The sequence below is a fragment of the Mitsuaria sp. BK037 genome, assembly GCF_014193045.1.
In the GTDB taxonomy this organism is placed as follows: domain Bacteria; phylum Pseudomonadota; class Gammaproteobacteria; order Burkholderiales; family Burkholderiaceae_C; genus Roseateles.
In genome coordinates this window covers 788,660-903,363 of sequence record NZ_JACHYS010000003.1, presented here as the reverse complement: position 1 = coordinate 903,363, position 114,704 = coordinate 788,660, and the positions used below count along the sequence as shown (strand labels likewise).

At 70.4% G+C, this 114,704-nt stretch carries 94 protein-coding genes and 1 tRNA gene (2 of these 95 running past the window's edge); 55 read left to right on the top strand and 40 right to left on the bottom strand.

The window, feature by feature from the left end; genetic code table 11:
- From FHT37_RS20720 to FHT37_RS20705, 4 genes are all read left to right on the top strand, one after another.
- On the top strand, positions 1–558 hold the 3' portion of the coding sequence (locus FHT37_RS20720; RefSeq protein ID WP_091730919.1) for an aldo/keto reductase. The gene continues 423 nt to the left of window position 1, outside the view; 558 of the gene's 981 nt are visible here — the last part of the coding sequence; its start codon lies off the left edge, out of view; it ends in the stop codon at positions 556–558.
- Between the two features lie 153 nt (positions 559–711).
- A complete protein-coding gene (locus FHT37_RS20715; RefSeq protein WP_183484013.1) occupies positions 712–4,080 on the top strand; it encodes a ligand-binding sensor domain-containing diguanylate cyclase in 3,369 nt (1,122 codons plus the stop codon).
- A gap of 253 nt (positions 4,081–4,333) precedes the next feature.
- Positions 4,334–5,575, top strand: a complete 1,242-nt coding sequence (locus FHT37_RS20710) for a cation:proton antiporter (protein ID WP_255489866.1) — start codon at positions 4,334–4,336, stop codon at positions 5,573–5,575.
- Entirely contained in the window at positions 5,572–6,708 is a 1,137-nt protein-coding gene (locus tag FHT37_RS20705) for a YbdK family carboxylate-amine ligase (protein ID WP_183484011.1), read from the top strand. Before FHT37_RS20710 ends, FHT37_RS20705 begins: the two co-directional genes overlap by 4 nt.
- A gap of 68 nt (positions 6,709–6,776) precedes the next feature.
- Here the strand turns inward: FHT37_RS20705 and FHT37_RS20700 are convergent, their stop codons facing one another.
- On the bottom strand, positions 6,777–7,289 hold the full coding sequence (locus FHT37_RS20700) for a YcxB family protein (RefSeq protein WP_091730906.1): 513 nt from the start codon (positions 7,287–7,289) through the stop codon (positions 6,777–6,779).
- On the bottom strand, positions 7,279–7,959 hold the full coding sequence (locus FHT37_RS20695) for a nucleotidyltransferase family protein (protein ID WP_255488910.1): 681 nt from the start codon (positions 7,957–7,959) through the stop codon (positions 7,279–7,281). Before FHT37_RS20695 ends, FHT37_RS20700 begins: the two co-directional genes overlap by 11 nt.
- A gap of 172 nt (positions 7,960–8,131) precedes the next feature.
- On the opposite strand from FHT37_RS20695, the gene tkt reads away from it, so the two are divergent.
- The 4 genes from tkt to FHT37_RS20675 all read left to right on the top strand — a co-directional run bounded on the left by tkt (position 8,132) and on the right by FHT37_RS20675 (position 14,697).
- On the top strand, positions 8,132–10,195 hold the full coding sequence (gene tkt / locus FHT37_RS20690; RefSeq protein ID WP_183484005.1) for a transketolase: 2,064 nt from the start codon (positions 8,132–8,134) through the stop codon (positions 10,193–10,195).
- Between the two features lie 210 nt (positions 10,196–10,405).
- The gene (locus tag FHT37_RS20685; protein WP_183484002.1) at positions 10,406–11,464 is read left to right on the top strand and encodes a hypothetical protein; all 1,059 of its coding nucleotides are present in this window, start codon (positions 10,406–10,408) and stop codon (positions 11,462–11,464) included.
- 217 nt (positions 11,465–11,681) lie between these two features.
- Positions 11,682–12,680: a type I glyceraldehyde-3-phosphate dehydrogenase gene (gene gap / locus FHT37_RS20680; RefSeq protein WP_091730889.1), complete on the top strand. Its 999-nt coding sequence runs from the start codon at positions 11,682–11,684 to the stop codon at positions 12,678–12,680.
- 226 nt (positions 12,681–12,906) lie between these two features.
- A complete protein-coding gene (locus FHT37_RS20675; protein ID WP_183483999.1) occupies positions 12,907–14,697 on the top strand; it encodes a S8 family peptidase in 1,791 nt (596 codons plus the stop codon).
- A gap of 23 nt (positions 14,698–14,720) precedes the next feature.
- Here FHT37_RS20675 and FHT37_RS20670 read toward each other — a convergent pair whose 3' ends face one another.
- The 3 genes from FHT37_RS20670 to FHT37_RS20660 form a co-directional block, all read right to left on the bottom strand.
- On the bottom strand, positions 14,721–15,437 hold the full coding sequence (locus FHT37_RS20670; protein WP_091730881.1) for a hypothetical protein: 717 nt from the start codon (positions 15,435–15,437) through the stop codon (positions 14,721–14,723).
- A gap of 6 nt (positions 15,438–15,443) precedes the next feature.
- Positions 15,444–16,313 carry a biotin--[acetyl-CoA-carboxylase] ligase gene (locus tag FHT37_RS20665; protein ID WP_147240171.1) on the bottom strand — a complete coding sequence of 290 codons (870 nt, stop codon included), beginning with the start codon at positions 16,311–16,313 and terminating at the stop codon, positions 15,444–15,446.
- A 204-nt stretch (positions 16,314–16,517) separates the two neighbouring features.
- On the bottom strand, positions 16,518–17,153 hold the full coding sequence (locus tag FHT37_RS20660) for an SET domain-containing protein-lysine N-methyltransferase (protein ID WP_183483996.1): 636 nt from the start codon (positions 17,151–17,153) through the stop codon (positions 16,518–16,520).
- Between the two features lie 142 nt (positions 17,154–17,295).
- Here FHT37_RS20660 and FHT37_RS20655 point away from each other — a divergent pair, with 142 nt between their 5' ends.
- On the top strand, positions 17,296–19,926 hold the full coding sequence (locus tag FHT37_RS20655; protein WP_183483993.1) for a DNA topoisomerase III: 2,631 nt from the start codon (positions 17,296–17,298) through the stop codon (positions 19,924–19,926).
- Positions 19,927–20,048: 122 nt separating this feature from the next.
- Here the strand turns inward: FHT37_RS20655 and FHT37_RS20650 are convergent, their stop codons facing one another.
- Positions 20,049–20,957 carry a LysR substrate-binding domain-containing protein gene (locus FHT37_RS20650; RefSeq protein WP_183483990.1) on the bottom strand — a complete coding sequence of 303 codons (909 nt, stop codon included), beginning with the start codon at positions 20,955–20,957 and terminating at the stop codon, positions 20,049–20,051.
- Positions 20,958–21,139: 182 nt separating this feature from the next.
- Here FHT37_RS20650 and FHT37_RS20645 point away from each other — a divergent pair, with 182 nt between their 5' ends.
- The 7 genes from FHT37_RS20645 (at position 21,140) to FHT37_RS20615 (ending at position 31,355) form a co-directional block, all read left to right on the top strand.
- Positions 21,140–21,778 (top strand): glutathione S-transferase family protein, encoded by a 639-nt coding sequence (locus tag FHT37_RS20645; RefSeq protein WP_183483988.1) that lies wholly within the window; start codon positions 21,140–21,142, stop codon positions 21,776–21,778.
- Between the two features lie 19 nt (positions 21,779–21,797).
- Positions 21,798–22,727, top strand: a complete 930-nt coding sequence (locus FHT37_RS20640) for a pyridoxamine 5'-phosphate oxidase family protein (protein ID WP_091730864.1) — start codon at positions 21,798–21,800, stop codon at positions 22,725–22,727.
- A gap of 193 nt (positions 22,728–22,920) precedes the next feature.
- Positions 22,921–24,750 (top strand): ATP-binding protein, encoded by a 1,830-nt coding sequence (locus tag FHT37_RS20635; protein ID WP_091730860.1) that lies wholly within the window; start codon positions 22,921–22,923, stop codon positions 24,748–24,750.
- Positions 24,751–24,883: 133 nt separating this feature from the next.
- Positions 24,884–25,870 (top strand): AEC family transporter, encoded by a 987-nt coding sequence (locus FHT37_RS20630; RefSeq protein ID WP_183483985.1) that lies wholly within the window; start codon positions 24,884–24,886, stop codon positions 25,868–25,870.
- A 61-nt stretch (positions 25,871–25,931) separates the two neighbouring features.
- Positions 25,932–26,849 (top strand): N-acetyltransferase, encoded by a 918-nt coding sequence (locus FHT37_RS20625; RefSeq protein WP_183483982.1) that lies wholly within the window; start codon positions 25,932–25,934, stop codon positions 26,847–26,849.
- A 224-nt stretch (positions 26,850–27,073) separates the two neighbouring features.
- The gene (locus tag FHT37_RS20620) at positions 27,074–29,953 is read left to right on the top strand and encodes a pitrilysin family protein (protein WP_255489865.1); all 2,880 of its coding nucleotides are present in this window, start codon (positions 27,074–27,076) and stop codon (positions 29,951–29,953) included.
- Between the two features lie 127 nt (positions 29,954–30,080).
- Positions 30,081–31,355: a glutamate-5-semialdehyde dehydrogenase gene (locus FHT37_RS20615; RefSeq protein ID WP_183483979.1), complete on the top strand. Its 1,275-nt coding sequence runs from the start codon at positions 30,081–30,083 to the stop codon at positions 31,353–31,355.
- A gap of 39 nt (positions 31,356–31,394) precedes the next feature.
- Here FHT37_RS20615 and FHT37_RS20610 read toward each other — a convergent pair whose 3' ends face one another.
- Entirely contained in the window at positions 31,395–33,011 is a 1,617-nt protein-coding gene (locus tag FHT37_RS20610) for a DUF4139 domain-containing protein (protein ID WP_175538425.1), read from the bottom strand.
- 85 nt (positions 33,012–33,096) lie between these two features.
- On the opposite strand from FHT37_RS20610, the gene queC reads away from it, so the two are divergent.
- Both queC and FHT37_RS20600 read left to right on the top strand, forming a co-directional pair.
- On the top strand, positions 33,097–33,861 hold the full coding sequence (queC, locus tag FHT37_RS20605; protein WP_183483976.1) for a 7-cyano-7-deazaguanine synthase QueC: 765 nt from the start codon (positions 33,097–33,099) through the stop codon (positions 33,859–33,861).
- A 14-nt stretch (positions 33,862–33,875) separates the two neighbouring features.
- Positions 33,876–34,424: a LemA family protein gene (locus FHT37_RS20600; protein WP_183483973.1), complete on the top strand. Its 549-nt coding sequence runs from the start codon at positions 33,876–33,878 to the stop codon at positions 34,422–34,424.
- Positions 34,425–34,470: 46 nt separating this feature from the next.
- Here FHT37_RS20600 and folE read toward each other — a convergent pair whose 3' ends face one another.
- Positions 34,471–35,187 (bottom strand): GTP cyclohydrolase I, encoded by a 717-nt coding sequence (folE, locus tag FHT37_RS20595; protein WP_091730833.1) that lies wholly within the window; start codon positions 35,185–35,187, stop codon positions 34,471–34,473.
- 116 nt (positions 35,188–35,303) lie between these two features.
- Between folE and rsmB the strand changes: the two genes are divergently transcribed.
- From rsmB to FHT37_RS20570, 5 genes are all read left to right on the top strand, one after another.
- On the top strand, positions 35,304–36,698 hold the full coding sequence (rsmB, locus tag FHT37_RS20590) for a 16S rRNA (cytosine(967)-C(5))-methyltransferase RsmB (protein WP_183483971.1): 1,395 nt from the start codon (positions 35,304–35,306) through the stop codon (positions 36,696–36,698).
- Between the two features lie 30 nt (positions 36,699–36,728).
- A complete protein-coding gene (locus FHT37_RS20585) occupies positions 36,729–37,343 on the top strand; it encodes a DUF4390 domain-containing protein (protein WP_091730826.1) in 615 nt (204 codons plus the stop codon).
- A gap of 55 nt (positions 37,344–37,398) precedes the next feature.
- Positions 37,399–39,642 carry an ATP-binding protein gene (locus FHT37_RS20580; protein ID WP_183483969.1) on the top strand — a complete coding sequence of 748 codons (2,244 nt, stop codon included), beginning with the start codon at positions 37,399–37,401 and terminating at the stop codon, positions 39,640–39,642.
- 13 nt (positions 39,643–39,655) lie between these two features.
- Positions 39,656–40,390: a response regulator gene (locus tag FHT37_RS20575; protein WP_091730817.1), complete on the top strand. Its 735-nt coding sequence runs from the start codon at positions 39,656–39,658 to the stop codon at positions 40,388–40,390.
- A 75-nt stretch (positions 40,391–40,465) separates the two neighbouring features.
- Positions 40,466–40,541: transfer RNA gene (locus tag FHT37_RS20570), tRNA-Phe, on the top strand.
- A gap of 98 nt (positions 40,542–40,639) precedes the next feature.
- Here FHT37_RS20570 and FHT37_RS20565 read toward each other — a convergent pair.
- The 4 genes from FHT37_RS20565 to FHT37_RS20550 form a co-directional block, all read right to left on the bottom strand.
- Positions 40,640–41,080: a group 1 truncated hemoglobin gene (locus FHT37_RS20565; protein WP_183483967.1), complete on the bottom strand. Its 441-nt coding sequence runs from the start codon at positions 41,078–41,080 to the stop codon at positions 40,640–40,642.
- Between the two features lie 46 nt (positions 41,081–41,126).
- Positions 41,127–42,023 (bottom strand): DUF3034 family protein, encoded by an 897-nt coding sequence (locus tag FHT37_RS20560; RefSeq protein ID WP_183483965.1) that lies wholly within the window; start codon positions 42,021–42,023, stop codon positions 41,127–41,129.
- 41 nt (positions 42,024–42,064) lie between these two features.
- Positions 42,065–42,484, bottom strand: coding sequence for a VOC family protein (locus FHT37_RS20555; protein ID WP_091730804.1), 420 nt, complete (start codon positions 42,482–42,484; stop codon positions 42,065–42,067).
- Positions 42,485–42,665: 181 nt separating this feature from the next.
- Positions 42,666–43,547 carry an acyl-ACP desaturase gene (locus FHT37_RS20550; protein ID WP_091730800.1) on the bottom strand — a complete coding sequence of 294 codons (882 nt, stop codon included), beginning with the start codon at positions 43,545–43,547 and terminating at the stop codon, positions 42,666–42,668.
- Between the two features lie 175 nt (positions 43,548–43,722).
- On the opposite strand from FHT37_RS20550, the gene FHT37_RS20545 reads away from it, so the two are divergent.
- Positions 43,723–44,343, top strand: a complete 621-nt coding sequence (locus FHT37_RS20545; RefSeq protein WP_091730796.1) for a glutathione peroxidase — start codon at positions 43,723–43,725, stop codon at positions 44,341–44,343.
- Between the two features lie 588 nt (positions 44,344–44,931).
- Here the strand turns inward: FHT37_RS20545 and corA are convergent.
- On the bottom strand, positions 44,932–45,921 hold the full coding sequence (corA, locus tag FHT37_RS20540; RefSeq protein ID WP_091730793.1) for a magnesium/cobalt transporter CorA: 990 nt from the start codon (positions 45,919–45,921) through the stop codon (positions 44,932–44,934).
- A gap of 726 nt (positions 45,922–46,647) precedes the next feature.
- On the opposite strand from corA, the gene hpf reads away from it, so the two are divergent.
- The 3 genes from hpf (at position 46,648) to hprK (ending at position 48,761) form a co-directional block, all read left to right on the top strand.
- Entirely contained in the window at positions 46,648–46,989 is a 342-nt protein-coding gene (gene hpf / locus FHT37_RS20535) for a ribosome hibernation-promoting factor, HPF/YfiA family (protein ID WP_091730788.1), read from the top strand.
- A gap of 288 nt (positions 46,990–47,277) precedes the next feature.
- A complete protein-coding gene (gene ptsN, locus FHT37_RS20530; RefSeq protein WP_091730784.1) occupies positions 47,278–47,748 on the top strand; it encodes a PTS IIA-like nitrogen regulatory protein PtsN in 471 nt (156 codons plus the stop codon).
- 50 nt (positions 47,749–47,798) lie between these two features.
- On the top strand, positions 47,799–48,761 hold the full coding sequence (hprK, locus tag FHT37_RS20525; protein ID WP_091730781.1) for an HPr(Ser) kinase/phosphatase: 963 nt from the start codon (positions 47,799–47,801) through the stop codon (positions 48,759–48,761).
- Positions 48,762–48,842: 81 nt separating this feature from the next.
- Here the strand turns inward: hprK and fur are convergent, their stop codons facing one another.
- Positions 48,843–49,274 (bottom strand): ferric iron uptake transcriptional regulator, encoded by a 432-nt coding sequence (gene fur / locus FHT37_RS20520; RefSeq protein WP_091730779.1) that lies wholly within the window; start codon positions 49,272–49,274, stop codon positions 48,843–48,845.
- A gap of 83 nt (positions 49,275–49,357) precedes the next feature.
- Here fur and FHT37_RS20515 point away from each other — a divergent pair, with 83 nt between their 5' ends.
- The 9 genes from FHT37_RS20515 (at position 49,358) to FHT37_RS20475 (ending at position 59,450) form a co-directional block, all read left to right on the top strand.
- Positions 49,358–49,951: an outer membrane protein assembly factor BamE gene (locus FHT37_RS20515; RefSeq protein ID WP_091730776.1), complete on the top strand. Its 594-nt coding sequence runs from the start codon at positions 49,358–49,360 to the stop codon at positions 49,949–49,951.
- Positions 49,948–50,754, top strand: coding sequence for a 4-hydroxy-tetrahydrodipicolinate reductase (dapB, locus tag FHT37_RS20510; protein WP_091730773.1), 807 nt, complete (start codon positions 49,948–49,950; stop codon positions 50,752–50,754). The genes FHT37_RS20515 and dapB overlap by 4 nt, the downstream gene beginning before the upstream one ends.
- Positions 50,755–50,794: 40 nt before the next feature.
- On the top strand, positions 50,795–51,439 hold the full coding sequence (locus FHT37_RS20505) for a MotA/TolQ/ExbB proton channel family protein (RefSeq protein ID WP_091730771.1): 645 nt from the start codon (positions 50,795–50,797) through the stop codon (positions 51,437–51,439).
- A gap of 26 nt (positions 51,440–51,465) precedes the next feature.
- Entirely contained in the window at positions 51,466–51,948 is a 483-nt protein-coding gene (locus FHT37_RS20500; RefSeq protein WP_091730768.1) for a biopolymer transporter ExbD, read from the top strand.
- 89 nt (positions 51,949–52,037) lie between these two features.
- Positions 52,038–54,671: a leucine--tRNA ligase gene (gene leuS / locus FHT37_RS20495; RefSeq protein ID WP_091730766.1), complete on the top strand. Its 2,634-nt coding sequence runs from the start codon at positions 52,038–52,040 to the stop codon at positions 54,669–54,671.
- A 4-nt stretch (positions 54,672–54,675) separates the two neighbouring features.
- Positions 54,676–55,185: an LPS assembly lipoprotein LptE gene (lptE, locus tag FHT37_RS20490; RefSeq protein WP_091730762.1), complete on the top strand. Its 510-nt coding sequence runs from the start codon at positions 54,676–54,678 to the stop codon at positions 55,183–55,185.
- Between the two features lie 19 nt (positions 55,186–55,204).
- The gene (holA, locus tag FHT37_RS20485) at positions 55,205–56,272 is read left to right on the top strand and encodes a DNA polymerase III subunit delta (protein ID WP_183483963.1); all 1,068 of its coding nucleotides are present in this window, start codon (positions 55,205–55,207) and stop codon (positions 56,270–56,272) included.
- 102 nt (positions 56,273–56,374) lie between these two features.
- On the top strand, positions 56,375–57,028 hold the full coding sequence (locus FHT37_RS20480) for a methylamine utilization protein (RefSeq protein WP_255489864.1): 654 nt from the start codon (positions 56,375–56,377) through the stop codon (positions 57,026–57,028).
- A 7-nt stretch (positions 57,029–57,035) separates the two neighbouring features.
- Positions 57,036–59,450, top strand: a complete 2,415-nt coding sequence (locus FHT37_RS20475) for a bifunctional diguanylate cyclase/phosphodiesterase (RefSeq protein WP_091730754.1) — start codon at positions 57,036–57,038, stop codon at positions 59,448–59,450.
- 78 nt (positions 59,451–59,528) lie between these two features.
- Here the strand turns inward: FHT37_RS20475 and FHT37_RS20470 are convergent, their stop codons facing one another.
- The 5 genes from FHT37_RS20470 to FHT37_RS20450 are packed head-to-tail and all read right to left on the bottom strand — an operon-like array spanning position 59,529 to position 64,368.
- Complete coding sequence (locus FHT37_RS20470; protein ID WP_147241794.1) at positions 59,529–60,029, bottom strand: CinA family protein; 501 nt, start codon at positions 60,027–60,029, stop codon at positions 59,529–59,531.
- A gap of 56 nt (positions 60,030–60,085) precedes the next feature.
- Complete coding sequence (locus FHT37_RS20465) at positions 60,086–60,607, bottom strand: phosphatidylglycerophosphatase A (RefSeq protein WP_091730746.1); 522 nt, start codon at positions 60,605–60,607, stop codon at positions 60,086–60,088.
- A complete protein-coding gene (thiL, locus tag FHT37_RS20460; RefSeq protein ID WP_183484235.1) occupies positions 60,604–61,578 on the bottom strand; it encodes a thiamine-phosphate kinase in 975 nt (324 codons plus the stop codon). The genes FHT37_RS20465 and thiL overlap by 4 nt, the downstream gene beginning before the upstream one ends.
- 37 nt (positions 61,579–61,615) lie before the next feature.
- On the bottom strand, positions 61,616–62,272 hold the full coding sequence (locus FHT37_RS20455; protein WP_091730740.1) for a response regulator transcription factor: 657 nt from the start codon (positions 62,270–62,272) through the stop codon (positions 61,616–61,618).
- The gene (locus FHT37_RS20450; protein ID WP_183483956.1) at positions 62,269–64,368 is read right to left on the bottom strand and encodes a sensor histidine kinase; all 2,100 of its coding nucleotides are present in this window, start codon (positions 64,366–64,368) and stop codon (positions 62,269–62,271) included. Before FHT37_RS20450 ends, FHT37_RS20455 begins: the two co-directional genes overlap by 4 nt.
- A 317-nt stretch (positions 64,369–64,685) precedes the next feature.
- On the opposite strand from FHT37_RS20450, the gene FHT37_RS20445 reads away from it, so the two are divergent.
- The 3 genes from FHT37_RS20445 to FHT37_RS25490 all read left to right on the top strand — a co-directional run bounded on the left by FHT37_RS20445 (position 64,686) and on the right by FHT37_RS25490 (position 67,926).
- Positions 64,686–66,983, top strand: coding sequence for an NADP-dependent malic enzyme (locus FHT37_RS20445; protein WP_147240454.1), 2,298 nt, complete (start codon positions 64,686–64,688; stop codon positions 66,981–66,983).
- 347 nt (positions 66,984–67,330) lie between these two features.
- Positions 67,331–67,762 (top strand): barstar family protein, encoded by a 432-nt coding sequence (locus FHT37_RS20440; protein ID WP_091730726.1) that lies wholly within the window; start codon positions 67,331–67,333, stop codon positions 67,760–67,762.
- Between the two features lie 41 nt (positions 67,763–67,803).
- Positions 67,804–67,926: a hypothetical protein gene (locus tag FHT37_RS25490; RefSeq protein ID WP_255488907.1), complete on the top strand. Its 123-nt coding sequence runs from the start codon at positions 67,804–67,806 to the stop codon at positions 67,924–67,926.
- A 94-nt stretch (positions 67,927–68,020) separates the two neighbouring features.
- On the opposite strand, the gene rsmA is transcribed toward FHT37_RS25490, so the two are convergent.
- From rsmA to FHT37_RS20425, 3 genes are read right to left on the bottom strand one after another with little or no spacing between them, the layout of a single operon-like run.
- On the bottom strand, positions 68,021–68,794 hold the full coding sequence (gene rsmA, locus FHT37_RS20435) for a 16S rRNA (adenine(1518)-N(6)/adenine(1519)-N(6))-dimethyltransferase RsmA (RefSeq protein ID WP_091730722.1): 774 nt from the start codon (positions 68,792–68,794) through the stop codon (positions 68,021–68,023).
- Between the two features lie 18 nt (positions 68,795–68,812).
- Positions 68,813–70,198 (bottom strand): peptidylprolyl isomerase, encoded by a 1,386-nt coding sequence (locus FHT37_RS20430; protein ID WP_183483954.1) that lies wholly within the window; start codon positions 70,196–70,198, stop codon positions 68,813–68,815.
- A 10-nt stretch (positions 70,199–70,208) separates the two neighbouring features.
- A complete protein-coding gene (locus tag FHT37_RS20425; RefSeq protein ID WP_091730713.1) occupies positions 70,209–72,623 on the bottom strand; it encodes an LPS-assembly protein LptD in 2,415 nt (804 codons plus the stop codon).
- A gap of 203 nt (positions 72,624–72,826) precedes the next feature.
- On the opposite strand from FHT37_RS20425, the gene FHT37_RS20420 reads away from it, so the two are divergent.
- Positions 72,827–73,960, top strand: a complete 1,134-nt coding sequence (locus tag FHT37_RS20420; protein ID WP_183483953.1) for an aminoglycoside phosphotransferase family protein — start codon at positions 72,827–72,829, stop codon at positions 73,958–73,960.
- Here FHT37_RS20420 and FHT37_RS20415 read toward each other — a convergent pair whose 3' ends face one another.
- The 3 genes from FHT37_RS20415 to FHT37_RS20405 form a co-directional block, all read right to left on the bottom strand.
- Entirely contained in the window at positions 73,961–75,007 is a 1,047-nt protein-coding gene (locus FHT37_RS20415) for a LysR family transcriptional regulator (protein ID WP_091730706.1), read from the bottom strand.
- A 140-nt stretch (positions 75,008–75,147) separates the two neighbouring features.
- Positions 75,148–76,623, bottom strand: a complete 1,476-nt coding sequence (locus FHT37_RS20410) for a M20 family metallopeptidase (RefSeq protein ID WP_183483951.1) — start codon at positions 76,621–76,623, stop codon at positions 75,148–75,150.
- A gap of 91 nt (positions 76,624–76,714) precedes the next feature.
- Positions 76,715–77,563 (bottom strand): alpha/beta hydrolase, encoded by an 849-nt coding sequence (locus tag FHT37_RS20405; protein WP_091730700.1) that lies wholly within the window; start codon positions 77,561–77,563, stop codon positions 76,715–76,717.
- Between the two features lie 66 nt (positions 77,564–77,629).
- On the opposite strand from FHT37_RS20405, the gene FHT37_RS20400 reads away from it, so the two are divergent.
- The gene (locus tag FHT37_RS20400; RefSeq protein ID WP_183483949.1) at positions 77,630–78,616 is read left to right on the top strand and encodes a succinylglutamate desuccinylase/aspartoacylase family protein; all 987 of its coding nucleotides are present in this window, start codon (positions 77,630–77,632) and stop codon (positions 78,614–78,616) included.
- A 29-nt stretch (positions 78,617–78,645) separates the two neighbouring features.
- Here the strand turns inward: FHT37_RS20400 and metW are convergent, their stop codons facing one another.
- From metW to FHT37_RS20380, 4 genes are all read right to left on the bottom strand, one after another.
- Positions 78,646–79,230, bottom strand: a complete 585-nt coding sequence (metW, locus tag FHT37_RS20395; protein ID WP_091730690.1) for a methionine biosynthesis protein MetW — start codon at positions 79,228–79,230, stop codon at positions 78,646–78,648.
- On the bottom strand, positions 79,227–80,414 hold the full coding sequence (locus FHT37_RS20390; RefSeq protein ID WP_091730687.1) for a homoserine O-acetyltransferase: 1,188 nt from the start codon (positions 80,412–80,414) through the stop codon (positions 79,227–79,229). Before FHT37_RS20390 ends, metW begins: the two co-directional genes overlap by 4 nt.
- Positions 80,415–80,602: 188 nt before the next feature.
- Positions 80,603–82,474 carry a signal peptide peptidase SppA gene (sppA, locus tag FHT37_RS20385; protein ID WP_183483947.1) on the bottom strand — a complete coding sequence of 624 codons (1,872 nt, stop codon included), beginning with the start codon at positions 82,472–82,474 and terminating at the stop codon, positions 80,603–80,605.
- Between the two features lie 214 nt (positions 82,475–82,688).
- Entirely contained in the window at positions 82,689–83,321 is a 633-nt protein-coding gene (locus FHT37_RS20380) for a glutathione S-transferase family protein (protein ID WP_091730676.1), read from the bottom strand.
- 229 nt (positions 83,322–83,550) lie between these two features.
- On the opposite strand from FHT37_RS20380, the gene FHT37_RS20375 reads away from it, so the two are divergent.
- The 3 genes from FHT37_RS20375 to FHT37_RS20365 all read left to right on the top strand — a co-directional run bounded on the left by FHT37_RS20375 (position 83,551) and on the right by FHT37_RS20365 (position 86,642).
- On the top strand, positions 83,551–84,747 hold the full coding sequence (locus FHT37_RS20375) for a YjgN family protein (RefSeq protein ID WP_183483945.1): 1,197 nt from the start codon (positions 83,551–83,553) through the stop codon (positions 84,745–84,747).
- Positions 84,747–85,877: a M48 family metallopeptidase gene (locus FHT37_RS20370; RefSeq protein WP_183483943.1), complete on the top strand. Its 1,131-nt coding sequence runs from the start codon at positions 84,747–84,749 to the stop codon at positions 85,875–85,877. The genes FHT37_RS20375 and FHT37_RS20370 overlap by 1 nt, the downstream gene beginning before the upstream one ends.
- Before the next feature lie 96 nt (positions 85,878–85,973).
- The gene (locus tag FHT37_RS20365) at positions 85,974–86,642 is read left to right on the top strand and encodes a glutathione S-transferase family protein (protein ID WP_183483942.1); all 669 of its coding nucleotides are present in this window, start codon (positions 85,974–85,976) and stop codon (positions 86,640–86,642) included.
- 48 nt (positions 86,643–86,690) lie between these two features.
- Here FHT37_RS20365 and FHT37_RS20360 read toward each other — a convergent pair whose 3' ends face one another.
- Both FHT37_RS20360 and FHT37_RS20355 read right to left on the bottom strand, forming a co-directional pair.
- Positions 86,691–87,200, bottom strand: coding sequence for a GNAT family N-acetyltransferase (locus FHT37_RS20360; RefSeq protein ID WP_183483940.1), 510 nt, complete (start codon positions 87,198–87,200; stop codon positions 86,691–86,693).
- A gap of 227 nt (positions 87,201–87,427) precedes the next feature.
- Positions 87,428–90,259: a polysaccharide deacetylase family protein gene (locus FHT37_RS20355; RefSeq protein ID WP_255489863.1), complete on the bottom strand. Its 2,832-nt coding sequence runs from the start codon at positions 90,257–90,259 to the stop codon at positions 87,428–87,430.
- A gap of 217 nt (positions 90,260–90,476) precedes the next feature.
- Between FHT37_RS20355 and purB the strand changes: the two genes are divergently transcribed.
- Positions 90,477–91,844, top strand: coding sequence for an adenylosuccinate lyase (gene purB / locus FHT37_RS20350; RefSeq protein ID WP_183483937.1), 1,368 nt, complete (start codon positions 90,477–90,479; stop codon positions 91,842–91,844).
- A gap of 524 nt (positions 91,845–92,368) precedes the next feature.
- Here purB and FHT37_RS20345 read toward each other — a convergent pair.
- From FHT37_RS20345 to FHT37_RS20330, 4 genes are all read right to left on the bottom strand, one after another.
- Positions 92,369–92,944, bottom strand: a complete 576-nt coding sequence (locus FHT37_RS20345) for an outer membrane beta-barrel protein (protein WP_183483935.1) — start codon at positions 92,942–92,944, stop codon at positions 92,369–92,371.
- Between the two features lie 207 nt (positions 92,945–93,151).
- Positions 93,152–94,465: an ATP-binding protein gene (locus tag FHT37_RS20340; RefSeq protein ID WP_091730647.1), complete on the bottom strand. Its 1,314-nt coding sequence runs from the start codon at positions 94,463–94,465 to the stop codon at positions 93,152–93,154.
- A complete protein-coding gene (locus tag FHT37_RS20335) occupies positions 94,465–95,172 on the bottom strand; it encodes a winged helix-turn-helix domain-containing protein (RefSeq protein WP_183483933.1) in 708 nt (235 codons plus the stop codon). The genes FHT37_RS20340 and FHT37_RS20335 overlap by 1 nt, the downstream gene beginning before the upstream one ends.
- A gap of 99 nt (positions 95,173–95,271) precedes the next feature.
- Positions 95,272–96,039 carry a GNAT family N-acetyltransferase gene (locus FHT37_RS20330; protein ID WP_091730642.1) on the bottom strand — a complete coding sequence of 256 codons (768 nt, stop codon included), beginning with the start codon at positions 96,037–96,039 and terminating at the stop codon, positions 95,272–95,274.
- A gap of 148 nt (positions 96,040–96,187) precedes the next feature.
- On the opposite strand from FHT37_RS20330, the gene pyrF reads away from it, so the two are divergent.
- The 3 genes from pyrF to FHT37_RS20315 all read left to right on the top strand — a co-directional run bounded on the left by pyrF (position 96,188) and on the right by FHT37_RS20315 (position 102,477).
- A complete protein-coding gene (pyrF, locus tag FHT37_RS20325) occupies positions 96,188–97,018 on the top strand; it encodes an orotidine-5'-phosphate decarboxylase (RefSeq protein WP_147240923.1) in 831 nt (276 codons plus the stop codon).
- 236 nt (positions 97,019–97,254) lie between these two features.
- Positions 97,255–100,506 (top strand): PAS domain S-box protein, encoded by a 3,252-nt coding sequence (locus FHT37_RS20320; RefSeq protein WP_091730635.1) that lies wholly within the window; start codon positions 97,255–97,257, stop codon positions 100,504–100,506.
- Positions 100,507–100,635: 129 nt separating this feature from the next.
- Positions 100,636–102,477 carry a type II toxin-antitoxin system HipA family toxin gene (locus FHT37_RS20315; RefSeq protein ID WP_183483932.1) on the top strand — a complete coding sequence of 614 codons (1,842 nt, stop codon included), beginning with the start codon at positions 100,636–100,638 and terminating at the stop codon, positions 102,475–102,477.
- A gap of 105 nt (positions 102,478–102,582) precedes the next feature.
- Here FHT37_RS20315 and FHT37_RS20310 read toward each other — a convergent pair whose 3' ends face one another.
- The gene (locus FHT37_RS20310; protein ID WP_255489861.1) at positions 102,583–104,319 is read right to left on the bottom strand and encodes a hypothetical protein; all 1,737 of its coding nucleotides are present in this window, start codon (positions 104,317–104,319) and stop codon (positions 102,583–102,585) included.
- Between the two features lie 5 nt (positions 104,320–104,324).
- Positions 104,325–105,635 (bottom strand): SPFH domain-containing protein, encoded by a 1,311-nt coding sequence (locus FHT37_RS20305; RefSeq protein ID WP_183483930.1) that lies wholly within the window; start codon positions 105,633–105,635, stop codon positions 104,325–104,327.
- Positions 105,636–105,801: 166 nt separating this feature from the next.
- Between FHT37_RS20305 and FHT37_RS20300 the strand changes: the two genes are divergently transcribed.
- From FHT37_RS20300 to ypfH, 4 genes are all read left to right on the top strand, one after another.
- Positions 105,802–106,512, top strand: a complete 711-nt coding sequence (locus FHT37_RS20300) for a response regulator (protein ID WP_183483928.1) — start codon at positions 105,802–105,804, stop codon at positions 106,510–106,512.
- Between the two features lie 10 nt (positions 106,513–106,522).
- Positions 106,523–108,748 (top strand): HAMP domain-containing sensor histidine kinase, encoded by a 2,226-nt coding sequence (locus FHT37_RS20295; protein ID WP_183483927.1) that lies wholly within the window; start codon positions 106,523–106,525, stop codon positions 108,746–108,748.
- Positions 108,749–108,825: 77 nt separating this feature from the next.
- A complete protein-coding gene (locus FHT37_RS20290) occupies positions 108,826–109,164 on the top strand; it encodes a thioredoxin family protein (protein ID WP_147239926.1) in 339 nt (112 codons plus the stop codon).
- Positions 109,165–109,180: 16 nt separating this feature from the next.
- Positions 109,181–109,882: an esterase gene (ypfH, locus tag FHT37_RS20285; protein WP_147239927.1), complete on the top strand. Its 702-nt coding sequence runs from the start codon at positions 109,181–109,183 to the stop codon at positions 109,880–109,882.
- 82 nt (positions 109,883–109,964) lie between these two features.
- Here the strand turns inward: ypfH and FHT37_RS20280 are convergent, their stop codons facing one another.
- Entirely contained in the window at positions 109,965–111,701 is a 1,737-nt protein-coding gene (locus tag FHT37_RS20280; protein WP_183483925.1) for a M14 family metallopeptidase, read from the bottom strand.
- 207 nt (positions 111,702–111,908) lie between these two features.
- On the opposite strand from FHT37_RS20280, the gene ribA reads away from it, so the two are divergent.
- Together ribA and FHT37_RS20270 are read left to right on the top strand one after the other, a co-directional pair.
- Entirely contained in the window at positions 111,909–112,532 is a 624-nt protein-coding gene (ribA, locus tag FHT37_RS20275; RefSeq protein ID WP_217648492.1) for a GTP cyclohydrolase II, read from the top strand.
- Positions 112,533–112,539: 7 nt separating this feature from the next.
- Entirely contained in the window at positions 112,540–113,106 is a 567-nt protein-coding gene (locus tag FHT37_RS20270; RefSeq protein ID WP_310739767.1) for a hemerythrin domain-containing protein, read from the top strand.
- Between the two features lie 145 nt (positions 113,107–113,251).
- Here the strand turns inward: FHT37_RS20270 and FHT37_RS20265 are convergent, their stop codons facing one another.
- On the bottom strand, positions 113,252–113,581 hold the full coding sequence (locus tag FHT37_RS20265) for a four-helix bundle copper-binding protein (RefSeq protein WP_091730603.1): 330 nt from the start codon (positions 113,579–113,581) through the stop codon (positions 113,252–113,254).
- 86 nt (positions 113,582–113,667) lie between these two features.
- Positions 113,668–114,039, bottom strand: a complete 372-nt coding sequence (locus tag FHT37_RS20260) for a hypothetical protein (RefSeq protein WP_183483923.1) — start codon at positions 114,037–114,039, stop codon at positions 113,668–113,670.
- A gap of 344 nt (positions 114,040–114,383) precedes the next feature.
- On the opposite strand from FHT37_RS20260, the gene FHT37_RS20255 reads away from it, so the two are divergent.
- Positions 114,384–114,704 carry the 5' portion of a plastocyanin/azurin family copper-binding protein gene (locus tag FHT37_RS20255; RefSeq protein WP_183483921.1) on the top strand. 171 nt of this gene lie beyond the right edge of the window, so only the first 321 of its 492 coding nucleotides appear in the window; it begins with the start codon at positions 114,384–114,386; the stop codon falls past the right edge of the window.

Below are 114,704 nucleotides of genomic sequence, written 5' to 3'. Positions count from 1 at the left end.
ATGAGCGACATGATCACGCAGGGCAAGGCGCTGTACTGGGGCACCAGCGAATGGAGCGCCGACGAGATCCGCGCCGCCTGGGAGATCGCCGAGCGCCACCACCTCCACAAGCCGGTGATGGAGCAGCCCCAGTACCACCTGTTCCACCGCCAGCGCGTCGAGAAGGAATACGCCCGCCTGTACGAGGACATCGGCCTGGGCCTGACGACCTGGAGCCCGCTGGCGTCCGGCCTGCTGACCGGCAAGTACCGCGACGGCATCCCGGCGGGCAGCCGCGGCGCGATGGAGAGCATGTCCTGGCTGCGCGAGCAGCTGCAGGAGCCGCAGCGCAATGCCGCCGTCGGCGAGCTGGCCACGATCGCGCAGGAACTGGGCTGCACGCTGGCGCAGCTGGCCATCGCCTGGATCAACCGCAACCCGCGGGTCTCCACGGTGATCCTGGGCGCGAGCCGGCTCTCGCAACTGCAGGACAACCTCGGCGCGCTGGCCGTCACGCCGCGGCTCACGCCGGAGATCCTCGCGCGCATCGACGCCATCACGCTCCCGCTGGCGAAGTAGGCCCATGCCGCCTCGCCAGGCGTGCCCGCCGCACCGCGGCGCGCCGTCGTCGGGGTTTATCCGCACACCGCCCGCCAAGCCCCCCATTGACGGGGCTCGTCTGTCGCGCCGCTGCCGCAACCGCGGAGAAGGGCGCCGCTAGCATCCCCGGCGATGCTGCGACGACGTGCCCTGCCCCTGCTGCCGAGCCTGTGCGCCGCCGTCGCGCTGGCCCTGGCCGTCGCGCCGGGCGGCGTCGCGGCGCTGCCGGACGCCCCCCTGCCGGAACGGGCCGCGCCGGCGGCGGTGCCGCTGCTGGCCGAGCCGCGCTTCGAGACCGTCGGCATCGACGCCCCGGTGCCGCTCAACGTGATCTCCGCGCTGGCGCAGGACCGCGCCGGCTTCCTGTGGATCGGCACCGGCGCCGGCCTGGTGCGCTTCGACGGCTACCACTTCCGCCAGCCCGGCGCGCCGCTGGAGAACGGCGTGCGGTCCGCCCGCAGCCTGGGCTTCATCCGCTGCCTGCTGGTGGCGCGCGACGGCCGCCTGTGGATCGGCACCGAGGCCGACGGCCTGGCCGCCTACGACCCGCAGAGCGAGAAGCTGTCGCTGTTCCGCTCCGATGCCAGCCCGCAGCAGCCGCAGGGCGCGGTGTCGGCCGGCACCATCCGCGCGCTGGCCGAAGACCGCGACGGGCAGCTGTGGATCGGCACGATCGGCCACGGCCTGGACCGTTACGACCCGGTCGAGGGCCGCTTCCAGCACTTCCGCCACCAGCCCCGGCAGGCCGGCAGCCTGCCCGACGACCGGGTCCAGTCACTGGCGATCGACCGCGAGGGCTCGCTGTGGGTCGGCACCTGGCGCGGCCTGGCGCGCAAGCGCGCCGGTGAAGACGCCTTCGAGCCGGTGTTCTCGACGCCGGGCCGTCCCGGCCTGGCCGGCAAGATCGTGCTCAGCCTGTTCGAGGCGCCCGACGGCCGGCTCTGGGCCGGCACCCAGCAGGGCGACCTCGCGCTGATCGATCCGAAGACCGGCGAGGGCCGGATGCTCGAGCGCGCCGAGGACGCCGTCCACGGCTCGGTCAACAGCTTCGTCGCGGTGGATGAACGGCATGTCTGGCTGGGCCGCAACGGCGGGCTGGAGTTGCGCGCGACGGCCGACGGCGCACTGCTGCGGGTGATGAAGCACGATCCGCTCAATCGCGACAGCCTGGGCGGCAACGAGGTCCGCGCACTGATGCGCGACCGCGCCGGCTGGATCTGGACCGGCGGCTACGGCGGCGGCCTGCAGCGCCACAACCCGGCCAACACCAGCACCTGGGTGCGCGGCCGCGACCCGGGCCAGCTGCCGCAGCTGGTCGACCCGAGCACGCGCGCGATGGTGCAGCTCGACACCGGCGAGATCTGGCTGGGCAGCAACGAAAGCGGCGTGACGGTGCTCGACGAGCAGCTGCGCTCGATCGCGACGCTGCGACCCGCGCCCGGCCAGCGCGGCGGGTTGTCGGGCGGACGCATCTCCAGCTTGGTCCAGATGAAGGACGGCAGCGTCTGGCTGGGCAGCGATGGCGGCCTGCACCAGTACACCCGCGACCGCCAGCTGCTGCGCGTCATCCAGGCCGGCACCGGTCGCGCGCGCCGGCTCCTGGCGGGCCGCGACGGCACGCTCTGGATCGGGACGCAGGACGGGCTCTATCGGCTGCCGCCGGACGCCGGCCCGCAGGCCGCGCCGGAGCGCCTGCGCCAGGACGGCGGCCAGCCGCTGACGGGCGACGTCAACGCCCTGTCCGAGACCGCCGACGGCGGCCTGTGGGTCGGCACCGAGAAGGGGCTGTACCGGTTCGCGCCGGGCGCCAGGGAACTGATCGCGGTACGCGCCCAGCCGGGGCGCGACCTGAGCCATCACTCGATCGTCGGCCTGCTGGTCGATTCGCGGCAGCGCCTGTGGGTGGACACCGCGTCCGGCCTGCACCTGCTGGCGCGCTGGGACGGCCGCGAGGCGGCGTTCGAGCGCATCAGCGAGAAACACGGCGTGATCGGCCGGGCCTTCGGCGCCAACCTGCTCGAGGACCGCGACGGCCGCATCTGGACGCAGAGCTTCGTCTACGACCCGGCCAAGGACAGCTACTACGAGCTGACCAACGCGGATGGCGTCGACATCGGCACCGGCTGGTTCCGCGCCTACCTGAAGACGCGCGACGGGCGCCTGCTCTTCGGGGGCAGCAAGGGCGTGCTGGTGGTGACGCCGGAGCGCTTCGAGGCCTGGACCTACCAGCCGGCGCTGGTCGCGACCGAGTTGCGGGTCGACGGTCAGCGCCTGGGCGCGGGCCGTCTGCCGGAGGAAGGACTGACCCTGACCGCGAGCAACCGCAGCTTCAGCGTCGAATTCGCCGCGCTCGACTTCAGCGAGCCGCAGCGCAACCGCTACGCCTACCAGCTCGAAGGCTTCGATCCGGAATGGATCAGCACCGGCGCCGACCTGCGCGTGGCGGTCTACACCAACCTCGATCCCGGCCGCTACCGGCTGCGGGTGCGCGGCACCAACCGCAACGGCGTCTGGAGCCCGCTGGAGCTCAGCATCCCGGTGCGCGTGCTGCCGGACTGGTGGCAGACCTGGTGGGCCCGCACGCTCGGTGGCGCGGCGCTGATCGCGCTGGTCTATGCGCTGGTGGCGCTGCGCACGGCCTACCTGCGGCGCTCGCAGCTGGCGCTGGAGATCAAGGTGAAGGCCCGCACCGCGGAGCTGGAGCGGCTCTCCGCCGACCTGCAGGCCAAGAGCGTGGCGCTGGAAGAGTCCAGTCTGTCGGATCCGCTCACCGGCCTGCGCAACCGGCGTTTCCTGACGCAGCACATCGAGGCCGACGTGGCGCTCGCGGTGCGTCGTCACGAGCAGGCGCGCGACGACGGCTATGCGCCGCCCGACGATGGCGACCTGATCTTCTTCCTGCTCGACCTCGACTTCTTCAAGGCGCTCAACGACCGCCTCGGCCACGCGGCGGGCGACGCGGTCCTGCAGCAGATGCGCGGCCGCCTGACCGCCGTGTTCCGCGAGGCCGACTACCTGGTCCGCTGGGGCGGCGAGGAGTTCCTGATCGTGGCGCGTGGCACCTCCCGCCGGCATGCGGCCGAGCTCGCGGAGCGCGCGCGGCTGCAGGTCTGCGGCGCGCCCTTCGAGCTCGGCGAGGGCCGGCAGGTGGACGTCACCTGCTCGGTGGGCTTCGCGGCCTTCCCACTGTCGCCGGCGCTGCCGCGCGCGCTGGACTGGGCCGCGACGGTGGCCCTGGCCGACGAGGCGCTGTATGCGGTCAAGCGCGCCGGGCGCAACGGCTGGGAAGGCGTGACCGGCATCGCCGGGGCCGTTCATGGTGTCGACGTCGCAGGGCGCTTTGCGCCGGACGTGACGGAGCTCGAGGGCGCATTGCGCCAGCGTTCGCGCGGATCGATGGCAGACTGGCTGGCCAGCGGCGACCTGAAGGTCGTGCGCTCTTCGCCGCCGGCCGATGCCGGAGCCGCCGTCGCGCGGCCGATCGACGCCGGCAAGTCCTGACCCTGGACGCTCGCCGCGCTGGTCCCCGCAGGGGCGGACCCGCCAATTGCCGAGCGCTGGATGAGAACGGCACGAGCGCGGCAAATGGCGCTCCCGCCGAGTGCCGATGACCGGCAATCGGTAAAGCCGACAAGTAAAGGCTGCCAGCGCCTGCCCCGGCTTCGCTCCATGGCGACCGGAATGGCCCGATGATCGGGGGCTTCCCCCGGCCGGATTGGCCGCCGTCCACGAATCGAGGAGAACCTTCGTTTTGATGAACGACCTTGCGAACTTCCTGCAGTTCAGCGCCTGGCCGCCGCGCCCGGACTGGCTGTTCTGGGCCTCGCTGACCATGGTGGCCGCCGGCGTGCTCGGCGAATTCGTGAACCGCCGCCTGGGCCTGCCGCGCGTCGTCGGCTACAGCGTCGTCGGCATGATCCTGGCGGCGCTGGGCCATGGCATCTTCGCCAACGGCGCGCTGGACGCGCGCTTGCGGCTCGTCGTCGACCTGGCGCTGGCGCTGCTGCTGTTCGAGATGGGCTCGCGCGTGAACCTGCGCTGGCTGCGCAACAACAAGGCGCTGCTCGGCGCCAGCGCGGCCGAGGCCGCGGTCAGCTTCGTCGTCGTCGGCTACGGCCTGACGCTGCTGGGCGTGAGCCCGCTGGTGTCCATCAGCTGCGCGGTGCTGACGATGGCCTCGAGCGCCGCGGTCGTCGGCCGCGTCGGCGCCGAGCTGCGCGCGGCCGGCCAGGTCAGCGAACGCATGCTGGCGCTGACCTCGCTGAACACGATCTACGGCGTGCTCGCGCACAAGCTGCTGCTGGGCTGGCTGGCGCTGGACCAGAAGGGCGACTGGCTGGAGGCCGTCGCGCAGCCGCTGTATGCCTTCGTCGGTTCGGTGATCGTCGCGGCGCTGCTGGCGCGATTGACGGCCGGCCTGATGCGGCGGCTGGACCTGCGCAACGAGAACTCGGTGCTGATGCTGCTGGGCCTGGTGCTGGTGGCGCTGAGCGTGGCGCGGGTGCTGAACCTGTCGACGCTGCTGGTGCCGCTGCTGGCCGGCATGATCCTGCGCAACACCACCGAGCGGCCCTGGGTCTGGCCGCGCCACTTCGGCACCGCCGGTGGCGTGCTGGTGCTGATGCTGTTCGTGGCGGTGGGTTCCGCCTGGACGCTGCAGGCGCTGGCCGCGGGCGCGGTGCTGGCGCTGGCCCTGCTGCTGCTGCGCCTGTTGGCCAAGGCGATCGCCCTGACCGGCATGGCGCGGCTGAGCGGCATCGACACCCGCCAGGGCGTCGCGCTGGCGGTGTGCCTGAGCCCGGTGTCGGGCACGATGCTGGTGCTGTTCAGCGAGGTGCAGCTGCATCACCCGCAGACCGCCGCGCTGCTGGCGCCGGTCATCCTGTCCACGATCGCGCTCATGGAGCTGGTCGGACCGATCGCCGTGCAATGGGGCTTGCGCCTGGCCGGCGAGCATCACCCTGAAACCCCTGTGAAGGAGGCTGCGAAGCGATGAGCCTCGAACCATTCGCCACATCCAAGCCCTTGACGATGGGCGTGGAGCTGGAGCTCCAGATCGTCAACCGTCACGACTACGACCTGATGCCGGGGTCCAAGGACCTGCTGCGCGTGATGAAGGGCGAGACCCTGCCCGGCGATGTCACGCCGGAGATCACCGACTCGATGATCGAGCTCTGCACCAACGTCTGCACGAACTACGAGCAGGTGCTGGAGCAGTTGACGATCACCCGCGACGCGCTGGTGCGCAGCGCCGACAAGCTCAACCTCGGCCTGTCGGGCGGCGGCACGCATCCCTACCAGCACTGGAGCAAGCAGCGCATCTTCGACAAGCCGCGCTTCCAGGAGATCTCCTCGCTCTACGGCTACCTGAGCAAGCAGTTCACCGTCTTCGGCCAGCACGTGCACATCGGCTGCGAGGGGCCGGACCATGCGCTGCGGCTGCTGCACGGGCTGTCGCGCTTCATCCCCCACCTGATCGCGCTGTCGGCCTCCTCGCCCTACGTGCAGGGCAACGACACCGGTTTCCATTCGGCGCGGCTGAACTCCGTGTTCGCGTTCCCGCTGTCGGGGCGCGCGCCCTTCGTGCTGACCTGGGACGACTTCCTGGTGTTCTTCGAGAAGATGACGCACACCGGCGTCGTGAAGAGCATGAAGGACTTCTACTGGGACATCCGTCCCAAGCCCGAGTACGGGACGATCGAGGTGCGGGTGCTCGACACGCCGCTGACGATCGAGAAGGCCTCGGCGCTGGCCGCGCTGATCCAGTGTCTGGCGCGGTGGATCTCTCATGACCAGCCGTTCGCGCTGCACGAGGACGACTACCTGCCCTACACCTTCAACCGCTTCCAGGCCTGCCGCTTCGGACTGGACGGCACCTTCGTCGACCCGAAGAGCGGCGAGCACCGCAGCCTGCGCGAGGACCTGAACGTCACGCTGCATGCGCTGGAGCCGCACGCGGCGGCGCTGAAGGCCGAGCCGGCGCTGCGCTACGTGCGCGAGGAGATGCGCTGGCAGGGCAACGACGCGACCTGGGCGCGCGGCGTGGTGGAGAAGGAGCAGTTGCTCAACGAGCTGGTGCGCCAGCAGTGCGAGCGCTGGGCCGGTCGGCCGGTGGCGAACGCGCGCTGAGCGCCGGCCCTCACCGAGGTGAGGGCCGCGTGTTCCTGAATGCCTGGGGACCGCCGTGGCGGGGCGGATCAGCGAGCTGTCGTCGCGTTCGCGTGTCGCTTCACCACGGCCTGAAGCGCTTTCCACGAAGTCTCATCGGCGAAAAAGCTTCGCGGGAGAAAGTACGCGCACAGCGGCGTGTAATAAAGCAGGACCAGTTGATCATCGATCTTGTATCCCGTGATCTTGGTCCACGGCAGCTCGGCGGTCACAAACTCAGTCTTCAATCGCAGGCCGGCGGTCCCGACCTCTCCGCTGGTCCGGCCTTGCAGCTTGAGGTGGGACTTCCACTGCCAACGCTCGACCGCCTTGATCGCCCAGGCGGCGATCAGCAGCAACAGTCCCATAGGCAAGAGCTGGAATACGAATTCGCCTGGATCGTTGCGGGCGGCGTCGATGTCGATGTTCCAGAACATCAGGACCGGAAACGCGATCGTCCAGATGAATGCTGGCCGGCCCCACCACGGCAACAGGCGGCGCCGGACATGGCGATATTCGGGCCAAGTGATTTCGCCTTCGAAGCGAACGGGCTCATTTCCCATTGAGTTCTTCCAACTGATCCGGCGAACCCACGTTCGCCCAGGGCCCGGTGTAGAGCTCCGCGGTCACCGCGCGCGCCTGGATCGCGCGGTCCAGGCTGACGCGGATGCGCTGGTGCTCTCCTGGCTGCACGCCGTCGAAGAAGGCGCGCTTGTAGAGGCCGATGTTGCTGTAGACCTCGAGGTTGCCGTCGATCGTCGCGAAGCCGGCCGCGTCGATGCCGAAGTCTCCGGTCGGATGGCGCGGCTGCTTCGGCACGAACCACAGGTGCGCCAGCAGCGGGCTCGCGGCGAAGGCCGCGGCCTGGGCCGGATCGAAGACGAAGTCTGGGATGAAGATGTCGGCCGAGACTGCCCAGAAGGCCTCGTCGCCGTCGGCGCACAGCAGGTCCAGCGCCGTCGCGATGCCGCCGCCGGTCTCGAGTGCGCGGCCGTAGCGCGCGCCTTCGTGGCTGTAATGCAGCCGCAGGCCCCAGCGCGCGCCGTTGCCCAGCGTCGCCTCGAACTGCTCGTGCAGCCAGGCGGTGTTGATGACGATGTCGCGGATGCCGGCGCGGGCGAAGGCCTCGATGTGCCATTCGATCAGCGGCTTGCCGCGCACTTTCAGCAGCGGCTTGGGCGTGTGGTCGGTCAACGGCCGCATGCGCTCGCCGCGCCCGGCCGCGAGGATCATGGCTCGCATCGATTCACCAGAAAAATTAGCCGGCGAGTTTAAAGCGCGCCCTCTAGTGACCCGGAGCCGTAGCCCAGCTATGGCGAGGATTCGCAACAACGCGGAGCGGCCAAAGCGGCTTCGCGGCGGGTCACTAGAATGCGGGCTTTGCCCCACTCTCGCCCCAGACACCATGGCCGACACCGCCGCAGCTGCCGCTTCCACCCCGAACACCACCCAGATGGCCAACGCCATCCGTGCCCTGGCGATGGACGCTGTCCAGCAGGCCAACTCCGGTCACCCGGGCGCCCCGATGGGCATGGCCGAGATCGCTGTCGCGCTGTGGAAGCGCCACCTGCGCCACAACCCGGCCAACCCGCTGTGGCCGGACCGCGACCGCTTCGTGCTGTCCAACGGCCACGGCTCGATGCTGATCTACGCGCTGCTGCACCTGACCGGCTACGACCTGCCGATCGCGGAACTCAAGGCCTTCCGCCAGATGCACTCCAAGACGCCGGGCCACCCGGAAGTGGGCATCACCCCGGGGGTGGAGACCACCACCGGCCCCCTCGGCCAGGGCATCACCAACGCCGTCGGCCTGGCGCTCGCGGAAAAGCAGCTGGCCAAGGAATTCAACCGCGACGGCCACACCATCGTCGACCACCACACCTACGCGTTTCTGGGCGACGGCTGCCTGATGGAAGGCATCAGCCATGAAGCCTGCTCGCTGGCCGGCTCGTGGAAGCTGAACAAGCTGATCGCGATCTACGACGACAACGGCATCTCCATCGACGGCCAGGTCGGGCCCTGGTTCGGCGACGACACCGCCAAGCGCTTCGAGGCCTATGGCTGGAACGTCGTCGGCCCGGTCGACGGCCACGATGTCGACGCGGTGGACGCCGCCATCGCGCTGGCCAAGACCAGCAAGGACAAGCCCTCGCTGATCATCGCCAAGACCCACATCGGCAAGGGCAGCCCGAACCGGGCCAACACCTCCAAGGCCCACGGCGAGCCGCTCGGCGCCGAGGAAATCAAGCTGACCCGCGAGGCGCTGGGCTGGTCTCACGAGCCCTTCGTGCTGCCCGCCGAGGTCTACGCCGACTGGGACGCCAAGGCCGCCGGCACCGCGGTGGAAACCGCCTGGGACGACAAGTTCGAGGCCTATGCCACCGCCTTCCCCGAGCTGGCCGCCGAGTTCTCGCGCCGCATCGCCGGCGTGCTGCCGCCCAACTTCGCCGACGTCGCGGCGCAGGCCGTCATCGGCGCGCACGACAAGGCCGAGACCGTCGCCTCCCGCAAGGCCAGCCAGCTGGCGCTGGAAGCCTTCACCGCCGCGCTGCCCGAGCTGCTGGGCGGCTCGGCCGACCTGACCGGCTCCAACCTGACCAACACCAAGAGCACGCCCGCCTTCCGCCTGGAAGCCGACGGCAGCTCCAACGGCGGCCGCCACATCAACTACGGCGTGCGCGAGTTCGGCATGGCCGCGATCATGAACGGCGTCGCGCTGCACGGCGGCTTCATCCCCTACGGCGGCACCTTCCTGACCTTCAGCGACTACAGCCGCAACGCCATCCGCATGGCCGCGCTGATGAAGCAGCGCGTGATCCACGTCTTCACGCACGACTCCATCGGCCTGGGCGAGGACGGCCCGACGCACCAGTCGGTCGAGCACGTGTCCAGCCTGCGCCTGATCCCCGGCCTGGACGTCTGGCGTCCGGCCGACACGGCGGAAACGGCCGTCGCCTGGACCATGGCCCTGGCCAACGCCCAGCGCCCGAGCGCGCTGGCGCTGAGCCGCCAGAACCTGGTCTACCTGAAGAAGTCGGGCGAGGCCGTCGACGCCATCACCAGCGGCGGCTACGTGCTGAGCGAACCGGCCGACATCGGCCTGAAGAAGAAGGCGCAGGCGGTGCTGATCGCCACCGGCTCGGAAGTGCAGCTGGCCATCGCGGCGCAGCAGCAGCTGGCCGTGGCCGGCATCCCGGTGCGCGTGGTTTCGATGCCTTGCACCAGCTTGTTCGACCGCCAGGACGCCAAGTACAAGCAGAGCGTGCTGCCGGACGGCCTGCCGCGCGTGGCCATCGAGGCTGGCGTAACCGACCTGTGGTGGAAGTACGGCGTCTCGGCCGTGGTCGGCCTGGACACCTACGGCGAATCGGCCCCGGCCAACGTGCTGTTCAAGCACTTCGGCTTCACGCCGGAGAACGTCGCCGACACCGTCAAGGTGGTGCTCGGCAAGGCCCGGCTGAAGGGCTGATCGGCGCCCCGGGCCCAAGTGGGTCCCGTCGTCTCCCTCGAAGGGGTGCCTCTGGCACCCCTTTGTCGTTTCCACCCATCGGAGGCCGCCGAGTCCCCTGTTTCCTGACGGCCGCTTCACGCCGCCGCGCCTAGACTGCCCGCGCCCGCCAGCGACCCGCCCCACGAGCCGGCGCGCGGGCCCAGGGACAGGACAACACGGAGGACTCCCATGACTCGATCTCGTCTGGCCGCCACGGCCCTGCTCGGCCTGCTCGCCGCCTTGATCGCGCACGGGCCGGCACGGGCCCAGCAGAACGACATCTCGCCGCTTCCCGTCGACCCGGCCACCAGCCCGCTGCGCTGCCTGCAGCAGCCCGAGGCCCCGCTCGAGTACCCCGCCGAGGCGCGCCGCCTGCAGTTGGACGGCACCGTGCGCGTCGGCCTGGCGTTCACGGCGCCGGACCGGCCGCCGGAGGTCGAGGTCCTCGCCCGCTTCGCCGACGAGCGCTTCGTCAACGCGGTGCGCGAGCGCGTCGCCGCCTACCGCCTGCCCTGCCAGGCCGCCGCCCGCGGCACGGTGCGCGCGGTGCAGACCTTCGTCTTCCGCCTGCGGGAGCCGGTGCCGGTGCGCTGGTCCCAGCCGGTCGAGCTCCAGGACACCGACCGCGCCCGCGCGCTACGCGCCTGCCTGCGCACGCCGGACGACCAGCTGCAGGTCAATGCCTCGCGCTTCGACCAGAAGACCGTCGGCAACGTGATGGTCCGCATGACCTTCACCGCCCCGGACCAGCCGCCCGAGGTCCAGGCCCTGTACGCCTCCACCAGCGGCAACACGCAGGACGCGATCCTCGACCGCGCCCGCAGCTACCGCCTGCCCTGCCTCTCGGCCGAGGACCGGCCGATGAGCTTCGTCCAGCACTTCATCTACCGCAAGCACGACGCCGGACGCGCCAGCTTCAAGGACGAGGTCACGCTGGGCGAGTTCCTGTCCAACATCAAGGGCATCCGCCAGCAACAGGCCGAGTTCGACTTCAACACGATGAACTGCCCGTTCACCGTCGCCTGGACGCTGGGCAAGCCGGCGCTGGCCAACCGCGTCGGCGAGATCGGTACCGGGCGCGACCCCAACCGCGCCGAGTTCCTGGCCTGGCTGGCCGGCCTGGAGATGGACCTGACGCCGGATCGCTTCGAGCACCTGCTGGGCCGCATGATCAAGATCAAGGTCGCCTGCGGCACGCTGCGCCTGCAGCCGGCCACGGCAGCCGCCGCCGCGCCACCGGCGCCGTGATGTAACCGCGCGGCTCCGCGCGGTGAAACCCGGTAACCCGTTCGAAACGAGTGGGCGCGCCGATCTGTTCAAATCGTGCGTTTCCGGCGCCCGCGCCCGGCCCTCGTGCCGGGCCTCGCGGATGCACCGACCGAACACCTCCGCGGCACGACGTCCACTGGCTGGGCGACGCGCCCATGACGTCATCGATTCATTTCACTCGCAGGAGACTTTCCTCATGACCATCAAGATCGGTATCAACGGCTTCGGTCGCATCGGCCGCATGGTGTTCCGCGCCGCCGTGGCGAACTTCAAGGACATCCAGATCGTCGGCATCAACGACCTGCTGGAGCCGGACTACCTGGCCTACATGCTGAAGTACGACAGCGTGCACGGCCGCTTCGACGGCGATGTGGCGGTCGACGGCAACACCCTGATCGTCAACGGCCAGCGCATCCGCCTGACCCAGGTCAAGGACCCCGCCGAGCTGAAGTGGAACGAGGTCGGCGCCGACATCGTCGTCGAGGCCACCGGCCTGTTCCTGACCAAGGAAACCGGCGAGAAGCACCTGGCCGCCGGTGCCAAGAAGGTCATCATGTCGGCCCCGTCCAAGGACGACACGCCGATGTTCGTCTACGGCGTCAACCACACGACCTACGCCGGCCAGGCCATCATCTCCAACGCCAGCTGCACCACCAACTGCCTGGCCCCGCTGGCCAAGGTGCTGAACGACAAGTGGGGCATCAAGCGCGGCCTGATGACCACCGTGCACGCCACCACCGCCACGCAGAAGACCGTCGACGGCCCGTCCAACAAGGACTGGCGCGGCGGCCGCGGCATCCTCGAGAACATCATCCCCAGCTCCACCGGCGCCGCCAAGGCCGTGGGCGTGGTGATCCCCGAGCTCAACAAGAAGCTGACCGGCATGTCCTTCCGCGTGCCGACCTCCGACGTCTCGGTCGTCGACCTGACCGTCGAGCTCAACAACGAGGCCTCCTACAAGGAGATCTGCGCCGAGATGAAGGCCCAGAGCGAAGGCGCCCTGAAGGGCGTGCTGGGCTACACCGAGGACAAGGTGGTCGCCACCGACTTCCGCGGCGACCCGCGCACCTCGATCTTCGACGCCGAAGCCGGCATCGCCCTGGACGGCACCTTCGTCAAGCTGGTGTCCTGGTACGACAACGAGTGGGGCTACTCGAACAAGGTGCTGGAGATGGTCAAGGTCGTCGCCAAGTAAGCGACCTGGCCCCTTTCCCCGAAGCCCCGCCCCGGCGGGGCTTTTCATTTGTGCGCGTACCGTTGGCGTCCCGGATACGGCCCGTCACAACCGCCGCTGGGCGCCGAGTCGATTGGTGTGAGAAATCCCTCATCGCTATTGCTCTACTGCAAATGTGTCAGGGGATTAGTGATTTCTCGGTGATGGCCACCCTAAACTGGTTAGCCCAGTTTTGTGGAGCCGTCGCATGTCCGTGCTGTCTTTGCCCAAGCGCCTGGCCGCAGCCGTGGCCGTGTTCGGGTTGTTCGGAGCTGGCGGCGCCAGCGCGGTGACCGGGGCGGCGGTCCGCCCCGACCAGCAGCCCGATTTCGCCCGGGTGATCGTGCGCTTCAAGGCCCAGGCCGACGCGGTGAAAGCGCGCCCGCTGGCGACGCGGGTGACGGCCTCCGAGGCTCGCGACATCGCCCAGGTCCGCGGCACGACGCTGGGGCTGCGCCATGCCGCGTCCCTGCATGCCCGCCTCAGCCTGGACAGCCGCACCCACGTCTACACCGCCAGCGGCATGAGCTCGGCCGAGCTGGCGCGCCGGCTGGCCCAGGACACCGAGGTCGAGTCGGTCGAGGTCGACCGCTGGTGGCGGCATTTCTCGGTGCCCAACGATCCGCTGTACGCCACCGCCGCCTCGGCGGGCGTCACCGCCGGCCAGTGGTACCTGAAGGCGCCGGACGCGACGGTGGTCTCCTCGATCAACGCGCCTGCGGCCTGGGACCGGGCGACCGGCACCGGCGTCGTCGTCGCGGTGCTGGACACCGGCGTGCGCTTCGATCATCCCGACCTGAGCGGCCAGTTCGTCGGCGGCTATGACCTGGTGGGCTACAACCAGGGCGGCACGGCGACCTCCACCCAGATCGCCGCCGCCAACGACGGCAACGGCGCCGACAGCGATGCGAGCGATCCCGGCGACTGGGTCAGCCAGGCCGACATCGACTCGGGCGCGCTGGGCAGCACCTGCACGTCCGACGACATCGGCAGCAGTTCCTGGCACGGCACGCGGGTGTCGGGCCTGATCGCGGCGCTCACCAACAACGGCCAGGGCATGGCCGGCCTGGCCTACAACGCGAAGATCCTGCCGGTGCGGGTGCTGGGCAAGTGCGGCGGCTGGGCCTCCGATATCGCCGCGGGCATGCGGTGGGCGGCTGGCGTGGACGTGCCGGGCCTGCCGACGAATCCCAACAAGGCCAAGGTGATCAACCTCAGCCTGGGCGGCGACGGCAGCTGTGGCTCGACCTACCAGGACGCGATCAACGCCGCCTACAACGCGGGCGCGACGGTCGTGGTGGCAGCGGGCAACGGCGTCGAGAACGACGACCCGACCAAGGAAGGCGGCATCGCCGTCGGCACGCCGGCCAACTGCAACAACGTCATCGCGGTGGCCGGCCTGCGGCATGTGGGCACCAAGGTCGGGTTCTCCAACCTCGGACCGCAGGTGACGATCAGCGCGCCCGGCGGCAACTGCGTCAACACCACCGCCGGCAGCACCTGCCTGTATCCCATCCTGTCGACCAGCAACGCCGGCACGACGACGCCGGTGGCGGGCAGCGGCGCGTTCAACTACAGCGGCACGGGCACCAGCTTCTCGACGCCGCTGGTCAGCGCGACCATCGCGCTGATGCTGTCGAGCAATCCGGCGCTGACGCCGGCGCAGATCAAGGCGGCGCTGCAGAGCTCGGCCCGCGCGTTCCCGACGGCGAGCGGCGTCGCGCAATGCGTGGCCGGCAACAGCGCGCAGCCGCAGCTCGAGTGCAACTGCACGACCAGCACCTGCGGCGCCGGCATGCTGGACGCGAATGCCGCGGTCGCCGCGGTCGCGCCGACGACCAATACGCCGACGACACCCACGACGCCGACCGAACCCACGTCGGGTGGAGGTGGTGGCGGCGGTGGCGCGATGAGCGCCTTCTGGCTGGCCGCGCTGGTGCTGGCGATCGTGGCGCTGCGCTGGCCGAGGGCTGGCGTCAAAGGGCCCTCAACGCCCTAAAAGCCCTAAAGGTCCTGAGGGCCTCAACGCGCGGCGGCGCCCGAACCGGCTCCGTTGGTGGCGCTGGCGCCTGACCCGGCGGCGCTGGCCTCGGAGGCCGCCGTCGGCGCCTCGGCGGCGCAGTCCTTGCGCTTCTCGCCCCAGGGCGGGTTGGACAGCGCGTTCAGCTTGCCGATCTGCACGCCATCCAGGCGCGCCAGGCGCAGCGTCGTCTGCCGCAGCGGCTCCTGCAGCCGCAGCACGCGCAGGCCCTTGTAGTTGCGACGGGTCATCGCGTCGAGCGCCGCCTGCGCCGCCGCCTCGCTGTCGTGCTTGCTCAGCACCAGCGTCGGCTGCTCGTCGGGGAAGCCCTGCAGCGGCTCGAAGGCGATCCGAGCATTGCGGTAGGTCTCTTCCTTGCGCTCGCGGAAGTCCTTGCTGGGCATCTTGATCGTGGCCAGCGCCCACACGCCGCCGGTGTCGACCACGCGCGACTCGATCGCGGCGCCAGGCACGCCGGCCGAGGCCAGCGTCGCGTTCGCGCGCTTGAGCAGCTCGTCGCCGATCAGCGGTCCGAGCTCGACGCAGGTGCGCGTGGCCAGCTGCGTCACCGCCTGCTGGTTGAGCAGCGACAGGCGCTGCGGATTGACCTGCTGCTCCAGCCGCGGCGCGGTGGCGGCCGCCCCGCCGACCCAGCCCTTGTTCCACGCGAACACCAGCACATTGGCGACGAACAGCAGGACGACCGCGGCGCGCAGCATCGCGGCTTACCCCTGCGCGCCGGCGGACGCGCCGCCGAGTCGCACGCTCACCTCGCCGCCGCTGACCGTCTGGCGGCCCTGGGCGGTGTCGATCAGCAGTTCGCCGCGTTCGTTCACGCCGGCCCCGGTGCCTTCGAGCGCCCCGGCGGTGATCGCCTTGCCCTGCAGCAGGTCGCGCGCCGCGAAGCGCTCGCGCCAGGCACCGAAGCCCTCGCGCGGGAAGGCCGCCAGCGCCTTCACCAGCACCGGCGCCAGCCGCGCCAGCGCCTGCGGCGGGGTGATGTCGGGCAGCAGTTCCTGCAGGCAGGCGAAGCCGGTGTTGAGCTGCGACTCGGCCACCTTGGCGCGGTCCGACACGTTCAGCCCCACGCCGATCACCGCCATGCGCGACGACCCGGCGGGCACGGTCTCGATCAGGATGCCGCCGAGCTTGCGCTCGTCCAGCCACAGGTCGTTGGGCCACTTCAGGCCGAGCCGGCGGCCGTCGGGATCGAGCGCCTCGGCGATGGCCGCGCCGACCACCAGGGACAAACCCGACCAGTCCGCGATCTCCAGCGGCAGCGACAGCGAGAAGGTCAGCGACGCGCCGGCCGTGCTGTGCCAGCTGCGGCCCTGGCGACCGCGGCCATGGGTCTGGTGCTCGGCGATCAGCAGGCAGGGATGCAGGTCGTGCTGGCGGCGCCCGTAGGGACGATCGCCCGCCCGGCCGCCACCACCGCCACCGCTGGCCGCGGCGCCTTCATCGCGCCGTACGCGCTCGACCAGGGTGGCGTTGGTCGATTCGACCCGCGCCAGCACCTCGATGCTGAGCCCCGGCAGCAGCGGCTCCAGGTCTTGCCAAAGGGCTTCGGCGCCCCAGTTCTGATGTTCTTGCATCGCCGCGAATGTGATCCTGCGATTCCCGTCTTGGTCTTCCCGGGCCGGTCGGTCCGGTGGTCGTGGATGGGCGGAGTCTAGAGGGAGACGCCCCCCTTCCGGGGGAGCGGCACCACGAATCGGTGGCTGTAGGACCTGACAGGGTCCCCCGCCGCCCGTTCGGCGCCCGCTCGGCGCCTTCCCGGCCGGGAGACCGATCCGCCCTCAGCGCCCCTTGGGCGCGAGCATCGTGCCGCGGCAGCCCGGCGTGCCGCAGCGGCACTCGAAACGCTTCTTCAGCTTGGGCGTATAGCGTTCCTCGATCACCAGACCATAGTCGTAGAACAGCTCCTCGCCCGGGTAGATGTCCGTCAACGCGTGGATGAACACCCGGCCCTTCTTCTCCCGCGCTTCGCAGTTGGGGGTGCAGGCGTGGTTGATCCAGCGCGCGCGGTTGCCGTCGACGGCGGCGTCGATGACCCCACCGGTCTCGAGGTGGAAGTAGAAGGTATGGTCCGGCTGCGACGGATCGTGGGGATGGCGGCGCAGCGCCTCGTCCCAGTCGATGCGCTCGCCCTTGTATTCGATGAGCTTCTCGCCCGCCTTCAGCGGCTCGACCGCGTAGACGCCGCGGCCATGCACGCCGGACGCCCGGACCTCGATCCGGGCGCTGCGCTTGCCCGGCTTGCCGGCCTTCCCGGACTTGTCCGCCTTGTCCGCCTTCTTCCCCTTGCCGGCCTTCTCCGCCTTCTCCGCCTTCCTGGCCTTCTTGCCCTTGCTGGCCTTGTCGGCCGGGACGGCGGCGGCGCCGGTCTCCGGAGCGGTGGGCGGGAGCTGCGAATCGGGACGCTGTTGCGGCATGGAGCGAGTCCGGTACATTGAATTCATGGGTGCGCGCGCGTGCACACACGTACGTAGGTGCGTGGGCGCGCGCGAGGCCGGATTGTAGGCAGGCGTTCACGAGGATTTCGGACGCCTGAACGAAGACGAAAGAAACAAGCGCATGAGCAAGGCATTGGTGATCGCGGAGAAGCCGTCGGTGGCGCAGGACATCGTCAAGGCGCTGACCCCGCTGTCGGGCAAGTTCGAGAAGCACGACGAGTATTTCGAGAACGACGAGTACGTCGTCAGCTCGGCCGTCGGCCACCTGGTGGAGATCAAGGCGCCGGAGGAATTCGACGTCAAGCGCGGCAAGTGGAGCTTCGCCCACCTGCCGGTGATCCCGCCCCACTTCGATCTGAACCCGATCGACAAGAGCAAGGGCCGGCTCAACGCGCTGGTCAAGCTGATCAAGCGCAAGGACGTGACTTCGCTGATCAACGCCTGTGACGCGGGGCGCGAAGGGGAACTGATCTTCCGCCTGATCGTCCAGTACGCGGGCAGCGCCAAGGCGCAGGTGACCAAGCCGGTGAGCCGGCTGTGGCTGCAGTCGATGACGCCGCAGGCGATCCGCGAGGGCTTCGAGCGCCTGCGCACCGACCAGCAGATGCTGCCGCTGGCCGATGCCGCGCGCTGCCGTTCCGAGGCCGATTGGCTGGTGGGCATCAACGGCACGCGCGCGATGACGGCGTTCAACTCGCGCGATGGCGGCTTCTTCCTGACCACCGTGGGCCGCGTGCAGACGCCGACGCTGTCCATCGTCGTGGAGCGCGAGGAGAAGATCCGCAAGCACGTCTACCGCGATTACTGGGAGATCCGCGGCACGTTCGACGCCGAGGCCGGCCAGTACGAGGGCAAGTGGTTCGACCCCGCGTTCAAGAAGAACGCCGAGGACCCCGAGCAGCGCGCCGACCGCGTCTGGACGCAGGCCGAGGCCGATGCCATCGCGGCCGCCGCCAAGGGCCAGCCCGCCACGGTGACCGAGGAATCCAAGCCCAGCACCACCGCCAGCCCCGGCCTGTACGACCTGACCACGCTGCAGCGCGAGGCCAACTCGCGCTTCGGCTTCTCGGCCAAGACGACGCTGGGCCTGGCGCAGGCGCTGTATGAGAAGCACAAGGTGCTGACCTATCCGCGGACGGACTCGCGCTACCTGCCGGAGGACTACCTGGGCGTGGCGAAGCAGACCGCCGAGATGATCGCCAGCGAGGACCTGCCCGGCCCGCTGCAGGCGCTCGCGCCGCACGCGCGCACGGCGCTGGACAAGGGCTACATCAAGCCGACGAAGAAGGTCTTCGACAACGCCAAGGTGTCGGACCACTTCGCCATCATCCCGACGCTGCAGCCCCCGCGCAGCCTGACCGAAGCCGAGGCCAAGCTCTACGACATGGTCGTCAAGCGCTTCCTGGCGGTGTTCTTCCCGCCGGCCGAGTTCCAGGTCACGACCCGCATCTCGACGGTGAAGACGGCGGCCAAGTCCTATGCCTTCCAGACCAACGGCAAGGTGCTGGTCAAGCCGGGCTGGCAGGCGGTCTACGGCAAGGAAGCCACCGACGAGAACGCCGAGCCGGGCACCAGCGGCGCGATGCTGGTGCCGGTGAAGGCCGGCGAGGTGGTGCGCACCGAGGACACCGACGTCAAGGCGCTGGTGACCAAGCCGCCGGCGCGCTACACGGAAGCGACGCTGCTGTCGGCGATGGAAGGCGCGGGCAAGCTGGTCGACGACGACGAACTGCGCGAGGCCATGGCCGAAAAGGGCCTGGGCACGCCGGCCACGCGCGCGGCGATCATCGAAGGCCTGCTGGCCGAGAAGTACATGCTGCGCGAGGGCCGCGAGCTGATTCCCACCGCCAAGGCCTTCCAGCTGATGACGCTGCTGCGCGGGCTGGGCGTGGAGGAACTGACCAAGCCCGAGCTGACCGGCAACTGGGAGTTCCAGCTGTCCGAGATGGAGAAGGGGCGGCTCAAGCGCGAGGCCTTCATGGCCGAGATCGCCGCGATGACCGAGAAGGTCGTGCGCAAGGCCAAGGAGTACGACCGCGACACCATCCCCGGCGACTACGCGACGCTGAAGACCCCGTGCCCGAAGTGCGGCGGCGTGGTCAAGGAGAACTACCGCCGCTTCACCTGCACCGGCAGGAGCGGTGATGGCGAGGGCTGCGGCTTCTCGATTCCCAAGATCCCGGGCGGCCGCAGCTTCGAGCTGCACGAGGTCGAGGCCTTCCTGCGCGACAAGAAGGTCGGACCGCTGGAGGGCTTCCGCTCCAAGGCGGGCTGGCCCTTCACGGCCGAGCTGGCGCTGGTCTTCGACGCCGAGATCGACAACTGGAAGCTGGAGTTCGACTTCGGCGAGGACGCGAAGAAGGCCGAGGAGAACGGCGAGCCGGTGGACTTCAGCGGGCAGAGCTCGCTGGGCCATTGCCCCAAGTGCGGCGGCCGCGTCTTCGACTTCGGCAGCAACTACGTCTGCGAGCACGCGGTCGGCGACAAGGTCACCTGCGACTTCAAGAGCGGCAAGATCATCCTGCAGCAGCCGGTCGAGCCGGAGCAGGTGAGCAAGCTCCTGACCACCGGCAAGACGGACCTGCTGGAGAACTTCGTCTCCAACAAGACGCGCCGCAAGTTCAAGGCCTTCCTGGCCTACGACAAGAAGGAAGGCAAGGTGGTGTTCGAGTTCGAGCCGCGCGCCGCCAAGACCGGCGCCAAGCCGGCCGCCAAGAAGGTCGCCGCCAAGAAGGCGACCGCGAAGGGCTGATCGACGGCTCCGCCGCGGCGCCGTGGCGTCACCGAACGACCCAGGGGCCCGACGGGCCCCTTGTTCATGGCGACGCCCGGCGAGGCGGACCTTGCCGGGCCTCGCTCCGGCCCCGCAGCGCCTCAGCGCAGGAAAGCTTCACCGGCCAGCACCGGCTGGTCGCGCAGCCGCGCGGCCATGTGATCGATCAGCAGCCGCAGTGGCGCGGGCACGCGCCGGCCGGCGGCATGCACCAGGTGCACCGGCGCGGCGGGGATTTCATGGTCCGCCAGCACGATGCGCAGCCGCCCGGCCCGCACCGCCTCCGCCGCCTGGTAGACCTGGCAGCGCGCCAGCCCCACGCCGGCCTCGGCCGCGGCGATGCCTGCCGCGCTGTCGTTGACCATCAGCGTCGGGGTCAGCGCCTGCGATCCCTCGCGGAAGCGCCAGGGCGTCATGCCCTGGCCGTCGAAGTAGCCGGCCACGATGCGATGCCCCACCAGCTCGCGCGGCGACCGCGGCTCGCCGGCCCGGGCGAGGTAGTCCGGCGACGCCACGATCACCCGCCGCATCGCGCCCACCGGCACCGCGGTCAGCCCCGAGTCCGGCAGGTGGGCGATCCGCACCGCCAGGTCCTGGGCCTCGTCCAGCAAGGACACGACGCGGTCGACCAGCAGCAGCTTCATCCGCATCCGCGGGTACTGCTGGAGGAACTCGGCCGCCAGCGGCGCGACATGCAGGCGCCCGAACATCGACGGCGCCGTCAGCGCCAGCAGCCCCGCCGGCTCGGCCTGCGCGCCGGCGACGGCCGCTTCCGACGCGTCGAGGTCGCCCAGGATGCGGCGGCAGTCGAGGAGGAAGCGCTCACCGGCCTCGGTCAGCCGCACCGAGCGCGTGCTGCGCTGGAACAGCTGCGCGCCCAGGCGCTGCTCCAGCGCCGCGATCGCGCGGGTGGCGGCCGGTGCCGAGCAGCCCAGCCGGCGCGCCGCGCCGGCGAAGCTCTGCGTGTCGGCCACGGCGACGAAGCAGCGCAGGCGTTCCAGGTGGTCCATGGCGATTCGCCGTCCGGGCAGAGCGGCGTTCATTATTTCGACAGCTGCAATTCTCAATGATCTCCTCCGGCCATTCCGGTCACGCGCCGCAATGGATACGGTAGAGGCCTCGCTGATCCACGATGGAGCCTCGCTCGATGAACGCCTCTCCCCTCGCCGCAAGCTCTCCGGCTTCGACGCCTATGGCCACGACCGCCGGCGCCGCGAGCGCCCCGGCCACCCCGCTGCGCCTGCACCGCCTGGCCGCGTCGGGCCATTGCCACCGCGTCGAGCTGCTGCTGTCGCTGCTGGGCCTGCCCTACGAGGTGATCGACCTCGACCTGCGCCGCGGCGACCAGCACCAGCCGGCCTTCCTCGCGCTGAACGCGCTGGCGCAGGTGCCGGTGCTGGAGGACGGCGAGCTCGTGCTGCCGGAGAGCAACGCGATCCTGGTCTACCTCGCGACCCGCTACGCGCCCGAGGCCGGCTGGCTGCCCCGCGATGCGGTCGAGGCGGCCTGGCAGCAGCGCTGGTTCAGCCTGTCGGTGAGCCTGCTCGGCCCGGGCGCGGCCTCGCCGCGCTACCGCGCGCTGACCGGCCAGCCGGTGGATCCGGCCTCACTGGCGCTGGGGCACCGGCTCTTCGCGCTCATCGAGGACCGGCTCGCCCGCGTCGCCTTCCTCGTGGCCGACCGGCCGATGCTGGCCGACCTCGCGTTCTACGGCTACACCTCGCAGGCGCCGATCGGCGGCGTGTCGCTGAGCGACTACCCGCGCCTGCGCGCCTGGCTCGCGCGCATCGAGGCGCTGCCTGGCTTCGTCCCGCTCACCGACCAGCTCTGAACGACGCCGGAGGCTCCCCATGGACAAGTCCTGGCACCCCGGCGAACAGACGCTGCAGGCGCGCGTCGGCATGCGCGAGCGCATGGCCGAGATCGGCCCGCAGGTGATCCGCGACCACATGCCGGACCAGCATCGCGAGCTCTTCGGCAAGCTGCCGACGATGCTGCTAGGCGCGCTCGACGCCGCCGGGCAGCCCTGGGCGACGATGCTGGCCGGCCCGCCGGGTTTCGTCGCGACGCCCGACGCGCGGACGATGACGATCACGACGGCGCTTGATGGGCAGGACCCGGCGCTGGCCGCGCTGCGCGCGCGCGGGCCGGGCGCGCCGCTCGGCCTGCTCGGCCTGGAGCCGCACACCCGGCGTCGCAACCGGATGAACGGCCGGCTCGCGGCGATGTCGGAAGGCGGGCTCGAGGTGGCCGTCGTGCAGAGCTTCGGCAACTGCCCGAAGTACATCCAGGCGCGCGACCCGCTGCGCTGGGACGACACGCCGCCGGCGCTGGCGCAGCCGCTGGGCGCGGCGCTCGATGCCCGCGCGCTGGCGCTGATCGAGGCCGCCGACACCCTCTTCATCGCCAGCGCCTCGGCGCCGGTGCCTGGCGACGGTCGCGCCGAGGGCGTGGACGTGTCGCATCGCGGCGGTCCGCCGGGCTTCGTCGCGGTGCAGCGGCGGCTGGATGGCGGAATCGAACTGCTGATCCCCGACTTCCCCGGCAACCGCTTCTTCATGACGCTGGGCAACCTGCTGCGCCATCCGCGCGCCGGGCTGCTGGTGCCGGACTACGCCGGCGGCGAGCTGCTCCACCTGGCGGCGGATGCGGAGATCGTCTGGCGGGACGACGCGCGCGGGCTGCGCCTGCGGGTCACCGCCGGCCTGCGCCGGCCGGGCGCGCTGCCCTGGCGCTGGAGCGCCGCGCAGCTCGCGCCGCAGTTCGAGCCGGCGCCCTAGCGGCGTCCGTGGCATCCGCGGCGGCGGCCGCAGCCCAGGCGTCTCGAGTGCCCGCGGCGCCCCTTTCGCGCGCCCTCAAATCGCAACCCGTGAAATCCTGGGGGCCGGTTCGTGCCTGCGTGCCGGGCGCGCTCGCGCATTTGCGCGACACTCGGCCGCAAACAACGTGCGAGTCAGGAGAGGGCATGGGGTCATGGGCCGATCGACGCTGAGCATCCAGACGCGGCTGGTGGCCGCGCTGAGCCTGAGCGCGACGGTGCTGGTGGGCTTGATCGGTCTGTACTGGGTCGACCGCCACGAGCACGAACTCAACGAGGCGCTGACCGAGCGCCAGCAGCGCATGGCGCAGCTGGTGGCGCGCGGCTTCGCCGAGCCGGTCTGGAACCTGGACAGCGCGGCGCTGTCCGAGCTGCTGGACGCGGTGATGGCCGATCCCGAAGTCCAGTCCATCACCCTGGCCGCGCCCGGCCTGGAAACCCTGCAGCGCGCCCGCGAGACGCCGGCGGTGCGGCCGCTGACGCTGGAATTCGAGCTCAGCCATCGCGCCGGCGCCCAGGGCGCGGCCGGGGCGCTCGGCCGCGCGACGCTGGTCTACACCCGCAGCTACATCGACCAGACCCTGGGCGAGACGCGCCGGCTGGTGGCCAGCCTGCTGGCCACGGTGCTGGCGGCGATCGCGCTGACCAGCTACGTGCTGGTGCGCCGCCTGGTGGAGCGGCCGGTCTCGCGCCTGCGCGGCCTGGCGCAGCGGGTGGCCAGCGGCGAGCTCGGCGCCCACATCCAGCCCGAGCATGCCGACGAGATCGGCGACCTGACCGACCAGCTCAACGCGATGAGCGCCAAGCTGCGCGACTTCGCCGAGGGCCTGCGCAGCAGCGAGCAGCGCTACCGCAGCCTGTTCGAGAACGCGGCCGAGGGCATCTTCCAGGCCGACGGCCACGGGCGGCTGCTGCGCGTCAACAAGGCGCTGGCCCACATGCTGGGACTGGGCCGGCCCGAGGACGCGCAGGGCGTCACGCTGCGGCGCGTGGTGCGCATCGAGCGCGACGAGTACCGGCGCCTGGCCCTCGCGCTGGAGCGCCACCGGCTGCTGCAGCAGGTGCCGCTGCTGGTGACCACGCGCGACGGACGCGACCTGTGGGTCGAGCTCAGCCTGCACCTGGTGCTCGACGGCGCGCCGCGCATCGAGGGCCTGGTCAGCGACATCACGCTGCGCCGGCTGGCGGAGCAGGAACTCACCCAGCATCGCGATCACCTCGAGGAACTGGTCACCGAGCGCACCGTCGAGCTGTCCCAGGCCAAGCAGCGCGCCGAGGCGGCGAACCAGGCCAAGAGCCGCTTCCTGGCGACGATGAGCCACGAGTTCCGCACGCCGCTCAACGCCATCCTCGGCTTCGCGCAGCTGCTGCAGATGGATGCCTCGCTCAGCGAGGCGCAGCAGCAGCGCATCCGCCTGATGCGCGAGTCCGGCGAGCACCTGCTGGTGCTGATCACCGACCTGCTGGACGTCGCCAGCATCGAGGCCGGCAAGCTGACCCTGCAGCTCAGCCCGCTGGACCTGCGGGCGCTGCTCGAGATCTGCAGCGAATCGATGCGGCCGCGCGCCGCCGAGAAGGGCCTGGCCTTCGACGTCCACCTCGACGCGCAGCTGCCGACGCGGGTGCGCGCGGACGGCCAGCGGCTGCGCCAGGTGCTGCTGAACCTGCTGTCCAACGCGGTCAAGTTCACCGACCACGGCCGGATCGGGCTGTCGGTGGACGTCGTGGCCCAGGGCCCGAGCAGCCTGATGCTGCGCTTCACCGTCTCCGACACCGGCATCGGCATGGCACGCGAGCAGATGGAACGGCTGTTCCAGCCCTTCGAGCAGGTGGCGGACCTCTCGCGCCGCGCCGGCGGCACCGGCCTGGGCCTGGCGATCAGCCAGCAGCTCGTCCGCCTGATGGGCGGGGAGATCACCGTCCAGACCTCGGTGGACGAGGGCAGCCGCTTCAGCTTCGCGCTCGAGCTGCCGCTGGCCTCGTAGCCCAGCCCCCGGGTCCGCGGCCTCACGGCTACACGGGTCCCCGGCCTCACGGCCACACCGCCCTTGCTTTAGCCCCGGCCCACTGTGCGGGCGGCGCCCGGCGCGCGCGGGCGCTTGGGCATACTTCCCGGCCATGACTGCCGTCCTGTTCTACAAGCTGCTGGCGATCTTCATCGCCGCGGGGATGGGCTGGTTCGTCGGACACATGCGCTGGCTGGGCAAGGCCGGCGGCGAGAACGATCCCGCCCGCATCCTCTCGAACCTGGCGTTCTACCTGTTCGTCCCGGCGCTGATGTTCCGCACCACCGCGCGGGTGGAGTTCTCCGCCCTGCCCTGGCTCACCGTCGCCGCCTTCTTCGCGCCGGTGGTGCTGATGCTGGTGGCCGTCTACCTCTACGAGCGCCAGCGCCATCCCGACAGCCCCGCCGCCCCGGCGGTGCGCAGCATCACCGCCAGCTTCGGCAACACGCTGCAGGTCGGCGTGCCGCTGGTGGCCGGCGTCTTCGGCGAGAGCGGCCTGGCGGTGCACATCACCGTCGTCAGCCTGCACGCGCTGACGCTGCTCACCGTCGCCACCGTGCTGGTGGAGATGGACCTGGCGCGCCACAGCGCCGGCGGCGCCAGCCTCGGGCGCACCGTCGCCACGACGATCCGCAACACCGTCATCCACCCGGTGGTGCTGCCGGTGCTGTGCGGCTTCGCCTGGCACCTCACCGGCATCCCGCTGCCCACCGTGCTGGACGAGGTGCTGCAGATGCTGGGCAGCGCCGTGGTGCCGCTGTGCCTGGTGCTGATCGGGATGTCGCTGGCCTACTACGGCCTGCCGCGCGGCGCGATCCGCTCGCTGCTGGGCCTGGCCGCGCTCAAGCTGCTGGTGCTGCCGGCGCTGGTGCTGGGCATCGCGCACTGGGGCTTCGGCCTGTCGGGCATGCCGCTCGCCGTGATCGTCATGATGGCGGCGCTGCCGCCCGGATCGAACGCGATGATGTTCGCGCAGCGCTATCGCACGCTCGAGGCCGAGGCCTCCGGCGCCATCGTGCTGGGCACGCTGCTGTTCGCGCTCACCGCGCCGCTGTGGCTGGCGATCCCCGCCTGGCTGGACGGCGCCGGCGCGCCGTGACGAGCGGCGCCGCGGCCCGCGCGCGGCACCATCGCCGTTCCCACCGATCGTTAGGAGCCCCATGACGGCATCGCCCTCCGACCCGACGAGCACCTCCGCCCCGCGTTTCGCCTTCGTCCGCGGCGACGAGATCGCCCCGCAGGCGCTGCATGCCGCCTTCACCGCGGCCTTCTCCGATTACCTGATCGGCCCGTTCCAGATCCCGCCGGCGCAGTGGCCGATGTTCCTGGCGCGGCAGGGCGTGGACCTGGCGCTGTCGCGGGTGGCGCTCGACCCGGCGGGCGCGGCGCTGGCCTTCGCGTTCGTCGCGCCGCGGCCGCTGGCCGGGCGCTGGCGCCTGGCCACGATGGGCGCGCTGCCCGCCGCGCGCGGGACCGGCGCCGCGCCGGCCCTGTTGGACGACCTCATCGCCCGCGCCGCCGCCGCCGGGCTGCGCGCGGTGGAGCTGGAGGTCTTCGCGCAGAACGAGCGCGCGCGGCGGCTCTACGAGGGCCGGGGCTTCACCGCGCGGCATCGGCTGGACGGCTACACCGCCGAGCCCGGCACGATCGCGACGCCGCCGCCGCAGGGCCGGGCCGCGCCGCATGCGGTGGAGATGCCGGTCGCGCTCGCCTGGCTGGAAGCCGCGGAGCAGCGCCTGCCCGAGCTGCCGCTGCAGGTGACCGCGGCGACGCTGCGCCATGGCGTCGACTACCACGCCTGGCAGGTCGGGGCGTCCGGCGATGGGGAGGCGCCCGGCGGCGACGCGGCCGCGCAGGTTGTCTTCAGCCTGCCCGACGAGACCGTCATGGTCCACAGCCTGGTCGCCCCGCGCGAGGCCGACGCCCGCGCGCTGGTCCAGGCACTGGTGGCCGTGCATCCGCAGCGCCGGCTGCGCGTGCCGCAGCTGCAGCGGGACGACCTCGGCGGCGCGGCCTTGCTGGCGCTGGGGGCGGTGCCGCAGCCGCTGCACCAGCAATGGATGCTGCGCCCGCTGTGAGGTGGCTTCGGCGCCGCTGCGGTGCCGTATCGGTGCCGCTTCCAGGCCATGTCGACGCCATGTCCACGCCCTATCGACGCCGCGTCGACGCGGTCTTGACGCCCGCCGGCCACGCGGGCGCGGTACCCTCGCCCCGCCTTGATCTGCCTGAGTTCCGGCACTTGTGAGGGCCGCCCGCTTTGGATAGCGTGCGCCGCACCAACCTTGAAGGGAAGCGTCCCACCATGCGATTCATGCCCGCGGCGCCCGCCGCCATCACCCTGGCTGTCCTGACCGCGCTCGGCGGCCTTCATGCGGCCGTCGCCGCGCCGGCCGCCGCCGGCACCAGCGCCGTCTCCACCGTCGGCGGCACGCTCAACGTGAAGCTGGAGAAGGTCAAGCTGCCCAACGGCTTCGAGGTGATCCTGGTCGAGGACCACCGCCTGCCGCTGGTGGCCTTCAACCTGTGGGTGCATGCGGGTCCCCGCAACGAGGTCAAGGGCCAGACCGGCTTCGCCCACCTGTTCGAGCACCTGATGTTCGCCGGCACCCGCCACATCCCGCGCGGCCAGGCCGACAAGATCATCGACGCCGCCGGCGGCACCGATTCCAACGGCACGACCGACTTCGACCGCACGAACTACTTCTTCACGTTGCCGTCCAACCAGCTCGAACTGGGCCTGTGGCTGAAGTCGGACATGCTGGGCTACATGATCGACGAGGTCGATTCGGTGGCGCTGGCCAACCAGCAGGACGTGGTCCGCAACGAGCGCCGCCAGTCGGTCGAGAACCGGCCCTACGGCATCGTCGAGGAAGCGCTGTACCAGGCGCTGTTCCCCGAGGGCCATCCGTACCGCGCCACCGTGATCGGCTCGCATGCGGACATCCAGTCGATCAAGCTGGAGGACGTGAAGGCCTTCGCCCGCAGCTACTACCGGCCCAACAACGCCACGCTGGTGCTGGCCGGCGACTTCGACCCGGCGCAAGCCAAGCGGCTGGTGCAGAAGTACTTCGGCCCGCTCAAGGCCGGTGATCCGGTGCCGCCGGTCAAGGTCGAGCAGCCCCGGCTGACCGAGGAAAAACGCATCGAGGTGACCGACCGCATCGAGCTCTCGCGCCTGGACGTGGCCTGGCACACGCCCGCCGTGTTCCAGCCGGGCGACGCGGAACTGGACATCGCCTCGCACGTGCTGGGCGGCGGCAAGTCCAGCCGCCTCTACAAGACGCTGGTCTACGACAAGCAGCTGGCGCAGTCGGTGCAGGTGCAGCAGTACTCGCTGTCGCTGGGCTCGGTGTTCTCGATCGAGGTGGTGGCGCGGCCCGGCAAGTCGCTGGACGAGATCCAGAAGATCGTCGACGACGCCGTCGCCGAGCTGGCCACCAATCCGCCCACGCCCGAGGAGATGGCCCGCGCCCGCGCCGCGATCGAGACTGGCACGCTGTCGCGGCTGGAGAAGGTCCAGGCCCTGGCCGACCAGATCAACTACTACAACCAGCAGGCCGGCGACCCGAACTACATCGGCAAGGACCTGGCCCGCTACCAGGCGATCACCCCGGCGCAGGTCCGCGACGTGGTGGCGCAGCAGCTGAAGAAGAACGCCCGCGTCGTCGTGCTGGCCACGCCGGGCGAGCAGAAGCTCGCCGCCGAGGTGCCGACGCCGCCGGCGCCCACGAAGGCCGCCCAGGGCGAGCGCGAGTCGATGAACCCGGACGTCGCCTGGCGCAAGACGCCACCCAAGGGCGGCAAGGCCAAGGCGCCGGTGCTGCCCGAGGGCCGGCGCCTGACGCTGGCCAATGGCCTGACGCTGATCCACATCCCCAACCCGGGACTGCCGCTGGTGAGCGCGACGCTGGTCGTGCGCGCGGGCCAGACCGCCAATCCGGCGGACCGGCCGGGCCTGTCGAGCTTCACCGCCGGCATGCTGCAGCAGGGCACGCAGACGCGCACCGCGCAGCAGATCGCCGACGAGGCCGCCGCACTGGGCGCCGCGATCAGCAGCGGCGCCGGCCGCGACGAGGCCCGCATCGAAGCCAGCAGCCTCAAGCGCAATTTCCCGCAGACGCTGGCGCTGATGGCGGACGTCGCGCTGCATCCGGCGTTCGATGCGGCCGAGATCGCGCGCATGCAGAACCAGCGCCTGGCCGCGCTGCAGCAGCAGCGCGAGCAGCCGCCGGCGGTGGCCGCGATCGTCGCCAACCGGGTGGTCTACGGCGAGGACCATCCGCTGGCCAAGACCTCGCTGGGTGATGAGACCGCGATCAAGGCTACCGACGCGGCCGCGCTGCGCCAGTTCTGGTCCACCCACTACCGGCCGGACCAGGCCGCGCTGGTGGTGGCCGGCGACATCTCGGCCGACGAGCTCAAGGCGCTGGCCGAGCGCCTGTTCGGCGGCTGGGCGCGCCCGTCGACCGCGGCGGCGACGGTGAACACCGCCGCGCCCCAGCCGGTAGCCGCACGGGTCGTGCTGGTCGACAAGCCGGGCGCGCCGCAGACCGCGCTGAGCGTCGTTGCTCCGGGCCCGAAGGCCGGCACGCCCGACGCCGAGGACATCAAGGTCATGAACGCCGCGATGGGCGGCCTCTTCACCTCGCGGATCAACACGCAGCTGCGCGAGGTCAAGGGCTACACCTACGGCATCTATTCGGCCTACACGATGAACCGCGACAGCGGCCTGTTCGGCATCCGCGGCAGCGTCCGCACCGACGTGACCGGTCCGGCGCTGAGCGACATGTTCAAGGAGATCGAGGGCATGCGCGCCAAGCCGATGGGCGCCGAGGAACTGAACCGGGTGCGCAACGCGCAGCTGCTGGCGCTGCCGGGCCTGTTCGACACCAACCGCGTCGTGGCGTCGAGCTACGCCAGCGAGTGGGCGGTGGGCATGCCGGCGGACAGCATCACCGCGCTGCCCCGCAAGTTCGCCGCGGTCACCGCGAACAGCGCCTACCAGGCGACCAGGACCCACGTCGACCCGGCGGCGCTGATCGTCGTGGCCGTCGGCGACAAGGCCAAGGTGCTGCCGCAGCTGGAGGCGCTGGGCCGCAAGCCGCTGGAGATCCGCGATCCGCAGGGCGCGCCGGTCGGCGTGACCGCGCCGTCGGTGCCGTCCTCCGCCGCGAAGCCCTGACCGAGCTTCGGCGACGCCCTCTTCCCCTCGCGGGAAGAGGGGATGAAGCTTCGCGAAGGCTAGGCTGGCCGCTTGCGATGGCCCCAGGGCGGTGGAGACCGCGGGGCATCGGTCAGAATCCCCGTCCATGACCGACCTCACCGCCTACATGACCGGCGTCGGCGAGGCGGCCCGCGCGGCCGCGACGCTGATGGCCGCCGCGCCGACCGCCGCGAAGAACATCGCCCTGCTGGCGCTGGCCCGCCGCCTGCGCGAGGCCGGCCCGGCCCTGGCCGCCGCGAACGAGCGCGACCTGTCCGCCGCCGTCGAGGCCGGCCTGGACGCGCCGATGGTCGACCGCCTGCGCCTGACTCCGAAAGTGCTCGCCACCGTCGCCGAGGGCTGCGAGCAGATCGCCGCGATGCCCGATCCGATCGGCGAGATCACCGGCGTGAAGCGCCGCCCCACCGGCATCAGCGTCGGCCAGATGCGCGTGCCGCTGGGCGTGTTCGGCATGATCTACGAGAGCCGCCCCAACGTGACCATCGAGGCCGCGTCGCTCGCCATCAAGAGCGGCAACGCCTGCATCCTGCGCGGCGGCTCCGAGGCGCTGCACAGCAACCTGGCCCTCGCGGCGCTGGTGGCCGACAGCCTCGAGGAAGCCGGCCTGCCGCGCACCGCCGTGCAACTGGTCAACACCACCGACCGCGCCGCGGTCGGGCTGCTCATCACGATGCCGGCCTTCGTCGACGTGATCATCCCGCGCGGCGGCAAGGGCCTGATCGAGCGCATCAGCCGCGAGGCCCGCGTGCCGGTGATCAAGCACCTGGACGGCAATTGCCACAGCTACGTCGACGCCGAGGTCGACCTGGACCTGGCGGTGACCGTCGTCGACAACGCCAAGACGCAGAAGTACAGCCCCTGCAACGCGACCGAGTCGCTGCTGGTCCATGCGAAGCAGGCCGCCGATTTCCTGCCGCGCATCGGCATGGTGTTCGCGGCCAAGGGCGTGGAGATGCGCGGCTGCGAGCGCGCGCTGGCACTGCTGGAAGCGGTGCCGCGCGACCTGCTCAAGCCCGCCACGCCGCAGGACTGGGACACCGAATACCTGGCGCCGGTCATCAGCATCAAGATCGTCGACTCGCTGGACGAGGCCATCGCTCACATCAACCGCCATGGCTCGCATCACACCGATGCGATCCTCACCACCAACCACCTCAGCGCGATGCGCTTCCTGCGCGAGGTCGACTCGGCCAGCGTGATGGTCAACGCCAGCACGCGCTTCGCCGACGGCTTCGAGTACGGCCTGGGCGCCGAGATCGGCATCTCCACCGACAAGTTCCACGCCCGCGGCCCGGTGGGCCTGGAAGGCCTGACCTCGATGAAGTGGGTGGTGCTGGGCCAGGGCGAGATCAGGACCTGACGCGATCCCGCCCGCCCGGCCGCCCGACGGCGCGCAGCCTCAGGGCAGGTTCGGAACGTTGGCGTCCTTGGGCGCGCTGACCTTGTAGACCGCCTGGAAGCGCTGCGTCTGGTTCGGCGCCAGCGGCAGCTCCCACATCTGGATCCCGCGCTGGTCGCGCCAGTCGGCCTTGGTCACCGGCGGCGTGAACTGCGTCTGCACGCGGATGTCTTCGTGCTCGGACACCGGCGCCGGCTCCAGCACCTGCAGCGTGACCTGCTTGCCGCGCAGGTTCTCGACCTGCCATTGGCGCGTCACCACGACTTCGCGGCGCCCGCCGATGAAGCCGCCGTTCGCGCCATCGCGCTTGTCGGGCTCCACGCGCACGCGCAGCCGGTCGTCGAGGCCGAAGGGCAGCGTCCACGTGGTCTCGCCGCCGAACTGCAGCGGCACCTGACCGATCAGCGCGTTGTCGCGGAACAACTGCACCGGCCCCGCGGGCCACGAGCCCTGCGGGCGCGGCAGCTCGGCGACGAGGTAGGCCGCCGCCTCGGTCCGCGGCTGCACGCGGGCGAGCACCCGGGCCTGCTCGGCCGTGCGGCCCAGGCTGACCGTCGACATCGCGCCGTCCGCGCGCAGCGTCACGCGCTGCGGCAGGTCGTATTCGGCGCCGAACTCCCCTTCGAAGACGCTCGGATCGAAGCGGATCGTCTCCGCGACGCGCGAGCCGGTCACCTCGACGGAACGCAGATCCGCAGCCGGCGCCGGTGCGGCCATCGCCACCGGTGCGATCGCCATCCGGGAACGGGTCATCTTCTCGAAGATTTCCTGCTGGACCGCCAGCGTCCACGGCACCAGCGGCTCGAGCGCGACGGCGTCGCGCGGCCGCACCGTCGAGAGCTTGAGCTTCACATCGGTCCAGTCCTCGCCGCTGGTCTGCGCGATCTGCGCCAGGCGCTCGATCGCCAGCGCGCCGGTCGCGGTGTCCAGGCGCGCGCGATATTGCGGCTGCCAGCCCGCGCCCGCGACGCGATAGGAGAGCCCGACATCGGCCGCCTCGGCCGTCGACAGCCGCAGCGTCACCACCGACACCTGGGCCGATGCCGTCGGCGCCACGGCCTTCGCCGCCGCCAGGTCGTTGCCGAGATCGGTCAGCCGGTCCTTCAGCGTCTGACGCCGCGCGGTCAGCTCCTGTCCGTTGCGGCGCAGCGTGTCCAGGCTGGCGCCGAGCGCGGCGCCAGGCCGCGCCTCGCGATCGGAGAGGCCCTTCAGGTAGCCGAGCGCCAGGTCGACGCCGGCGATCTCCGCTTCCACGGCGGCGCGCTGCTGCTCGATGTCGCGCACCCGCGGATCGCGCTGGCGGCATTCCGGCAGGGAGTCGCGCGGGGCGCGCTCGATCTTGAGCTCGCCGAGGTTCACGCCCGGCGGCGCCTGGACTTGCAGCGCGTCGCGCTCCAGGCTGGCGGGCAGACAGGCGAAGCGCGCCTGGACCGCGCCAGCCGGCACGCGCAGCGCGCGATCGACCTGCGCGCCACCCGGGTACAGCAGGACCTGCGAAATGGTGGACACCCCCGCGGAACCGGCGGCCGCGCGGGCCTCGCCGAGGGCCAGCGGGCCGGCCGCCAGCGCCGCCAACGCGGCGCCCGCGACGGCGCGCGTCGTGAACAGTCGTTGCATTGCTTTTCCTCCTTGGGCCGGCCACGCTATCACGGTGCTGGCACACTTCCGGCCTGCCGTTTTCCTTGTCAACCGCTGGTCCGCCATGTCCGACGCCGCCCCCGCCCCGATCCCCGCCGTCCACGCCTCGCGCCGCAAGGCGCTGGTGCTGTTCTCCGGCGGCCAGGACTCCACCGCCTGCCTGGCCTGGGCGCTGGACCGCTTCGCCGAGGTCGAGACCCTGGGCTTCGACTACGGCCAGCGCCATCGCATCGAGTTGGACTGCCGCCGGACCGTGCGCGCCGAGATCGCCGCGCAGTTCCCGCACTGGGCGCCCAAGCTGGGCGAGGACCACCTGCTCGACCTCGGCCTGCTGGGCCAGATCTCCGACACCGCGCTGACCCAGGAGCGCGAGATCGAGTTGCAGGCCAACGGCCTGCCCAACACCTTCGTACCGGGCCGCAACCTGCTCTTCCTGACCTTCGCCGCGACGCTGGCCTACCGGCGGGGCGCGTCGGTGCTGGTCGGCGGCATGTGCGAGACCGATTTCTCCGGCTACCCCGACTGCCGCGACAACACGCTCAAGGCGCTGCAGGTCGCGCTGTCGCTCGGGCTGGACACGCCGATGACGCTGGACACGCCGCTGATGTTCCTGACCAAGGCGCAGACCTGGGCGATGACGGAGGCACTGGGCGGCACGGCGCTCAACGACCTGATCGTCGAGCACACGCACACCTGCTACCTCGGCGAGCGCACCACCCGCCATGCCTGGGGCTGGGGCTGCGGCCGCTGCCCGGCCTGCGAGTTGCGCGCCCGGGGCTGGGACGAGTTCCAGCGCGCCCGCTCCGGCGGCGCGGCGGTCTCGGCCTGAGCGCGGCGGACGCGATGCAGTGGCATTGGAACTGGGGGCTGTGGGCGCTGGCGGCGGTGCTGGTGTTCTGGAGCATCGGCGCCTACAACCGCGTGATGCTGCTGCGCAATGAAATCGCCAGGGCCTTCGCGCAGCTCGACGACGCCTTGACCCGGCGCTTCGCGCAGGGCGACCTGCTGCTGGAGCGGCTGCGCGAGCGCCTGCCCAGCGAGCAGGCCAGCCTGGACGCGCTGGCCGCGGCGCAGGTCGAGGCGCGCGCCGCGACGCAGGCGGTGCGTGTCAGGCCGCATGCGGCCGATCCGGTGGCGGCGCTGGCGGTGGCCGCGGCGGTGCATGGCGCGGCGCTGACGCGGCTGGTGTCGCTGGTGGAGCATCACGCCGAACTCAGCATCGAGCCCGACCTGGCCGGCGCCGTGGACGAGCTCAAGATGATCGAGCGCCAGCGCGCGTTCTCGCGCCAGGTGTTCAATCAGGCGGTCGAGGCCTACAACGCCGCGATCCGCCAGTTCCCCACCCGCGTGCTGATGAGCTTCGTCGGCTTCAGCGAGGCGCGCAGCCTCTGAGCCTCTGAGCCTCTGAGCCTCTGAGCCTCTGAGCGCCTGGGGCGCCTCAGCCCTTCTGCTTCATCAGCGCCAGGAACTCCGCCCGCAGCGTCGCGTCCTTCAGGAAGGAGCCGCGCATGACGCTGTTGGTCATCGTCGAGTCCATGTCCTTGACGCCGCGCCAGTGCATGCAGAAGTGGTCGGCGTCCATCACGATCGCCAGCCCGTCGGGCTGGACGCGTTCCTGCAGCTCGTTGGCCAGCATCACGACGGCCTCTTCCTGGATCTGCGGGCGGCTCATGATCCATTCGGTCAGGCGCACGTACTTGGACAGGCCGATCAGGTTGGAATGCTCGCTGGGCAGCAGGCCGATCCAGACCTTGCCGATGATCGGGCACAGGTGGTGCGAGCAGGCGCTGCGCACCGTGATCGGGCCGACGATCATCAGCTCGTTCAGGCGCTCGGCGTTGGGGAACTCGGTCACCGGCGGCGGCGGCGCGTAGCGGCCGGCGAAGACCTCCTTCAGGAACATCTTGGCCACCCGCTTGGCGGTCTCCTGGGTGTTGTGGTCGCTGTCGGTATCGATGACCAGCGCTTCCAGCACGCCCTGCATGCGCGCCTGCACCTCGGCCTGCAGCTGGTCGAGCTCGCCCGCCTCGATGAATTCGGCGATGTTGTCGTTGGCGTGGTGGCGCCGCCCGGCCTGGACCAGCCGGTAGCGGATGCGCTCCGAGGCCGGCAGCGCGGCCAGGTCCTCGGGGCTCAGGATCGGGGTGCTCGTCATGAAGCCTGCGTTCTCATGGGGGACCGGCGATTGTCGCGGCTTCCGCCCGGGATTGCGAAAGCCGGGGCTTGGCCTTGCGCGGGGCCCGGTCGGGACGGGCCCACTAAACTCGCGCGGTGTCTTCCGTCCCCTCCCCCAAGAACGCCGCCAGCGGCAGCGCGCCCCCGCTGCACCGGCTGCTGGCCAATGCCTCCGACGCGGTCCAGGCCGTGCGCGACGGCCACTCGCTGACCGACTGGCTGTCGCGCTGCCCTGCCGAGATCCGACCCGGCGTGCAGGCGCTGAGCTTCACCGTGCTGCGACGGCTGGGCGCCGCGCAGGCGGTGCGCGCGGCGCTCGCCCCCAAGAACCCGCCGCCGCGCGTCGACGCGCTGCTGCTGACCGCGCTGGCGCTGCTCTGGCCCGGCGAATCGGCCTACGCCGAGCACACGCTGGTCGACCAGGCCGTCCATGCGGTCCGCCAGCGCGCGCCCAACAGCGCCGGCTTCGTGAACGCGGTGCTGCGCCGTTTCCTGCGCGAGCGCGAGGCGCTGGTCGCCGCCGCCCAGGCCGATCCGGTCGCCCGCTTCAACCATCCGCGCTGGTGGCAGGACCGGCTGCGCACGGACTGGCCCGCCGCCTGGGAAGGCCTGCTCCAGGCCAACCAGCAGAAGCCGCCGATGACGCTGCGCGTCAACCCGGCCCACGACGACCTCGACGGCTACCTCGCCCGGCTGGGCGAGGCCGGCATCGCCGCCCATCCGGCCGGCGCGCTGTTCCCGCAGGCGGTGGTGCTCGACGAGCCGCGTCCGGTCCAGGCCCTGCCCGGCTTCGACGACGGGCATGCGTCGGTGCAGGACGCCTCGGCGCAGCTCGCCGCGCCGCTGCTGCTCGGCCAGCGCCCGCCTCAAGACCTGGCCCCCGGCGAGGACTGGCCGGTGCTCGGCGCCGGCGCGCGGGTGCTGGACGCCTGCGCGGCGCCCGGCGGCAAGACCGCCCATCTGCAGGAACTGGCCGGCAACGGCCTCGATCTGCTGGCGCTGGACGCCGACGCCAAGCGGCTGGAGCGGGTCCGCCAGAACCTGCAGCGGCTGCGGCTGGAGGGCGCGGTGCGCGCCGCCGATGCCCGCGACACCGCCGCCTGGTGGGACGGTCGCGCCTTCGACGCGATCCTGCTGGACGCGCCCTGCAGCGCCTCCGGCATCGTGCGCCGCCATCCCGACGTGCGCTGGCTGCGCCGCCCCGACGACATCCCGGCGCTGGCGCGGATCCAGTCCGAGCTGCTGGAGGCGCTGTGGCCGCTGCTCAAGCCGGGCGGCCGGCTGCTCTACGCGACCTGCTCGGTCTTCCGGTCCGAGGGCCAGGACCAGATCGACGCGTTTTTGCAACGCCATGGCGATGCGCGGTCGCGTCAGTTCGACCAGGGGGCCGGGCATCTGCTGCCGCTCGCGGACAATGCCCGCCAGGACCTCGCGCCCGGCGCGGCGGCCGTCACCGACGGCTTCTATTACGCGCTGTTGCACAAGGCCTGATCCCCGAACTCCTCGTCGAATCCCGTCCGCGTGTCCCCGCCGTCCCGTTCCGTTCCGCTGCGTGCCTGGTGGCAGCGCCTGACCCTGGTCGGCGCGCTGCTGGTGCTGCACGGCTGGGCACTGGCGCAGGGCGTGGCGCTGCAGCTGCTCAACGCGGAGCGCGCCGAGGACGGCCTGGCGGTCAGCTTCAGCACGCGCTTCGAGCTGCCCCGGCAGGCCGAGGACGCGCTGCTCAAGGGCGTGGCGATCTACTTCGTCGCCGAGGTCCAGGTGCTGCGCAGCCGCTGGTACTGGCGCGATGCCCGGGTCGCCCAGGCCAACCGCACCTGGCGCCTGACCTGGCAGCCGCTGACCCGCCAGTACCGCGTCAGCACCGGCGGCCTGCATCAGAGCTTCGACACCCTGGGCGAGGCGATCGCCTCGCTGCGCGGTGTCTCCGGCTGGCGCGTCGCCGACGCCAAGGAGATCGAGGACGACGGCCGCTATTACCTGGAGTTCAGCTACAAGCTGGACACCGCGCAGCTGCCCAGACCGCTGCAGATCGGCCTGGGCGGCAGCCAGGGCTGGACGCTGGGCGTCGACCGCACGCTGACGCTCACGCTCGAGGCGCCGGCCGCGCCGCCGCCCAACAAGCCGCAGCCCTGACCGCGCGCCGCCCCATCCGTTCCCGCCTCTCGTGACTCAGCAAGGATCCTGACCCGTGACCAAGTCGGCACGCCTGGCGTGGTTGATCTCCGTGGCCGCGATCGCGGGCGCCTGCGGCATGCTGGCCTTCCTGCTGTCCATCAGCACCACCGCGCAGCGCGGCTTCCTGGAGCGCCATTTCGTCTGGCTGTTCTGGGTGAACGTGGCGGTCGCCACCGCGCTGGTCATCGTGATCGGCGCCGCCGGCACGCGGCTGGCGCTGCGCGTCAAGCGCGGCCGCTTCGGCAGCCGGCTGCTGCTGAAGCTGGCCGGCATCTTCGCGATCGTCGGGGTCGTGCCGGGGCTGCTGATCTACACGGTGTCCTACCAGTTCGTGAATCGCAGCATCGAGAGCCTGTTCGACCAGCGCCTGGCCAGTGCGCTGGAAGCGGGCCTCGCGCTGGGCCAGGACACGCTGGAGAACCTGCGCACCGAACAGAACGCGCGCACCCGTGCCGCGGCCGAGCGCTGGGAGGACGGCGCGCTGGCGCCGCTGGCGCTGGAGCGGCTGCGCGACCAGATGAACGCGCGCAGCGTCGCGCTGATCGCCGGGAACGGGCAGGTCGTGCTGTCCGCCGGCGGGGAGTCGAGCGAAATCCCCGAGCGCCCCAGCAGCACGCTGCTGGCGCAGGCGCGCAACAACGGCGTCGCTTCGCGCCTGGAGGGCCTGGAGGACGAGCAGCAGGCCGTGCTGGGCGAGGCCCGCATCCGCTCGCTGGCGCTGCTGCCCAGCAGCGCGCTGCAGCTGACCAACAGCGACCGCTACCTGATGGTCGTCAAGCAGATCTCCGGCAAGGTCATCAGCAACGCGCTGAACGTGTCGGCCGCCAACCAGGAGTACCTGCAGCGCTCGCTGCTGCGCGACGGCCTGCGGCGCATGTACCTGGGCACGCTGACGCTGGTGCTGATCCTGGCGGTGTTCGCGGCGCTGCTGCTGGCGGTGGCGCTGTCCAACCAGCTGGTGCAGCCGCTGCTGCTGCTGGCCGAGGGCATGCGCGAGGTCGCGACCGGCGACCTGAAGGCCAAGCCGGTGTTCCGCTCGCGCGACGAACTCGGCGGGCTGACGCGGTCCTTCGCCGACATGACCCAGCAGCTGGCCGACGCGCGGGCCCAGGTGGAGCTCAGCGTGACGCAGCTGGAAAGCGCGCGCACCCATGTGCAGACCATCCTGGACAACCTGACCGCCGGCGTCATCGTGTTCGACCGCGACCGCCGCATCGAGACAGTCAATCCCGGCGCGACCCGCATCCTGAAGCTGCCGCTGTCGGCCTACGTCGGCCGGCCGCTCGAGGACCTGCCGGCGCTGGCGGCCTTCGGCAAGGACATCTGGCAGCGCTTCGAGCTGCAGAGCCCCGAATCCGGCGAGCGCGAGCACTGGCAGGACTCCTTCGAGCTGCAGCTGGACGAGAAGACCGCGCTGACCCTGCTGGTGCGCGGCGCGCTGCTGCCGCAGGAGGCGCGGCTGCTGGTCTTCGACGACATCAGCGAGGTGGTGTCGGCGCAGCGCTCCGCGGCCTGGAGCGAGGTCGCGCGCCGGCTCGCCCACGAGATCAAGAACCCGCTGACGCCGATCCAGCTGTCGGCCGAGCGGCTGCAGTTCAAGCTGGAGTCCAAGCTAGAGGGCACCGACCAGGCGATGCTGGTGCGTTCCGTCGGCACGATCGTGAACCAGGTGCAGGCGATGAAGCAGCTGGTCAACGAGTTCCGCGACTACGCCCGCCTGCCGGCCGCCAAGCTGGCGCCGCTGGACCTGAACGCGCTGGTGGCCGAGGTGCTGACGCTGTACGCCGAGGCGCAGGAATCCGGCCATCTGGGCGCGGACCTGGCGTCCGATCCACCGGCGATCCTGGGCGACGCGCCGCAGCTGCGGCAGGTCATCCACAACCTCGTGCAGAACGCGCTGGACGCGGTCAGCGAGCGCCCCGACGGCCGGGTGACGGTGCGCACGCAGAAGGCGATGAACGAGGCCGGCGAGCTGCGGGCGCTCCGGCTGGTCGTCACCGACAACGGCCACGGCTTCGCGGAGAACGTGCTGAAGCGGGCCTTCGAGCCTTACGTCACGACCAAGACCAAGGGCACCGGCCTGGGGCTGGCGGTGGTGAAGAAAATCGCGGATGAGCATGGCGCGCGCATCCGGCTGGTGAATCTCCCAGCCGCCAGCGGCGCCGATCTGCCGCCGAGCGGCGCACAAGTTTCGTTATCATTTTCAAAACTCGCGACTGCACCGAGCCCTGCGCAGGACGCGCCTCGGCCCGCGTGAACAGTAGGCATACATGGCAACCATTCTTGTTGTTGACGACGAATTGGGCATCCGCGCCCTCTTGTCTGAAATCCTCTCGGACGAGGGGCACACGATCGAGCTCGCGGAGAACGCCCAGCAGGCGCGCGCCGCCCGCGAGCGCTCGCGGCCCGACCTGGTGCTGCTGGACATCTGGATGCCTGACGTCGATGGCGTGACGCTGCTGAAGGAATGGGGCAGCTCCGGCCAGCTGACGATGCCGGTGATCATGATGAGCGGCCACGGCACGATCGACACGGCGGTCGAGGCGACCAAGTTCGGCGCGATGGCCTTCCTGGAAAAGCCGATCACGCTGCAGAAGCTGCTGCGCGCGGTGGAGCAGGCGCTGGTGAAGACCACGCCGCGCCCGGCCCCGCCGGCCGCGCCGGTGGTGGGTGTGGGCCTCAACATCGGCAACAGCTACCCGCGTCCCGAGGTGCTGCCCGCGATGACGGCCGGCACGCTGCCGATGCCCTCGGCCGGCCTGGCGCCGGTGGCGCCCCTGCCGCACCAGGGCCTGGCCTCCGAGCAGGTGTTCGAGCTGGACCGACCGCTGCGCGAGGCGCGCGACGCGTTCGAGAAGAGCTACTTCGAGTTCCACCTGGCCAAGGAGAACGGCTCGATGACCCGCGTGGCCGAGAAGACGGGGCTGGAACGGACCCACCTGTACCGCAAGCTGAAGCAGCTCGGCGTCGATCTTTCAAGAAACAAGCGGGGCAGCGGAATTTAGTGCTATAGTCGCGGTCTTCGTTGTTCAGCACGAGTCGCAAGACCCGGAACAACGGAGACAGAGACCCAGTCTCATGGCCAAGTAGCTCAGTTGGTAGAGCAGCGGATTGAAAATCCGCGTGTCGGTGGTTCGATTCCGCCCTTGGCCACCAGATTCAAGAAAGCCCGGCTCCGCCGGGCTTTCTGCTTTCTGCGGCTACAACGACGCTCATCACCACACGCCGAACCAGCGCCGCACACGCGGCTGGGCTCACCGCGTGATGATGTCCCGATGCATTGGCGCGAGCAGCGCCAGCAGGCGGTTCTGAACGGCAAACGGCACCCGCCGCGCGTCCATCGCCAATTGCAGGTCTTCGACCAACGCATTGAAGTCGGCCTTGTCCAGGGCGAGGTGGGCATGCGACTTCGCCATCGTCTCGCCGTCGTAGACGCATGGGCCGCCGCTGAGCTGGCAGAACTGCTTGCGGATCGATTCCTTCAGCGCTTTCGGGTTGACGCCATCGAACTTGCGCTTGATGCGCTCATCCGCATAGGCGCGATCGATCATGCCGTCGACGATGTGGGCGATGCCCTCCTCGCCGCCCAGCGCGCGATACAGCCCGTCATCCGCCGCGCCGGCGATCGACGCGGCGCCCACGCCCATCAGCAGCGCCAGCGCGCCTGCCCTCCACAGCCTTCGAGCGGATCGCATCGTGCAGACCTCCTGGTCGAGTCGTCGGAGCGCGGCGAGGCCGCGGTCAGTAGGCGAATTGGATCGAGCCGTAGACGCCGCGCTGACGACGCGGCTGGATTCCCGGCACGATGCCACCGAGGTCCACATAGGCGGCCGTCAGCGACACATGCTTGTTGGGCGCCCAGGCGACGAACACATCCTTCCAGTCGTCCTCTCGCAGCGCGTCGCCCAGGATCGATGAATTGAGCTTGTCGGGCTTCACGCGGTACTCGACGCCCACCGCCCACTGCTTATTCAGCAGGTAGGCGATCGACACCTCCGGCACCAGCGAATAACTGCCGCTCGCCGTCCCGCCGAAGCCCAGCAGGCCGTTCTGATTGGCGCGCGTCGCGCGCAGCGTCAGGTTCACCAGCGTGCTTTGCGCCAGGAACAGCTTGGTCGCGCTCAGATAGATGTCCACGCCCTGACGCTTCGCGCCGAGCGCGCTCAGCGTCGGCGCCAGGCCACCCGCGTCGAGGTGCTTGTACTCGACGCCCAGCGCGAGCTGCGGCATCCAGGTGTCGGCATCGAGCACCGCATCGCCGCCCAGTCGCACCTTCGCGCCGAGGATCGTCTGCTTGAGCCGGAGCCCAGGCAGCCCCAGCGCTGCGCCCGTGGCGCCAGCGCTCAAGTCCTGCCGGGCGATCGACAGCTCGGCGCGCTCGCCAAAAGCCACGGCGGCACCGTAGCCGGTGAAGCCGTAGTCCTGCACCGGCAAGCGCGTGAGGTACGCGGTCGCGCCGATCTGGCCCGCCGTCGCGTAGCTGCCGGTCAACGCCCATGGCGACAAACCGCCACCAGCCGCGCCATCGATGCAGCTCACCCCGCCGGTCAACAGCAGCTTGCCTTGCGCCTGTGCGGCGCAGGCCAGCGGCGCGGCCATCAACAGCGGCGCGATCAATCGCAGCAGCAGGCGGTGCATGGGCAGAGACGGTGAGGATGCCGAAGACGTCGCGCTGGCGCTTACCAGGCGCCGGTGTTGGGCATCGAGATCCAGGGCTCGGCCGGCGGCAGCGCCGGGCCGTCCTGCAGCAGCTCGATCGAGATGTTGTCGGGCGAGCGCACGAAGGCCATGCGGCCGTCGCGCGGCGGGCGGTTGATCGTCACGCCAGCGTCCATCAGGCGCTGGCAGGCGGCGTAGATGTCGGGGACCGCGTAGGCCACGTGACCGAAGTTGCGACCCCCGGTATAGATCTCGGGATCCCAGTTGTAGGTCAGCTCGATCTGCGCGTCCTCGTCGCCGGGGGCGGCCAGATAGACCAGGGTGAAACGGCCGGCCTCATGCTCGCTGCGGCGCACCTCCTGCAGCCCCAGGGCGTCGCGGTAGAACTTCAGCGAGGCATCGAGATCGGTCACTCGGACCATGGTGTGCAGATACTTCATGAGCGGTGTCGGATGGCGTTGGACAGTGGAATCGACGCGAGGTCGGACGGCGCATTGTGGCCGGGCGGCGAGCGGTTTGCATGCAGCGGGGGCATGCGTGGGAACACCCTCGAGGAGCGCTGCGGCTCAAATGAAGAAGGCCCGCGTCGGCGGGCCTTCGTGCGAGCGGAAACCGCGAGGGTCAGGTCGCCTGCGGCGTGGCGTCGCCACCTGGCGCCTGCTGCGTCGCCTGGGCCAGGCGTTGCGTCAGCTCCTTGCGGAAGCGGTTCAGCTCCTGGACGCTCACGAAGCTGCGCTCCATCAGCAGGCTCATGTTGTGCAGGATGCGCTCGACGACCTTGTTTTCCCAGACGCTGTCGAACTGGATCTGCTTGTCCAGCCAGCGCTCCAGCCACTCCGGATCGGGCAGGCGGCTCTGGATGGTGTCGCGCGGGAAAAGCTTGGCGTTCACATGCAGGTTGGTCGGGTGCAGCGCCTGCGCGGTGCGGCGCGCGCTGGCCATCAGCACGCCGACCTTCGCGAATGCCGCCTTCGCCTCGTCCCCGAACTTGCTCATCGCGCGCTTCATGTAGCGCAGGTAGGCGCCGCCATGGCGGGCTTCATCGCGCGACAGGGTCTCGTAGATCGCCTTGATGACCGGCTCGGTGTGCCATTCGGCGGCGCGGCGGTACCAGTGGTTCAGACGGATCTCGCCGCAGAAGTGCAGCATCAGCGTCTCCAGCGCCGGGGCCGGATCGAATTCGAAGCGCACCTCGTGCAGTTCCGCTTCGGTCGGCACCATGTCCGGACGGAAGCGGCGCAGGTATTCCATCAGCACCAGCGAATGCTTCTGCTCCTCGAAGAACCAGACGCTCATGAACGCGGAGAAGTCGCTGTCGTCCTTGTTGTCGCGCAGGAACATCTCGGTGGCGGGCAGCGCGGACCACTCGGTGATCGCGTTCATCTTGATCGTGCGCGCCTGGTCGTCGGTCAGCTTGGACGCGTCGAACTTGTCCCACGGAATGTCCGTGTCCATGTTCCAGCGCACGGCCTCGAGTTGCTTGAAGAGTTCGGGATAAAGCATCTGTCTGCGTCCTGTTAAGCGCGCCGGATTCTACCGGTCGCACCATGACAATCCCTTACGGCATCGGCCCATGGGGCGATCTGGCCTAATCCCGCATCCGACCGATCTCACGCCGGGTTCGCTTATTACGAAGCAGCACGACCGTTCGGATTCACCGATCCTGGAGACACAGCCCATGAACACGTCCTTCGGTTCCCTCCTGCGGCGCGCCGCCTTCGCCGGCCTCGCGATGGTCGCGATGGCTTTGGCCACGACCGCCGCCCATGCCGCACCGGCGGCCGAGCCCGCGACTTCCGGCGCAGCCTGCCCGGAACTGCTGAACCGGCAAATGCCTCGCCTGCAGGACGAGAAGCCACAGGCGCTGTGCCAGTACGCCGGCAAGGTGGTCCTGGTGGTCAACACGGCAAGTTTTTGCGGCTACACGCCCCAGTACAAGGCGCTGGAAGCGGTGTCCGCGCGCTATGCGGACAAGGGGCTGGTGGTACTTGGTTTTCCATCCGGTGATTTCGGCAACCAGGAGTACGGCAGCAACAAGGAAATCGCCGAGTTCTGCGAGAACACCTTCAACGTGAAATTTCCGATGTTCAGCAAGAGCAGCGTCGCGGCCGGAAAAGCCGATCTGAACCCGCTCTTCGCCGACTTGGCCAAGCGCACCGGTCAGGCGCCGAAGTGGAACTTCCACAAGTACCTGATTTCGCGCGACGGCAAGCAGGTCATGAGCTTCGCGTCGGGCGTGAGCCCGGACAGCTCGACCTTCACCCAGGCCGTGGAAAAGCTGCTGGCGCAGCCGCAGTGAACGGGCATCGCAGCGGAAACTCGAAAATCCTGTCGCTTGAGTTCGTTCCAGCTTGCAAAAGCTGAATGAAAGGCGCGGGAGGAGGCAATCGGCACGCCTGTGGCGAGGGGCCTTCATCAGCCTGAAAACTGTCCCGGCTAGCCGGGACAGCAGTGACAGTTGCTCACGTATTTGTCGCTCGGCGGGATGACTTCCGCGTCGATGCGCTGCACCATAACGACTCGATCAATACATCGCTGATGAGAAACGCAAGCGACGACGCCGATAACAGCGCTCACTTTGAGCTGACTTAAACACGGCGGATGGCGCAGCAGCGTGGGAGGGCATTCCGCGGGTTTACACCGACCCCATCAGCGATGGGAGTACAGTCGACGCAACCACTTTCAGCCGCAAGACCTGCTTCTTCGTGAAGCTGCAATCCCGAGGCCTTTCTCCTCCTCCTCCCTCCCTCCCTCGTTGGCCAGGGGCGTCTTGAGGCTACTTTTCTACCCAGGGCTTCCGCTTCGCGGAAGCCCTTTGCATTTGCGGCGTCCAGCCGAAAAAAAGCGCGCCTCCTGGCGCGCCCTGGTCAGCGTCGAGCGGGCTTGATCAGGCCAGCCAGCCCTTGCGGCGGAAGTAGATGAAGGGCGCCGCCACCGACGCCACCATCAGCCCGATCGCGAAGAAGTAGCCGTACTTCCAACGCAGTTCCGGCATCGCCTCGAAGTTCATGCCATAGACGCTGGCGATCAGCGTCGGCGGCAGCAGGGCGACGCTCGCGACCGAGAAGATCTTGATGATCTTGTTCTGGTTGATGTTGATGAAGCCGACCGTGGCATCCATCAGGAAGTTGATCTTGTCGAACAGGAACGCGGTGTGCGAATCGAGCGAATCGATGTCGCGCAGGATCTGGCGCGATTCCTCGAACTGCTCGGCGTTGAGCATGCGGCTGCGCATCATGAAGCTGACCGCGCGCCGGGTGTCCATGACGTTGCGCCGGATGCGGCCGTTCAAGTCCTCCTCCCGGGCGATCGCCGCCAGCACCTGGCCCGCCTCGGTGTCGTTGACGTCCTTCTTCAGGACCCGCGCGCTCACCTTCTCGAGGTTGTCGTAGATGCCCTCCAGCACGTCGGCGGAGTACTCCGCGTCCGCGTCATAGAGCTTGAGCAGCACGTCCTTGGCGTCCTCGATCAGCGCCGGGATGCGACGGGCCCGCAGGCGCAGCAGCCGGAACACCGGCAGGTCCTCGTTGTGGATCGAGAAAAGCACGTTGTCGAAGAGGATGAAGGCGACCCGCACGTTGCGCGGCGCTTCCATGTCGTCGATCAGGAAGTCCGAGCGGATGTGCAGCTCGCCGTTGTCTTCCTCGTAGAAGCGGGCCGATTCCTCGAGATCCTCGTCGACGATGTCCTCGGGAATCACCAGATGGAAGCGTTCGCGGATCCAGTCCTTTTCCTCCGGCGTCGGCGACTGCAGGTCGACCCAGACCGGGTTGCGGTCGGCCCCGGCGAGCGAGAGCAGTTCGGCGGCGGTGGAAATCTCTTCCTGGACCATGCCTCCCTTGAGGCGGCCATTGTCCAGCGTGAACACATTCAGCATGCGGATCCTTCGTCGGCGGTGCGCGCTCGGGCGAACGCGCAAGCCGGAGTGCGCGTTGACGGACCCTTCGAGGGTCGCCGCGGCGCGAGAGTTGCCAGGAGCAGGCGACGCCAGGCGGCGCGCCAGGGGGTCGAGGTGGCCCGTCTCACTCCGGACAAGCGTCGCGGCGGCGTTGGATGCGGTGGAGCAGAACGCTCAGGGGCTGCGGCGGATTGACGCTGGAGTGGACGGCCACCGAGGGTGGTCGCTGTCCAAGGGGGACTCCAGTAATCGGGACGCGGGATTATCACATCGCGTCCCGAGGGCCAGCAAGGAAGCGCGGGGAGGACGCCCGGTCCGGAAGGCTCGCGCCGCACAACATCCAGCATTCCAGCACGGACCTCGCCCTGCTGCAAGGCGGGAAAATTCGCCCCCAAACTTGCTTTCCATCACTTGCCGAGGCTGGGGATCGGGAGCAGACTGGACTCGTCTTCTTCATCGATTTCGCCTCAGAACCCGCATGCCATCGGCCCTCGCGGCCTTCCGGGTCCCTCGCGGACCGCTCACCCGTCAAGCCGTTTCCGACACTCCATCCGCTTCCCCCGCGTCTCCAGCTCGATGCCGGCGACGTGCCGACCGACCCTCACCGACTCCCCACCTCACCAAGACCCTGCCCGCTCTTTCCCCGCGGCAACGACCGCCGACTCCGACTCTGTTTCCGACCAAGCCCTTGTGAAAGGAGGCTTTATGAACCTGACCATCAGCGGCCACCATCTCGAAGTGACACAGGCTCTGCGCGAATACGTGCTGAACAAGCTCAGCCGGGTGCTCCGCCACTTTGACCAGGTCGTGGACGTCAACGTCCTGCTGACCGTGGAGAAGCAAAAGGAAAAGGATCGACGCCAACGCGCTGAAGTCACGCTGCATGTGAAGGGACGGGAAATCTTCTGCGAACACTCGAACGGCGATCTCTACGCCGCCATCGACGAGCTGATGGACAAGCTGGATCGGCAGGTCTGCCGCCACAAGGATCGGGTGCAGAACCATCACCATGAATCGGCCAAGCGCATGGACTTGAGCGCCGGATGACCGATCTCCGCGAATCCGACGGCCTCTCCCGGCCCGTCGGACTCGCTGCCGGATCTTCAGGGATTACCCGGAGATCCCCCGCAAGGCGGCCCATCGGGCCGCCTTTTTGCCGAGAATTGTTGCGATGCAACACCAGCGGAGACGTTTTCACAGAAGCGTCGCATCCGTCACACCCCCTCTCGGTAGCGGGATTCCTATAATCCAGTCCTTCAACCCTCGAATCTGCGTACCCGCTGGTGCGCAGGCTGCTTCCCCAGCTCGCCGGTCGACATGGCCGGTAAATGCCCGATGAACCGTCTCGCCGCCATCCTTCCCGCCAGCAACGTGCTGGTCGATGTGGACGCTTCCAGCAAAAAGCGGGTCTTCGAACAGGCCGGGCTGCTTTTCGAGAACAACCATTCGATCTCCCGCGCCGCGGTCACGGACAACCTGTTCGCCCGCGAGCGCCTGGGCTCCACCGGTCTGGGCCACGGCGTCGCGATCCCGCATGGCCGCATCAAGGGCCTGAAGAACCCGCTGGCCGCGGTGCTGCGCGTGCAGCAGCCCATCGGTTTCGACGCCCCCGACGACGAACCGGTCACCCTGCTGATCTTCCTGCTGGTGCCCGAGGCGGCGACCCAGAGACACCTCGAGATCCTGTCCGAGATCGCCGAGATGCTGTCCGACCGCGAACTGCGCGAACGCCTCAAGACCGAGGCGGAGGCCGCCACCGTGCATCGCCTGATCGCCGACTGGGAACCGCTGAAGTCGGTGGCCTGAGCAGGCCCAGCGCCTCGAGACGATCTCTCCACCTCCAGCACCCGCCCAACTTGAAAGCCACCTCCATCAGCGCGGACCGGTTGTTCGAGGAACACCGCGAGGCCTTGCGTTGGGAGTGGATCGCCGGGCATGCGCACCCTGAACGCCGTTTCGACGAAGCCGCGCTGCGGGACGCCCAGTCGGCCGCCGACCTGGTCGGCTACCTGAACTACATCCACCCCTACCGCGTCCAGATCGTCGGCCGGCGTGAAGTCGCCTACCTGAGCCAAGCCTCGGGCGACGTGCTGGACCGCCGGATCTCGCGCATCGTGACGCTGGAGCCGCCGGTCATCATCGTCGCCGACGACCAGGTGCCGCCGGACCGGCTGGTCGCGATGTGCGACCGCGCCGAGATCCCGCTGTTCACCACCGCCGAGAGCGCCGGCCACGTCATCGACCTGGTGCGCGCCTACCTGGCCCACGTCTGCGCCAACCGCACGACACGCCACGGCGTGTTCATGGACATCCTCGGCCTGGGCGTGCTGCTGACCGGCGAATCGGGACTGGGCAAGAGCGAACTCGGCCTGGAACTGATCAGCCGCGGCCACGGCCTGGTGGCGGATGACGCGGTCGACTTCTTCCGGATCGCGCAGACGGCCATCGAGGGCCGTTGCCCCGAGCTGCTGATGAATCTGCTGGAAGTCCGCGGCATCGGCCTGCTGGACATCAAGGCCATCTTCGGCGAGACGGCGGTGCGCCGGAAGATGCGGCTCAAGCTGATCGTGCACCTGGTCCGCAAGGAGACGATGGAGCGCGACTTCGAGCGCCTGCCCTACGAGCCGCTCTACGAGGACGTGCTGGGCATGCCGGTGCGCAAGGTCGTGATCGCCGTGGACGCGGGCCGCAACCTGGCCGTGCTGGTCGAGGCCGCGGTGCGCAACACCATCCTGCAATTGCGCGGCATCGACACCTACCGCGAGTTCGTCGAGCGCCACCAGCGCGCGATCGAGCAGGGACTGAACGACAACAACTGAACGCGGCACCGCTTTCGACGGTGCATGACGAAGGGGCTCCGCGGAGCCCCTTGTCGTTGACGCCGCGATCGCCGGGCCGGGTCAGCGGGCCATCTTGTGCGGGCAGTCCTTCTTGACGCAGTTCGCGTACAGCGCGAGCGAGTGCTCCTGCAGCTGGAAGCCACGCTCCTGCGCGATCGCGTGCTGGCGCTCCTCGATCTTCGGATCGTAGAACTCCTCGACGAAACCGCAGGTCAGGCAGACGAGGTGGTCGTGGTGGTGGCCCTCGTTGAGCTCGAAGACCGCCTTGCCCGATTCGAAGTGGTTGCGCGACAGCAGGCCCGCCTGCTCGAACTGCGTGAGGACGCGATAGACGGTGGCCAGACCGATGTCCGCGCGTTCATCGAGCAAAGCTTTGTAAACGTCCTCGGCGGTCATGTGCCGCTGCTGGGCGGTCTGGAAGATCTCGAGGATCTTGATGCGGGGCAGCGTGGCCTTGAGCCCGCTGTTCTTGATTTCGTCTGACCGGTTCATGGGGTTTGCGCCTGCGGGGAAGCGGGGGTGCGTGCCGCTAGAATCTCGCGATCATAGCCCTTGCGCCTCGGCCAATCCGCGCCATGTCATTGAATTCCCGTATCGCCTGCATTGCCCGCCGGAACGCCTCCGGCGCCGCGATGGCAGGCCTGGTTGTCGGTCTGCTGGCGCTGGGCGGCTGCTCGCAGATGCCCAAGTTCGACGCGCTCTCGGTGAGCGGCGACAAGGTGCTGGGCCTGGTGACGCCCTACCGCGTCGAGATCGTGCAGGGCAACGTGGTCACCAAGGAACAGCTGGCCGCGATCAAGCCGGGCATGACCCGCGTCCAGGTGCGCGATGTCCTGGGCTCGCCGCTGCTGACCGACGTCTTCCATGAGTCCCGCTGGGACTACGTGTTCACGATCCGCCGCCAAGGGGCCGCGCCGCAGAACCGCCACATCCTGCTGACCTTCGACGGCGACCAGCTGTCCAAGATCGACGCGCCGGACGACCTGCCGACCGAGAAGGAATTCATCGCCTCGATCAACACGCTGAAGGTCTCCGGCAAGGAACCCAAGCTGGAGCTGACCGAAGAAGAACGCAAGGCGCTGCCGCCGCCGGTGCGCACCGCCGCGGCCTCGGCGCCGGAGCCGATGGGCCCGACCCGCGACTACCCCCCGCTGGAGCCGCGCCGATGAGCCGTCTGCGGATCGCGATCACCGGCGCGTCCGGCCGCATGGGCCGGATGCTGGTCGAGGCGGTGCTCGCCGCCGACGACCTCGAGCTGGCCGCTGCGCTCGACCGCGACGGCAGCCCGGCGCTCGGCCAGGATGCCGGCGCCTTCCTCGGTCAGATCACCGGCGTGGCGATCACCAGCGACGTGCGGGCCGGCCTGTCGCGGTCCGACGTGCTGATCGACTTCACCCGCCCCGAAGGCACGATGGCGCACCTGGCGCTGTGCGCCGAACTGGGCGTGCGCACCGTCATCGGCACCACCGGCTTCAGCCCCGACGAGAAGGCGAAGATCGGCGAGTACGCCCAGCGCGCCGCCATCATGATGGCGCCCAACATGAGCGTCGGCGTCAATGTCGTGCTGAAGCTGCTGGCGCAGGCGTCCAAGGCGCTCTCGCAGGGCTATGACATCGAGATCGTCGAGGCCCACCATCGCCACAAGGTCGACGCGCCCAGCGGCACCGCGCTGAAGATGGGCGAGGTCGTCGCCGAGGCGCTTGGCCGCGACCTGAAGACCTGCGCGGTCTACGGCCGCGAAGGCGTCACCGGCGAGCGCGATCCGTCGACGATCGGTTTCGCGACGGTCCGTGGCGGCGACGTCATCGGCGACCACACGGTGATGTATCTGGGCATCGGCGAGCGCATCGAGATCAGCCACAAGGCCTCGAGCCGCGCGACCTTCGCGCAGGGCAGCCTGCGCGCGGCGCGTTTCCTGGGCGAGCGCAAGACCGGGCTGTTCGACATGAACGACGTGCTCGGCATGGCCTGAGCGCGACGCGCTCGATCACCGGCGATCGACGAACGACGCGATGACCGAACTGATCCATCTCTGGCAAGCGGGCGACGGTGTCGCCCGTTTCGTTTCCCTGCTGCTGCTGGCGATGTCGGTGTGCAGCTGGGTGCTGATCTTCTGGCGCGGCTGGACGCTGGCGCGGGCCCGCGCCGACCTGGGCCGGGGGCTGCCGGTGTTCTGGACGGCGCCCGACCTGGGCCAGGGACGCGAGCACCTGGCGCCGCTGGACCGCGGCGCGCTGATGCTGCCGCTGATCGACGCCGCGATGCAGGACAGCGCGCCCGGCACCCTGGCCGCCACCGCGCGCAAAACCTCGCAGCTCACGCGCCGTCTGCGCGACGCGCTGCACGCGGTGCTGGGCGGCCTGAACCGGGGCCAGGTCATGCTGGCGACCATCGGCGCGACCGCGCCCTTCGTCGGCCTGTTCGGCACCGTCTGGGGTATCTACCACGCGCTGCTGAGCATCTCCTCGACCGGCAACTTCAGCCTGGACAAGGTCTCGGGGCCGGTCGGCGAAGCGCTGATCATGACCGCCGCCGGCTTGGCGGTGGCCATCCCGGCGGTGCTGGCCTACAACCTGTTCGGCAAGTGGGTCGCCGCCTGCGAGGCGGAGCTCGAGGGCTTCGCGCACGACCTGCGCGAGTTGATCGACGAGGCGTGAGCGCCCGCCCGACCTGAGCTGATGCCATGAAGTTCGGCCGCCTCGAACGCCGCGAAGCGCCCAAGCCGATGGGCGAGATCAACATGACGCCGCTGATCGACGTCATGCTGGTGCTGCTGGTGATCTTCATCATCGCCGCGCCGCTGATGGGCAGCGCGTTGAAACTGGACCTGCCCAAGAGCGATGCCGCCGCGCCCGGCCCGGGCGCCAAGTTCATCGCCCTGGTGATCACCCCGGAGGGGGACTACCTGCTGGGGGATGAGCCGCTCGACGCCAAGGCGGTGCGCGAGCGCCTCGTGCAGCTGGCCGCACGCCAGCCCGACGCCGAGCTGCGCCTGAGCGCCGACCGGGCCGTGCCTTATGGGAAGGTCGCCCAGTTGATCGGCTGGGCGCAGAAGGCGGGGCTGAACCGGATCGCTTTCGTCGCGGAACAAGGCGAGGGCGAGGGCGGCGAAGTCGGCGAGGCCGGCCCCGCCAGAGCAGCGCCCGACCCCGCCGCGAAGCGCTGATCGCTCACCCCCGCAGGGTGGCGCCCACCGGGAGGATGGGCGGCGGCGCGCGGCCTCCTACAATCGGCGGCTACGTTGCCCGAGCCACCATGAACGAGAAATACGCTCCCTCCGAGGTCGAACAGGCCGCCCGCGACCACTGGAACGCCAGTGACGCCTACCGCGTCGTCGAGGACGCGTCCAAGCCGAAGTTCTACGCCTGCTCCATGCTGCCCTACCCGAGCGGCAAGCTGCACATGGGCCATGTCCGCAACTACACGATCAACGACATGTTGACGCGTCAGCTGCGCATGAAGGGCTACAACGTGCTGATGCCGATGGGCTGGGACGCCTTCGGCCTGCCCGCGGAGAACGCGGCGATGAAGAACAAGGTGCCGCCGGCCGCGTGGACCTACGACAACATCGCCTACATGAAGTCGCAGATGCAGGCGATGGGCCTGGCGATCGACTGGTCGCGCGAGATCGCCACCTGCAAGCCGGACTACTACCGCTGGAACCAGTGGCTGTTCCTGAAGATGCTGGAGGCCGGCATCGCCGAGCGGCGCACGCAGGTCGTGAACTGGGACCCGGTCGACCAGACCGTGCTGGCCAACGAGCAGGTGATCGACGGCAAGGGCTGGCGCTCGGGCGCGACGGTCGAGAAGCGCGAGATTCCCGGCTACTACCTCAAGATCACCGACTACGCGGAAGAGCTGCTGGCCGCGGTCGCCGATCCGTCGGACAAGAACTTCCTGTCGGGCTGGCCCGAGCGGGTGCGCCTGATGCAGGAGAACTGGATCGGCAAGAGCGAGGGCCTGCGCTTCGCCTTCCCGCATGCGATCCAGGGCGAGGACGGCCAGCCCATCCAGGACGGGCTGCTGTACGTCTTCACGACGCGCGCCGACACCATCATGGGCGTGACCTTCTGTGCCGTGGCGCCGGAGCATCCGCTGGCCGCGCACGCCGCGAAGACGAATCCCGCGCTGGCCGACTTCATCGAGGAATGCAAGCAGGGCGGCACGACCGAAGCCGAGCTGGCCACGCAGGACAAGAAGGGCCTGGCGACCGGCCTCTTCGTGACGCACCCGCTGACCGGCGAACAGGTCGAGGTCTGGGTCGGCAACTACGTGCTGATGAGCTACGGCGACGGCGCCGTGATGGGCGTGCCGGCGCATGACGAGCGCGACTTCGCGTTCGCGAAGAAGTACGGCATCGCGATCAAGCAGGTCGTCGCCGTCGAGGGCGAGACCTACTCGACCGACGCCTGGGCCGAGTGGTACGGCGACAAGCAGCGCGGCACCTGCATCAACTCCGGCGCGCTGGACGGCCTGACGCACAAGCAGGCGGTGGACAAGGTGGCCGAACTCGTCGGCACCAAGGGCCTGGGCGAGAAGAAGACGACTTGGCGCCTGCGCGACTGGGGCGTGAGCCGCCAGCGTTACTGGGGCACGCCCATCCCCATCATCCATTGCGACAGCTGCGGCCCGGTGCCGGTCCCGGAAAAGGACCTGCCCGTCGTGCTGCCGGAGGACTGCATCCCCGACGGCAGCGGCAATCCGCTGAACAAGCGCGCAGACTTCCTGAACTGCAGCTGCCCGAAGTGCGGCGCCGCCGCCAAGCGCGAGACGGACACGATGGATACCTTCGTGGACAGCTCGTGGTACTTCATGCGCTATTGCGATGCGACCAATCCCGAGCAGATGGTCGCGAACGGCACCGACTACTGGATGCCGATGGACCAGTACATCGGCGGCATCGAACACGCGATCCTGCACCTGCTGTACGCGCGCTTCTGGACCAAGGTCATGCGCGACCTGAAGCTCATCAAGTTCAACGAGCCGTTCACCAACCTGCTGACGCAGGGCATGGTGCTCAAGGGCGCCTTCTTCCGCAAGCCGGAAGACGCCGGCAAGCACTACTACTGGGAGCACGAGGTCGACGTCATCCGCAACGAGCATGGCCTGCCCACCGGCGGCACGCTGAAGGCCGACGGCCTCCCGCTCGAGTACGAGATGACGACGATGTCGAAGTCGAAGAACAACGGCGTGGACCCGCAGGCGCTGATCGACGAATACGGCGCCGACACCGCCCGCCTGTTCGTGATGTTCGCGTCCCCGCCCGAGCAGACGCTGGAGTGGAACGACGCCGGCGTCGAGGGCGCGCACCGCTTCCTGAAGCGGGTCTGGGGCTTCGGCGCGAAGCAGGCCGAGGCGATCAAGGCCGGCGGCGCCGATTTCGCCGCGCTGAACGACGAGGGTAAGGCGCTGCGCCGCGAGGTACACCTGGTGCTCAAGCAGGTCTCGTACGACTACGAGCGCATGCAATACAACACCGTCGTGTCGGGCGCGATGAAGCTGCTGAACGCGCTGGAAGGCTTCAAGGCCGAGGGCCAGTCGGCCGCGGTGCGGGAAGGCTTCTCGGTGCTGCTGCGCGTGATCTACCCCGCCTGCCCGCACATCGCGCATGCGCTGTGGACGGAACTGGGCTTCGCCGCCGAACTGGGCGAGCTGCTGGACGCCCCCTGGCCGCAGGTCGACGAAGGCGCGCTGGTGCAGGACCAGATCGAGCTGATGCTGCAGGTCAACGGCAAGCTGCGCGGCTCGATCAAGGTCGCCGCGTCGGCCGACAAGGCGGTGATCGAGGCCGCCGCGCTGGCCAATCCCGAGTTCGAGAAGTTCGCCGAAGGCAAGACGCCCAAGAAGGTCGTCATCGTGCCGGGCCGCCTCGTCAACGTGGTGGTCTGACGCCATGAAGCGCCGCCACCTGCTGTCCTTCGCTTCCCTGGGCGCGCTGGGCGCCGCGGCCGGGCTCCCCGGCTGCGGTTTCGAGCTGCGCAAGGAACCGGTCTACCACTTCAAGACGCTGGCGCTGACCGGCTTCGTGCCGCACTCGCCGCTGGCGCAGGAGCTGCGCCGCCAGGTGCAGCGCAGCACGGTGCGCCTGGTCGAGGACCCCAACCGCGCCGACGTCATCATCGACGCCGAGCGCGAGGTGCGCGACAAGACCTCGGTGGCGACGACCGCCGCGGGGCAGATCACGGAATGGCAGCTGCGACTGTCGCTGGACTACTCGCTGCGCACCGCCGGCGGGGACATCCTGCTGCCGCGCACCGAGCTGCGCCTGACCCGCGACATGAACTACAGCGAAAGCGCGGCGCTGGCCAAGGAGCAGGAAGAGGCCTCGCTGCAGAAGGCGATGCAGGTGGAGGCCGTCGGCCTGCTGCTGCGCCGCCTGGCGGCGGTCCACCTGCCCAACTGAACGCCGACGGGACGCGCGGATGCAGATCAAGGGCGAGGCGCTGGCCGGCCAGTTGGCCAAGGGGCTCAAGCCGGTGTACGTGGTGCACGGCGACGAACCGCTGCTGGCGCAGGAAGCCGCCGACGCGCTGCGCGCCGAGGCCCGCCGGCAGGGCTACAGCGAGCGCCAGGTGTTCACCGTCAGCGGCGCCTACTTCGACTGGGCGCCGGTGATCGCGGCTTCACAGGCGATGAGCCTGTTCGCCGACAAGCAGCTGATCGAGATCCGCATTCCCACGGGCAAGCCGGGCAAGGACGGCTCCGAAGCCCTGCAACGCTACGTCGACGGCCTGCCGCCCGACGTGCTGACGCTGGTGACGCTGCCGCGGCTGGACAAGACGCAGCTGAGCAGTGCCTGGTTCACCGCGCTGGACACGGCCGGCGTGTCGGTGAAGGTCGATCCGGTCGAACGGCGCGAGCTGCCGGCCTGGATCGCCCGGCGCCTGCAGCAGCAGGGCCAGTCGGTGGCCTCCGGGGCGCAGGGCCAGCAGGCCCTGGAGTTCTTCGCCGACCGGGTCGAGGGCAACCTGCTCGCCGCCCACCAGGAGCTGCAGAAGCTCGCGCTGCTGCACCCGCCGGGCGAGCTCAGCCTGCAGCAGATCGAGGCGGCGGTGCTGGACGTGGCGCGCTTCGACGTCTTCAAGCTCAGCGAGGCGCTGCTGGGCGGCAAGATCGGCCGCGTGCTGCGCATGCTCGAGGGCCTGAAGGCCGAGGGCGAGGCGGCGGTGCTGGTGCACTGGACGATGGCCGAGGACATCCGCGGCCTGAAGCGGGTCCATGACGCGGTGGCGGCGGGCAAGCCGCTGCCGATGGCGCTGCGGGAATCCCGCATCTGGGGACCGAAGGAGCGCCTGTTCGAGCGCATCGTGCCGCAGCTGCATGGCGCGGCGCTGACCCGGCTGGTGGTGGCCGCCCAGACCTGCGACGGCATCGTCAAGGGGCTGCGCCATCCCGAATGGCCCACCGATCCGTGGGAGGCGCTGGGGCGCCTGGCCCTCATGTTGGAGCAAGCCCTGCGTCCGCCGGCGCAGAAAAACCGCTATGGTTGACGGCATCTCGTCCACCTGACGTCGCCGATGCGCCTGCTCCGCTCCGCAGCCCTGTCGACCGGCCGATCCGGTACCGTCGCTTGCCGCCCGTCCCCTGACGGCATGGGGACGCCGGGCGCGCGGCGCGCCTCGCCGCGGCAGGCGTGGACCTCGGCGCCAGGACGGCTCGCCGCCCTGGCGATCGCGCTGGGCAGCGCCGGCGCGAGCCAGGCCGCGGGCCAGGCCACGGATTGGACCCTCCAGGTGCGCGACGCCACCGGCGCTCCGGTGCCGAACGCAGCGGTCGCCGTCGAGCTCAAGGGCCAGCCCGTCCGGCCGGCGACCGGCGCCGCGGCCACGATGCCCCAGCGCGATCGCCAGTTCCAACCCCAGCTGCTCGTGGTGCAGACCGGCACCGCGGTGAACTTCCCCAACTTCGACACCGTCCGGCACCACGTCTATTCGTTCTCCCCGACGAAAAAGTTCGAACTCAAGCTGTACTCGGGCACGCCGGCCGAGCCGGTGGTCTTCGACAAGCCCGGTGTCGCGCAGCTGGGCTGCAACATCCACGACCGGATGAGCGCCCACATCGTCGTCGTCGACACCCCGCTGTTCGGCATCACCGACGCCAAGGGCGAGGTGACGCTGAACCTGCCGCCGGGCGAGCACCGCCTGCGGCTGTGGGCGACGCGCATGGGCAATGCCGCGCCGAGCGCTCAGCCGCTGGTGGTCGCCGCCGGCGCCGCGGGCGTGCTCAAGGTCGAGCTCAAGGACTGAGGCGCCGATGCGCTGGCCGGACTTCCTCAACCTGCGGCGGCTGGAGGGGCGCATCGTCGCGCTGTTCCTGGCGCTGCTGCTGGTCGTCCAGCTGCTGAACCTGGCGCTGATCAACGAAGGCATCGGCCGCAACGCGCGGGCCTCGGTGGCCGAGGAACTCGAGGCCGGTGAGCGCATCCTGGTCCAACTGATCGAGGAGGACAACGAGCAGCGCGGCCTGGTGGCCGACCTGCTGCAATCGGACTACGGCCTGCGCCAACTGGTCGCGGCCGGCATCCAGGGCGAGGAACTGCGCGGGATGCTGCAGGACGTCTTCACCAACCTGAGCGCGCGGGGCGACGCGTCCTTCATCGGCTACGCGGACGACAGCTTCAAGCTGGTGACCGCGACCGATCCGATCGCCGCCAAGGTCGCTCCGCTGTTGCGCGGCGTCACGCGCCAGCAGCAGGGCCGGACGCAGAGCCAGCTGCTGCTGGTGGGCGGCAAGGCCTATCAGGTCGTGGTCGCGCGGATGCGGGCCGCCGGGCTGGGCGGCTGGATCTTCACCGGCTTCGAGATGAAGAGCGACCAGCTCCAGGAGCTCAAGCGCATCGTGCGCATCCAGGGCGTGCTGCTGGCGCAATCGGCCGCGGGGCAATGGCAGGTGCTGTCGACCGTGCTGGACGCGACCGCCACGGCGCGCGCGGTGCAGGCGCTGCCCACCTTGAGCGCGACGGACCGCACGGTGCAGACCTTCCATCTGGAACTGGAAGGCGAGCAGTTCCAGGCGCGCCTGCAGCCGCTCGACCATGGCGGCGATACCGACAAATCGGTGGCGGTGCTGCTGCTGCGCTCGGTGGACGAGGCCCTCGCGCCTTACCGGCGGCTGCAATGGATGCTGCTTGGCCTGAGCGTCGCCGGGGTGTTGCTGTTCGCGATCGGGGCGGTGTTGACCGCCCGCCGCATCACCGGGCCGGTGAAGGCGCTGGCCAGCGAGGCGCACAGACTGGGCCAGGGCGACTATGCGCGGCCGGTCGAGCGGCCGTCCAGCGACGAGATCGGCGACCTGGCGGAGGCCTTCGAGGCGATGCGCCAGGGCATCCGGTCGCGCGAGGAGGAGGTGAACCGGCTCGCCTTCTGGGATCCGCTGACGGACCTGCCGAACCGCGAGCAGTTCCACCAGGCGCTGGCGCGGCGCATGGCCGAGAGCGAGGTGCGCTTCTCTCTGCTGATGCTGAACCTGGACCGCTTCAAGCATGTCAACGACGTGCTGGGGCGCGCCTTCGGCGACCGGCTGCTGCGCGCGGTGGCGGACCGGCTGCAGCATTTGCTGAAGGACGAGGTGCGGCTGACCGCCCGGGTCGGCGGGGACGAGTTCGTGCTGCTGATCGAGGGCGCCGGCGCGACGCGCGCGGAGACGATCTGCAAGCGCATCCAGCGAGATTTCGAGCGCGCGCTCAGCATCGACGACCAGACGGTGGACCTGTCTGCCGGGATGGGCGTGGCGCTGTATCCGCAGCACGGCCGCGATCCGATGCTGCTGCTCGCTCGGGCGGAGCTGGCGATGCATGCGGCCAAGCGCGGCCAGAGCGGCTGCGAGGTCTATGCGCCGAGCATGGACGCGGCCAGCCAGGAGTCGCTGTCGCTGCTCAGCGAGCTGCGCCACGCGATCGACGCGGGGGAACTGCGGCTGTTCCTGCAGCCCAAGGTGGACCTGCATGCGCAGAAGATCTCGGGTGCGGAGGCGCTGGTGCGCTGGCAGCATCCGTCGCGCGGGCTGGTGCCGCCGATGGCCTTCATCCCCTTCGCCGAGCAGACCGGTTTCATCCGCCAGATCACCGCGTGGGTGCTGCAGGCCTCGGCGCAGGCCTGGATGAGCCTGCAGCGCGAGGGCCTGGCGCTGCCGATCAGCGTCAACCTGTCGACGCGCGACCTGATGGACCAGGACCTGCCGATCAAGGTGGCGGACCTGGTGGCCGGCGTGCCGCCGCCGGCCCTGTGCCTGGAGATCACCGAGTCCGCGATCATGGACGACCCGCAGCGCGCGCTGCAGACGCTGGAGCAACTGCACGCGCTGGGCTTCAAGCTGTCGATCGACGACTTCGGCACCGGCTACTCGTCGCTGGCCTACCTGAAGCAGTTGTCGGTCGACGAACTCAAGATCGACCGCAGCTTCGTGATGAACATGGAGCGCGACATCGACGACGCGAAGATCGTGCGCTCGACCATCGAGCTGGCGCACAACCTGGGCCTGTCGGTCGTGGCCGAGGGCCTGGAGACCGGCAAGCAATGGACGCTGCTGCAGACGCTGGGCTGCGACCAGGGCCAGGGGTATGCGCTGTCACGACCGATGCCGGCCGAGCAGTTCGCGCAGTGGCTGCGCGACTGGCAGCCGCCGGACCTCGGCGATGCGCGCGCCAGCACGATCCTGGCCGGGCTGTGACGACGAGCCCGAGCGTCGCGTCGCTCAGGGGGCTCAGGGGGTGATGTCCGGGCCGGCTCGATCCCTCGAGCCAGGCGCTCAGGAGTCCCGATCCTCCAGCGCATCGCACAGCGCCTCGAGGCCAGCGCGCACCGTGCGGGCGCGGACTTCGTGGCGGTCGCCGGTGAAGTGCTCCCTCCACACGCGGATCCGCGAGCGGCCATGCATCAGCGCCAGCCACACCGTGCCCACCGGCTTGCTTTCGGTCCCGCCGCCCGGCCCGGCCACGCCGGTCACCGCGATCGCCCAGTCGATCGGCGCATGCGCGACGAGGCCACGGGCCATCTGCTCCGCCACCTCGCCGCTGACCGCGCCGTGCAGGCCGATCAGCGCCGCCGGCACGCCCAGCAACTCGGTCTTGGCCTCGTTGCTGTAGCTCACGACGCCGCGCTCGAACCATTGGCTCGATCCCGCCAGGCTGGTGCAGGCCGCGGCGATCAGCCCGCCGGTGCAGGACTCCGCGGTGCCCATGCGTTCCTTGCGCTGGATCAGCGCCAGCGCGATGCGCTCGATCAGTTCGGACTCGTCGGGAAACAGCATGGGGATCTCCTCGTCGATGGATCTGGCATCCGTGGATGAAGGCGCGGCTCGCAGCGTCAATGCAGCAAGGCCCGCGCGCCGGCCAACACCACGAGCGTACATCCGGCGGCGACCAGATCGTCGAAGAGGATCCCGAAGCCTTGCCACACCGTCACCGGCTGCCCGGGCTCGATCTTGAAGAGGCCGTCGGCCCAGCGCACCGGCCCCGGCTTGGCGGCGTCGAAGTAGCGGAACAGCGCGAAAGCGGCCAGTTGCCACCCGAAACCCGCCGGCATCAGCAGCCACAGCACGAGCCAGATCGCGATGATCTCGTCCCACACCACCGCCCCCGGGTCGCAGGTGCGCAGGTGCCGCGCCGTCACCGTCGACGCCCACCAGCCGACCGGCAGGCTGACCGCGATCAGCACGGCCCACTGCGCCGGCGACAGCCACAGGTTCAGCACCGCGAACGCGGCCCAGCCCCACAGCGTGCCCACGGTGCCCGGCGCCTTCGGCGACAGGCCGCTGCCGAAGCCCATTGCGATCCAGTGGGCGGGGTGTCTCGCCATGAAGGCGAAGGTCGGTCGGACGGCGCTCATGACTTGAAATGGTCGAAGCTGCGCGGCAGGTCCTGCACCGGATGCCCCAGGCCGTCGACCACGCGCAGGCCGGGGGCCGACTCGATCCGTCCGATGCGGTAGACCGGCGTGCCGGCGGCGCGGCCGGCCTCGAGGACCCGCTGGCGCGCATCGGGCGGCGCGGTGAAGACGAGTTCGTAATCGTCGCCGCCGGTCAGCAGGCACAGCCGCTGGAGGTCCTCCGGCATCGCGCCGAGCACCGCCGAGCGCGGCAGGTCCGCCAGGCGCAGCGTCGCGCCGACGTTGGAGCGCCGGAGCACGTGCCCGAGGTCGCCCGCCAGCCCGTCGGAGACGTCCACCGCGCTGGTCGCCAGGCCTCGCAGCGCCTTGCCCAGCGCCACGCGCGGCTCGGGCATCTCCATCCGCAGGCGGACTTCATCGAACTGCGCGGCGCTCAAGGACAGCGTGCCGCGGAACACCTCCAGCGCCAGCCGCGCATCGCCCAGCGTGCCGCTGACCCAGAGGTCGTCGCCGACGCGCGCGCCCGAGCGCAGCAGCGCCTGGCCGGCGGGGACTTCGCCCATCGCGGTGATGTTGAGGTTGAGCGGCCCGGCCGTCGTGTCGCCGCCGGCCAGCACGATGCCCTGCGCGTCGGCCAGCTCGAACAGCCCCTGCGCGAAGCCGGCCAGGAAGGCCTCGTCCACGCGCGGCAGCGCCAGCGAGAGGAAGAAGGCCCGCGGCGTCGCGCCACAGGCCGCCAGGTCGCTGAGATTGACCGCCAGCGCCTTGTGGCCGAGGCGCCGCGGCGAGACCGTCGACAGGAAATGCCGGCCCTCGACCAGCATGTCCGCCGTCACCAGCCATTGATGGCCGGCCGTCGGCGTCAGCAGCGCGCAGTCGTCACCGATGCCCAGCGCCACCGCGCCGCCCTCGGTGCGGCCAGCGCGCGCGTCGCGGCCGAAGAAGCGATCGATCAGGTCGAACTCGCCCAGCGGCCGCCCGTCCCGTCGCTCGCGCGAATCAGAAGAATCACCCATGGGCGGCATTGTCGCCGCGCAGCAGGTTGGACAGCTCCACCGCGGACTTCACGTCCATCTTCTCGAACACCCGCGCGCGGTGGACCTCGACGGTGCGCACGCTGATGTTGAGCTGGTCCGCGATCAGCTTGTTGGGCAGGCCCTGCACCACCAGCTGCATGACCTCGCGCTCGCGCTCGGTCAGCTCGCCGACACGGTGTCCCAGCGCCGATTTCGCGTCGCGCGCGGCGATCGCCTCGGCGCTCTGCGCCAGCGCCTGTTCGACGCGGTCGACCAGCGCGTTGTCGGAGAAAGGCTTCTCGACGAAGTCGTAGGCGCCCTGCTTCACCGCCGCCACCGCCGTGGGCACGTCGCCATGACCGGTCAGGAAGATCACCGGCAGCGTGTCCAGCAGGCCGCGCTCGATGAGGCGCTCGAACAGCGCGAGCCCGCTCATGCCCGGCATGCGCACGTCCAGCAGCAGGCAGCTGGGCGCCGACGGCCAGTCGCGTCCGCCGCGGGGCAGGCCGTCGAGCAGCGACTCGAAGGCCTCGGCGCTGCCGAAGCCCTCGGACAGCAGCCGGCGCGAGCGCAACAACCAGGCCAGCGCATCGCGCACCACATCCTCGTCGTCGACGAGGTAGACCATCGGCAGGGACTGCGGCTTCATGCGGACGACTCTCCAGATCCAGTGACGGGCAACCGGTCGGCCCCGGTGCCGGGGGCCGCGCCAGGCGCATCCTCGCACGGCAGGCTGAAGCGGAACTCGGTGCCGGTCGGCGACGCGGGGGCGACGCGGCTCTCGAAGTCCATCGCACCGCCGTGCTGTTCCACGACCGTGCGGCACAGGCTCAGGCCCAGGCCCATGCCCTCGGTGCGGGTCGTGAAGAAGGGCGTGAACAGCTGGCGCGCGACTTCCGCCGGAATGCCCGGCCCATGGTCGACCACCGCGAAGCTCAGCCAGCGCGGCTGCAGGCGTCGCACGCGCAGCACCAGCGCGCGGTCCGCCAGCGGCGTGGGACCGTCCATGGCCTGGATCGCGTTGCGGGTGAGGTTCAGCAGCACCTGCTCGACCATCGTGCGGTCGCAGCGCACCCGCGGCAGGCCCTTGGGCAGGTCCATCTCGATGCGGGCGCCGCTCTTGCGCGCCTGCAGCCGCACCAGCGGCAGCACCGCGTCGAGCAGCTGCTCGACATGGACCCACTCGCGCGCCGCCTCTCGCCGCCGCACGAAGTCGTGGACGCTCTTGATCACGCGGCCGGCCCGCTCGGCCTGCTCGGCGATGCGGGTCACGGCCTGCCGCACCATCGCCGGCGTCTGCGGGTCGTCGGCCTCGCGCACCATCAGGTTGATCGACGCGGTCGCGTAGCTGGCGATCGCGGCCAGCGGCTGGTTCAGTTCGTGGCTCAGCAGCGAGGCCATCTCGCCGACCGTGGCCAGGCGCGCCGTCGCCTGCAGCCGGTCCGACTGCTGGCGCGACAGCTCCTCGACCTTGCGCTGCGCGCTCAGGTCCAGCACGGCGCTCATCCAGCCGGTCTGCTGGCCCTCGGCGTTGAGCAGCGGCGCCTCGTAGATCATCACCGGGAAGCGCTCGCCGGTGCTGCGCGCGAAGACCGTCTCGAAGCCCTCGCGCGGCGGCAGGCCGGCCTCCCATCTCGCCTCGCGGTCGTGATGGCGGCGCCAGTATTCCTCGATGAACTCGGGCGGCCAGTACGGCGGCGCCTGCGGCGGGCGGCCGGTGCCGACCAGTTCTTCCGCGGCGTACCCGACCATCGCGCAGAACGCCGGGTTGACGTAGCTGATGTTGCCGTCCAGGTCGCGCGCGCGCAGGCCGGTGATCAGCGAGTTCTCCATCGCCTGCCGGAACGCGAGCGACTCGGCCAGCGCGTGCTCCGCCTGCGCGCGCTTGCGCGTGTCACGCGCCAGCACGATGACCAGCGCGAACAGCGCCAGCGACAGGCCGATCACCAGCGCCGTCGCCAGGTTGGGGATCAGCTGCGGCCGGCCGGTCGCGTTGTCCACGCGCAGCTGCAGGCTCAGGCCGGGCAGGTCGAGCAGGCGCTCGGACAGGTAGAAGCCGCTGCCGCGCGTCAGGCCGGTGCGCGCGAGCCGCGTGCCGTCGCCCTCGACGAAGGACATCTCGAAACGGCGCGCCTGCTCCTGCGAGACCGATTCCTCCAGCAGCGGCCGCAGCCCCATGGTCGCCACGACGTAGGAGCGCGGCTCGCCGGCGCGCACCCGGGGCAGGCACAGGTCGGCGACCTCCATGCCGTCGCCGCCGGGGCCCGGCACGAAGTACGAGCGCGAGAACAGCGGCGTGCCCTGGCGCAGCGCGGCGATGCAGGCGAGCTCGGTCTCGATCTGGAGCTGCTCGCGCGACAGCGTCGAGAACAGCGGCGGCGCATAGGGCGTGTCGACCGCGCGGCGCACCTGGCGCTGCTCGTCGCGCAGCTCGATGCGCAGCATGACCCGCGTCTGACGCAGCTGCGCGGCGGCGTTGCCGCGCCAGTCGTCGTCCTCGGCCCACATCAGGCCCTGCAGGCCCTGCAGGTCGCGCCCGATCAGCTGCTTGGCGCGCGCGGTCACCTCGGCGGCGGCGAGATCGGAGGCCTCCTGCGCGCGCGCAGCCTCGTGGCTCAGCGTCAGCGTCAGCAGCAGCGACTGCGCGATCAGCAGCAGTCCCACCAGCGTGCCCCACAGCAGCGCACGCCGCCAGCGCCGCGGCCGGGTGCCACGTGCCAGGGGGGTGGAAGGGGCGGACAGCATGATGGTGGGCGAAGGCAGGCAGGGACCGCGGCGCGGCGTGAAGGGGGCGTCGGGACGCGCCGCGAAGGACTTTGGAGTGCCTTGAAAGGACCTTGAAAGGACCTTGAAAGCCAGGTCCGGACGAGGGCCTCGCGCGCGTGCGGGGCAGGCAGTATGGCGCTCGCGCGGGCGCTCCGGATGCGCAGTTTCGCGTATGCCCCTGCGGCCCGGGCGACATGCAGCATACGCATAGTCCGCACTGTCGCCGCCGGGTCGGACTCCTACAATCGCCGACCCGGCCCACGACGGCGGACCGGTTTCAACCAGAAGAGTCCCCCATGTCCACGTCCGAAGAAAAACGCGCTCAGCTGCGCCAGGCCGCTCTCGAATATCACGAGTTCCCGACCCCCGGGAAGATCGCCATCGCCGCCACCAAGCAGCTGATCAACCAGCGTGACCTGGCGCTGGCCTACTCGCCGGGCGTGGCCGCCGCGTGCGAGGAAATCGTCGCCGACCCGGCCAACGCCTTCCGCTACACCTCGCGCGGCAACCTGGTGGCCGTGATCTCCAACGGCACCGCCGTGCTCGGCCTGGGCGACATCGGCCCGCTGGCCTCCAAGCCGGTCATGGAGGGCAAGGGCGTCCTGTTCAAGAAATTCGCCGGCATCGACGTCTTCGACCTCGAGATCGACGAGAAGCACGACCTCGACAAGCTGGTCGACGTGATCGCCGCGCTGGAGCCGACCTTCGGCGGCATCAACCTCGAGGACATCAAGGCGCCGGACTGCTTCTACGTCGAGCGCGAACTGCGCAAGCGGATGAAGATCCCCGTCTTCCACGACGACCAGCACGGCACCGCCATCGTCGTGGCCGCCGGCCTGCTCAACGGGCTGAAGGTCGCGGGCAAGGACATCCGCTCGGTCAAGCTGGTCACCTCGGGCGCCGGCGCCGCCGCCCTCGCCTGCCTGAACCTGCTGGTCAAGCTCGGCCTGCCGCGCGAGAACATCTGGGTGACCGACCTGGCCGGCGTCGTCTACGAAGGCCGTGCCGAACTGATGGACCCGGACAAGGCCGTGTACTCGCAGAAGACCGAGCTGCGCAGCCTGCGCGAGGTCATCGCCGGCGCGGATGTGTTCCTGGGCCTGTCGGCCGGCGGCGTGCTCAAGCAGGACATGGTCGCGTCGATGGCGGCCAAGCCCATCATCTTCGCGCTGGCCAATCCGAATCCGGAGATCCAGCCCGAGGACGTGCACGCGATCCGCGACGACGCGCTGATGGCCACCGGCCGCACCGACTATCCGAACCAGGTCAACAACGTCCTGTGCTTCCCCTACATCTTCCGCGGGGCCCTGGACTGCGGCGCGACGACGATCAATGACGAGATGGAGATCGCCGCCGTCCACGCGATCGCCGAGCTGGCGCAGGCCGAGCAGAGCGAGGTCGTCGCCGCCGCCTACGCCGGCGCCAACCTCAGCTTCGGCCCCGAGTACCTGATCCCCAAGCCCTTCGACCCGCGCCTGATGATGAAGATCGCCCCGGCCGTCGCGAAGGCGGCCGAGGCCTCCGGCGTGGCGCTGCGTCCGATCCAGGACATGCCGGCCTACCTGGAGAAGCTGCAGAGCTTCGTCTACGCCTCCGGCACGACGATGAAGCCGATCTTCCAGATCGCGAAGAAGGCGCAGCACAAGCGCGTCGCCTACGCCGAAGGCGAGGAGGAGCGCGTGCTGCGCGCGGTGCAGGTGGTCGTCGACGAAGGCATCGCCCGCCCGACGCTGATCGGCCGCCCGCAGGTGATCGCCCAGCGCTGCGAGCGCTTCGGCCTGCGCCTGCAGGAGGGCCGCGACTACGACGTGGTGAACACCGAGTTCGACCACCGCTATCGCGACTACTGGCAGACCTACCTCGCGATGACCGAGCGCAAGGGCGTCACGCAGCAGCTCGCCAAGATCGAGATGCGCCGCCGCCTGACGCTGATCGGCGCGATGATGCTGCACAAGGGCGAGGTCGACGGGATGCTCTGCGGCACCTGGAGCAACACCGCGATGCACCTGCAGTACATCGACCAGGTCATCGGCAAGCGCCCCGGCGTCAAGAACTTCGCCTGCATGAACGGCCTGATCCTGCCGGGCCGCCAGGTCATGCTGGTCGACACCCACGTCAACTACGACCCGACCGCCGAGCAGATCGCCGAGATCACCGTGATGGCGGCCGAGGAAATGATGCGCTTCGGCCTGCGCCCGAAGGCGGCGCTGCTGTCGCACAGCAATTTCGGCTCGAGCAACTGCCCGTCCGCGGTCAAGATGCGCGACGCGCTGGCGCTGATCAAGGACAACGCGCCCTGGCTGGAAGCCGACGGCGAAATGCACGGCGATGCCGCGCTGGACCCGCATTACCGCGAGCAGCTGGTCTCCAACAGCACCCTGACCGGCGAGGCCAACCTGCTGGTCATGCCCAACATCGACGCGGCCAACATCAGCTACAACCTGCTGAAGACGGCGGCTGGCGGCGGCATCGCCATCGGGCCGGTCCTGCTGGGCGCGGCCAAGCCGGTCCACGTGCTGACCCCGTCGGCGACCGTTCGCCGCATCGTGAACATGACGGCGCTGACCGTCGCGGACGCGAACGCGGCTCGCTGAGCCAGCGGCGATTCCGGGGCCGGACAGGCCCTGGTATCGCTCATCCAAGCCGCCGGAGGGCCTTTAATCCCGACCTCCGGTCCGGCCTATAGAAAAAGTTTGTAGTGGCTCACCAGTCAATTTCCACTGGATGACTACTCACGTTTGTGGGCGTTCGGGCGAATGTGTGCGCATGCTAACAATGCCGCTTTTTAAGGCATTGTGGTAGCCCCTGGCTTGAGCATTCGAGGCCCTTTCTGTACCATCTTGGTTTCAGAGTTCAGGGTTAACCCTCGCTGGCTCAGCCCTCCCCCACCGACGATCACAGGCCCCGCGGGCGCTGTTCCGGTGCACGGCCCCACCCAGACATGAGCTCGGATACCCCATCTAGGAGGAACGCGACAATGCTTTTGCAGACAGTCCGTCCCAACATCGTGCAGGCGATCAGAGCCTACCGGGTCGAGGACTTGATGCAGGCCGCGCAGGACGCCGGCCAACATTTCCTGTACGCCAACCTGTCTCCGGCCGAGACCAAACAGGACGTGCTGGAACTGATTGCCAGCAACTTCCTGTTCCCGGCGCACTTCGGCAAGAACATGGAAGCGCTGTACGACTGCATGACCAATCTGGTCCACAAGTCGGGCACGCAACCAGGGTTCGTCGTGGTGTTGGACCAGTTGCCCGATCACGCGAAATTCGATCGGGAGGCACGCGAGCAGTTGCTCGATGTCTTCCGCGAGGCGGCCGACTTCTGGGCCGAGCGGAAGATCTCCTTCAGGTGTTTCTATTCTTTTCAGTAGCCCGCTCCCAAGAATCAGGGTCATGGGAGCGGGCGACTGAGGTGGCCCCCGAAGCGAAGCCGGTGCTCAAGAGCACCAAGACCAATCCGAACCCCAACTTCGGCATGAACATGCCGATGATGTGCAGCGCGTTCGACACGTCGATGTGGCTCAGCGCCGCTTGATGGACTGAAGCGCCGGTTCTGCGCACAAGGCCTTCCGGCGACGGAAGGCCTTTTTCATTGGGCGTCGCCGGCCCATGCGCCCGCTAGCTGCCGCTCAGCCCTGGACGGCCTGCGCCAGCGCGACGAACTCGGCCACCGGCACTTCCTCGGCACGGCGCTGCAGGTCGAAGGTCCCGCCGAAGCCGCGCGCCTCCAGCCACTTCCCCAGCGAGTGCCGCAGCAACTTGCGGCGCTGGGAGAACGCCGAGGCCACCAGCTCGCTGAGCAGCGCCTCGTCGATGCGGGCGGGCGCCGACAGCGGCACCATGCGCACGATCGCCGAATCGACCCGCGGCGGCGGATCGAAGGCCTCCGGCGGCACATCGAACAGCGCCTCGACGTCGTACCGCCATTGCAGCATCACGCTCAGCCGGCCGTAGTCCTTGCCGCCGGGCCCGGCGGCCATGCGGTCGACGACTTCCTTCTGCAACATGAAGGTCTGGTCCACCACATGGTCCACCACGCCGAGCAGGTGGAAGAGGATCGGCGAGGAGATGTTGTAGGGCAGGTTTCCGACGACCTTCAGCTTGCGGCCCCGTTCCGCGGCCAGCGCCGCGAAGTCCACCTTCAGCACGTCGGACTCGATGACGGTCACATCGCCGCGCTTGCGCATGCGCGCGGCCAGGTCGCGGTCCAGCTCGATCACGGTGAGCGGCTGGCTCGAGGCTGGCAGCCGCTGCAGCAGTGGCAGCGTCATGGCGCCCAGCCCGGGACCGATCTCGACCATCGCCTGGTCCTCGCCCGGGCCGATGGCGTCAATGATGCCGTCGATGATGGCCTTGTCGGTCAGGAAGTGCTGGCCGAAGCGCTTGCGCGCGACATGTCCCATGAACTCAGTCCCGGCCGCTCAGTCCAGCCACTCGCGCGTCTCGATGAAGGCGCGGGCGCGCATTTCCTTCATCCAGTCGTTGTACGCGTCGTCGTACTTGCGCTCGCGCAGCGCGTTGCGCGCCTGTTCGCGCAGCTGCTTGTTGTCGAGCACCACGTCGCGGCGCTCCATCACCTGGATCAAGTGGATACCGAAGCGCGACGGCACCGGGTCCGAGATGCCCTTGAGCGGCAACGCATCCATGGCCTGCTCGAACTCGGGCACGAAACCACCCGGCGACACCCAGCCCAGGTCCCCGCCTTCCTGCGCGCTGCCGTCTTCCGAGTTGGCTCTGGCCAGTTGCTCGAAGGTGGCGCGGCCGGACTCGATCGCGCGCTTGAACTCGACCAGCCGGCGCGTGGCCTGCTCCGGCGTCAGCTGCTCGGACGGGCGCAGCAGGATGTGACGCGCGCGCGTCTGCACGACCACGTTGATCGAGGCCTTGCCGGTCTGGCGCTCGATCAGCTTCATCACATGGAAACCGGCCTCGGAGCGCAGCAGTTCGGGGCGCACCTCGCCGGGCTGCAGGTCCTTGACCGCATCGACGAAGACGTCCGGCAGCTTGTCCGCCGCCCGCAGGCCGATCTCGCCGCCGCGGTTCTTGTTGGCGTCCTCCGACAGCTCGCGGGCGACCTTGGCGAAGTCCTCGCCCGCCTTCACCCGCGCCAGCGCCGATTCGGCGCGCGCCTTGCGCTCAGCCAGCACGACCGGGCCGGCGCCTTCGGGCACCGGCACCAGGATCTGCGCCACGTTCAGCTGCGCGCGGCCCTGCAACGCGGCCTGGCGCTCGTCCAGGTACTTGTCGATGTCGCCGTCGGTAACGCGGATGCGGCCCTGCACCTCGCGTTCGCGCACGCGCTCGCTCAGCATCTGGTCGCGCAGGTTCTCGCGGAAGCGCTTGAAGTCGATGCCTTCGGCGGCCAGGCGCTGGCGGAGCTCCGGCATCGTCAGCTTGTTCTGCGTGGCCACGTTCGCCACGACCCGGTCCAGCTCCGGCTCGTCGACCCGGGGACCGTTCTCGCGCGCGTAGGTGACGACCACGCGCTCGTCGATCAGGCTGTCCAGGGCCTGCTTGTGCAGCAGCTCGTTGGTCACGTTCTGGCCGCGCTGGCGGGCTTCCTCGCGCATGCGCTCGGTGCGCTGGATCACTTCCGACGCCGCCACGATGTCGGTGTTGACGATCGCCGCGATGTAGTCACCCGGCTTGAGCTGGCGCTGTTCGACGACCGGGCGATTGGGCGTCGCGGCGGCCGCCGATGCGGCCGGGGCGGGGGCGGCGGGCCGCGTCTGCGCCAAGGATGCCGAGCCGGCCAGGGCGGCGGTCAGGGACAGGAGCGTGGCCGCCACAGGCTTGAGATGTCGCATCGAACGCAGTTCAGTCATAAGTGCCAAAAGCCGACCGCTCGGAGCTGAGCGACCGGTAACCCGGAATATTGTCTCTCAACACCTTCAGGGCATTGGAGCCCAGCGGCGACAGGCCGACCAGCTCCAGCTGCAGGATCAGCCGGGTATTGGTTTCCGCGCGGCCGGTGGCCTGGCGCTCGGCACCGACACGCAGGATCCAGCAGCCCGAGTCGTATTCGGCGCCGATGACGGAATCGGTGAAGCGCTTGTCGCGCATGCTGTACTGCAGGCGGCCCGCGCCGTACCAGGCGCCGGCGCAGCCCGGTCCGCCCGCCACCGACTTGCGGTCCGGTCCGAACAGCGGCCACTGCCAGGCCAGCTCGACCTGCTCGCTCTGGCCGCGCGCCAGCCGGTAGGACGCGCTGACGGTGCGGAACGGCCCCGGCGAATAGCGCAGCCGCAGCACCGTCCGCTCGACCTTGCCGTCGGACGAGTTCAGCTGCAGCGTGCTGTCGGTCCACCACGCCTGGTTCAGGTGGGCCGAGGCCAGCAGCACCACGTCCGAGAGGCGGTGCGTCTGCGGCGTGCCGTCCGGCGTGATGCGCTGGTTGCGGAACAGGTAGCGCTGGACCATGCCCAGGCGCAGCTGTTCCTCGCCCTTCTCGTCCTCGATCCAGCGCGTGGTGGCGCCGAAGGCCAGCATGTTGGCGTCGTTGACGCGGTCCACGCCGGAGAACTGGTTCTCCGCGAAGACCGAATCGAAGTTGTAGTCGCGCGGCGCGGCGTCGAAGTTGGGGATCAGGCTCTGGTCCCGGTACGGCGTGTTCACGTACAGCAGGCGCGGCTCGAGCGTCTGGCGCATCGCCTGGCCGAACAGCGAGGTGTTGCGCTCCAGGATCCAGCCGTGGTCGACGCTGAAGGTCGGGATGGTGCGGCCGATCGAGCGCCGGCCGGTGGCGTCGATGGGCTGGTCCAGGTTGTAGCTGGCCGAATTGACCGACAGCTTGGGGATCAGCCACCAGGCCGCGCCGCTGAAGGGCAGGCTGACGTGACCCAGCAGGTGCATGCGCTCGCCGGTCTGGGTCTGCGAACTCAGCGCGCCGCCGGGCAGGTCGAAGCGGTTGTACTCGACCTCCAGCCCGCCTTCCAGGCGCGCGCGACGGCCGGTGGGCAGGTAGCCGGCCAGCACCGATTCATCGGCCCCGGTCTGCAGCCGCACGCCGATCTGCGGCGAGCGCTGGTAGGGCGACGCGAACTGGTCCTCCACCTGCGCAACCTGCAGCGGCTGCCACTTCTGCACCCGCGCGTAGGTCTGCATCTCGCCCCAGTTGAAGCTGAAGTCGCGCTGCGTGCGCAGGTCCGTCGACAGCAGGCGCGGCGTCTGGGACAGCATGCGGCTGCGCAGGTCCTTCCAGTAGTCGTCGTCGGAGACACGCTCGGTGTGGACGTTGTAAGTCCAGTTGGGCGTGATGTCGCCGTCGCCGTTCAGGCGCAGGTCCCAGCGCGAGCGGCCGGTCACGCGGTCGTGCGGCAGCAGCGCGTAGTCGATCTGGCCGCGATGGCCGGGCTCCAGGTAGCGGAACTGGCTGTCCACGCCGGGGCCGCGCCGCGTCATGATGAAGGGCGTGATGGTCGCGTCGCGGTTGGGCGCGATGCTCCAGTAGAAGGGCTGGCTGTACTCGACGCCGCTGCGGTTGTCGATGTTGACGTTGGGCGGCAGCAGGCCGGACTTGGGCTGGTCGCCGAGCGGGAAGCTCAGCGACGGCGCCGCCAGGATGGGCACGCCCAGGAAGCGCACCACCGCGTCCTTGGCCACGCCCTCGCCCGCGTCGAAGTCCAGGTTCAGGCTGCTGGTGACCAGCTCCCAATCGCGCTGGCCCTTCTTGCCGGCCTTGGCGTCCTGCAGGTCCTGCTCGCCCTTGTCCGACACCGGGCAGGTCGAGTAGGTCGCCTCGTCGGCGCGCATGCGCTGGTCGCCGAGGAAGTGCAAGGCCTTGGCGCTGCCGCTGCCGCCGGTGGCGGCGAAGAAGTAGGTCGGGCTCTCGAGCTGGCCTTCGAACTTGTCGACGAAGAGCTCCAGCTTGGGGCCACGCAGCACCGCGCCGTTCTGGCTGAGCTCCACCTCGCCCTCGGCGGTGGCCAGGTCCTGCGGGTAGTCGTAGCGCAGCGTCTTCGACTTCAGCAGCATGCCGCCGTAGCGCAGCTGGACGTCGCCCTCGGCGGTCGAGGTCTGGTCCATCTCGCTGGTGATGCGGTCGGCGCTGAGCGCCATCGCGGGCCGGGCGTCCTTGCGCTTGGTCTGGTGCAGCTGCTTGACCGACTTGAGGATCAAGGGCTGGCCGGCGGACTCCTGCGCCTGCGCCGTAGACACGGAGACCGCGGGCAGCGCGACCGCCAGGGCGGCGGCCAGGGAGATCGGACGGGGTCGGGAAACCGGAGGGCGCATCAGGCGGGCAGCGTCTTGCAGAGGTCAGGCGGCCGCGCGTCGGTCGCGCCGCGCTGCCCGGGGTTTGTAGAATCATTATCCACGAGGCTCGCCGGCCGGCAGGACCGCCGAAGCGCCTTGTCACCGTCCTCCGGGGCCGCTCGCGCAGCGGCCCTTCTGCTTCCCGCCCCTGCCTCGCCGGGCTCGATCCCGCGCCCTTGCCGATGACCGCTTCCGCTCCGCCCGCCGTGCCCTGGCCCGACGCCGACCGCGCCGCCCGTTTCCACGCCTGGATCGCGCCGCTGGTCGAGCCGCTGGGCCTGCGGCTCGAGACGCTCGCCGTCGCCAGCAGCGACGCCGGCTTCCGCCGCTACCTGCGCGTGGCGACGAGCACCGGCGGCACGCTGGTCGTCATGGACGATCCCGCGACGCCGAATCAGCTGGCCGCCTTCCTGCACGTCGGCGCGCTGATGGCCGAACGCGGCCTGCATGTGCCGCGGGTGCTGGCCCACGATGTCGCGCAGGGATTCGCGGTGATGGAGGACCTGGGCCGCCAGTCCTACATCGCGGCGCTGATCGAGGCGCAGCGCGCGGGCGACGAGGCGCTGCCGCGGCAGCTGATGCGCGACGCCACCCAGGCGCTGCTGCGCTGGCAGACCAGCGCGTCGGCCCGCGCCGAGGGCGCGCTGCCGGTCTTCGACGACGCCTTCGTGCGCCGGGAGCTGCAGATCTTCGTCGACTGGTGCGTCCAGGCCCATCACGGCAAGCAGTGGAACGACAAACAGCAGGGCTACTGGGACCGGACGGTCGCCCTGCTCGCCGCCAACATCGCGGCCCAGCCGCGCGTGCCGATGCACCGCGACTACATGCCGCGCAACCTGATGGTCTGCCCCTCCGGCGAAGGCACCGGCGCCTTCGCATCGCCCGGCATCCTGGACTTCCAGGACGCGGTCATGGGGCCGGTCACCTACGACATCGCCTCGCTGCTGCGAGACGCCTTCATCTCCTGGGACGAGGCCGAGGAGCTCGACTGGGCGGTGCGCTACTGGGAAGGCGCCCGGCGCGCCGGGCTGTTCGGCCTGGATCCCGAGGGCGAGGACCCGCACGAGATGGCGCTGGACTTCGGCCTGTTCTGGCGGCGCCTGGAATGGACGGTGCTGCAGCGACAGCTGAAGATCATGGGCATCTTCTGCCGGCTCAAGCACCGCGACGGCAAGCCGCATTACGCCGAGGACCTGCCCCGCTTCTATGCCTACGTGGTCAAGACGGCGACCCGCTACATCGAGCTGTCGCCGCTGCTGCGCCTGATCGAGGACCTGCAGCCGCAGTACACCCAGACCGGCTTCAGCCTGCGCTGATCAGTCGCCGTCGGCAGGCGCCGAGGCCGAGGCTGCCGACGCCTTGGCGGCCCTGGCCTCGCGGGCGGCCTGGAGCGCGAGCAGCTCCTGCGCCGCCAGGTAGCTGGGGCAGCCCGCAGCGGCCAGCCACGGATCCTCATCGCGGCCGCCGAAGATCTCCACCAGGAAATCCATGAACGCGCGGGTGCGCGCCGGGACGAACTTGCGCGTCGGCATCGCCGCCCACAGCTGGTAGCTGTAGATGCGCCACTGCGACAGCACGCGCTCGAGCGCGCCCTCCATCAGCGCGTCGCCGACGACGAAGGACGGCAGCCCCGCGATGCCCAGCCCGTGCAACGCGCAGGCGTACTTGGTGTCCACCGACGAGGTCGTCATCACCGGGCGCGACGGGATCGCGAAGAAGCTCTCGGCGGTGAGGCCGTCGGCGCCGCAGCGCTCGAAGGTCACGCCGCGCGACAGCTCATGGATGGGCGGCAGCATGATGTCGTGCTGCTTGAGCTCGGACGGATGCTGCGGCCGGCCGCGCCGCGCGAGGTACTCCGGCGAGGCGCACATGATCACTTCCGTGCGCGCCAGCTTGCGGGCGATGAAGTCGCCCTGCAGCGGGCTGCGCGTCGAGATGACGGTGATGTCGAAGCTCTCGTCCAGCGTGTCCACCGGCCCGGGGGCGACCAGCTCGACGCTGACCAGCGGGTACATCGCGTGGAAGCGGGCCATGTGGCGCGCCAGCTGGTGGATCGCGATCGCCGGCGGCATCAGCACGCGCAGGCTGCCGCGCGGCTCGTTGGTGGCGGCGGAGGCCAGCGCCTCGGCCTCCTCGATGTCGCTGAGGATGCGGCGGCAGCGCTCCAGGTAACCCTCGCCGACATCGGTCAGCGACAGCCGCCGCGTCGTGCGGTTGAGCAGCCGCGCACCGAGGTGCTCCTCGAGGTCGGCCACCAGCCGCGTGACCACGGCCGGCGCCAGGTCCATGGCCCGCGCCGCGCCGGCGAGGCTGCCCTCGTCGATCACGCGGGTGAAGACCCGCATCGCCTTGACCTGATCCATCCCGTCTCCTCCGGACGACTGCCGCGGGGTTCCCGCGTCGGTCGCCTCTCTATGACTTCGCGATGCGCCGGAGACCGGCCTCAGGGTGCGCGACGGCCGGGCCGCCGCGCTGGGGAAGCGCCTCGGCGCCCCGTCCGTCGTCAGGGGTGCGCGGCGATCACCTGCGCCACCGCGGCGGTCAGGCGCTTGCCGTAGGGCACGTGCAGGAACTCGTTGGGGCCATGGGCGTTGCTCTTGGGGCCCAGCACGCCGCAGACCATCATCTGCGCGGCCGGGAAGCCCTTCTGCAGCATGCTCATCAGCGGGATGGTGCCGCCCTGGCCGATGTAGCCGACCGGCTGGCCGAAGTGGGCCCGGCTGGCCTCGTCCAGCGCCTGGCTCAGCCACGGCGACAGCTCCGGCGTGTTCCAGCCGGTGGCGCCATAGGCGCCGGCGCGGCCGTCCGGCACGAAGCTGACCTTGGCGTTGTAGGGCGCGTTGTCCTCGAGCAGCGCCTTGAGCTTGAGCGCGGCCTCGTTGCCGTCGATCAGCGGCGGCAGGCGCAGCGACAGCTTGAACGCGGTGTACGGGCGCAGCACGTTGCCGGCGCTCTTGAGCTCGGGGAAGCCGTCCACGCCGGTGACCGACAGCGTCGGGCGCCAGGTGCGGTTCAGCAGCACCTCGACCGGATCCTGCGTCACCGGCAGCACCGGGCCGCCGTCCGCGCCGCAGGCCCAGGGCAGGCGCTTGTAGACCTCTTCCTTCAGGATCGCGGCGGTGGCCTGCGCCTGCTCGTGGCGCACGCCGGGGATCTCGCAGTGGAAGGACTCGGGCAGCAGGCGGCCGGTCCTGGAATCCTCCAGCCGGTCCAGCACCTGGCGCAGGATGCGGAAGGACGAGGGCACCACGCCCGACGCGTCGCCGGAGTGGATGCCCTCGGTCAGCACCTCGACCTTCAGCACGCCGGAGACCATGCCGCGCAGCGAGGTGGTCATCCACAGGCGGTCGTAGTCGCCCGCGCCGGAGTCCAGGCAGACCACCAGCGAGACATTGCCCAGCCGCGGCTTGAGCAGGTCGATGTAGGCCGGCAGGTCGTAGGAACCCGATTCCTCGCAGGCCTCGATCAGGCCGACGCAGCGCGGGCGCGGCACGCCCTGCTGGTCCAGCGCCAGCAGCGCGGTGATCGACGCGTAGATCGCGTAGCCGTCGTCGGCGCCGCCGCGACCGTAGAGCTTGCCGTCCTCGTACTTGGGCGTCCACGGGCCCAGGTCGGCGCGCCAGCCGTTGAACTCCGGCTGCTTGTCCAGGTGGCCGTACAGGACGACGGTGTCGGTGCTGTCGGCCTTGGTCGCCGGCAGCTCGAAGAAGATGACCGGCGTGCGGCCTTCCTGGCGGATGACCTCCAGCTTCAGGCCGGGGATCTTCTTGCTTTCCACCCACTGGGCGGCGTCGCGGACGACGCGGTCGATGTAGCCGTTGGCCTGCCAGTCGGCGTCGAACATTGGGCTCTTGGCCGGGATGGCGATGTAGTCGGTCAGCGCGGGGACGATCTCCTGGTCCCACACCTTCTCGGCGAAGGCGCCCAGGGCGCTGATTTCATCGGCTTGCAGCGGCAACGACGGGTCACGTGCGTTCATGCGGGTCTCCTGCGCGGCCGGTCGGGCCGCCGTGGCTGGGTCCGGGGTCGCGGTCGCGGCCGGTCCGGGCGGAAGGGTGAATCGGGCGATTCTAGGAGCGTGCGCCCAGCCAGGCGCGCAGCCGGGCGAAGACCTGTTCGCGCTCAGGTTCGTTGAAGATCTCGTGCGCCAGGCCCGGGAAGGGGACGGCCTGCACCGCGCCGCCCGCGGCGGCGGCCGCGGCGAAGGCGGCGCTGCCCGCCGGGGCCACGCAGCGGTCGGCGCCGGCCCACATCAGCAGCGTCGGCGTGGTCCAGCGCGGCACCAGCGGGAGGGTGTCGGGGCCGAAGCTGGCGATCATCCGCGCCAGCGTCGGGGTGATGCGGTCGTGGACCAGCGGATCGTCCTTGTAGGCCTGGACGACCTCCGGGCTGCGCGAGACCCACGACGGATTCAGGCCGTTGCCCACGGCCAGGTGCGGCACCAGCGGCAGGGTGGCGCCCAGCAGGCCGCGCTGGAACGCCGACAGGCCGGGGTCGAGCGCCGGGGAACTGAGGATCAGCCCGTCGACCGGGCGCGACCAGGGCGCCTGCTCGAGCGCGCCGGCGACGAAGCGGGCCGCGACGGCGCCGCCCATCGAATGGCCCAGCAGGATCAGCGGGCCGCGTCCCTTGCGGTCGTCGGCGCGCAGGCCGTCGATCGCGGCGGCCAGGTCGCGCAGCAGGCTGTCGTGGGCGGGGATGTCGCCGCGCGGTCCGCCGGAGGCGCCGTGGCCGCGTTGGTCGTAGCCGGCGGCATGCCAGCCCCAGTCGTTCAGGCGCCCGGCGACGGCCTCGTAGCGCCCGATGTGCTCGCCCAGACCGTGGACGATCAGCACGGTGCCGCGGGTGGGCAGCGACAGGTCGGCGCCCCATTCCCGCCAGTGCAGCGGGAGGCCGTCATGGCCGGTCAGAGTCTTCATGGGGCCGGAGTGTAGGATCGCCCGCGCCCAGTCTTCCCGCCGGGGACGCCCCCCGTTCCGACGACGATGACCCCTGCCCTGCTCGAGTCCTTCCCCGCCTTCAACCCGGAAGTGCGCCTGCAGCCGCCGCCGCTCGATCGCTGGCGCCGCGGTACCGGCACGGACGTGGCGTTCGTCCACGTGCTGGACTCGGGCCGGCCGGGCCCGGTGGCGATGGTGGTGGCGCTGGTGCACGGCAACGAGCTCTGCGGCGCGATCGCGCTGGACGGACTGCTGGGTCGGTCCCTGAAGCCGCTGCGCGGCCGGCTGGTGCTGGCCTTCGCGAATGTCGAGGCCTACGGGCGCTTCAATGCGCTGACGCCGTTCGCGTCACGCTGCGTCGACGAGGACATGAACCGCGTCTGGGACGAGGCGGTGCTGCGCGGGCCGCGCGACTCGGTCGAGCTGCGCCGGGCGCGCGAGCTGGCGCCCTTCGTGGACGCGGCGGACGTGCTGCTGGACCTGCACTCGATGCAGGAGCCGGGCGCGCCGGCGCTGACGATCTGCGGCATGACCGACAAGAGCGTGCCGCTGGCCCGGGCACTGGGACAGCCGGAGACGCTGCTGGTCGACACCGGCCATGCGGCGGGGCTGCGGATGATCGACCGCGGCAGCTTCTCGGATCCGCGGAGTCCGCGGCAGGCGGTGCTGGTCGAGTGCGGCGCGCACTGGGAGCCGGCAAGCGCCACGATGGCGACCGACGTGACGCTGCGCTTCCTGCGGCATCTGGGGATGATCGACGACGCGTGGATGGCGGCATCGCCGCGCCTGCCCACGCCGGCGCGGCAGCGGCTGGTGCGCGTTGGCGAGGGCGTGACCGCGGCATCGCCCGACTTCCGCTTCCTGCTGCCCACGCATCACCTGAAGCTCATTCCCGCGGCCGGCACGCCGCTGGCCGAGGACGGCGCGCGGCGCTGGGTCACGCCGCACGACGACTGCGTGCTGATCATGCCGTCGCGGCGGGCCGGCGTGGCCGGGCAGACGATGGTGCGGCTGGGACGCTACGAGGACTGATCACCGCCGTCGCACGCGAGGGCCCGTCCTCAATCCCGGTCGAACTTGAACACCGCCATGCTGGCCATCAGGTTGGGCAGCACGCGGACCTGGCGGCCGTCCTGGACGCCGAAGCTGTCCAGCACCCGCAGGCCGCACTTGCGCGCCAGCACATGGAAGTCGGCGTAGGTGCCGACGCGGATATTGGGCGTGTCGTACCACTGGTAGGGCAGCACGCGGGTCACCGGCATGCGGCCCGACAGCACCTGCAGCCGGTTGGGCCAGTGCGCGAAGTTGGGGAAGCTGACGATGCCGATGCGACCCACCCGGGCGGTCTCGCGCAGCATCGCCTCGGTGTTGCGCAGGTTCTGCAGCGTCTCCAGCTGCAGCACGACGTCGAAGCTCTGGTCCTCGAAGATCGCCAGCCCTTCCTCCAGGTTGAGCTGGATCACGTTCACGCCGCGCTGCGCGCAGGCCAGCACGTTGGCGTCGTCCAGCTCCACGCCGTAGCCGGTGCAGCCCTTGGTGGCCTGCAGGTGCGCCAGCAGCTCGCCGGTGCCGCAACCCAGGTCCAGCACCCGCGAGCCCGCGGGCACCAGCTCGGCAATCATGTCCATCACGGCCCGGTCGCTCATACCGCCACTCCCTGCAGGCGATGCGAGACCGCCGCCGTGCCGCCAGGCACCGGCCGTTCATGCTCTCCGGCGATGCGGTCGAAATAGGCGCGCAGCACGCCGTGATAGCGCGGATCCTCGAGCAGGAAGGCGTCGTGGCCATGCGGAGCGTCGATCTCGGCATAGGAGACGTCGCGCTTGTTGTCGAGCAGGGCCTTGACGATCTCGCGCGAGCGCGCCGGCGAGAAACGCCAGTCCGTCGTGAAGCTCACCACCAGGTACTTGCACAGCGCGCTGGCGAAGGTGCGGCTCAGGTCGCCGCCGTGCTCGCGCGCCGGGTCGAAGTAGTCCAGCGCCCGCGTGATCAGCAGGTAGGTGTTGGCGTCGAAGTACTCGCTGAACTTGTCGCCCTGGTAGCGCAGGTAGCTCTCGATCTGGAACTCGATGTCCGAGGTCGAGTAGCCCAGCTCCGCGGCGCGCATCTGGCGGCCGAACTTCTCTTCCATCACGTCGTCGCTGAGGTAGGTGATGTGGCCAATCATCCGCGCCACCCGCAGGCCGCGACGGGGCACGACACCGTGTTCGTAGAAGAAGCCGTCGTGGAATTCGGGGTCGGTGATGATCGCGCGCCGCGCGACCTCGTTGAAGGCGATGTTCTGCGCCGACAGGTTGGGCGCCGTCGCTACGGCGATGCAGTGCCGCATGCGCTGCGGGTAACGCAGCGACCAGTCCAGCGCCTGCATGCCGCCCAGCGAGCCGCCCAGCACCGCCGCCAGCTGCTGGATGCCGAAGCGGTCCAGCACCCGGGCCTGGGCGTCCACCCAGTCCTGCACGGTGACGACGGGGAAGTCCTTGCCGTAGACGCGGCCGGTGGCCGGATTCAGGTGCATCGGTCCCGTGGAGCCGAAACACGAGCCCAGGTTGTTGATGCCGATGACGAAGAAGCGGTCGGTGTCCAGCGGCTTGCCCGGTCCGACCAGGTTGTCCCACCAGCCCTCGCTCTTCTCGATGCCGGCATGCGTGCCGGCCACGTGGTGGCTGGCGTTCAGCGCGTGGCAGACCAGCACCGCGTTGGACTTGTCCTCGTTCAGGCGGCCGTAGGTCTCGACCATCAATTCGTAGCCCGCGATGCGGGCGCCGCTGCGCAGGGTCAGCGGCTCGTCGAACAACAAGCGCTGCGGTGTGACGTCACCGACAGATCCCATGAAACACCCCAAAAAAGCAAAACCCGGCGCCGCGCTTGAAGCGGAACACCGGGTCTCGATCCGTGGATCGGGTGTCCCTCTTTAGCTGCATTTCTTGGGCGCCCGCAAGCCGGACAAATCGGCGCCATGGGGCGGGAGTATAGCCACGCCTCCGGAGCCCGCCGCCCCGGAGGCGCACCGCGCCGCGCTCAGGGCGCCGTGCAGAGGCAGTGCACGATCGCGCGCACCGGCGGCTTCGACCCGGCCGGCCCCGCCTGGGCCTGCTCGGCCAGCCAGGTCATGTCGACCTGGGCCTCACGCAGCGCGGCCGGCATCGCCGGAACGCCGCCCAGCGCGTGCATCACCATGCCGCGCAGCGAGGGCGCGGCCGCGTCGCCGACGCTGGTCAGCAGGCGGTCGAGCGTGCTGCGCTCGGGCTCCACGTAGCGCACCGTCGGGTCGTCGCCGAGCTTGGCGCGCTTGGCGGCGCTGGCGATCGCGTCCTGCAGCAGGCCGTTGCGGTCCACCAGGCCGCGCTCCAGCGCCTGCGCGCCCGTCCACACGCGGCCCTGGCCGACGGCGTCGATCTGGGGCTGCGTCTTCTTGCGGGCCTGGGCGGCCTTGCCGGTGAAGTCGGCATAGATGTGCTCGATCGACGACTGCACCACCTGCGCCAGGCGCGGATCCAGCGGACGCCGCGGGTCATACCCATTGGCCAGCCAGGTGGTCGTGTAGCCGCCGGTGTGGATGGACAGCTTGTCCATCAGCTTCTCGGCGGTCGGCAGCATGCCGAAGACGCCGATCGAGCCGGTGATCGTGGAGGGGTCCGCGATGACCTCGTCCGAGGACATGGAGATCCAGTAGCCGCCCGACGCGGCCACGCCGCCCATCGACACCACGACCGGCTTGCCGACGGCGCGCGTCAGCTCCAGCTCGCGGCGCACCAGTTCGGAGGCGAAGGCACTGCCGCCCGGCGAGTTCACACGCAGCACGATGGCCTTGACCTTGTCGTCCTCCCGCGCCTGACGGATCAGCTTGGACATCGAGTCGCCGCCGATGCGGCCCGGGCCGGCGTTGCCGTCCACGATCTCGCCTTCCGCCACGATCACGCCGACCTGGCCTTCCGGCTTGGGCAGCGTCGGCGACAGCTGGGCGACATAGGCGCCCAGGCCGATGCGGCGCAGCTGCTTCTCGTCCTTGGCGCCGCGCTTCTCCAGCAGCGCCTCGACCTGGTCCTGCGTCTTCAGGCCGTCGACCAGCTTCTCGGCCAGCACGAACTTGCCGGGATCGCCGCCGACCGCCTGCAGGCGCTGCGGCAGCTCGTCGATCGCGCGCTGGATCGCGCCCTTGGGCAGCTTGCGCGCGGCCTCGACGCTGGTCTGGTAGCGGGTCCAGAGCTCGTCGTACAGATAGCCCTCGGCTTCCAGCGTCGCCTTGGACGGCCCGTTCGCGAAGTAGGGCTCGACCGCATTCTTGTAGGTGCCCACCCGCATCACGTTGGGCGCGATGCCCAGGCGGTCCAGCGCGTCCTTGTAGTAGTTGCGGTAGCGCCCGTAGCCCTCGATCATCACGCCGCCCATCGGGTGGACGTAGACCTCGGTGGCCTGCGCGGCCAGGTAGTAGGCGCGCTGGTCGAAAGCCTGGCCGAAGGCCACGACCGGCTTCTTGCTGGCCTTGAAGCGGGTCAGCGCCACTTCGATCTCATGCAGCGCGGCCGGCGTGGCCGAGCCCATCTGGTCGAGCTCCAGCAGCACCTGGACGATCTTGTCGTCCTTGGCCGCGGCGTCGATCGCGCGCAGGATGTCGCGCAGCCGCGTCTGGGCGCGGTCCTCGCCCTTGATCTGGGCGATCGCCTGGTCGCGTGGCGAGCCCGAGAACTGCTCGACGACATCGCCGCGGATGTCCAGCACCAGGGTCGTCTTCTCCTGCAGCGGCTTGCCGCCGCGCGTGGCGGCCCAGACCAGGCCGATCACGATCAGCCAGAACAGCAGCGTGAACACCACGCGCCGCGTGCCGTCCAGGAACCACCACAGCCGGCCGAACAAGCGCCCGATCGGCGCCAACGCTCGCTTCACACCCATCCAATCCTCCCGGGATCTGTCAAAGGAATGCGCCGGCCGGGGTCGGGATCGGACCCGGGCCGGATCGGGCGATTGTGGGCCCAGTCGGGCGAATCGGCGGGAAGTCAGCGCCGCCCTCGCCCGTAGGGGGGAGAGCCTGGAAGCGACGACGCCCGGCTGGACCGGGCATTCGTGGGGTCGCGGGATGGGTGGCGGGCCGGCCGGCCCGCGGGGCTCAGGCGTTGGCCGGCGGCACCGTGTCCTGGAAGCTCTGGCGCGTCATCAGCTTGTCGAAGTGGCGGGCCAGGTTGGGATAGGCCGCGCGCCAGTCGATCTGCGGGAAACGGAAATCCAGGTAGCCGAGCGCGCAGCCCAGCGAGACGTCGGCCAGCGTGAAGTGGTTGCCGGAGCACCAGGTCTTCTCGCCCAGGCCATGCGCCATCGCCTGCAGCGAGGCATGGACCTTGTTCATCTGGCGCGTCACCCAGGCCTCGCTGCGCTCGCCCGGGGCGCGACCGGACCAGGTGTGTTCCAGGCGCGCGGCGACGCAGGCGTCGATCAGGCCATCGGCCAGCGCTTCCCAGGTCCGCACCTCGCAGCGCTCGCGGCCGCGGTCGGGGATCAGGCGGCCGACCGGCGACAGGGTGTCGACGTACTCGACGATGACGCGCGAGTCGAACACGGCGCCGGTGATCGAATCCTGCCCCTCCATGACCAGGCACGGCACCTTGCCGAGCGGGTTCACCTTGAGGATGTTGTCGCTGCCCCAGACGTCTTCCAGCTCGAACTGATAGTCGAGCTTCTTTTCCGCCATGACGACGCGGACCTTGCGGACGTAGGGGCTGGTGAGGGATCCGATGAGCTTCATGGTGTCGCGGGATTCTAGCCAGTCGCTTCCCCGCGCTGACTCCCGCAAGCGACAGGTCGGTTGCCCTCATTTGGGTGTATTGCCGTCCCCTGCGCCGGTGACGCACACTCTCGCCCGCCCGCCGCTGAGCGGGCCGCGGCCGACACGGCCGACGATCGCGCTGCGAACCATCGCCGCGCGGACAACAACGGAGGGCCCCCCAATCCGGGGTCATCGAGAAGAGGGAAACATGCAACAGCACGAAGAAGCCGCGGCGACCGGCGGCCTGACCGGATGGCCGCTGTCGGAGTTCCGCAAGCGCAAGCTCGACATCCAGTTCACCGGATCGGGCAGCGAGTATTTCCGGATCTGGATCGTCAACCTGCTCCTGACGATCGTCACCGCCAGCCTGTACTGGCCCTTCGCCAAGGCGCGGCGCATCCGCTACTTCTACGCCAACACGCTGATCGACGGCCACGCGCTGTCCTTCCACGGCGACCCCTGGAAGATGTTCCGCGGCCACCTGCTGCTGCTGGTGCTGATGGGGACCTACTCGGCGGCGGGCCACTTCTCGCCGATGGCCGGCTTGATCGCCTTCGGCGTGATGGCCGCGATCTGGCCGGCGCTGTGGCGCGCGGGCATGCAGTTCAGGCTCGGCAACACCGGCTGGCGCGGCCTGCGCTTCGGCTTCGCCGGCACGCTCAAGGGCGCCTACGGCCCGGCGCTGCCGATCTGGATCTGCTCCGCCGTGATCCTGCTGGTGCAGGTGGTCGGCGGCCCGGCGGGGCTGCCGGTGGACGGCAAGCCGCGCTTCGGCATGGTCGAGAAGGTGGTCCTGCTGGTCGCCGGCGCCATCCTGCTGCTGACGCCCTGGGTGATCGCCGCGGCCAAGCGCTACCAGCACAACGGCTACCGGATCGCCGCCCAGCACGGTGAGCTGCGACTGGGCGCCGGCCCGGTCTACTGGCTGAGCCTGAAGACCCTGGGCGTCACGCTGCTCATCACCATCCTCATGCTGGTGCTGGCGGGCGCCGGCTTCGCGATCGGCATGTTCGTCCTGCACTCGCCGAAAGCCGCCAGCGCCGCGGCGGTCGTGGGCGCGATGGTCGGCTACCTGCTGTACTTCGCGCTGCTCGGACCGTTCTTCACCGCCCGCTTCCAGAACCTGGTCTGGAACGGCACCACCACCGAGGACCTGTCCTTCACCAGCCAGCTGAAGGTCGGCGCGCTGACCTGGCTGACGCTGAAGAACTGGGTGCTGACGCTGATCACGCTGGGCCTGTACCGGCCCTTCGCCGTCGTGCACACCACGCGCCTGCGGCTGGAGGCCGTCAGCGTGACGATGGACGGCGACCCCGAGACCTGGGTGGCCGGACAAGGCAGCGCCCCGCAGGACGCCGCGGGCGAACTCGCCGGCGACTTCTTCGGCATCGACATGGGCCTGTGATGACGGGCCAGGCCTCGGGCACGCCGACGCTGCTGGCGGACTACTTCGACGGCCGCAGCGCCCGCGCACGGCCGGTGCGTCTGTGGCTGGAGCATGAGCAGCTCGTCATCCACGACCAGGACCTGGACGGCGTCGAGCGGCGCTACCCGATCCGGCAGGTGCAGTGGCCGGAGCGGACACGCCACGGCCAGCGCCAGGCCCAGCTGCCTGACGGCGGCGTGCTGAGCACGCGGGACGCCGTCGGCTGGGACGACTGGGCCGCGGCCGCGACGCAGGGCCGCGGGCTCGGCGGCGGGCTGGCGGTGCGCTGGTTCTCCAGCTGGCGGCATTCGGTCGTCGCGCTCGGCGTGGTCGTCGCCGTCGGCGCGGTCGTTTGGCAGTGGGGCGTGCCCGCGGCCGCCGACACCATCGCCCGGCACCTGCCGACCTCCGTCGGCGAGTCGATCGGCGACGAGTCGATGGACCAGCTCGACGGCTACCTCCTCAAGCCCAGCCGGCTGGACGCGCAGGCGCAGCAGCAATGGCGCGCGCGCTTCGCGGCGATGGTCGCGAGCCAGCCCGGCGAGTTGACGCCCTACGAGCTGCACTTCCGCGATGCCGGCGACACCATCGGTCCCAACGCGTTCGCGCTGCCGGGCGGGCACATCGTCGTCACCGACGCCCTGCTGAAGCTGCTGGGCGACCAGCCCGACGCGGTGCTCGGCGTGCTGGCCCACGAGCTGGGCCATGTTCGCGAGCAGCATGGGCTGCGGCTGACGATGCGCGCCAGCCTGAGCGGCGCGCTGCTGGGCTTCGCGATCGGCGACTTCTCCAGCCTGCTGGCGGCGGCGCCGGCGGCGCTGACGCATGCCAGCTATTCGCGCGACTTCGAGCGCGAGGCCGATGCGCAGGCCAAGCGCCTGCTGATCGACAGCGGCCGTTCGCCGCGCGCGATGCTGCTGCTGTTCGAGCGCATCGGGGCGTGGCGCGCGGCCAGGACCGCGCAGGCCAAGGCCGAGCGCGCCTCCGAGCCGAAGACGCTGGGCCGCGAGGTCGGCGAGCACGCCAAGGCGGGCGCTGGCGAGCTGCTGCGCATCGCCTTCAACACCCATCCGGCCGACGAGGAGCGGATGAAGTTCTTCGAACGCTGACCGGCCGGGCCCACCGCCCTGCCCGGCACGCGGGCTTCCGCCGGGCGGCACGAGCGGCTCCTACACTCGCCGCTCCCCATTCCCGTGGAGTTCGACATGAGCGTCTCCAGTCCGGCGTCGGACGCCGGCTACGTCCTGTACGGCACCCAGGGCTCCGGCTCGTCGATCGTGGAGATCGGCCTGCGCTGGTGCGAGCAGGCCTACCGCACGGTGCACGCCTCGTCATGGGAGGACGCCTCGGCGCAGGAGGCGCTGCGCGCGCTCAATCCGCTGATGCAGATCCCGACGCTGCGCACGCCCGAGGGCGAGGTGCTGACGGAAAGCGGCGCGATCCTGATGCACCTGGGCCTGCGCTTCCCGGCGGCCGGGTTGCTCGGCGACGACGAGCGCCAGCGGGACCGCGTGCTGCGCGGCCTGGTCTACATCGCGGCCAACTGCTACAGCTGCATCAGCGTCATCGACTACCCGGGGCGCTACACCACCCGCAGCGACAAGGCCGATCACGACGCCATCGTCGCCGGCACGAAGGCCCGCCTGCATCACCACTGGGCGCTGTTCGCGGACATGTTCCCCGGCGCTCCGTGGCTCAGCGGCGCGCGGCCGGGCGCGCTCGACGTGATGGCGGTGATCGTGTCCAAGTGGTCGGGGTCGCGGAAGTTCCTGGAGGAACAGCGGCCGGCCTTCTTCGCGCTGCTGCAGCGCATCGAGGCCCTGCCCCACGTCGCCGAGGTCTGCGCGAAGCACTGGCCGCCGAAGCCGGCGTGAAGCGGCCTGAAGCGGCCCGAAGCGGCCCGAGCCTTCGCGGCCGCGCGTTCAGGCCGCCTGGTAGCGCGGGAGCAGCCGCACGTGGGTGTAGCGAGCCGGGCGCTCGATCGGCTCGCGCTGCGCGTCGATCGGGGCGAAGCCGCAGCGGCTCCAGAAGGACGCGGACTCGGGGCTCTCGCAATTCACATGCAGGCGGCTGAAGTGGCCTTGCGCGCTGGCCAGCACCGCGTTGACCAGCCGTCGCGCCAGGCCGTGGCCTCGCCAGGCCGGGTGCACGTAGAAGCGCCGCATGCGGCCGGTGCCGGGACGTCCCGGCGCGGGCTCGACATTCAGGCCGCCGACCGCGATCGCCTGGTCGGTGGCATCGAACCAGGCCCACAGCGATTCGCCGGGTTGCTCGTAGCGATTGGCGCCGCTGCGCCATTCGTCCATCAGCCGGCCCAGCATCTGCCAGCCCTCGCCCTGGCTGGCCGCGAGCAGCGGCGCCCACGCCAGGGGATCGATCTGATGCACACGGATCAGGCGCGGTGCGACGCCATCGGAAGCCAGCGAAACCATGGGACGAAGCGGTAACCAGACGTCAACCGAGCGGGAAAGGCCGGATTAAGCAGCAAGCCCACGCCCCTCACATCAGGGACAACCCGCCTGGCGTCGGGCCTGCCCAACGTCCGGGGCGATGCCGTGATCGACGTCGCGATCAACGCGGCGATCAGCGCCGGAATCAACGCCGCGATGGATGACGATCACGCGCCGCGCGGGACTCGTGCCGCGCGGCGGACCCTCGATCAACGCGGCGGTTCCGGCTTGGGCGCGCTGTCCGGATGCTCGATCCAGGCCTTCAGCCCCGCCGCGCGCGCATGCTGGGGCGAGAGCTCGATGAACGCGCGGTACGCCGCCTGCGCCCCCGCCTCATCGCCGGCGCGCAGCAGCGCATCGCCGAGGTTCAGGTGGGCCAGCGCGCGACTGCCGTCCATCTCGATGGCCTTGCGGTACCAGCGCGCGGCCTCGGCCGGCTTGTCGCGCTTGTAGTAGATGAAGCCCAGGTTGTTGGCGGCCAGCGCGAACTTGGGCTGCAGCTTGAGCGCCTCGGTGAAGGCGGCCTCGGCCTCGTCGTAGCGGCGCTCCTTGTAGAGCTGCAGGCCGCGGTCGTTGGCGCGCTGCGCCGCGACGCGCGCGCTGATCGGCGCGGGGGCGGCGCTGGTCGCGATCGCCGTGTCCGTGCCGTCCAGGCCCTTGAGCGTGACCTGCACCGCGGTCGCGCTCGCCGCGGCCGCTCCCGGCGCGGCGCCCGCCGGCGCGGTGGCCTGGGCGACCGGCTGCAGCTGCGCATTGCGGGCGTCATCGGCCTGCTTGGCCAGCGCGCTGGCCTTGGCGTCGAGCTGGTTGCTGTCGCCGCTCAGCGCCTGCTCCTGCGCGGACGCCAGCTCGAAGATGAACTCGCCGCCCTCGCTGCCGGGCAGGCTGCCGAAGGCCGGCGTCTGGTGCGCGATCGCCGACACCGCCGGCGCGACATAGGCGGCCAGCTCGGTCGCGGTGATGAGGCCGTCGCCATTGAGGTCGGCCTTGCCCGACAGCGCCTGCAGCAGCGTCCAGGTGAACACCGAATGACCACCGGGGCCGTCGTCGGCCACCTGCTGGTCGGCGCCGCCGGCCGTCATCATCTGGCGGCCCAGCCGGCGCGCGTTGTCGCGCACGAAGTTGGCGCTGCTGCCCGCCGCGCCACCGCGCGTCAGACCCAGGCCTGAGTAGCAGGCATCGATGACGAAGAACGCATGCTTGGCGGGCAGCGCCTCGCTGAGCTCCTGCAGCTGCGGCATCGCGATGGCGTCGGTCTGCAGGTCGTCGGTGCCGGCGTCGACCGGGATGATGTAGCCGACGTCGCGCCCGCTGGGCAGCTTGCGCGTGCTGCCATGGCCGGCGAAGAAGACGAACACGCGGTCATCGCGCTTGAGCCGGCCATCCCCGCCCTTGCGCGCCATCGCGTTGAGCGCGCGCAGGATGTTGGCGCGCGTGGCGTCGCCATCGGTCAGCGTGGTGATGTTCTCGGGCCGGAAGCCGAATTGCGTGCGCAGCGTTTCCTGGATGGCCTGGGCGTCGCGCACCGCATGCTGCAGGCGCGGCCAGCTCTTGTACTGGTCGATGCCGATCACCAGCGCGACGCTGTCGCGGTAGAGGTTGGCGCCCGCCAGGTCCGGCGCGGCCTCCACCGCGGGCGCGTCGACGGCGACGATCCGGCCGTCCTTCCAGGCCGCGAACTTGTAGCCCTCGGCCTTGAGCTGGTCCAGCACCAGCGGCAGCGCCTCGACGGTGCGGGCGTGGATGTCGTGGAAGAGCACGATGCCGCGCTGCTGCTTGCCGAGCTCGCCCAGCACGCGCGCGGCGATCGATTTCGGGATCGGATCGGACCAGTCCAGCGAATCGACGTTCCACATCATCGAGCGCAGCTTGAGCGCCTCGATCGCGCCCAGCGCCGCGTCGTTGCGCGCGCCGTAGGGGAAGCGGAACAGCGCCTGGCCATCGCGGCCGGCGGCGTCGAGCAGCGCCTCGGTCGAGCTCGCCTCCTGGCGGACCTTGTCGAGCTCGAACTTGGACATCACGCCGTGGCTGAAGCTGTGGTTCGCGATCGGGTGGCCGGCGGCGAGCACCCGCTTGGCGACCTCGCTGCCCGGCCCCGGCTTGACCTTGCCGCTGGCGTCGACGCTGCCCAGGTTGCGACCCAGCTCGAAGAACACGGCCGGCGCCTGGTAGCGCTTGAGGATCTCCAGGATCTCGTCGGTGTAGCGCGGATGCGGACCGTCGTCGAAGGTCAGCAGCACCGTCTTGGGCGGCAGCTGGCGGCCGAAGAACTCGCGCTCCTCCTTGCCGGGGCCGCGCGTGGCGGCCGACGCCGCGGTCGCCGCCGTGGCCGCGGTCCCTGCCGGCGTCTCGGCGACGACGCTCGGGCGCGCCTGCAGGTCGGGCAGGATGGTCGCGTAGTCCTTCAGGATGCGCTCGCGCGCGTAGAGCGCCTTGAGCTTGGCGACGTAATCGGTCCACTTCTCGCGCTTGGGCACGATGCCGCGCTGCGCGAAGCGGCCGAAGGTGTCGCGCAGTTCCTGCTCGTAGGCGTCCTCGATCTCGGCCAGCACGCCCAGGTCCTCGCTGGCGCGCTTGGCCAGCTTCAGGCCGGCGATGCTCTGCGAGGTCGAGAACTGCTGCGAGAGCTGCGTCAGGAACTCCTTGAACGCGAGCCGGTCGGCGTCGAACCACGACGGCTCCTGCTCGATCCGGTCCAGCAGCTGCGAGAGCGCGGCCAGGCCGGCGGGATCGGTGCTGCGGGCCGCCGTCTCGCCGAGCGCGCGGATGCTCTCCTGCATGTCGTGGAACAGCATCAGGCCGACGGCGCGCACCGCCTCGCGTTCGGCGGGCTTGAGCGCGGCCTCGCCGTCCATCAGCACGATCATCTGGCGATGACGCGCGAGCAGCTCGTCGCTCTGGCGCAGCAGCGTGGCGCTGATCGCCGGATTGGCGGAGGCCGCTTCCAGCGGGGCCAGCGGCTTGGGCGCGTCACCGGCCGGCTTGCAGCCGCTCGTCAGGGTCATCGTGGCGGCGCACGCCGCGGTCGTGAGAGCGCTCATCCAGACGGCGCCCTTGCGTTGACTTCTCTCTTGCATGCCTTCCCTCGAAGCTTCACGCGAGGCGGGTCGTGCCGCCTCGTCGGCGCCGCGCTGGCGCCTGCCGGAGGCCGCGCCTCGGTGGGCGGGGCGGGTCCGGAGCGGGGGCTATTGTGACCCCCTCTGTAGAATCCGCGGGTTTGTCCCACCCCCTGAACGGCCGGTCCGGCCGGCGCGCGCCATGAATCTCTCCGCCCTCACCGCCCTGTCGCCCCTGGATGGCCGCTATGCGTCGCGCATGGCCGCGCTGCGCCCGCTGCTGTCGGAGTTCGGCCTGATGCACCGCCGCGTGCAGGTCGAGATCGAATGGTTCATCGCGCTGTCGGATGCGGGCCTGGCCGAGTTCAAGCCGCTGCCGGCCGCGACGCGCGAGTTCCTGCGCGCGCTGGTGGCCGACTTCTCGGAGCGCGACGCGCAGGCGATCAAGGACATCGAGAAGACCACGAACCACGACGTCAAGGCGGTCGAGTACTGGATCAAGCAGCAGTTCGCCGGCAAGCCGGAGCTGGAGGGCGCCGGGGAGTTCGTGCACTTCGCCTGCACCAGCGAGGACATCAACAACACCAGCCACGGCCTGATGCTCAAGGCCGCGCGCGAGCAGGTGATCCTGCCGGCGCTGGACCGCGTGATCGCCAAGATGACCGAGATGGCGCAGGCGCATGCCGCGGCGCCGATGCTCAGCCGCACGCACGGCCAGACGGCCAGCCCGACGACGGTGGGCAAGGAGATCGCCAACGTGGTGGCGCGCCTGCGCCGCGCCCGCGCGGTGATCGCCGAGGTCAAGCTGCTGGCCAAGATGAACGGCGCGGTGGGCAACTACAACGCACATCTGTCGGCCTATCCGGAGAAGGACTGGGAGTCGTTCAGCCGCTCGGTCATCGAGCAGCAGCTGGGCCTGAGCTTCAACCCGTACACCATCCAGATCGAGCCGCACGACTACATGGCCGAGCTGTTCGACGCCGTGACGCGCGCCAACACCATCCTGGTGGACTGGTCGCGCGACGTGTGGGGCTACGTGTCGCTGGGCTACTTCAAGCAGAAGACCAAGGCGGACGAGATCGGCTCGTCGACGATGCCGCACAAGGTCAACCCGATCGACTTCGAGAATGCCGAGGGCAACTTCGGCCTGGCCAACGCGGTGCTGACGCACCTGAGCCAGAAGCTGCCGATCTCGCGCTGGCAGCGCGACCTGACGGACTCGACGGTGCTGCGCAACATGGGCGTGGCGTTGGGCTACGCGCTGCTGGGCTACGACTCGCTGAGCAAGGGTCTGGACAAGCTGGAGCTCAACCAGGCGGCACTGGACGCGGACCTCGATGCGTCGTGGGAAGTGCTGGCGGAGCCGATCCAGACGGTGATGCGCCGCTACGCGCTGCCCAACCCGTATGAGCGGCTGAAGGAACTGACGCGCGGCAAGTCGATCACCCGCGAATCGATCCAGCAGTTCATCCAGGGCCTGGAACTGCCCGAGGCCGAGAAGCAGCGCCTGCTGGCGATGACGCCGGGCAACTACATCGGCACGGCCGAGGCGCTGGCCAAGCGGATCTGACGCGTCCGCGACGGCGGTCGATGACGTTCAAAGGCCCGGCTCTGCCGGGCCTTTGTCGTTCTTGAGCGCAGAACACCACCCATGGAGCGCCCGGTCCAGTGCGGCGATCGCCAGGGCCATGCCTGCGAGGGCGCCGGCCATGGCCGCGAACAGCGCTGGATACGACCAGTTTGCGCAGCAATCGCGCAGGAGGAGCATCGACGCGGAAAAAAGCGTAACGGCCAACAGGCGTGACACAAGACGGAGAACGAAGTCTGGAAGGCAAGGCATGAGCAAGACTCGATCGGCAGCAGGAGGCACGATTCGACCTCCCGTGGCCACCGCTCGCCATGACCTTCATCGGTAGGCGCGTCTAGGACATTCCCCGACGCAGCGGACCTGTCTCGCTCATGAAAAAGAGGGCAGTGCATCACTGCACTGCCCTCGCACCTTCCGGGAATCAGGGGGTTTCGGGTGTCGCTCAGGAGCAGCCCGGAAGGCGCCGGTGCCGGGGGGAATCGGCACCGGTCAACCGTGACGGTCGATCAGAACTGGTAGGCCAGGCCCATGCTCAGTCGATCGTCCTTCTTGTTGAAGCCGTTGGCCTGCGGCATGTCGTTGTAGCGAGTCGCCTCGGCGCGCAGCGAGACGTTCTTCGTCAGCGCGTAGTCGACGCCCACGCCCAGCTTCAGGCCCGTCTTGTCCTTGTCGCCCAGGCCGTTGTTGAAGTCGCGCTGGGCGTAGGCCAGGCCCACCTTGCCGTAGACGCCGAAACCGGCACCCAGCGGCGCGCGGGCGATGCCGTCGAGCGCGTAGACCTTGTTCTTCGCGGTCACGCCGTCGAAGCTGATCTTGCCCAGGTCGGTGTAGGAGATCTCGGTCGCGAAGTTCTCGTTGAACTTGTAGCCGCCGAAGATGCTGTAGCTGTCCGAGGTGCGCTTCTGCGAGTTGCCATCCACGCGCTGCGTCGTCTTGCCGACGTCACCACCGATGTAGTACGGGGTCACCGGGTCGGCATGCGCCACGCCAACGCCCAGGGTCAGCGCCGCGGCGGCGACCGCCAGCAGGCCGGCCTTCTTGCCGTTGATCGAGGTGCGGGCGTTGTTGTTGTTGCGGTTCATTCGAAACTCCTTCAGAGCTGTTGATCGATGTCGTCCGGGGGTGCCTTGGACAACCGCCAGGCTCGTTCGACATGGAGCTCATTCTGGGAATTCGACCCGCCGGTGTCTGTGGACCGAGTTGGGCGCTTGTGTGACCGTCGATGACAGCGGCGCGCGCGGCGCAACACGAAGCTTCACAGGGCGACTTGCGCACGCGGCGCGAGGTCTTCAGCCTTGCGCCGACCAGTGCAGCAGCAGCCGCGCGCCGCCCAGGCGCGGCGCCTCGCCCAGGCGCGCGTGACCGCCGTGCGCATGCGCGACGTGCCGCACGATCGCCAGCCCCAGGCCGAAGCCGCGCGTGCCGCGACCCTTGCGCTCGAGCCGCTTGAAGGGCTCGAACGCCGCCTCGCGCAGCGACGGCGGCACGCCCTCGCCGTCGTCATCGATCGCGAGCCAGAGTTGCCCCGCCTCCACCCAGGCCGACAGCAGGATGCGGGCTTTCGCGTAACGCGCCGCGTTGCGCAGGCCGTTGCGCACCGCGTAGGGCAGCAGGCGCTCGTCGAAGGGCAGCGCGGCGGGCAGGCGCAGGTCGGTGTCGAGCGCCTTGCCGTCGAGCAGCGGCGCCAGGGACGCGGCCTCCCGCGCCAGCATGTCGCCCAGGTCGCCCTGCACCACGTTCGGTTGCAGCGCGCCCATGTCCAGCCGCGCCAGCGTCAGGCTCGCGTCGATCAACTCGTCGAGCTCGTCGATGTCGCGCTCGCAGGCCATCACCGCCTGTTCGCGCCGGTCGCGGTCATCCTCGTCGACCAGCGCGTCGACCGCGAAGCGCAGCCGCGCCAGCGGCGTGCGCAGCTCATGCGAGACCGCGCCGGTCAGCTCGCGCTGCGTCGCCATCGCGGCCGCCAGCCGCTCCAGCATCGCGCGCGTCGCGGCGGCCACCGGCGCGAACAGCCGGCTCTTGAGCGGCGGCAACTCGGTGTCCAGGCGTCCCGCGCTCAGCCGTTCCGCCGCGCGCTGCAGGCCGCGCAGGTCGCGCCACAGCGGCCGCAGCTGCCACCACGCGATCAGCGCGACCGCCAGCGCGATCACGACCGCCACGCCCAGCTGCGCCGCGAGCTCCTTCGGCAGTTCGCCCGCGCGCTTGGAGTCCAGCGGCCCGAGCAGCAGCAGCTGGTCGGGTTCGCCGGGCAAGGCGGCGTAGATGCGGCGGTTGAAGCCGGTGACCAGCACCTCGCCGCGGCCCAGCCGGCGGCGCTGCTCGGCGCTGAGCGGCGTGAGGTCCGTGCGCACGAGCCGGACGGGATAGTCGAACTGCGCATCGAGCTCGCGCACGCGCTCGCGCCGCGCCGGCGGATCGAGCGGGGCGAGGTCGCGCACCAGCAGGTCGACCGTGCCGCGCATGAAGTTGCGCACGTAGTCGTTGGTGACCTCGGACGCGCCGATCAGCACCAGGCCTTCGACAAGCAGGATCAGCGCCAGCACCGCCAGCCCCAGTCCCAGCGCCATCCGCAGCAGCGAGGCGCGCAGCGTCATCGCGGCCATCAGTCAATCGCGAAGAGGTAGCCCTGCCCGCGCACCGTCTTGATCCGCACCGGCGCCTGCGCGTCGTCGCCGATCTTCTTGCGCAGCCGCGAGATGCGCGCGTCGATGGCGCGATCCAGGCCGTCGAACTCCAGGCCGCGCAGGCCCTGCATGATGTCGTCGCGGCTGACCACCTGGCCGGCGCGCTGTGCCAGGAAGTTCAGCAGCTCGTATTCGGCGGTGGTGAGCGCCACCGGCTCGCCATGCAGGCGCAGCTCGCGCGACTGCGGCAGCAGCGTCAGCGGCCCGAAGTGCAGCGCCTCGCCGACCGGATGCGCGGCGGGCAGCGCGTCCCGGCGCAGCAGCGCCTTGAGGCGGGCCAGCAGCACGCGCGGCGCCACCGGCTTGGCGATGTAGTCGTCCGCGCCGCCCTCCAGGCCGAGCACCTGGTCGATGTCGTCGTCGCGGGCGGTCAGCATGACGATGCGGCCGGCGAAATCGCGCCGGGTGTCGCGCAGCACGTCGAATCCGTCCTTGCCCGGCAGGTGCCCGTCCAGCAGCACGAGCTCGAAGGGCTCCTGACGCATCAGCGCTTCGCCGGCCAGGCCGTCGCCGCAGACGGTGACGACGTAGTTGGCCTTGCGCAGCGCGTCGGCGACCAGTTGCGCCAGGCGCTCGTCGTCCTCGATCAGCAGGATGCGCGCGGCGCTCTGAGCAGAAATGTCCATGGCCGCGAGCATAGGCGAGGCCCCCTGCCGTCGACTTCAGCCACGCTTAAGCGCGCGCGCCACCGCGCATACGCGCGCGCAGCGATCAACGACCGGCCGTCAGCGGTCGGCGGGCACGTCGAGGCGCCAGCCGGCGGGCGTGCGCACGGCCCGCAGCGTCGGGTCGTCGGCCAGCGGCGCCCAGCGCTGCGCCAGGTGATCCAGCGCCTGCGGCGAGAGGTCGGTGCGGCTGGCCATCACGCGGTCGACGGCCTCCGGCGTCAGGCAGGCGGTCAGCGCCGCCCGCGCCGGTCCGGTCAGCGCCGCGCGCCAGCGCAGGCGCAGCGCGGCGATCTCCTCGGCGTCGCTGCGCTCGACCGGGTCGTGCCAGGTGTAGACGCGCGAGAGTCCCTCATGCGCCTCGGTCTGCTGCTCGCCTTCGTCGGTCATGCCGATGGCCACCAGCACGCGGCCCGAGGGGTGGTTCTCCGGCGCCGTCGTGCCCATCAGGTGCCGCATGCCCAGCACCTGGCGGCAGTAGTCGAAGGTCGCCGACGCCGCCTCGCGCGCGTAGCCGTGGCCCCAGAAGCGCGCCGGGAAACCGTAGCCGATGTCCGGATGCGGCAGCCCCTCGCGCTGGATCACACCGGCCAGGCCGAGCAGTTCCCCGTCCTCGAGCCGCTCGACGGCCCAGAAGCCGAAGCCCAGCAGCCAGTAGCGCGCCTCCAGGCGCTCGCGGATCCAGGCGGCGGCCTGCTCGTCGGTGCGCACCTGCGCGTCGTAGATGTGCTCGATCCACGCCGGCTCGTTGAGCAGCCCGCGGACGAAGGCCGCATCCGATTGGCGAAACCACCGCAGCCGCAGCCGCGCCGTCCTCAAGACTTCCATCCGCGCCTCCCAGCGCCCGTGAGCGTCGTCCGGCACCGGCGGGTCCGATCGGGGCCCGCCAGGCAAAAGCGGGACAATACCGCACCCCGCCGGCCCCGGTCAGCGCCGACACGCCCGGCCCCCCGAACGACTTTCTCCCGGACACCTCATGAAATTCATGCAGAAGCTGCAGGCCGCCGAGCGCCTGAACGACTCCCTGCTGTGCGTCGGCCTGGATCCCGATCCCGCCAAGTTCCCCGCCCACTGGAAGGGCGACGCCGGCCGGATCTACGACTTCTGCGCCGCCATCGTCGACGCGACCAAGGACCTGGTCAGCGCGTTCAAGCCGCAGATCGCCTACTTCGCCGCGCACCGCGCCGAGGACCAGCTCGAGCAGCTGATGGCCCACATCAAGCGCAACGCGCCGCACGTGCCGGTGATCCTGGACGCCAAGCGCGGCGACATCGGCGCCACCGCCGAGCAGTACGCCCGCGAGGCCTTCGAGCGCTACCAGGCCGACGCGGTGACGCTGTCCCCGTTCATGGGCCGCGACAGCGTCGAGCCCTACCTGCGCTACCCCGACCGCGGCGCCTTCCTGCTGTGCCGCACCTCCAACCCCGGCGGCGACGACTGGCAGATGCAGCGCCTGGCCGATGTGCCGGGCCAGCCGCGGCTGTTCGAGCACCTGGCCGCGATCGCGCAGGGCGACTGGAACACGAACGGCCAGCTCGGCCTGGTGGTCGGCGCGACCTATCCGAAGGAGATCGAGCGCGTGCGCGAACTCGCCCCGACGCTGCCCCTGCTGATCCCCGGCGTGGGCGCCCAGGGCGGCGATGCCGCGGCCACCGTCGCCGCCGGCTGGCGCCGGGACGCCGGCACGGTGATCGTGAATTCCTCCCGGGCGGTGCTGTACGCGTCCGCTGGCGAGGACTTCGCCGCCGCCGCCCGCCGTGTGGCGCTGGCGACACGCGACAGCCTGCGCCCCGCCACCGCCGCCTGACCGGGGCCTCACGGCGCTCGCCAACTAATTGGCAGAAACCCCGGGCGCGAGCCGGCAGGCGCGTGTTTCGGGATTTCTCGACGCTTCAGATCGGCCCCCGCTCGCCGAGACTCCGTTACCGGACGTTGCACTCCGAGGCCGCCGCGCGCCGAACCGGCTGACGCGGTCCTCGTTCCCCTGTCGCCGCGAGAGCGACCGCGCAAGGTCCCCGGACACAACGAGTTGGGCAAGGTCGAGTGAGCAAGGATTCCCAGGACGATCTGAGCAGTCTTGTGGGGCAGGAGCTGTCGCGCGGCGACCGCCTGCCCGCGACGCTGCAATGGCGCGCCGCGCGGCTGTTCATGGCCGCGTGCGTGCTGCTGTCCGGGTTGGCGGGCCTGCTGCTGCTGGCCAGCGCCGGCGCGGCCGAGCCGCTGCGCGGCCTGGTGCCGCCGGCGCTCGCGCTGGTGACCACCTTCGCCGCGCTGGCCATGCTCTGGAAGCTGCCCGCCGACCGCGGCCCGGCCGCCACCCTCCTGCTGATGGGCCTGGCGATGGCGACGGCGCTGTCGCTCGCCGTCTCGCGCCAGCTCGGGCTGAACGCCGCCAGCCTCGGGATCATGGGGCTGATGGTCGCGCTGGGCACCAGCATGATCGGCCTGGGCGCGGGGCTGTCGCTGTTCGGCCTGGGCCTGGCGGCGCTGGGCGGACTGGCGTCGGCCGAGCTCGGCGGCTGGATCCACGTCGGCACCGCGCCGGTCGGCCTGACCGCGCGGCTGATCACGCAGCTGCTGCTGCTCAGCGCCGGCCTGGTCGTCGGCCTGGGCACCGCCAAGCTGATCCGGCGCGCGATGCAGGAGGTCAACGAGCGCCACTCGCGCTTCCGCCACCTGCTCAACATGGCGGCGGACTGGTACTGGGAGATGGATCGCCAGTTCCGCTTCACCCACCTGGCCGAGCACCACGCCGGCGCGTCCGGCCTGTCCATCGCCGAGCGGCTGGGCCGCGCGCCCTGGGAGATCGAGCACCTGGGCCTGTCCGACGAGGAGCTCGACGCGCACCGCGCCGACCTCGAATCGCACCGCCCCTTCCGCGGCCTGGTGATGCGCCGCACCGCGGAGGACGGCACGCTGCGCTACGTCTCGATCAGCGGCGAGCCGCGCTTCGACGCCAAGGGCAACTTCCGCGGCTACTGGGGCGTGGGCCGCGACGTCACCGACGAGGTCCAGACCGAGCAGGCCATGGTGGCCACCGAGACCCGCTACCGCGAGTTGTTCCGCCGCTCGCCCTCGCCGCTGGTGCTGCACCGCTGGGGCCGGGTGATGGACGCCAATCCGGCGGCGATGGCGATGTTCGGCTACACCCAGCGCTCGTCGATGATCGGCCAGGACCTGTTCTCGCATTACGAGCCCGGCGACGAGGAACGCGCCCGCCAGCGCGCCGCCAAGATCGAGGCGCTGCCGGTGGGCGCGATGCTGCCGATGACGGAATTCCGGCTGCGCACCCTGTCGCGCCGACGCCGCCTGGTGCAGGCCACCAGCGTGCGCGTGGACGCGGCCACCGGGCCGGCGACGCTGTCCTTCTTCATCGACCAGACCGAGACCTCGCGCGCGCAGGAGGCGCTGCGGCGCTCGGAGGCGCTGCTGTCGCACCTGTTCGCGACCAGCCCCGACGTCGTCACCCTGACCGAGACCGTCAGCGGCCGCTACGTGATGGTCAACAAGACCTATGAGTCGATGAGCGGCTACAGCGCCGACGAGGTGCTGGGCCGCACCGCCGAGGAGGTCGGCATCTGGCAGGACATGGAGGACCGCGAGCGGCTGATCGAGGCGCTGCGCCAGCAGGGCCGCGTCAGCGACATGTCGGCCACCTTCGTGAACCGGCGCGGCCAGGCGATCCCGATGCTGCTGTCGGCGGCGCCGTTCGTGCTCGACGGCGTGTCCTACCTGGTGGTCAACGGGCGTGACGTCAGCGACACGGAGCGCACGCGGCTGGTCCACGCGGCGATCCTGGAGAACGCCTCGATCGGCATCGCGCTGACGCGCGACCAGCGTTTCGTGCAGGCCAACCGCCTGGTGGAGGAGATGTTCGGCTGGCCCGCTGGCGGGCTGATCGGCCAGCCGGGCAGCGTGGTGTGGCCGGGCATGGACGACTACGACGCGGTCGGCCGCGAACTCGGTCCGCGCCTGGCCGCGGGCGAGCAGGTCGAGGCGGAGCGCCTGATGCGGCGCCGCGATGGCAGCCGCTTCCTGTGCCGGATCCTGGCCCGCGCGGTGGACCCCAACCACCCCAGCCGCGGCGGCACGATCTGGATCATGGAGGACGTCACCGAGCGCCGGCGCGTCGAGGCGGCGCTCGCGCAGGCCAAGGACGAGGCGCAGGCGGCCAACCGCGCCAAGAGCGCCTTCCTGGCCAACATCAGCCACGAGATCCGCACGCCGCTCAACGGCCTGGTGGGGCTGGCGCGGCTGCTGCAGCAGCCGGATCTGGCCGGCGACACCCGCAGCCACTACCTGGACCAGATGGTGGACAGCGCGGAAAGCCTGTCGGGGCTGATGTCGGACATCCTGGACCTGTCCAAGATCGAGGCCGGCCGGCTGACGCTGGAGACGGTGCCCTTCGCGCTGCGCGACATGCTCGCCACCATGCGCATGGGCTACCTGACGCTGGCGCAGGCGCGCGGGCTGGGTTTCAGCATCGACGTCGAGGACGCGGTGCCGGGCTGGGTGATCGGCGATCCGGTGCGCACGCGCCAGATCCTGAGCAACTACCTGAGCAACGCGCTGAAGTTCACCGAGCAGGGCAGCGTCGCCGTGCGGGTGCGCCGGCTGGACGAGCGGCGGCTGCGCATCGAGGTCAGCGACACCGGTCCCGGCATCGCCGAGGCGATGCACGAGCGGCTGTTCCAGCCCTTCACCCAGGCCGACGAATCGACCACGCGCCGCTACGGCGGCACGGGGCTGGGGCTGTCGATCTGCCGGGAGCTGGCCACGCTGATGGGCGGCCAGGTCGGCGTGGAGAGCCAGCCGGGCGCCGGCGCGACCTTCTGGGCCGAGTTGCCGCTGCCCGCCGCGCCCGCACCGATGAGCGCCCAGCGCCGTGCGCCGGCGGACGACGCGGAGCTCGCGGGGCGCCGCATCCTGATGGTCGAGGACAACCCGGTGAACATGATGATCGCGGTGGCGATGCTGGAGCAGTGGGGCGCGGAGGTCTCGCAGGCCAGTGACGGCAGCCAGGCGGTGGAAGCGGTGACGGCGGCGGCCAGCATGGGCAAGCCCTTCGACGCGGTGCTGATGGACGTGCAGATGCCGGTCATGAGCGGCCACGAGGCCACGCGCCAGCTGCGCCAGCGCTACGACCCCGCGCAGTTGCCCATCGTCGCGCTGACCGCCGCGGCACTGGTGCAGGAGCGCGACGAGGCCCTCGGCGCCGGGATGAACGAGTTCCTCACCAAGCCCATCGACGCGCAGCGGCTGCGGCAGGTGCTGGTGAGGCTGACGGCGGGGTGATGGCCATGACGTGGTTTTCTCGCATTTCAAGTGCGAGAAAACCACGAGATTCGCTCCGAAATCGCCTGAATCTTGAGATAAGGCGGTCGCTCTGGTAATTTTCGCGCACTTGAAGTGCGAGAAAATCACATGAGCCTCTACCTCGTCGGCGAGAACCTGGACGCCAACCGCGGCTACCGCAGAGCGGAAACAGGCGAACTGATCCAGCTGATGCGCGGCATCTACGTGGACGCCGGCGATGACGCGGACGACCTCGTCCTGCGGCATGCGGTGCGCATCGCGCGCTATCTCTACCCCCGCGCCTTTCTCTCGGCCGCAAGCGCCGTGCTGCTCGCGCCGACCCGTGATGGTCGCCTCTACATCTCGGGGCAGCGCAGTCAACGCACACGGCTGCGTGGCCTGGAGATCGTCCAGAACCGCGCCCCCGCGCGCCCATCCACGATCGACGCCGTGGTCGCCGATGGATGGGGCGAGTTGCCGGTCCCGGTGTCCTCCCTGCGCCAGCGCTTCCTCGAGGCGTTTCGCCTGCGCAGCGAGCACGCCCAGTCGATGGACCTGGCGATGCGCGAGGCCCTGGCCGCGCGACTCGTGCGGGAGTACGGCGACGCGCAACGCGCTGCCGATGCGCTGTGGACGCTGGCGCGCGACAACGAGTGGTACCGCGAGGGCGAAGGCGCCGAACGCTTCCTGAAGCAGCAGTCGGACGGCCCGATGCGCAACGAGGCCGCGTTCGACCTGACCGTCGCCTGGCATGGCCTTGCGCTGGGAGACCTGGCTCATGACGGCACCGAATGGCGCTGGAACGCCAGTAGCGCCGGCCCGGTGCTGCCGCCGCTGATCCGCCAGACCACGCCGGGACGGCTGCCGCCGTTCATCGTGTCGCTGCTGCCGGAAGGCTGGCTGGAGTCCGTCCTGCACGACGCGAGCGACCGTGACGTCCTGCGGCGCGGCAAGCGCTACATGTCCAACATCACGATCTCGGAGCGACGCGCGGAACTGGCCGCCTTGCCGCAGGACACGCTGACGACGCGACTGGCCGACTTCACGCGGGACGGCATGTTCAGCGGCCACTACGCCGGGCCACGGCGCGACGCGATGGACGCCGACTTCGCCCACCGCCTGGCGCAGCTCTTCGCGAACCAGCAGACGCCGCGGCTGTCAGGCGTGCAGGTCAAGGCCCCAATGCACCTGGCGGCGGACGGCACGCTGCTGATCGCCACGCACCTGCCCTTCACCCACATCCTCAAGCCGGCAGGAGCGGCCGGCTTCGAAGGACTTCCGGTGGCGGAATGGATCGGGCTGACGCTGGCCCGCGGCGTGGGCTTCGAGGTCCCTGATCACGCGCTTGTCGCGATGCCCGACGAGCTGCCGGCGGCGCTGATCGTGGAGCGCTTCGACATTCGCCTTCAGCGGGACGACACCCGTCTCCTGGCGATGGAAGACCTGTGTTCGGTGCTCGCGCTCGACCCCAGGGACAAGTACACCGGCACGATGGAACGCGTGGCCCGTGCGGTGCGCGCGCTGTCGACGGCGCCCGACGAGGACGTCATGACGCTGCTGCGCCGGGCGCTCTTCGCCTGGCTGATCGGCGACGGCGACATGCACCTCAAGAACATGGCGATGCTCAAGACCGCCCAGGAAGGCGCTGCCACGTTCCGGCACGTGCGGCTCGCGCCGGTCTACGACACCTTGACGACCCGCGTGTTCCCGGGGCTCCAGCATGACGCCATGGCGCTGAAGGTGAACGGCAAGGCCCAGCGCCTGCGCCGCGCCGATTTCCTGGCCCTGGCGGCGATCGCCGACCTGCGGGCGGGCGACGCGAAAGTCGCCATCGATGAGATGCTGGCGTCGATGACGGCGGCGCTGGACCAGTTCGCTTTGCCCCCGTCCCTCCAAGCTGACGCGGCGGCTCTCGCGCTGAGCGAGCGGGTGCTCCAGGTGGCGCGGGAGCGTGTGCGGGATTTCGATTGATCGGCGCCCCATCCGTCCACCGTCCACCGTCCACCGTCCACCGTTCATCCGTTCACCAGGAACGCGGCCGCGACGCAGTGGCGCGGCGGCGCGCAGCGGACCTCCTCATCTGGCGCTCAGGCTGGCCCCCTTCCAATCCGCCGCCTGCCATCGCTGGAACGCGCCCAGCATCGCGGCATCGCCGGCCTGGCGCTTCGTCTCCAGCGTGTCGAGGTCGACCTGCTCGTAGCTGCGCTTGTAGCGGCCTTCGGCGCGCGATTCGCGCGCGACCAGCAGCTCCTTGCCGCCCGGCACCCAGCCGGCAAATTCCGCGTAGCCCAGGCCCGGCTGCGCCGCCACCGGCGGCAGCGCCGTCATGCGCCAGCCCTGCGCGGTGCGGCGCAGCAGCCAGAGCTCGCGCCAGCCGTCGGCCGGCACCGAGGCGATCGCGATCGCATTGCCCTCGCGGTTGATCCGCGCCGAGGCCGTCATCACCAGCCCCCACGCGCAGTGGCGCAGCAGCGGCGGACTGCCCTCCTTGGCGCCGTTCATGGCGAGGGTCAGGCAGGTTTCGCCCGGCTGGCCCGGCAGCACCGTCAGCGTGAAACCGCCCAGCGTCTGCGTCGACGGCCCCGCGGGCAGCGCCGCCCAGCGCATCGCGTTGCCGCGCATCGCCGCGTCGTTGTAGTCGCGCTGATCGTCGTCCGACAGCTCAGCCGGCACGATGCGCGCGAAGGCCTCCAGCGCTCGACGCGACGCGGCCGACGACGCATCCACCTGCAAGCTCGCGACCGGCACGCCTTCGCCGGCACCGGCACCGGCACCGGCACGCCGCGCGCGGATGAAGGACAGGCTGCTCCACACGCCCGACTGGCGCATCAGCACGCGATTGCGCCAGTGCGTCGCGAGCGCCGGATCGCGCAGGTCGACCTTGTCCAGCACGTCCGCGCGCCACTGGTCCATCTGCTCCCGCTTCGGCGGCGTCGCGGCCGGATCCAGGCAGTCGACACGCGTCAGCGCGAGCGCCGCGCGCGCCTTCTGCTCGGGCGTCGAGGCCGGCATCGCCAGCACGCGCCGGAACGCCTCGCCGTCGTAGCAGAGCTGCATCGCGCCGGCCTCGCGCTCCAGCGAGCGGAAGCGCAGGCCGTAGCGCGCGGCCACGTCGAGCTGCGCGGCCACCTGCGTCTCCGCCGCCGTCGTCGAGCCATCCGCCTTGGGCTGCACACGCGAAGCGCGATCCGCCAGCCGCTCGGCCAGCGTGCCCATCGCGTCGAGCGCCTCGGCACCGTCCGCGCCGTTGATCTCTTCCGCGCTCGCCGCCTGCACGTAGGCGGCGGCCAGGCCCAGCCCGAGCGACTCCGCGCCCGGCTGCTGACGCACGACGCGCAGCGCGGCCAGCAGCGCCTGCGGCTGCGCGGCCGGGCCGGCCAGCGGCAGCAGCGCGGCCTTGCGCACGAAGCCGCCGCGCTCGCGGCGGTAGTCGTAGACCTGGAAATGATCCGGGCGCTCGCCGCGGATCTCCAGCGCCTCGCCGCGCCACAGCTGCGCCTGGGCAGGCGAGCCGTCCTTCGCCGCGGCGCGCAGCGCGACGTTGTCCTGCACCACCAACGCCGTGCGCACCGGCGCGACGCCGTCAGCGGCGCCGGCCCGCTTGATCGGCGGCTTCGGTGCGACCTCGTCCGTCGCCGCGTCGGCGGTGTGGACGCACAGCAGTTGCACGGCGACAGCGGCGATGGCGGCGGCCATCACGAGCTTCATGCGGCCCATGGCATTCCCCTTCCCGACGGCATCGGCCGCCGGGGTGTTCAAGGTCGTCAAGGTGTTCCTGGCGTTCATCGCGTTCATCGCGTTCATGGCATTCATGGCCTTCACTGGGCACCCTGTTCCTGGGCGGGCTCCTGCTTCGTCCCCAGCAGCGTCTTGCCGATGAAGCCGCCATCGGCCGGCGGCGGCGCGATGATCACCTGCACCTTGTCGGACAGCTTGTCGGCCATGGCCTTCTGGATCAGCAGCGGATGGCGGCTCAGCAGCGCGCCCTCGGCGGCCATCTGGTCGACGGCGACCTTGCCGATGCGCGTTTGCCGGTAGGCCTCGGCATCGGCGAGCTTCTCGCGCGCCTTGGCCTCGCCATCGGCCTCGATGCCACGCGCCTGCGCGTTGCCCTCGGCCATGCGGACCCGCGCGACACGCTCCGCCTCGGCTTCGAGCTGGCGCTGCTCGACCTGGCGCTGCTTGAAGGGCAGCACATGCTTCATCGCCTCCTCCTGGCCCTTGGCGGCGATGACCTGCTCGCGCGCCGAGGCCTCGGCGGCCGTCTCGCGGCGCACCTTCTCGGCCGCGGCCTCCAGCTCGGTCTGCTTGACCTGCTTCTCCTTGAGCTCCAGCGTGTAGCGCATCTTCTCGCTCGCCAGGCCCTCGGCCAGCAGGTTCTCCAGCCCTTCGCGGTACTCGTGGGGCAGGTCGACGTTGCCGATCTCCAGGCCGCGCAGCACGATGCCGTCCAGCGCCAGCTTGCGGCGCAGCTCGCCTTCGAGCGCCGCCTGGATGGGGCCGCGCTGCGTCGAGAAGATCTCGCGCACGGTGTGCGTCGCGATCTGGCGATAGACGATGCCCTGCAGGGCCGGGGCGATCACGTCGCCCTCGATGTCGTCGGGCAGCGAGGCAGCCAGCTGCGGCAGGCGGCTCGGGTCGACGGTCCAGCGCACCGTCAGGTCCAGGCCCAGCGACAGGCCTTCGAGCGACTGCAGCGGCGCCTCGCCATCGGCACGGGCGAAGCGCGTCGGGTGGTAGCTGCGGTCGCGCACCGGCAGGTCGCGGACCTCATGCAGGCCGGGCAGCTTCAGCACCGAGCCCGAGCGCGCCTCGGTGATGCCGCCCGTCAGCGTGTTGGTGCGCAGCGTGACGGCGCCCCGCGGCACCTCATGCACCGGCGGGTGCGTCACCAGCAAGGCCACCGCGCCGGCCACGGCCGTCAGGCCAGCCAGCCAGGGCAGCGCGCGCACCAGGCCCGCGCCGGCGCGCCGGCCGAAGCCGTCGGCGCCGGCGGTCGTGCGCTCGAGGCCAGCGCCTTCGTCGCCGAGGTCGGTGCCAAGGCCGGCATCGGCGCGGCGGGAGAAGCCGGGCAGTCGAGCCTTCAGCCGGGCAGCGGCGTTGCGGATCGATTGCAGGCGATCGTTCATGAGGTCCTCCGGGGTGCCCGCTCACGGGCTGTTGGGATGTCGCTCATGGTCCGGAGACGGCGCGGAAGCCTCAATGCGGGCGGGTGGCGCCTCCCTTCACGGTCCGGAAGAAACCTTCACGGGGCGGCGGCGCGCGGGCGGCCGGGGCTGTCCATAATCCGGCGCCATGGTCATCCCCAGGAACAAGGTCGCCGTCATCGAGGACGACCGCCCCACCAGCGAGCAACTGGCCGGCTGGATCCGCGCCGCGCGGCCCGAGTTGCAGGTCGATCAATGGTTCGACCGCGACGCCGCCGAGGCCGCGCTGGCCCGCGAGCGCTACGAGATGGTGGTGCTCGACATCGAGCTCGGCCGCGAGCGCAATGCCGGCATCGCGCTGATCAACGAGATCAACAAGCTGGGCGCCGGCACGCCGGTGCTGGTGGTGTCGGCGATGCCGGCGGCGATCTACCGCGGGATCATGAAGGCGCTCGACGCCTGGGACTACCTGCAGAAGACCAGCTTCGACGAGGCCGAGTTCATCGACACCTTCCTCGACATCCTGCGCGCCGCGCGGGCCCGCGCGAGCGCCGAGCCGGCCGCCGCCGCGCCGCACGCGCTGCAGCTGGACCCGCTCTGGCAGCGCAGCCCGCTGTGGAAGGGCCAGCGCATCAACCTGCCGCTGACCGCGCAGCGCATCCTCGCGACGCTGCATCAGCGCGCGCCGGAGGTGGTGTCGTACGAGGAGCTCTACGACGTGGTGAAGAGCGGCCGCACCCGCGACAACGTGCGCAAGCATGTGTCCACGCTGCGCGAGGCGCTGAAGGAGGTCGATCCCGACTTCGACGCGATCGAGAACGTGCCGATGCGGGGGTTCAGGTGGCACGGTCCGCGATAAAGGCGGCCGCATGAAGCTCGGACCGGTCGAGTTGCCGGCGCTGGCCGTGCCGCGCCTGGGGCTGGCGGCGTTCCGGCGTCGCGCGGTGGTGCACCTGGCCTTCCTGCTGCTGGCGCTGGCGACGGTGGGCCTCGTGCTGACGGTGCTGATCGACCAGAAACAGCGCGCCTACCAGCGCTACGCGCAGGGCTTCCGGCAGTCGCTGGCGGAGATCGTGCTGCAGCTGCGCCATCCGAGCGGCCAGCTCGCGCTGCTCAATCCGACGATGAGCGCCGGCGGCCGCGACGGCCAGGCGCCGGTGCTGCTGCCGTTCTCGGCGATCGACTTCGACGACCAGAACAAGGCCCAGCGCGCCGTGGAAATGGCCGGCTGTGGCCTGCGCTGGCCCGATGGCGCGAGCCTGTGCGCCGCCGTCGGCGCGAACGCGTATGCGGGTGGATTCCTCTATCTCGTCGGTAGCCTGGAGAGCGGCCCGCTGACCGGGCGCCAGCATGGCGCGCTCGACCTGGCCGGCGTGCATCGCGCCCGTGTCACGCTGACGCTGCGTGGTGAGACCCAGGCCTGGATCGCGCCGTTCGAAGGCGCGGCGGCGGCCGACGGCACCCAGCGCGGGCGGCTGACCGGCTTCATCGGCGCCGGGCCGCAGCTGCCCGGCAAGGCCCGGCCGGTGCGCGAGTTCCGCGGCTGGCTCTGGCGCGAGGGCCCCTGCGCGGAAGGCAGCAGCGGTCCGGACTGCGCGCGGCGGACCTTCTATTCGATCCGGCTGCCGGTGGAGGCCTTCCAGGCGGCGCTCTTCGACGCCGCCGGGCAACGCGCGCGACCGGTGTGGCCGCCGGCCGACCTCGACCAGGCGCGCGTGCGGGTGGAACTGCTCGGTCCCGCCGAGCCGGCGAGGTCGGCCCCGGGCGCATCGATGGCCGCGGCGGCGGCTGACCCGCCCGCGAGCGACGCTGCGCGTGGCGACGGCCCGGTGCTGTTCGACAGCGCGCGGCCGGGCGCGTCGCTGGCGCAGTCGCTGGACCGCATCGGCGCCTCGCTGCAGCCCGGCGAGACGCTGCGCATCGAGCGCCAGGGCCGGCAGCCGCAGACCATCGCCGAGCGGCGCGGGCCGGAGCTGTCCGAGCGCGCGCTCCCCTGGCTGATCCACGTGATGCGCCGCCTGCCTGTGCGCGGCGAGGTGCTGGGCGTGGGCGCCGGCACCGATGCCGCCGAGGTGCGCTGGCTGACCGCCTCCGACGAGGTCGCGACGCCGAGTGGGCGCTACCGGCTCGAGCTGCGCGGCGACCTGCGCAGCCTGGACCGCCAGCTCGCGCTCGAGGCGCGGCCGCTGGCCTGGCTGGCGGCCGCGATGCTGGCCGCGGTCGCGCTGGCCTGGCTGATGGTGGAGCTGGGCCTGATCCGCGGCATCGCGGTGCTGACCAAGCGCGCGGCGGCGGTGTCCTACAACATGCAGGACGCGCGCGCGGACCAGCGCATCGGCGAGCTGGACGTGGCCGACCTGCGCGGCCGCGATGAACTCGGCATCCTGGCCGGCAGCCTGGCCGACGCGCTCAGCCGCGTGAAGGACGGCCTGCGTCGCGAGCAGCTGCGCGCCGAGCGCGAGCGCGAGATGTGGCATGCAGTCGGCCACGAGATCATGTCGCCGCTGCAATCGCTGATGGTGCTGCACGGCGCGCCGGACGATGCCAGCCATCGCTACGTGCAGCGGATGCAGCAGGCGGTGAAGGTGCTCTACGGCAGCGCGCCGCCGAGCGAGGCGCTGGCCTCCGCCGACCTGCATCCGCAGGCGCTCGACCTGGTCGCCTTCTGCCGGGAAATCGCGGCCAACGCGCATTACGCGGGCATCGACGGCGTCAGCTTCTCGACGGCGCTGCCCGAGCCGCTGCCAGTGCGGGCCGAGGCCTATGCGCTGGAGGACGCCGTCACCCACGTGCTGCGCAACGCGGACCGCTACCGGCCCGAGGGCACGCCCATTGCCCTCACGCTGGAGGCCGGCGAGCCCGGCGTGGTGCTGCTGCGCATCCACAACCAGGGGCCGCCGATCGACGCGGCGATGCTGGAGACGATCTTCGAATACGGCGTCTCCGACACCGCGCCGCAAGCCGCCGGGGAACGTCGCGGGCAGGGTCTGTTCGTCGCCAGGACCTACCTGGCGAAGATGGATGGCAGCATCCGGGCATTCAATGTGCCGGAAGGCGTGGTGTTCGAGATGAGCCTGCGCCGCGCCGCGGCCTGAGGCTTGAAACCCGCCGGAGCGGCCCGACGTGGCCTCGCGTTGCGCGCCCTTCCGGCCCGACCCAGCAGGAGTTCCCCATGCCGATGAATGCCCATTACGCGCTGACCGAGCCGATCCGCGACGCCGTCGACACGCTCTCCAAGGAGCATCCGCTGCTGGTGGAGTTCGGCGCCTCGTGGTGCCCGATCTGCGAGGCCGCGCAGCCCTTGCTGGTGGAGGCCTTCGGCGGCGGCCACGAGCGCATCCAGCACATCAAGGTCGAGGACGGGAAGGGGCAGCCGCTCGGGCGTTCCTTCAAGGTCAAGCTGTGGCCGACGCTGATCTTCATGCGCGACGGCCAGGAGGTGGAGCGGCTGGTCAGGCCCACGAACGCCGCGGACATTCGGGCCGCGCTGGAACGCATCGACGGCCCCTGACGGAGAATCGCGCCCCATGACCCAAGCCCATGTGCTGATCCCCAAGGACGGATCGCCCGACCTGCTGTTCGTGCTGCTGCACGGTGCCGGCGCCGACGCCGAGCAGATGCGCCCGCTGGCCGAGGCGCTGCATCGCCAATACCCGCGTGCGGCCCTGGTGCTGCCCGAGGGCTTCGAGCCGTTCGACGCCATCCCGGGCGGCGGGGCGGGCTTCCAGTGGTATTCCGAGCAGGGCGACGACGCGGCCAAGGCAGCGCGCCTGACGGCGGCGGTGCCCGAGCTGATCGCGCTGGTGCGCCGCTGGGCGGCGAAGCTGGAGATGAGCTGGGAGCGCGTGGCGCTGGGCGGGTTCTCGCAGGGCGCGATCCTGGCGCTGGAGGCGCTGCAGCAGGAGGAGCAACTGGCGGGGCGCGTGCTGGCCTTCGGCGGCGCGTATGCCTACTGGCCGCAGCATGCGCCGAAGGAGGTGTCGATCCACCTGCTGCATGGCAAGGACGATGCGGAGCTGCCGTATCCGGCGCTGCTGAACGCGGCGCGCGAGCTGATGGCGCTGGGCGCGGACATCACCGCCGACGTGCTGCCGAAGGTGGGCCATGAGCTGCATCCGGAGCTCATCGAGCGCGCGATGGAGCAGCTGCGGACCTTCATCCCCGCGCGGCTGTGGCGCGAGGCCGTGCTCGCGGCCGCCGAGCAGGACAAGAGCGAGCCGAGGCATTGAACGCCTGAGCGCTTCTTTCTCCCTCTCCCGCTTGCGGGAGAGGGCAGGGGTGAGGGCTGCGGTCTCCGCAGTGCGGCCAGCCTCAATCGAGCGTGACCTCGGTCCTCACCGTGCCGGCGCGATCCGCCCACGCGACCAGGCTCAGCCGCGTGCCCTGCGGCGCTCTCACCACCCATTCACCATAGGCACGATCGCCGGTGATATCCCGCTCCGGCAGGAACGCCAGCTGCGTCTGCTTCGGCGCATGCCCCTCCAGCTGCGGCCCTTCCATCCGCGGCTTGCCGCTGATGAGCCCCACTTCGGGATCCACCGGCAGGAAGATCTCGAACATCACCCCGCGGGTCTGCTTGCGCGCCAGCGCCTGCTTGGTCACGTAGGCCGGCAACCAGCCGCTGTTGCCCACCGCCATCCGCACCCGCCACGTATCCGGCCCGAGCGCCCGGACTTCCGTCCTCAGCAGCTCCAGCTTCGGCAGGCTGAGCGCGATCTGGTTCATCCACGCCGGGAACCGCGCCGCCTCGCGCTCGCGCAGGTGCGGCGGCGGGTTGCGCCAGAAGTTCATCTTGTCCCAGCCGCCGATCTCCACCGGCCCCAGCTGCGGATGCATGAACGCGGTCCACTCGACATGCGCCTGCCCGCCGCAGTGCTCGTCGCTCCACTTCAGCAGCTTGAGGTCGTCCTCGACCGGATGGTCGCGGAACCAGTCGATCCACTTGTAGCCGGTGATGCCCGCCTCCTTGTTGGGCGACCACAGCTCCACCACCCAGAACAGCGCCCCCAGGTGCTCGTACACCCAGTCCTGCGTGCCGGTGATGACCTCCTTGGGGTGGTACTTGAACTCGTGCCAGATGCTCACCGCCGGATAACCGGTGTGCTGCTCGCCCAGCCTGGAGAAGCGCTGGTAGGCCCACAGGTCCTCGGGCGCCATCTCCTCGTCGCTGCGCGTGCCGCAGGGCCGCAGGATCACGCCGCTGTGCGTGTGGAAGCTGATCGCCGCGCCGATGTTGGGATGGCCGACCATGAAGTCGACCATCGCGCGCACCTCGGGCTCGCTGGTCGGGTACGGGCCGGCGCCGACCTGCTCGAACTCCTGGCGCCAGCCGGCGGGGAAGTTCCGGTTCAGGTCCAGGCCCTCGCTGTCGCGGTTGACCTTGATGGTCAGGCCGTCGTGGTTGATGACCAGGCCCTCGGGCATCAGGCGGTAGTACTCGCCGCCGAATTCGCCGGGCTGGCGCGCGACCATCAGGCGCGGGTCGTCGGGATGCTTCTTGTAGCCGCCGTGCGGGTCGGGGACCCGCATCGTGAGGATGCGGCCGTCGCCATCGATGTCCTCGACGCTCAGGCCCTCGACGGCCTCCTCGTCGAAGGGATACGGGCGCGTGGACGAGCGGATGTGGCGCGGCCGATCGGCCAGCGCCAGCTCGGCGCCATCCGGGTTCAGGCGCGGGACCATGTAGATCGTGCGCGTGTCCAGCAGGTGGGTGACCTGCGCGTCGGTGCCGTACTTGCTCAGCAGGTCGTGCAGGTAGTACAGGCAGGTGGTGCAGGCGGTCAGCTCGGCGGCGTGGATGTTGCCGTCGAGCCAGAAGGCGGGCTTCTCGACGTCGATGCCGGTGGCGGTGTTGGTCAGGATGAGGACCCAGATCTCCCGCCCCTCGAAGCTCTTGCCGATCGACCGCACCGACACCAGGTTGGGACAGGCCTCCGCGTAGCTGAACAGCAGCTGGGTGAGCGCCTCGTAGCGGGGGAACTCGTCGAAGCGCGGGGTGGGTAGCGTCGGGGTCGACGCGGGCGCGGCGGCGGGCGGGAGAGCGGTCATGGGCGTCCCAGGGGCGGTGGCGGTGCGGCCGATTTTGCATGCCCAGGCCCCTGCGACCGAGAGGCCTCTCCAGCCCGCGACAGCGCGTTTACCCTGAGAACGGTTAAATTGCGGCCCTTGGGCGCGCAGGTCGACGACGACGGGCGCGCACCGCACGACATGAACGACGAGGCCGCCCGCGAGGGCGCCGAGGTGACTGCTGGAGAGATGGCTGTGAATCACTGCGAGAAGATCCCGTTGGGCACGCAAGGGGCGACCGAGTGGGAGGTGGTGCATCTGCCGTCGTCGCTGGGCGATTTCCAGGCGCGGGCCTTCCGCAGCCCGGTCACCGGCTCGGAGCACCTGGTGTTGTCGGTCGGTCCGCTGCAGGAGCGCGGCGGCCTGCTGCGCGTGCACAGCGAATGCCTGACCGGCGACGTCTTCCAGTCGCTGCGCTGCGACTGCGGCCCGCAACTGCAAGGCGCGCTGGACCTGCTGAAGGACGAAGGCGGCATCGTCATCTACATGCGGGGCCATGAGGGCCGCGGCATCGGCCTGGTCGAGAAGCTGCGCGCCTACGCGCTGCAGGAAGCGGGCGTGGACACCATCGACGCCAACCTGCGCCTGGGCCATGCCGAGGACGAGCGCGACTACGCCGACGCCATCGACATCCTGTGCCTGCTGGGCGTGAAGAGCGTCCGGCTGATCACCAACAACCCGCAGAAGCGCGACGCGCTGGTGGCCGGCGGCGTCGAGGTCGAGGCGCTGGTGCCGCTGCGCATCGCGGCCAATCCGCACAACGAGCGCTACCTCGAGACCAAGCGCAAGCGGATGGGCCACTACCTGGAGTGATCCCGGCGTGAGCCCGCTGCACGCCGCGCCCGCCGCCGGCTTCGACGCGCCGTTCGAGCTGATGGGCGCGTGCCACGAGCGCATGGCGCGGACGCTGGCGCTGATGGCGCGCCTGGGCGCCCACGTCGCGGCGCACGGCTGCGACGGTCAGGCGCGGGACGCGGCCGGCGACGTGCTGCGCTACTTCACCCTGGCAGCGCCGCTGCACCACGAAGACGAGGAACGGCATGTGCTGCCGCGGCTGCGCGAACGCGGCCAGGGCGCGCTCGCCGACCGGCTGGGCGCCGAGCATCGCGAGATGGAAGCGCAGTGGGCCGCGATCGCGCCCACGCTCGAGGCGATCCGCGACGGCCGCCTGCGCGACGACGAATTGCCCGGCGCACGCGAGCGCTGGGACCGCTTCGCGACGCTGTACCGCGGGCACATCGAGGTCGAGGACCACGCGGCCTATCCGGCAGCGCTTGAGGCGCTGACCGGATCCGCGCTCCAGGCCATGGGCGCTGAGATGGCGGGCCGACGGAAGACGCCGTGGCCCGTCACGCCCAGGGACGAGGCGGCGCCTCCATCCAGGTGACGGTTCACGCCGCGGCGCGCAGGCCGTGGGCCCCGGAACCGCCCGTCGTCGGTTTCCTGACCGGGCGGCGCAGATCCTCGGCGCAATGCCAGCGCCAAGGATCTGCGAGGTCAGAAGCGAAAGTCAGAAGCGGCGCTGCGGCCGACTACGCCGCCATGCGGCGGCACTCGTCCGCGCAACGCTTGCAGGCGACCGCGCAATCCTGGCAATGGGGATGCTCGTGCCGGGCGCACTCCTCGCCGCAGGCATCGCACACGGCGGCGCACAGCTGGCAGAGCTGGCGGTCGAACTGACTGCCTCGCGCCATGTAGCTCGCCGCGAGTCGGCAGATGGCGGCGCAGTCCATGTCGAGGGCAATGCACTTCGCCATCATCTTGACGTCCTGCTCTCGCAGGCAGGCGGTGGCGCAGTGGTCGCAGGCATCGGCACAGGCATTGCACGCCTCGACGCAGGCTTGGTTGACTTGATGGGACATGTCGGTCTCCGGTAGGCCGGCCGCTTCAAGGCCGGCAAAAAGGATGGAGGCCGCTTCGCGGGCGAAGCGGCCGCTTGCGGAGACGCTCAGGCTTTGGGCGGTGGGTCGGGCGGCGGCAGCACATGGGACGCCATCCCGAACGGCGGCTTGCGCGCCCACTCGAAGGTGAGCTTGAGCAGCACCGCCGACGCGGCGCCGGAGGGCGCGGTCGGGACGGCAGCGAGTTGGCAGGGGCCGTGAAAGAGGCCGTGCGTGCCGGTGTCGGCAGCCGGCGCGTCGGCCACGGGGTGGTCGGGGGAATCGCCGTGCGCATGGCTCTCGCCGTGATCTGCCGACACCGCGCACAGCATCTGGCAGATCACCGATGCGGTCGCCACCGGCACCATCGTGCCGAGCATGAACGCCACCAGCAGGCGCCGCAGCAGCGGCGACCGCAGTCGCATCAACAGCGCAGCCACTTGGACCTCGCCATCGCGCTCGACGCTGATTCCAGCAACATGTCTGCTCCCCGGGGAAGAGCCCTGCTGCGGGCAAGTGCCGTTCCCCGCCTGACAACGACGCGGTGCCTTCGGCGCGCCCCACCCGCCCCTCGCCGCCGTGGCGACGACCCGCGTGACGAACCTCCGTGATGCGGCAAAAACGTCTGCTTCGGCCGCGTCGGCGCAGTTGGAGGTCAGCCCAAGCCGCTTGACCTTCCCACTGGGGCAAGGTCCAGACTCCTCGAGTCGCGGGCTCCGGGCCCGATGCCGACACCCCTCGACGTTCGCAACCCGTGGCCATGCCGGTCACCCAAGGAGTCCCCATGAAAACGCTGCACGCCTGTGCCTTCGCCTTGCTGTCCCTCGCCTCGGTCGCCGTGGTCGCCCATGGCGACGAGGACCCCGCCAAGCCCGGCCGCCATGACGACGGGAAAGTCGAGGCGACCGCCTTCGGCCAGGAGGGCCGGCCGGGGCAGGTGGTTCGAACCATCCAGGTCGACATGGCCGACAACATGCGGTTCACGCCGTCCGACGTGACGGTCAGGAAGGGGGAGACGATCAAGTTCGTCGTCCACAACAGCGGCCAGGTGCTGCACGAGATGGTGCTGGGCACCAAGGACTCCATCGCCCAGCACGCCGCGCTG

Coding starts and splice junctions, on each gene's coding strand:
- FHT37_RS20715 (WP_183484013.1), top strand. CDS start 712: ATGCTGCGACGACGTGCCCTGCCCCTGCTGCCGAGCCTGTGCGCCGCC.
- FHT37_RS20710 (WP_255489866.1), top strand. CDS start 4,334: ATGAACGACCTTGCGAACTTCCTGCAGTTCAGCGCCTGGCCGCCGCGC.
- FHT37_RS20705 (WP_183484011.1), top strand. CDS start 5,572: ATGAGCCTCGAACCATTCGCCACATCCAAGCCCTTGACGATGGGCGTG.
- FHT37_RS20700 (WP_091730906.1), bottom strand. CDS start 7,289: ATGGGAAATGAGCCCGTTCGCTTCGAAGGCGAAATCACTTGGCCCGAA.
- FHT37_RS20695 (WP_255488910.1), bottom strand. CDS start 7,959: ATGATCCTCGCGGCCGGGCGCGGCGAGCGCATGCGGCCGTTGACCGAC.
- tkt (WP_183484005.1), top strand. CDS start 8,132: ATGGCCGACACCGCCGCAGCTGCCGCTTCCACCCCGAACACCACCCAG.
- FHT37_RS20685 (WP_183484002.1), top strand. CDS start 10,406: ATGACTCGATCTCGTCTGGCCGCCACGGCCCTGCTCGGCCTGCTCGCC.
- gap (WP_091730889.1), top strand. CDS start 11,682: ATGACCATCAAGATCGGTATCAACGGCTTCGGTCGCATCGGCCGCATG.
- FHT37_RS20675 (WP_183483999.1), top strand. CDS start 12,907: ATGTCCGTGCTGTCTTTGCCCAAGCGCCTGGCCGCAGCCGTGGCCGTG.
- FHT37_RS20670 (WP_091730881.1), bottom strand. CDS start 15,437: ATGCTGCGCGCCGCGGTCGTCCTGCTGTTCGTCGCCAATGTGCTGGTG.
- FHT37_RS20665 (WP_147240171.1), bottom strand. CDS start 16,313: ATGCAAGAACATCAGAACTGGGGCGCCGAAGCCCTTTGGCAAGACCTG.
- FHT37_RS20660 (WP_183483996.1), bottom strand. CDS start 17,153: ATGCCGCAACAGCGTCCCGATTCGCAGCTCCCGCCCACCGCTCCGGAG.
- FHT37_RS20655 (WP_183483993.1), top strand. CDS start 17,296: ATGAGCAAGGCATTGGTGATCGCGGAGAAGCCGTCGGTGGCGCAGGAC.
- FHT37_RS20650 (WP_183483990.1), bottom strand. CDS start 20,957: ATGGACCACCTGGAACGCCTGCGCTGCTTCGTCGCCGTGGCCGACACG.
- FHT37_RS20645 (WP_183483988.1), top strand. CDS start 21,140: ATGGCCACGACCGCCGGCGCCGCGAGCGCCCCGGCCACCCCGCTGCGC.
- FHT37_RS20640 (WP_091730864.1), top strand. CDS start 21,798: ATGGACAAGTCCTGGCACCCCGGCGAACAGACGCTGCAGGCGCGCGTC.
- FHT37_RS20635 (WP_091730860.1), top strand. CDS start 22,921: ATGGGCCGATCGACGCTGAGCATCCAGACGCGGCTGGTGGCCGCGCTG.
- FHT37_RS20630 (WP_183483985.1), top strand. CDS start 24,884: ATGACTGCCGTCCTGTTCTACAAGCTGCTGGCGATCTTCATCGCCGCG.
- FHT37_RS20625 (WP_183483982.1), top strand. CDS start 25,932: ATGACGGCATCGCCCTCCGACCCGACGAGCACCTCCGCCCCGCGTTTC.
- FHT37_RS20620 (WP_255489865.1), top strand. CDS start 27,074: ATGCGATTCATGCCCGCGGCGCCCGCCGCCATCACCCTGGCTGTCCTG.
- FHT37_RS20615 (WP_183483979.1), top strand. CDS start 30,081: ATGACCGACCTCACCGCCTACATGACCGGCGTCGGCGAGGCGGCCCGC.
- FHT37_RS20610 (WP_175538425.1), bottom strand. CDS start 33,011: ATGCAACGACTGTTCACGACGCGCGCCGTCGCGGGCGCCGCGTTGGCG.
- queC (WP_183483976.1), top strand. CDS start 33,097: ATGTCCGACGCCGCCCCCGCCCCGATCCCCGCCGTCCACGCCTCGCGC.
- FHT37_RS20600 (WP_183483973.1), top strand. CDS start 33,876: ATGCAGTGGCATTGGAACTGGGGGCTGTGGGCGCTGGCGGCGGTGCTG.
- folE (WP_091730833.1), bottom strand. CDS start 35,187: ATGACGAGCACCCCGATCCTGAGCCCCGAGGACCTGGCCGCGCTGCCG.
- FHT37_RS20575 (WP_091730817.1), top strand. CDS start 39,656: ATGGCAACCATTCTTGTTGTTGACGACGAATTGGGCATCCGCGCCCTC.
- FHT37_RS20565 (WP_183483967.1), bottom strand. CDS start 41,080: ATGCGATCCGCTCGAAGGCTGTGGAGGGCAGGCGCGCTGGCGCTGCTG.
- FHT37_RS20560 (WP_183483965.1), bottom strand. CDS start 42,023: ATGCACCGCCTGCTGCTGCGATTGATCGCGCCGCTGTTGATGGCCGCG.
- FHT37_RS20555 (WP_091730804.1), bottom strand. CDS start 42,484: ATGAAGTATCTGCACACCATGGTCCGAGTGACCGATCTCGATGCCTCG.
- FHT37_RS20550 (WP_091730800.1), bottom strand. CDS start 43,547: ATGCTTTATCCCGAACTCTTCAAGCAACTCGAGGCCGTGCGCTGGAAC.
- FHT37_RS20545 (WP_091730796.1), top strand. CDS start 43,723: ATGAACACGTCCTTCGGTTCCCTCCTGCGGCGCGCCGCCTTCGCCGGC.
- corA (WP_091730793.1), bottom strand. CDS start 45,921: ATGCTGAATGTGTTCACGCTGGACAATGGCCGCCTCAAGGGAGGCATG.
- hpf (WP_091730788.1), top strand. CDS start 46,648: ATGAACCTGACCATCAGCGGCCACCATCTCGAAGTGACACAGGCTCTG.
- ptsN (WP_091730784.1), top strand. CDS start 47,278: ATGAACCGTCTCGCCGCCATCCTTCCCGCCAGCAACGTGCTGGTCGAT.
- fur (WP_091730779.1), bottom strand. CDS start 49,274: ATGAACCGGTCAGACGAAATCAAGAACAGCGGGCTCAAGGCCACGCTG.
- FHT37_RS20515 (WP_091730776.1), top strand. CDS start 49,358: ATGTCATTGAATTCCCGTATCGCCTGCATTGCCCGCCGGAACGCCTCC.
- dapB (WP_091730773.1), top strand. CDS start 49,948: ATGAGCCGTCTGCGGATCGCGATCACCGGCGCGTCCGGCCGCATGGGC.
- FHT37_RS20505 (WP_091730771.1), top strand. CDS start 50,795: ATGACCGAACTGATCCATCTCTGGCAAGCGGGCGACGGTGTCGCCCGT.
- FHT37_RS20500 (WP_091730768.1), top strand. CDS start 51,466: ATGAAGTTCGGCCGCCTCGAACGCCGCGAAGCGCCCAAGCCGATGGGC.
- leuS (WP_091730766.1), top strand. CDS start 52,038: ATGAACGAGAAATACGCTCCCTCCGAGGTCGAACAGGCCGCCCGCGAC.
- lptE (WP_091730762.1), top strand. CDS start 54,676: ATGAAGCGCCGCCACCTGCTGTCCTTCGCTTCCCTGGGCGCGCTGGGC.
- holA (WP_183483963.1), top strand. CDS start 55,205: ATGCAGATCAAGGGCGAGGCGCTGGCCGGCCAGTTGGCCAAGGGGCTC.
- FHT37_RS20480 (WP_255489864.1), top strand. CDS start 56,375: ATGGGGACGCCGGGCGCGCGGCGCGCCTCGCCGCGGCAGGCGTGGACC.
- FHT37_RS20475 (WP_091730754.1), top strand. CDS start 57,036: ATGCGCTGGCCGGACTTCCTCAACCTGCGGCGGCTGGAGGGGCGCATC.
- FHT37_RS20470 (WP_147241794.1), bottom strand. CDS start 60,029: ATGCTGTTTCCCGACGAGTCCGAACTGATCGAGCGCATCGCGCTGGCG.
- FHT37_RS20465 (WP_091730746.1), bottom strand. CDS start 60,607: ATGAGCGCCGTCCGACCGACCTTCGCCTTCATGGCGAGACACCCCGCC.
- FHT37_RS20455 (WP_091730740.1), bottom strand. CDS start 62,272: ATGAAGCCGCAGTCCCTGCCGATGGTCTACCTCGTCGACGACGAGGAT.
- FHT37_RS20450 (WP_183483956.1), bottom strand. CDS start 64,368: ATGCTGTCCGCCCCTTCCACCCCCCTGGCACGTGGCACCCGGCCGCGG.
- FHT37_RS20445 (WP_147240454.1), top strand. CDS start 64,686: ATGTCCACGTCCGAAGAAAAACGCGCTCAGCTGCGCCAGGCCGCTCTC.
- FHT37_RS20440 (WP_091730726.1), top strand. CDS start 67,331: ATGAGCTCGGATACCCCATCTAGGAGGAACGCGACAATGCTTTTGCAG.
- rsmA (WP_091730722.1), bottom strand. CDS start 68,794: ATGGGACATGTCGCGCGCAAGCGCTTCGGCCAGCACTTCCTGACCGAC.
- FHT37_RS20430 (WP_183483954.1), bottom strand. CDS start 70,198: ATGCGACATCTCAAGCCTGTGGCGGCCACGCTCCTGTCCCTGACCGCC.
- FHT37_RS20425 (WP_091730713.1), bottom strand. CDS start 72,623: ATGCGCCCTCCGGTTTCCCGACCCCGTCCGATCTCCCTGGCCGCCGCC.
- FHT37_RS20420 (WP_183483953.1), top strand. CDS start 72,827: ATGACCGCTTCCGCTCCGCCCGCCGTGCCCTGGCCCGACGCCGACCGC.
- FHT37_RS20415 (WP_091730706.1), bottom strand. CDS start 75,007: ATGGATCAGGTCAAGGCGATGCGGGTCTTCACCCGCGTGATCGACGAG.
- FHT37_RS20410 (WP_183483951.1), bottom strand. CDS start 76,623: ATGAACGCACGTGACCCGTCGTTGCCGCTGCAAGCCGATGAAATCAGC.
- FHT37_RS20405 (WP_091730700.1), bottom strand. CDS start 77,563: ATGAAGACTCTGACCGGCCATGACGGCCTCCCGCTGCACTGGCGGGAA.
- FHT37_RS20400 (WP_183483949.1), top strand. CDS start 77,630: ATGACCCCTGCCCTGCTCGAGTCCTTCCCCGCCTTCAACCCGGAAGTG.
- metW (WP_091730690.1), bottom strand. CDS start 79,230: ATGAGCGACCGGGCCGTGATGGACATGATTGCCGAGCTGGTGCCCGCG.
- FHT37_RS20390 (WP_091730687.1), bottom strand. CDS start 80,414: ATGGGATCTGTCGGTGACGTCACACCGCAGCGCTTGTTGTTCGACGAG.
- sppA (WP_183483947.1), bottom strand. CDS start 82,474: ATGGGTGTGAAGCGAGCGTTGGCGCCGATCGGGCGCTTGTTCGGCCGG.
- FHT37_RS20380 (WP_091730676.1), bottom strand. CDS start 83,321: ATGAAGCTCATCGGATCCCTCACCAGCCCCTACGTCCGCAAGGTCCGC.
- FHT37_RS20375 (WP_183483945.1), top strand. CDS start 83,551: ATGCAACAGCACGAAGAAGCCGCGGCGACCGGCGGCCTGACCGGATGG.
- FHT37_RS20370 (WP_183483943.1), top strand. CDS start 84,747: ATGACGGGCCAGGCCTCGGGCACGCCGACGCTGCTGGCGGACTACTTC.
- FHT37_RS20365 (WP_183483942.1), top strand. CDS start 85,974: ATGAGCGTCTCCAGTCCGGCGTCGGACGCCGGCTACGTCCTGTACGGC.
- FHT37_RS20360 (WP_183483940.1), bottom strand. CDS start 87,200: ATGGTTTCGCTGGCTTCCGATGGCGTCGCACCGCGCCTGATCCGTGTG.
- FHT37_RS20355 (WP_255489863.1), bottom strand. CDS start 90,259: ATGAGCGCTCTCACGACCGCGGCGTGCGCCGCCACGATGACCCTGACG.
- purB (WP_183483937.1), top strand. CDS start 90,477: ATGAATCTCTCCGCCCTCACCGCCCTGTCGCCCCTGGATGGCCGCTAT.
- FHT37_RS20345 (WP_183483935.1), bottom strand. CDS start 92,944: ATGAACCGCAACAACAACAACGCCCGCACCTCGATCAACGGCAAGAAG.
- FHT37_RS20340 (WP_091730647.1), bottom strand. CDS start 94,465: ATGGCCGCGATGACGCTGCGCGCCTCGCTGCTGCGGATGGCGCTGGGA.
- FHT37_RS20335 (WP_183483933.1), bottom strand. CDS start 95,172: ATGGACATTTCTGCTCAGAGCGCCGCGCGCATCCTGCTGATCGAGGAC.
- FHT37_RS20330 (WP_091730642.1), bottom strand. CDS start 96,039: ATGGAAGTCTTGAGGACGGCGCGGCTGCGGCTGCGGTGGTTTCGCCAA.
- pyrF (WP_147240923.1), top strand. CDS start 96,188: ATGAAATTCATGCAGAAGCTGCAGGCCGCCGAGCGCCTGAACGACTCC.
- FHT37_RS20315 (WP_183483932.1), top strand. CDS start 100,636: ATGAGCCTCTACCTCGTCGGCGAGAACCTGGACGCCAACCGCGGCTAC.
- FHT37_RS20310 (WP_255489861.1), bottom strand. CDS start 104,319: ATGAATGCCATGAACGCGATGAACGCGATGAACGCCAGGAACACCTTG.
- FHT37_RS20305 (WP_183483930.1), bottom strand. CDS start 105,635: ATGAACGATCGCCTGCAATCGATCCGCAACGCCGCTGCCCGGCTGAAG.
- FHT37_RS20300 (WP_183483928.1), top strand. CDS start 105,802: ATGGTCATCCCCAGGAACAAGGTCGCCGTCATCGAGGACGACCGCCCC.
- FHT37_RS20295 (WP_183483927.1), top strand. CDS start 106,523: ATGAAGCTCGGACCGGTCGAGTTGCCGGCGCTGGCCGTGCCGCGCCTG.
- FHT37_RS20290 (WP_147239926.1), top strand. CDS start 108,826: ATGCCGATGAATGCCCATTACGCGCTGACCGAGCCGATCCGCGACGCC.
- ypfH (WP_147239927.1), top strand. CDS start 109,181: ATGACCCAAGCCCATGTGCTGATCCCCAAGGACGGATCGCCCGACCTG.
- FHT37_RS20280 (WP_183483925.1), bottom strand. CDS start 111,701: ATGACCGCTCTCCCGCCCGCCGCCGCGCCCGCGTCGACCCCGACGCTA.
- ribA (WP_217648492.1), top strand. CDS start 111,909: ATGGCTGTGAATCACTGCGAGAAGATCCCGTTGGGCACGCAAGGGGCG.
- FHT37_RS20265 (WP_091730603.1), bottom strand. CDS start 113,581: ATGTCCCATCAAGTCAACCAAGCCTGCGTCGAGGCGTGCAATGCCTGT.